This window comes from Hazenella coriacea (genome assembly GCF_004341825.1).
In the GTDB taxonomy this organism is placed as follows: Bacteria; Bacillota; Bacilli; order Thermoactinomycetales; family Thermoactinomycetaceae; genus Hazenella; species Hazenella coriacea.
In genome coordinates this window covers 1-115,343 of record NZ_SMAG01000001.1, presented here as the reverse complement: position 1 = coordinate 115,343, position 115,343 = coordinate 1, and the positions used below count along the sequence as shown (strand labels likewise).

Below are 115,343 nucleotides of genomic sequence, written 5' to 3'. Positions count from 1 at the left end.
GAAACATCGATCCGACATGATTTGGATAAACATGTTACTAAAATGCTCATATGGAGTACGTTATTGATATCTTACCATAATGAGCTATTGTGCATGAAATAAAGCTTGATTGACAACGCTTACAAAGTATAAAATGTCCGCAAGCATTACTCATTTGTTTTTACATGGAGGACATCGTATTGAGCCAAGAAGATCCATTTGTACTTGTGCGAGTAGAGATGCTGCCTGAGGCGATTCAGAAAACATTAGAAGTGAAACGATTGATTGAAACAGGTCAAGTATTCTCTGTTCAAGAGGCGGTTGAACAGGTTGGATTAAGTCGAAGTTCATTTTATAAATATCGAGATCATGTATTTTCTTTTCGGACGATGGTCAAGGAGAAAATTGTGACTATTTCTATGGTATTGGAGCATCGTGCAGGTGTTTTATCCAGTGTCCTTCGTTTTTTAGCAAGCTCAGATGCCAATGTGTTAACGATTCATCAAACGATTCCTCTACAAGGAGAAGCTAATGTATCGATGTCAGTCGATACCCAACAGATGGTCACAGAGATTAATCAGGTATTGGTGGGCTTACAGCAGCTAGATGGAGTTCGTAAAGCTGTAGTGGTGGCGACTGGAGAGTGAAGCTTAGTAAGTATTACTTTGTTGATTCTACTTTTGTGATCCACTTTATAACAAAACTCGACTTGAGCAAAAAACTTGAATCAATTAGAAATCATGTAGCTTGATTTAATGAGCCTAGGAGGGAAGATCGTTCTCTGACGAGCGACTTTTGCGGATCTGCTACAAGAGTGAGACAGAGAAATATCGACCTGAGAGGATCTGGTTATGTGACTAAAATGGCTTATATAGAGGACAAAAGATTGAACAATAATCTGACATTTAACTTATAAACAGACTACTGACGCTTGTCCATCAGCAGTCTGTTTTGATTTGTGATCATGAATTTAAGCTAGAATATCTCGGCGATTGAAAGAGACAAAGGCGACAATCAGAGCTATAATGGCCCATATACTTAATACACTTAGTGAGAAGGGCAGATTCATTCCTTCTACCAAAATCGGACGACCTGCGAGATAATCAGTGAGTCGGAGGTTTGTAAATGCTAAGTATTTCAATGCAGTCCAATTAGGTGCAAGTTGGGCTAATAAGCTTCCCGAAATGACCGCTGCCAACATAACGCCCATACTCGAAGCGGTACTACGTACGAGTACCGAAACCATAAATGAAATCGTTCCTACAGCGATACTAGAAAACCAAGCTAAACCATATGCCATGATAATATATTTCCATTGGGGAAGCAGGTGTACATTCTGAGTAATCAGTTGCCCTCCTTGCTCCTGAAATCCTGTTATTACAGGCAATTCCCAGCCTTTATAGCCAAATATGAGTCCTGATATCAGATAGCCAAGTACGGCAGTCATTACCACCGTTAAAGAGACACTCAAAAGTAGGGCTAGATATTTACTCATTAAAACCTTCCAGCGCCGTACGGGACGGGTGAGTAGCAGTTTCATAGACCCTGTTGAATGTTCAGAAGAGACAATGTCAGCGGCTAGAACAACGACGAGTAACGGCAAGAAAAGGGAAACCGCTTCTTCTACAAATTTTCGGATAAAAGTAGGTGCACCTGGAGCCGTTGGGTCTATATTTTGATCAAGATAATACTGTTGTTGTTGAATATTGATCTTGATCATTTGCCGCCATTCATCAGGAAGTCGGCTAGATGAGAGCCGATTTTGTTGATCAATGATTTGTTGTTGTAAAACAACACGCCAATCTGAGGTTCCCATCTGTTCAATCACATTTTGAGCTGTTCGGTATTGAGCATAAGTAAAGATCGGAATTAATACGACCAGTATTAAAGTGATGACAAGGAGCCGCTTTTTACGAACAAGCTTTAGCATTTCATTATAGACGAGATTAAACAATCGGTTTTCCTCCTGTCATTTCTAAGAAAATATCTTCAAGTGTAGGTTGGAAGGGACGGATCCCTTTTACCGAGATGTGTTCTTTGATCAAATGTTCATTAGTGTCAGCCACTTTTTCTAGGGGCATATGAACGAGAATACGGTTAGCTTCAAGTAGTTCTACATGTTTTACATCAGAAAGACTTTTTAAAATGTCAGCTCCTTTGTTTTGGGGCTCTAGAACCCACTCCACTTGGGCATGTGAACTGACAAGTTGATCAACACGACCAGTTTTAACCACACGGCCTTCACTAATAATCGAAACTCGGTCACACATGAGTTGTACTTCATGTAAGATATGGCTGGAAATAAAAACGCTTATTTTTTCTACACGTGCTAAATGACGAATAAAGGAGCGTAACTCTCGAATTCCTGCAGGGTCTAAACCGTTTGTAGGCTCATCTAGTATAAGTAGTTTAGGCTTTCCGAGTAGCGCTTGAGCGATTCCTAGGCGTTGTCTCATTCCAAGAGAGTACGTTTTAACTAGGTCATCAATCCGTGGCTCCAACTCAACTTGTCGGATGACCTCCTCAATTCTTTCAGAGGGGAGATCGTCTACCATTCTTGCGAAATGCTCCAAATTCTCGCGTCCTGTGAGATAAGGATACAGCTCTGGATTTTCGACGATACAACCCACATTGCTGATGGCTTTTAAGTAATCTTTTTTCAAGTCGTAGCCACCGATTTTAATACTTCCTTGAGTGGGACGAATTAAACCGACAAGCATGCGGATCGTAGTTGTTTTTCCTGCACCATTAGGTCCTAGAAAACCAAAAATTTCACCCTCGCCGATCTGAAATGAAATATCATGAACAATTTTGCGTTTGCCAATTGTTTTAGACAATCCTTCGACAGTTAACACATGGGAGTTACTCATGAAGGTTCCCTCCTTGAGGTGTATCATTAATGACCTGTAACAAGCGAGTGGCCATTCGACTGTAACCTTGCTCGTTGGGGTGGAAATGATCACTGTACAAGTAGGCATTCGGTTGGAGCTGGAATAAGTCAAATGTAGGTACAACGACAACTTGGTCATATTGGGCTGATATTGTATGCATGGTTTCGTTCCACTCGGCAGCGAGGCGAGAAGAGCGTTTTTCTTCGGCTAAGTCTCCAAAAGGATTATAGAGTCCAAACATATAAATACGAGCATCTGGATTGAGCTTGCGGATCTCTGATAAGATGAAAGTTAAATTTTTTTCATAGACGAGCCGACTTTGTTCTGCTGCTTGCTCATCGATTTTTTCGAGGCGTCCACTACCACGGAACAGATCATTTCCACCAATGGTAAGAGTGATCCAATCAGCTTCTTTTACGATTGTACGAACTTGAGTCTGTTGAATTTGTTTCGCTAATTCAGTGGAGGTTTGTCCACTAACAGCTAGGTTGACAGCGCTAACGGGTTGTGTGGATTTTTTTCTTAAGTCTTCTTTGACAAGACCAAAGTATCCTAAACCTTTGGAGTCACCAATCCCTTTGGTAAGTGAATCCCCTAATCCAACCAACATTCCACCCTCAGCTTTAGAAGTTTGCTTGTTTTTGGGGGCTTGAAATAATGGTTTTGCTTGAGGGGTTATTTGATCTTGAATTGCTAACACAAAGCCAGTAGCTAGTCCAATCAAAGACAGAATCGACACTATGTATACAACGAGAGAAAAAGAATACTTTCGTTTGTTCACAAGTTGACCTCCATATTTTACAATCATATAAAATCTATTGTATTGTTTTTGATGAGTAAAGAAAATTCTCCCCTTTTTCTTATTCTTGACAATTATGTGAAGCAAATAATGGGCAGTTGCTGCATAGGATAGAAAAGAAATTGTTGCTTCACGTTAAGGGGGTTGTGACATGAAAATTCATATCGTTCGAGAAGGCGATACGATGTGGGACCTTGTTCAAAAGTATAACACGCCATTGGAACGAATTCTTGAAGCCAATCCGCAGATTGATCATGCGGAGCCATTGAAGTCTGGAGTCAAAGTTCGAATTCCTACTGGACGAATTCCTGTTTTAAATCAAAGAAAAGAAGAGATGGAGCCGATCAAAAAGGTGAAGGCTGAAAAAGAAAAACCTTCACATCGGCCATCTCAGGAATCTTCATCATTGGAAGATCCATTATTTTTTCAGCCACATCCAACTTATTGGTATGACCCAGCTATGATGACTGACCATCCATATGTGATGAATGAGAATGCATATGTGGATTCATCGGTTTATGTAGGAAGCGAATCATCTTATGCATCACTTCCCAAACCTCCGATGTCCCCTTATGATCATTTATATTCGGGATATGGACCCTATTCTTATCCCATGATGGGGGGAATGGTACAGGGAATGGTTCCACCAATGGTTTATCCTCCACCTATGCCTTGTATGTCACCCATGGTTTCTCATATGTATGTACCACCTTATTATCCATTTGAACCAACAACCCCTGTGATGGGGTGGGATGAGCCTGTACCTAAAGCATATACCAAATCATCTGCCCCGTTTATTGCAAGTCCGATTCATAGTCAAAAAGAGAGTTCTTCTAGAGAAGGGTAGATGAAGAAGGGAGATTTATGAAACAACCCCATCCTTATTTAATGGAGAAGATATTACATACTTCGGTGCGTAATATGACTCCTTATCGAAAAAATTGGTGTATCGAAACTGATCAACATAAGTGGATCGCTAAACGTGTGAATAATAGTGACAACCTTCGCTGGTGGATCAAAGTGGACCAAGAGATGAGACAGCGAGGCTTTCATTCTATGCCGATTATCCGTAGCGATGGAAAGTCATGGTTATGCACTCCATTTATTGAAGGTAAAACGGGAAACTACGCAAATATGGAAGAAGTAAAGCGAATGATTGGCGTACTTGCCCATTTTCACTTAGCTGGTCGAGGGTTAACCACGCCGCCGGAGAAAGGGGCGGCTTTTCTTCTTTATCATCGATTACACGAACGATTGGTTCAATTTTATCAATTAATGAAGAAAGTAGATTCCATCCCAGGGGAGTTAGGAGTATTTTTAAAACGGTATGGACGAGATTTTTACTTAGATGGTTATCAGACGTGGCAACAAATAGAGAAGTTGCCGTTACAAAAAATAGCTCATGAGGAGCGCTTTTTACGAAATCTTACTCATCGGGATTTAGCTAGTCACAATTGGATCATATCACCTAATCATCAACCCTGGTTAATCGATTTTGAAACGGCCGACTATGATAGTCAATTGGGTGATGTATGGCAAATCTCTTCACGGATTTTGTCAGAAAATAATTGGTCTGATGAATGGAGCGAGTTTGTTCTGCTCTCTTATGAATCCTACCGCCCTTTTACATCATTAGAAAAAAGAATCATCTATAACTTGCTCTCTTTTCCTAATGAATTTTTCCGAGAAGCTATTGGTCTCGCTAAAAAGAAGCGAGGTTATCAAATGAAATATACATTTCCGTATCTACAAAAGTTAGTCAATCAGCGAAATCAATGGCAATTACAATTGAAACGCATCTTCTATTGGTAGTCCATCGGTGCTTATGGTATGATTTAAAATGATTTTACCAGCCAGATGGTGCCTGAGGAGGCGCAAATAAATGAGAGTAGGACTTGCACAGGTTAGACCCAGGTTGGGACGAGTGGAGGAAAACATTGAACAACATCAGTTGATGATCCACCGTGCCAAGGAAGAAGAGGTGGATCTTCTTGTTTTTCCTGAATTAAGTTTGACTGGTTACCAACTGTTGGATCTTACCTATGAAGTAGCGAGAAATCCTTTCAGTCCAGAGATTCAGTCTATTGTCCAATTAGCGGATGATATGGATATCGTGTTCGGCTTTGTGGAGCATAGTCCAGAGCATATGCTTTATAATTCAGCTGTTTATGCGAGCAAAGAGCAATTGCATTATTTACATCGGAAAGTATTTCTCCCTACATACGGAATGTTTGACGAGGGCCGTTATTACGGACAGGGATCCACCATTAGGAGCTTTCCAACTCAGTATGGACAGATGGGAATTGCGATTTGCGAAGACATTTGGCATCCTTCGACAGGATATTTGCTGTCACAAGATGGAGCCCAGATCATGATTGTACTCTCCAACTCACCAGCAAGGGGAGTGGAGGAGTTAGGTTTAACATCGCAACAATCATGGTATTCTCTTCTTACTTACCAAGCAATGGTTCATGGTTGTTATGTGCTCTTTGCGAATCGAGTGGGATCAGAAGATGGGTCAACATTTTTTGGAGGCTCAGCTGTTGTCAACCCATTTGGTGAAATTGAGGGACAAGCAGACTTGTTTGGAGAAGACCTACTGATTATGGATCTTGATTTAGATAAAATCAGACAAGCTCGTTTTCAAATGCCAATGCTTCGCTATGAGAGTACAGATTTAACGATTCGCGAGCTTCAACGAATTCAACGTAAACGCCGCGGGGAGGGATCTTAATATGGAATTTGTAGAAGAACAATTAGATCAAGCACCATTTTTACGGCTGGATGAACCATTAGTAACGGACCTCCTTGTTACTAGTTTGCGTGAAGAAGTTGAAAAAGCAGGCTTTCATAAAGTGATTCTGGGTCTTTCAGGTGGGATTGACTCTGCTCTATCCCTTTATTTGGCGACAGAAGCATTTGGAAAAGAAAATGTGATCGCTGTTTGTATGCCATACCATACCAGTGATCCTGCCAGCTTAGAAGATGCTCAAGTGGCGATTGAAGAATTGGGTGTCCATTCGTTAATCATTGATATTACACCGCAAATTGACCCTTATTTTGATGAACATTTTCCAGAGGCTTCTCCTCTTCGTCGTGGAAACAAAATGGCCCGGGAACGAATGAGTATCTTGTATGACTTATCCGTAGACTTTGAAGCTTTAGTCGTAGGTACCAGTAATCGAACCGAACTTCTATTGGGTTACGGAACCCAGTATGGAGATGGTGCTTCAGCGGTCAATCCCATTGGAGATCTATATAAAACACAGGTGAGACAACTTTCTGCCTTTTTGGGAGTTCCAGAGCAGATTATTATCAAACCACCCAGCGCAGATCTGTGGGAAAACCAGACAGATGAAGGGGAGTTAGGATTTACTTATTTGGATGTGGATCGTTTACTTTACTATATGATCGATAAACGTTATACACTTGAACAGTTAAGTGAACTACAATTTACAGAAGACTTTATATCACAAGTAAGTAGAAGAATTATTCGTAACCAATACAAACGGACCATGCCGATCATTTTAAAAGTAAACAATCGAACGATCGGTACTGACTTCCGATACCCACGCGACTGGGGTTTATAAGCGAATGGGGAGAGTGAAGGAAAATGGCAGGTCATTCAAAGTGGAAAAATATCCAACATCGGAAGGGACGCCAAGATGCAATTCGTGGAAAGATTTTTGCTAAGTTAGGTCGCGAAATCTATGTAGCTGCTCGCCAAGGAGATAAAAATCCAGATAATAACCAGAAGCTTCGTATGGTGATTGCAAAGGCCAAAGCACAAAATATGCCCAATGATAATATTGAACGTGCCATTAAGAAGGCGGCTGGCGGCGGAGAAGGTAAAGATTACGAAGAAATTATGTATGAAGGTTATGGACCTGATGGGATTGCTGTAATGGTAGAAGCACTAACCGATAACCGGAATCGGACTGCTGCCGATGTCCGCCATATTTTCTCTAAGCGGGGAGGAAATCTGGGCGAAACGGGTAGTGTAGGTTGGATGTTTGAACGAAAAGGAGTTCTTTTTATTTCCCGTGATGAGGAAAAGCGAGATGAAGAAGAACTGATGATGCTTGCATTGGAAAGTGGAGTCGATGATTTTGAAGTGCTTGAAAAAGGATATGAAATTACAACAGAACCAGAATCCTTTGAAGAAGTGAAGCAAAGCTTAGAGAGTGCAGGGGTCCATCTCTCATCAGCAGAGGTTACCTTTATTCCATCTAATAAAGTAAGTATTCATGGTGAGACCATTAAAAATGTATTAGATCTTATGGATGCGTTGGAAGACCATGATGATGTTCAAAATGTCTATGCGAATTTTGAAGCAGATGAAGAAGAGATAGTGAAATATACAGAATAACCGTAGTAGAAAAAGCACTTGAACTTGAGTCAAGTGCTTTTTTGTTGTTTCTGTAAAAGAGGATCTTTGATTTATATGGGATATTCGATGAATCATTTTACAGAGCCATAGAATAAGATAGGAAAAATTCGTAGGGACTCAAATGAAATCATTTGGCACGATAGAACAGCCGACTTCAAAGGGGAGATGGGGATGACCTATTTTGAACGAGTAGGCAAGCTGAGTTCGATGATTTTAGTAGTAAGTGTTATTCTGCTTTCTGTACTCTCTTATTTTTATCCAACTGTATTTGCTTGGTTAAGTCCGTTTTCCTATCCACTTTATGCGATTTCATTTTTCTTTATTGGAACACAGATTTCTTGGTCTATGGTAGGGGCTGTTCGCTTTCAATTTCGTCCATTGTTGATTGGTTTGTTGAGTCAATGCTTAATCATGCCATGTATTGCGTTTTTGATTGCACAGGGCGTTCAACTATCTCCTGAAGCTTTTCTGGGCTTTATGCTGATCGCTTGTTGTCCAGGAGGACTAGCCACTCCGCTTTGGGTTTATCTTTCTCGCGGTGATGTGCCATTAACGATGGGGCTTAAACTCGTTCACACCTTGTTAAGTCCGATTCTGATTCCAGTTCTTTTTTGGATTTTTACTTCCCAAACAGTTCCGATCCCTGTTGAAGAGATGTTCCTACTTTTTTCGCTCGTGATTCTCTTACCTTTTTTACTAGGAATTAGTGTCGGATCAGCTACTTTTAAAATAAACTTAAAAAGAGCACAGAGTAGCGTACCTCTTCTTGTCATCATCCCAGTCTGTCTCACAGTTTCTTCCTCAATGGCTCATGCAGATTTATCTGCCTTGTGGAAAATAACCTCAGACCCATTACTCCTTGCAGTCATTTTACTTCATCTCGGAGGATGGCTTTGGGGATGGGGAATAGCACGATGGTTAGGCTGTTCCTTGACACAACAGATTACTATATCTCTAGAGACCCCTTCGCGCAATACTCATTTAGCCATATGGATAGTCGTATCATCACTCTCTCCGTATGCTTTGGTTCCGATCATTGTATATCATTTATGGCAATACTTAGCTGGATCGTTTGTAACCTATCTTTTTTCTGTCCTTCTTAAGAGAAATGGGGATCTCGGAGAGAATCATTCCGCCCAAAATAAATAAACACCCGATCAAAGCACTTCCTCCTAGTGTTACCCCTTGCCACCAGTAGTCCGCCAAAGCGGCAAATACAGGCTCTGTAGCAAAGATTAAGGCCACTCGAGTAGGAGTGGTAAATCGTTGGACATAGGTTTGTCCTAGAAAAGCTAGAGCAGTAGCGAAGATCGCTGTGATTAGAAGAGCGATGAGTACAGATGGGTTTAAAATGACATCTTTTTGGAAAATTCGCTGCCAAGGTTCAAAGATGAAGGCAAACAATCCACTTAGAAAAGTTACAGTAGCCATTTGAATCGTTACAAGGTGAAAGATGGATGTTCGTGACGAATATTTACCTGTGAAAATAACTTGTAAAGCGAAGAAAATGGCACAAGTAAAAGCGAGTAGATCTCCCTGGTTAATCGCTTTAAAATCTTGAAAGGTCAATAAATAAAGTCCGATTACAGCAAAACTGACTCCTATGATGGCAGCTAACTTGATCCGTGTTTTTAGTATGAAAATAGAAAGCACAGGAACGAGTACCACAGAAACGCCTGTCAGAAATCCAGCTTTACCAGAGGTCGTGTACAAAAGACTAAATGTTTGAAAGGCATAGCCAAGAAATAGGAAAATTCCTAAAGTCATTCCGCCAATCCAAACGGTTTGTCGTGGAGTTTCTCTGGAGGGTTCTGCACGAGTGATGAGAACGAACAAAAACAGGAGTAAAGTTGCCATTCCAAAGCGAACGGTTAAAAATGAGAATGGGGGCAGGGTGTCAATGGCATCTTGCACCAACACAAAGGTAGCTCCCCAAATAAAAGAGATCAAGAGAATAATTCCATCGGCCATCCAGCGATGTTGTTGTAAAAACGGCATTTAGGTACTCCCTCCTTGGATATATGGATATTAAGCCCCACAGATGAGAGTGGCTTCCTTCATCAAGGCATATAGAAAATAGTATAATAGAGATAGTCTCATAAATCATAAAAGACTTTGCTTTCATAGATGTAAGTGAATACTTTCAAAAAGAACTCTCTGGTGTGGTTAAATGAGAGACAGAGATCATTGTTGAGTTTATAATAGCAATTAGAGTCACAAGGAGGAGAATTATGAACCGTTTTATTAAGATAATCGCAGTCATGATTTGCACTATTTTTATCATTCCTTTAGCAGGCTGTTCATCAGATCATGATGAAGACCAACAGTCTCAGACAACTGAACCTCAGATCCAGATGAGTAATGGGGATCTCCAAGAAGAAACACCGAATCTCTCTCAATTACCGACATTTTTACAACAAGTAGACCCTCAAATTGTGCGTGTCTATCAGTTAGCCGCTAAATATCCAGATGTAATTCAACATATGCCTTGTTATTGTGGATGTGGACAAAGCGTTGGGCATAAGAGTAATCAGATGTGTTTTATGAAAGAGATCAAAGAGGATGGAAAAGTAGTTTGGGATTCTCATGCGATCACCTGCTACAATTGTCAACAAATTGCTGTCGAATCGATCGCATTAAAAGAGCAGGGCAAATCATTAAAAGAGATCCGTCATTTTATTGATGAAAAATATAAAGAAGGATATGCAGAGCCTACCCCTACCCCTATGCCATAAGAACAGTATAAAATGGTAATGTTTGAAGGATGATAAGAGGGAACCACCATCCAATGTGTGAGGGATTGGATGGTTCCAGTTTTTTATTCTCTCAAAAAAATTCATAGTATTGACTTTTATGAAGTGGAATTCAATTAAAATTTCTAGTAAGATTAGTGTCGAAATATCTGGTTTGTGATAGAATGGTCGTTAGTTGCTAGATTTTACCGGTGATTGTTGATACATATGATAGCAATGTTTGTACTTAAACTCAGTTCATTTTGAAGTTTTTGTTTGTTTTCACCATGAAGGAGTGACGATGATGCAGATCTATGCGAAAGCAGGGGTTGTCATTCTTCTTACTTGGAGTCTTTTAGCTGGGTGTATGAACTCACCAGAATCAAACTTGTCTGCAGAAAAGCCGACGGAAAAGCCTCCGATGAAGGCAACACAGGAAGTTTCTTCCGATCCAGAGGCTAAAAAAGAAAATCAGGCAAGTGCCAGCAAGCAAGATGAGCCCAATACAGTCGAGAATCAAGCAAACCCAGTGTTTCAACAAAAACCTAGTCAACAGGAAGCTATAAACAAAGAACAAGAACAAATGAAAAAGCAGGTTCTTTTTTATAGAGGTTCAAAGCATAAGAAGCGTGTTGCATTAACCTTTGATGATGGACCCGATCGTAAGCATACGCTTCATGTGTTACAAGTGCTAAAAAACGAAAATGTTCCAGGCACTTTTTTTGTTGTAGGTAATATGGTTCAGAAACATCCAGATGTCTTAAAACAAATTGATCAAGAAGGTCATGTCATTGGTAATCACTCATGGAACCATCCGCAGATGACAAAACTATCAGCGAAAGCAGTGGATGCCCAGATCAATCGCACCAATCAGGAAGTATACAATCTAATTGGCAAAAAGCCTTTATTATTCCGCCCTCCTTATGGAGCAATCAATAAGCGAGTGGAAAATCAGATTGGTGGGAAAGGGATTAAAGTGGTTAACTGGAGTGTTGACACCAATGATTGGCGTGGTAGATCCTCGAAGCAAATCTTAGATACAGTAAAAAGTGAGATTGAACCAGGTGGTATTATTTTACAACATTCATCAGGTGGAGATAAACTACAAGGTTCGATGGAAGCTCTTCCTGAGATCATCAAATATTTAAAGGCACAAGGTTATGAGTTTGTAACCATTGATGAACTGATCTATGCTCCAGCGTACAAGAATGAAGGTTGACAGATAAATCATAAACAAAACCTCTAGACTTCGATCGAAGTTTAGAGGTTTTGTTTTTTTACTCATTAAAAATAATTCAACCTGATTCGAAAAAACATATGGTATAATTTTTTATTGGATTACTTTATATAATAGTTAGAGATGATTTTCATATTCTGGCAAATCTTTACTTAGATGGGTGGGTTGGAGTATGGAACAGCTCTAGTTAAGTGAATGGATGGTGAAGAACATCGAACAAACTGTACAACAACTACCTAAACAAGAACTTTCAGTGATGAAAATCTTGAAAAGAATCTTTTTTATTCTGCTAGGGTCTACCCTTGTTTCAGTTGGGTTAGAGCTATTTATGGTTCCTAACAATGTGATCGATGGGGGAATCGTTGGTATTTCCATCATCTTATCATATCAAACAGGCATAAAGTTAGGTATCTTTCTCTTCTTATTAAACTTACCCTTTTTTGTGTTTGGATATAAACAGATTGGAAAAACCTTTGCTTTATCCACCTTGCTAGGTGTTGTTGCTATGTCGATAGGAACAACACTTCTTCACCCGATCGAGCCAGTAACCCAAGACCCTATGTTAGCAGCGGTATTTGGGGGAATCATTCTAGGAATTGGCGTAGGCTTAGTTATTCGTTATGGTGGCTCCCTAGATGGGACTGAAGTGTTAGCTATTTTAATGACAAAGAAACTTCCTTTTTCAGTAGGGCAGATTGTGATGTTTTTCAACTTTTTCATCTTGGGCAGTGCGGGCTTTTTCTTCGGATGGGATCGCTCTATGTATTCATTAATTGCATACTTTGTTGCCTTTAAAATGATTGATATTACCATCGAAGGATTTGATGAAACCAAGTCTGTCTGGATTATTAGTGAAAAGCATAAGGAGCTAGGGGATGCAATTCTCCATCGTTTAGGACGTGGGGTAACTTATCTCAATGGAGAAGGTGCATATACCGGTGATATCAAAAAAGTCATCTTTTGTGTTGTTACTCGACTCGAAGAGGCTAAATTAAAATCAATTGTAGAACATATTGATCAGGACGCTTTCTTAGCAATTGGAAATATCCATGATGTACGTGGAGGACGCTTTAAAAAGAAAGATATTCATTGATTCCTTTACTTTATTAACTAGCTTTATATGAGCATTTTAGTCGCATATGGATCAGATCCCACCGAGTCGCTGTTTCTCTATCTTACTCTCGCAGTAGATTCTCAAAAGCAGTAGATTCTCAAAAGTGGCTCGTCAGAGAAACATCTCCCCTTCCAGGTACAAGCTACCTTTCATGTCGAGTGAACGAAGAATTGTTAGTAACGAATAATAATAAAAATTATACCTAGCTATCCATGACTTAGCGACATATAAAGTGAGTGGTTGCTAAATCATTGATGGCGGGTGTGATTAATATTTTTTGGAGCCTTTCTTTGTAAAGAAGGCTCTTTTATTGTGAAGGAGGAAGGTGTGTCTGCACTAAATGTAATGATATATGGTATAATCATTGTTTGAACAGAATAAATGTTCGTATTTTGGAGGGAGAGTTTTCATGCGAATCATGGGGATTGACCCTGGGATCGCCATCGTAGGGTTTGGGATTGTAGAGCAAAAAGGAAATCAACTTAAAGCTGTAGAATATGGCAGTATTCAGACTGAAGCAGGTCTTTTAACTGCGACCCGACTGAAGCAAATCTATGATGCTTCGACCTTACTCTTTCAACAACATCAGCCACGAGTCGTGGCCATTGAGAAACTTTTTTTTAACCGAAATGTTACAACTGCATTTACTGTTGCTCAGGCACGTGGAGTGGTGATGCTGGCAGCGGAAGAAGCAGGAGTTGCGATTACAGAATATACCCCTTTGCAAGTGAAAATGGGAGTTGTGGGGTATGGTCAAGCTGAAAAAAGACAGGTACAAGAGATGGTGAAAATGCTATTGGGATTGCCGAAAATACCAAAGCCAGATGATGTAGCTGATGCCTTGGCAATCGCTATTTGTGAAGCCCATTCTTCTGGTGGCTTGGAACAGCTAAGAAAACGGAGTTGAAAGGTATGATCGAATTTATAGATGGTAAGATCGCCTATCTGTGCAATGATTACATAGCCGTACAGGTGAGTGGAATGGGGTATCAGGTGTTTGTTCCCCATCCATTCCATTGGAGTGATGAAGAAGAAGTTCGGATCTTCATCCACCACATTGTTCGTGAAGATGCTCAGCATTTATATGGTTTTGCTACACAGGAAGAACGAGATTTATTTCGCTTATTACTTGAAGTATCAGGGATTGGTCCTAAGGCGGGATTGGCAATGATTGCAGGTGGAAGCCCACGTCAACTTGTTCAAGCGATTCAAATCGAAGACCTTAAGTTTTTAACGCGAATCCCTGGGATTGGGAAAAAGACCGCTCAGCGTTTGATCTTAGATTTGAAAGACAAGTTAGCTAAACAGGGCTGGCTGGATCGTTTTCCAGAGATGGTGGAGACCACTCTCCAAACGGTTCCTTCAGGTTCTCAAGGGCAAATGAGGTTGGATGTCATTGATGCCTTAGTGGGTCTTGGCTATAATGAGGAAGAAGCAGAACGAGCGGCAAATGAAGCGTTACAATCTTCAGGAGTAGAAAACATGTCTGCTGAAGATTGGATCAAGCGAGCACTTCAACAATCCATACGTACATCATGAAGGGGGTGCGAAGATGGAAGAACGCATCATCTCGGCGAAGATGACCATGGAAGATGAGATGGTAGAATATAGCCTGCGCCCTCGTTATTTGAATGAATATATCGGACAGACACGAGCGAAGGAAAACTTAAAAATATATATTGAAGCTGCTAAAATGCGTAGTGAAGCACTTGATCACGTATTGTTATATGGTCCTCCTGGCTTAGGAAAAACAACCCTTTCACATATTATCGCTAATGAATTGGGTGTAAATATCCGAACGACCTCAGGCCCAGCAATCGAGCGCCCTGGAGATTTGGCAGCAATCTTAACCAATCTTCAACCCTACGATTTATTATTTATCGACGAGATTCATCGACTCAATCGTTCCGTAGAGGAAGTTCTGTACCCAGCAATGGAAGATTATGCTCTCGATATCATGATCGGCAAGGGACCTAGTGCTCGATCGGTCCGTTTAGATCTCCCACCTTTTACTTTGGTTGGTGCAACCACACGTGCGGGCTCCCTTTCAGCACCTCTTAGGGATCGCTTTGGTGTGGTCAGCCGATTGGAATACTATACGGTGGAGGAATTATCTTTCATTGTTTTACGAGCGGCTGATCTTTTTCAGGTAGGTATTCATGAAGAAGGGGCAATGGAAATCGCATCTCGATCACGTGGCACACCACGGGTTGCTAATCGCTTGCTCAAACGAGTGAGGGACTTTGTCCAAGTACAAGGAGATGGAATTATTACAGGAGAAGCGGCCAGAGGTGCATTGGACCGGATTCAGGTGGATAAACTGGGATTAGATCATGTAGATCATCGACTTCTCATGTCCATTATTGATAAATTTCGTGGGGGACCAGTCGGCTTGGAGACCCTAGCTGCGACGATTGGTGAAGAATCCAATACAGTGGAAGATGTATATGAACCCTATTTGATGCAAATAGGCTTCTTGCAACGTACATCACGAGGGCGTATGGTGACCCTTCGCTGTTGTGAACATTTTGGAGTGGAGTGGCCCAAATGAATCCCGTAGCGAAAATGCTCATCATTGGTGGAGGTGTTCTCATTCTCTTTGGTCTCCTATGGCAAGTGGGAGGTAAGTGGATTCCACTGGGGAGATTACCTGGAGACATTGTGATTGAAAAGGAGAATGTGAAATTCTACTTCCCAATTATGACGAGCATCATTGTGAGTATTATTCTCTCCTTGCTTGTCTATCTCTTTCGCCTGTTTCGTTGAACGGGCGATTTCTTTTTGCTACAGAACTTATATTTAAAAGAGTGGTGAGTAGTTATGGATGTTTCATTATATGATTTTTTATTGCCAAAGGAACTAATTGCACAAACGCCTGCCCAAGAGCGTATATCTTCACGTTTGATGGTGGTAAACCGTGAAACGAAAGAGATTCAACACTCTCATTTCCCACAGATTCTGGAGTATGTTCAGCCAGGAGATGTACTCATTTTTAATGACAGTCGAGTAAGACCTGCACGGTTGATTGGGGTGAAAGAAGAGACAGGAGCAAGAATTGAACTCCTCTTGTTAAAACCGTTAGGCGAGGATCGTTGGGAAGCATTGGTGAAACCTGCCAAACGAGTAAAAGAAGGCACAGTCATTGATTTTGGTGAAGGGGAATTGAAAGCGATTGCGGAAGAGCAGATCGAAGTGGCTGGGGGAAGGGTTTTTCGCTTGCAATATCAGACCGACAACATCGAAGCCTTGTTTGAGAAATTAGGTGAGATGCCCTTACCTCCATATATTCATGAGCGGCTAGACGATCCTGAGCGGTATCAAACCGTATTCTCAAAAGTGGTTGGTTCAGCAGCGGCCCCTACGGCGGGGTTACATTTTAATGATGATTTATTAAACCAGTTGAAGCAAAAAGGGGTTCAACTTGGTTTTATTACGTTGCATGTAGGGCTTGGGACATTTCGCCCTGTCACCACTGAACGGATCGAAGAACATCAAATGCATGCTGAGTATTACGAGTTGAGTGTAGAAACAGTGGAAATGATTCAGCAAGCGAAAGAAAGAGGAAATCGAGTCTTTGCTGTGGGTACCACCTCTGTCCGTACTTTAGAAACGGTAGCTAAGCGATTCGCTGGTCAAATTCAACCATGCCATGGGTGGACCGATATTTTCATCTATCCTGGATACCGCTTTCAAGTGGTTGATGGCCTGTTAACAAATTTTCATTTACCACAATCGACTTTGCTCATGTTAGTAAGTGCATTCGCATCGCGAGAGCTGATTCTTAAAGCTTATGATGAAGCTGTGAAGGCACAGTATCGCTTTTTTAGCTTTGGGGATGCCATGCTTATTCTTTAGTAGCATTGGAATTTACTTTACCTAATGATAAAATATTTATTTGGCGAGACATAAACTCTGATTTAAGACTAATTCACCATCTATTTCTCAAAAAACTTGTTCTCTGATCACTTACTTATTTATAATGGTAAGCAGGGATGTAACCATTTACGTCATATTGGTACATATGTAGGAGGAAACACAGTTGGCTGTTCGTTATGAACTGATTAAAGAATGTAAGCAATCGGGTGCCCGTTTGGGGCGTTTACATACTCCGCACGGTACGATTGATACTCCCATATTTATGCCTGTTGGAACCCAAGCCACCGTTAAGACAATGAGTCCAGAGGAACTGAAAGAGATGCATGCACAGATTATTTTAAGTAATACCTATCATCTCTTTTTACGACCTGGTCATGAAGTGGTCAAGGAGGCGGGTGGGTTACACTCGTTTATGAACTGGGATCGCCCCATTCTGACAGACAGTGGAGGATTTCAAGTATTTAGTTTGAGTCAGCTACGTAACATCACTGAAGAGGGCGTCTCGTTTCGTTCGCATCTGAGTGGGGAAAAGTTATTTATTGGTCCAGAAAAAGCCATGGAGATTCAAAATGCACTGGGTGCCGATATTATCATGGCATTTGATGAATGTCCCCCTTATCCAGCTGAACGAGAATATGTCCAAGCTTCCACTGAAAGAACCTATCGCTGGTTAAAAAGGTGTATAGATGCTCATCAACGTCCGAATGATCAAGCGTTATTTGGGATCGTGCAAGGTGGAATGTATCAGGATTTACGTGAAGAAAGCGCAAAAAAACTTGTCGAATTGGACTTGCCTGGTTATTCCATTGGAGGGTTAAGTGTTGGGGAACCCAAGGACATCATGTATGAAGTTCTGGGATATACTACACCACTATTGCCTAAGCATAAACCACGCTATCTGATGGGGGTTGGATCTCCCGATGCGTTGATCCAAGGATCTATTCTTGGGATTGATATGTTTGACTGTGTGTTGCCTACAAGAATTGCCCGTAATGGGACAACCATGACGAGTCAAGGGCGGATAGTCATTCGTAATGCTAAGTATGCCCGTGACTTTACTCCATTGGATCCTGAGTGCGATTGTTATACTTGTCGTAATTATACACGTGCTTATCTTCGCCATTTGATTAAGGCAGATGAGACATTTGGCTTACGTTTAACCACTTATCACAATCTACATTTCTTACTTCAATTGATGCAACAGGTACGGCAAGCGATTCTGGAAGATCGGTTACTCGATTTTCAAGAAGAATTTATGGTTCGATATTACGGCTCAACAAACCCAGTCACGGCGTTTTAGAGCCTGATATATTATGCAAGCAAAATATAGAGGAGGTTAAGGACTTATGCCACAACAATACACATCTCTGATCATGATTGCTTTTGTGTTTATTGCATTTTATTTCTTTTTGATGCGCCCACAACAAAAACAACAGAAACAACGTGCGCAAATGCTTAGTGCCCTAAAAAAGGGAGATCGGGTGATTACGATTGGCGGGATTCACGGTTCTATTGTGGATCTGACCGAAGAGAAAGTAACTTTAAAAGTGAGTGACAATACCCGTCTAGTATTTGAACGTTCTGCCATCAATGCTGTAACCAATGCGGAAGAAACAACGACTGTGAATACCGAAAGTAAAAAAGAAGAAAAAGAAGTTAGTGAAGAGAAGTAAGACTTCAAAGAGCTCTCCAGTAAGGGGAGCTCTTGTTTGTTGAATTTAATCAATCGTTTTACTTATTGATTTCCTGTATTGACACCTAAGATGCCACCAATTGCACTAATACCAAATGAGGAAATGGCAAATAGAATGGGATTGATCACCATGGCAGTATCAAAAGCGAGAAAACCAATCAGCATGACAAGTAGGGCATAAATAATTCCTTGTAATCCCCCATAGTACCAACCACGTTGTTTCGATCTCCTCCCTGAGACAAATCCCCCAATCAATAAAGCTAATGCATTGATCATATAAGCAATAATCGGCAAAGCATCCATCCCCATGGAAGTATAACGGATCAATAAAGCAATCATGAAAGATCCTAAGAGTATGAGTGACCAGATGAATAATTGCCCAAGTAACAATGGGGACTTCCAGCTTCGTCGGGCTGAATCTAATAACATTTCTTTCATCTCATAATCATCCTCTACCCAAGTTTGGTACAGCAATGTCGAAATACCCAATAGATAGGTGCTGATGCCTTATCAGAGATGACTTGAGCTGCTTTACCGAACCCCCTCATCGACATTACTGAGTTTGGTACATGTTATGAGTCATAATTGGAATTTATTCACTATCGCCTTCGTTCATAAATGATAGGGTAATAGGTAAGATTAAAGGGGAATAGATGAACGGGGGGATTAGTCAGTGGTATGGTGGACCATTTTCTTGCGAACCGTTTTATTATATTTATTTGTGATGTTAGTGATGCGGATGATGGGAAAGAGAGAGATTGGAAAATTATCCATTCTTGATTTGATTGTTTCTTTTATGATTGCAGACATTAGCGTAATTGTTATTGAAGATGAATCAGTTTCTCTACTTAAAGGGATTATTCCGATTGCGACCTTAGTTATTTTACAGGTGATTCTATCTTATCTTTCATTAAAAAGTACTAAAATGAGAAGATTTATTGATGGAAACCCCTTTGTAGTTATAAAAAATGGGAAGATTCAAGATCGAGATATGGCACGTTCCCGCTACAATTTAGATGATTTACTAATGCAATTACGAGATAAAAATATTCCAGATGTTGCAGATGTGGAGTTTGCAATACTCGAAACATCCGGAAAATTGAGTGTTTTCCCAAAAAAGGAAAAATCCCCTCTTACGATTGGGGACTTACCTAAAAATCATTCATTAAAACCTTTTTCTATGCCCACTCCTATGATTATAGAAGGAAAAGTCCAAGAGGAAGGACTCAAAAAAATCGGCAAAACCCGATTCTGGCTTAAAAATGAAATTCAGAAAAAAGGATACAAAGATTTTAAAGAGATTTATTATGCAAGCATCAATGATGAAGGGAAGCTATTTATTGACCGCAAAGATAACAAAGAAGAGTGACTATGGAGCCTATAGAAAGATTATTTCGAAGGCGGAAGTAACTTTGCGATCCATTTGCCTACATAAGGAATTCGATTTACATCATCTTTGTGAATCAAATCTAATAGAAGTAGACAGAGTCCATAAGTTCCCATGCAGACTAAAATCGTAAGTATTACATGGATGAGTAGTGAATCTCCTTGTCGTATATACATTTGATAGGCGACAATCCCAACAATTGCAACTGCAAGTAATAGTTTGATCCAATCCATCAATTGAATAGTAAAAGGAACTGTTTTTAAAATACTAATAAAATGTAAAGCTGTCACAATAATGATGCCACAGTTAATCGCGATTGCAACTCCATCAATCCCTAGACTAGGTTGCGAGGCAAGTGCAAAGATTAATCCAGTTTTAATAAAAGCACCAAAGATAGAGTTACGCATCGCCGTTTTAGCTTGATCCAGACCTTGTAAGACAGAAGTTAATGGACCTTGTAAATAGAGAAAAACAGCAAAAGGAGCTATAATTTTCATCAGACGGGCAACATCAGGCTCGCGATAAATCAGAACGGAGACCGGTTCAGCTAAGATAAATAGTAAAACAGCACAAGGGGCACCTATAATCATGGCAAGTCGGATGGCTTGCTGAAGACGATGTTCAACCATACGCATATTATTTTGTGCAGCCGCTTCACTGATTGCAGGTACAAGTGAAACGGCTAAGGCATAAGTGATGAATGCTGGAAAGAAAATGAGTGGGATCGCCATTCCTTCGAGTTGTCCATACATCGCTGTGGAGGTAGCCGTAGTAATACCTGCAATGGCTAAACTTTGTGCAACCACAATGGGTTCAACCGCATAAGAAAGAGATCCTACCATTCGACTAGCTGTAACAGGGAGAGCGATCCGCACCAGATCTTGAATAGCTGAACTCCATTGTTTGAAAAATGGTTTTCGTTGTTGGGTTGAACTTTGAGTACTCTTAAATAATATGGGCCTTTTGGGATCTTTTTTAAACCGAAAGAGTAAAAATGACATCCCTGCAAGCTCACCAATCACCATTCCGATCATAGCTCCAGCAGATGCAAATTCAATACCGTAAGGTAACAAATAAGTGGCTAGAGAAAGAACTGTAAAAATACGAACCGTTTGTTCAATAATGGTCGAAATCGCATATGGACTCATATTTTGCCTACCTTGAAAATACCCCCGAAACACCGAAGATATAGCGATCACAGGGATAATAGGAGCAATTCCCATCAAAGAGTAGACTGTTCTTTCGTCGGTTAGTAAGGTATTGGCAATGACAGGAGCGCACAATAGGAGTAAACTTGTAAAGAAGATACTAGTGAATATAACGACCATGATTGCTACAATAAGAATGGAGCGTATTCGGTGTTCTTCATTTTTTGCTTCTGCTTCTGAGACTAGCTTTGAAATGGCAACTGGCAATCCAGCTGTAGTGATGACAACAGTAAAGATGAGGATCGGAAAAGCCATATGGAACAATCCAATCCCTTCATCACCAATAATACGAGAAAGAGCAATTCGGTAAATAAATCCGAGAACTTTTGTAATGAATCCTGCACCGACTAGAATGAGGGTGCCATAAAGAAAACCACGTTTGCCCAACCCCCGGCCCCTCCTTTGACAAGAGATCGTTGGTACAACCTATGCCTTGTCCTTCAAACTCATACCAAAAAAATATAAGCCATCTAAGAGGGAAAGATTGACATTAATAAAGAGCAGGATTCTAGGATGCTGTTGTCGAACTATATATGTTTTGGAGAAGCTGGAAAACTCTTACGAGGAGGCCCTAAATGACACGACATAAAATATTAAAGCCTGTTACACGGGCGAGGGAAAAACAATCAGGACTTTTAAGGGAACAAGAACTGAAGAAATGTATTGAAGACTTGTGTAATAGCAAAGCTGAAGAGTTTCGAATGTATGGATATGACAATGTGACAGGTGAGCAAGTCTGGGCTTGTGTTTCAGAGAAATATCATAATGGTTGGCCAAGACTCAACCGTTTGGTAAATGATATTATGTCTTTAAAGGCAAATCGTTTTATGAATTGGTTGATGCTTTCTGTATATAAAAATGAGGGTAGATAATTATTGGGGGTCATCGGCAAATGGAGTAGCTGATGACTTTTTCATTTTTAAGATAACTTAAATTGACAACCCTTTAATCTGTTGGGATAATTAAAAGCATGACGTTTGGTTGAGTTTTGAAGGAGGAGCCTAGAGAGATGAAAGTGCGAAAAGGAAAACTAACCATATTCATCCTCCTCACGGTCGCGATTTTGGCAATTGTATCCACAACAACGGTAAAGGTGTGGAACAATATTACCAAAGGGCTCGACTTACAAGGCGGATTTGAAGTGCTTTATCAAACGGATCAAAAAGTATCTGTTCAAACCTTGAATGACGCCGGGAGTGCGCTGAATAAACGTGTTAACGTACTCGGAGTGAGTGAACCAGAGATTACAGTTGAACCACCGAATCGAATTCGTGTTCAATTAGCTGGTGTTAAAGATCAACAAAAAGCAAGGGATATCCTAGGTAAACCTGCACAACTCACTTTTCGTGACCCTTCAGGTAAGCAAATTTTGCTTAATGGAAACGATTTAAAAGAAGGTGGGGCAAGCCTCACTTATGATGAACAAAATCGTCCATTGGTTGCGATTAAATTGAAAGATGCTAAAAAGTTTCAGGATATCACGACAAAATATCTTGGGCAACCCATTCCCATTTACTTAGATGAAACATTGCTAAGTGCTCCTACGGTTAATGAGCCGATTCCAGGAGGGAATGCAGTCATTCAAGGGCAAAAGACGGTAGAAGAAGCTCAGGAGCTTGTCAACTTACTGAAAGCGGGTGCTATTCCAGTTAAATTAACAGAAGTTCAAAGTTTCGCTGTTGACCCGAGCTTAGGTGAGAAATCATTAAAGGATAGTATGATTGCAGGTGGATTAGCCATTATAGCGATCTTCGTCTTTGTGATTGGTTACTATCGTCTTCCAGGATTTGTCGCTGTATTAACATTGATTGCTTACTCTTATCTTGTATTACTCACATTTATGTTATTAGGTGTTACGCTCACCCTTCCGGGGATTGCAGCTCTTATTTTAGGAATCGGGATGGCCGTTGACGCTAACATTATTATGAGTGAGCGGATTCGGGAAGAATTACGAATTGGTCGTAGTGTTCCAGCGGCAGTAAAAGCTGGTTCTAAGCGATCGTTTATGACAATTCTAGACGCTAACCTTACCACTGTCATTGCAGCTGCCGCCCTCTTCATTTTTGGGACAGCGGGTGTAAAAGGGTTCTCAGTTTCTTTGATGGTAGGAATTGCAGTCAGTTTTATCACGGCAGTGGGCTTATCTAGAATCATGATGACCTTGTTAGTAAGATCAAACTTAATTAAAAAGCCTGCTTTGTTTGGTGTCAGGGAGGATGAGATCAGTGACTTATAAATTTGATTTTGTCAAGCATCGTAAAGCATTCTTCCTGATTGTGATTATCACTTCCCTTATAGCCATTGGCTCATTATCGATCCAAGGACTTAACTTAGGGATTGACTTTGTTAGTGGTACACGCTTAGATGTTACATTTGATAAGCCTGTTGACCTTGAGAAATCACGTCAGGTGATTGAGAAGATGGGGTACAAAGACCCTAACCTTCGAGTAGGTGGCGATCAAAAAGATGTTTTGATTTTCCGCCTAGATCAAAAAATAGACAAGCCAGCTGTTGATCAAATTCGAGATCAAATGGATCAAGCTTTTCAAACCAAAGTTGTTGTTCAAGAACAAACTGTTGACCCCATTATTGGTCGAGAATTAGCCAAAAATGCGATGTACGCTCTTTTGTTAGCGTCACTGTTTATCATTATCTATATCACTTTCCGCTTTGAGTATCGTTTTGCAATCGCCGCTATTTTGGCCCTCCTATATGATGCATTATTTACCGTAGGGATGTTCTCACTATTACAAATAGAGGTGGATCTAGTCTTTATTGCAGCCATTTTGACGATCGTTGGATACTCTGTGAATGATACGATTGTTATTTTTGACCGGATTCGTGAAAACCTTAACCTGCACAACCCCAAAAATTTTGATGACTTATCCCAGTTAGTCAATGTGAGTATTAACCAAACATTAACCCGCTCAATCAATACCGTGTTGACTGTTGTTTTTGCGGCAGCGGCACTCTATATTTTGGGTGGAGAAAGTATTAGCAACTTCTCCTTTGCTTTGTTGATTGGATTAGCTTCTGGAGCCTATTCTTCGATTTTCATTGCTAGCCAGATATGGGTTTCATGGAAATGGCATTCAATGAAAAGAGATAAAGGGAAAGAGCCCATAACAGCTGAATAAATAATTAAAAACTACCGTGAGGATTGGCCTTCGGTAGTTTTTAATTTGCGAATAGAAGAGATGAAAAATGACCATTCATCTAAGATGAATGGTCATTATCATTTAGTATTAGCCACCTACAGCTTCTTCCTCCGCTATGGATTTCTCCTGAGTCACGTTTGAAATGCGTGCAGTTCGAATGTGGCGGTTCAACCAAGCTACACCACAACATCCTAAATACCAAACACCACCTGCAATGAAAAGGGGCACAACGCCCAGAAGATCTGCTAGCCATCCACCTATTAAGCTACTAACAGGAATGGCGATCACTGATAAGCTAGAGGAAATTCCCCAAACACGCCCCCGATATTCTTCAGGTACTAGTACCTGGATCACGGTTCCCATTGCAACAATACCAATAGTCATTCCAAACGAACGAAGTGCCATCAGACTTAGACTTAGTGGAGTCCAAGTGGATAAGGCCATCCCGATGATCGTCATACTTGTGATTCCAAGGGAAAATCCTAAGAGACGTCCAGCTCCAATTGAACGTTCAAGAGGTCCTGTCACAGCTCCTCCTCCAATGGCTCCTATGACAAAAGCTGATTGGAGCATTCCTAAAATAGAGGCGTCACCGTTTAACTGTTGATCTACTAAACCAGGTAATAATGGGTTCATAAAAGAAGCTACATTTACTAGAATAGTTAGAATGACCATTGATTTCACTACGGGTTGATCTGAAATCACTTGCCATCCTTCAACCAAATCACGTCGAAATTGGGGTTTCTTCTTAATCGAAGAGGGTTCTTTTCGTTTGGGGATTCGAGCAAATGTGATACAAGCGGCCGCAACTAAAAATGAAATCGAATTTCCAATGACAGCCCAAACAGAACCAACCATAGCAATCACTACGCCTGCTACTGAACTACCCACTAAAGCTGCTACTCTACTTATAGAAGTGAAGATCCCTGTGGCTGTAGTCAAATGCTCTTTACCAATTACTTCTGGCATGATTGAGTATTGGGCAGGCATCAAAAAGGTAGATAAACTATTGAGTAGTATAACTGTGATAAAAATAATAATCGAAGAGGGATGTTCCCAGCCAATCATCGTAACTGCTAGGATTCCTACGACTATGGCGGAAAAAATATTGGTGACTACCATAATCTTTTTACGATCCCAACGGTCTACCAAAGTGCCTGCGATGGGACCAAGCAAGATTCGGTCCAAATGCCAGACCACCTGGATGAGAGCTGTTTGTAGTAAGGATTGACTATGTGTATATACAATCCAAACTACTGCCATATTAAAAAAAATATCGCCAATCATTGAAATGGTTCCACCGCTCCATAACAGCATTAAGGTGCGGTTTTTTAAAAGCTGGAGGTAGATGGACCCTTTGGAATCAGGGTTAGATGGGGAACTCATGATCCACTCCTTTCTAGGAAAGCAGTTTGTTGTATCATGTTGTTCATCACGCTGCAAGGATGCTTGTAACATGCTCACAAACTTGCTTTCCGAAGATTATAAGAGTTGGTCTAGTGTAAAGTTGAAATTCCCCAACTTTTGGTCAGCATGAGCGAGTCGGTTTAAGAATAGAGCGATTCCTGATGATCCGGTAGCAAAATCGGTTGAGATTCTTAATAGTTGCTCTCCAGGAAAAGCGATTCCTTCAGGTCGCTGAATTTGATAAGGAAGAACTCCACTTGCTACTCTTTTAGCTTCTTTGAGATATTTTTCATCACCTGTGAAATCATACGCATCTAATAAAAAGTTACCTAGTCCAGATAACCCCCTAAATAAGCCTGGGAATACTGTATACTTTCTGAAAGAGTCTCTTGCCAACTTTTCAAATGTCTTGAGATACTCAGGATCTTTAGTATAAGACCCATAACGAAGTAATACTGTGGCAACCCCAGCTGAACCATCTTGCCAGTAATGAGAGAGCACATTTTCTTCAGAAGAGCCAGCTTTCCCCCGTGGCATTGTAAAATATCCATCTTTTTCGGTATAGATATGAGATAAGTCAAAAGCTAGAGCTGACTTTCCCAATTCTAGGTACTTCTCTTCCTTGGTCGCAATGCTTAAATATAGAAGAAAGAGTGCAACTCCACTTGAACCTTGCGAAAGCCCTAACCATGCATTTCCACCTGTGTCAGGCCAATAGCAATGGCCATTTTCGTTTTCTTTTTTTGTTTGAAGCAACCAATCGCCTACTTGAGTTGCTTGATTTAACCAATGCTCATCTTTTGTATTCAGATAAAAATGAAGAGTAGACATTCCATATCCTGCCATCCCGTAATAAAGATCAGCTTGTTGCCATAAAAGAGGATGGTTTTCAATGGAACGCATCGTTTTTAAAGCTAGATCTTCCATTCCAATTTCCCAGAGTGCCCATGAAATCCCAGCTAATCCTATATAAAGACCCGGTGGATAGCTGTTATGATCTACCGATTGGGTTAACAACCAGGCTTTAATTTTCGATGGAATCTCCCCATCGATTTTATTTAAAGCATAAGCAACGCCTAAAGCTCCGTTTGCCACACTGAGTGGATTCGTATAGTACACCGTTAGATCTGCAGGAAATAATCGATCCTGACGAAGAGGGTCAGCATTTTTTCGAATGTAATTAGTTACATTGTTAATGATTTCGATCATTTCTTGGCGCTCAATCATTGGAGGTAAAGAAGGTTTTTGATCAAAGTCAGGGTCTGTTTGGGTTAACATCGTAACAACCTGATGAGCTGTGGGTCGTTTCCCGGGATCCTCACTCATACATTTTTTTACGATTTGGAGCAGGTTTTTAGGGATGCCTAGGTCGGCACCAATGGAATCGATAAATAATGATTGAGATGATGGCTGTAAATCGATAAAGGTATTAATCAAGAACATGGTACCTAACATGACTGCACCAAGTGAGTATATATCATCTTCTTTGGTGTGTATTTGACCTCGGGATGGGCTCGTATAGCCGGGAGTTTTAATTTGCGTAGGAGGATGTACACCAATCTCCATCGCTGCTTCCAGGTCAATAATACGAACTTCTCCTCGATCTTCATTGCTTAAAAGTACATTTTTAATAGAAAGATCCCCACAGACAATGTTTTGATCATGCATAGATGCAAGACCCTGAGAGAGGCTTGTCCAAATTTTATGTAACTTTTTAGCATATGCTTGCTTTACATTTTCTTTGGGATGGATTTCTACAAGAGGACCTGAGGAGATCATAAAACGCGCTAAATCAGGACCGTCGATATACTCTTCAACCAAGAATAGGTGTTCCCAGTCCCAAAATAAGTCGATCGGTTGTGGACAGATTCCCAGAGGGCTTAGCTTCTCTAAAAGCTCATACTCTTTTTTGAGTCGATCTGTAGCATCATGGCCGTTAGCATCGACTTGAGTAAAAGGTCGGGCTTCTTTGATAATCACTTTTTTTCCAGTGTGTAAGTCTTGTGCTAGATAAACCCCACCAGTAACGGAAAAGTTAAGTGCACTCTCAATCTGATATCTACCTTCTTTGAGAAGAGGATCACCCTCATGGTCTTCAGGTGGAAAAGGATCTGAAACCCATGGTGGAGGGGAAAAGTATGGCATTCGATAATCGGGATAAGGCTTCTGGTCTGGGGTAGTCAATAGATAGAGTCGATCTCCTGATAAGGTGAGGTTATAAAGAGCCCGGATCGCTCCATAGCGATAATAGATGACATGTGAATCTTTATAACGACGATCTGTAAGAATATAGGGTCCTTGATATCCTTGAAGAGCAATATAAAGTGCTTCGATCAACTCACGAAAATGCTCTTCATTCAAAGGATAGATGGTAATGAATTTCCCGCTTGCTTCTCGAGTCCATCCTTTACCCCCAGTCAAAGATACTAAATGTTGGTCTAGCAAGAACTTATATGTTACGTTTCTTTCAATGCAAATTTCAGAGACTTTGCGAAGAATCTCTTCACAGTTTGATGGAGTCGCCGAGATATGAATCTTCCAACCTTGTTGGGGAAGTGAAATCCCTGGCGGAGAAACTCGAAACCATACATTATTTCGTTTCGTCTTCCATGTTGAAGGAACCATGGGGATCACAACATGAAATAGTTCATCACTAGGTTGATATTTGTCTAATGATTCATACCAATCTTTATGAACCATGCGATAAAGATAATATTGAGATATCCGTCTACTATTATCCATCTAATCACACCTCGTTTTTTATCGAATGTAATAATAGATTTAATTATATAAGTTCCCAATATTAAAAAAACAGGGCTGAGAAGGAGTAATTGGATTCAGCCCTTTAAAATATTTTTAAACTCTATGGATATTAGCAGCTTTGAACGTCACAAGAAGAAATGCTAAGTGCAGGAGCGATTTGGTCCACTGGGGAAGCTACGCTTAATTTTTGAAGATCAAGAACTCGGCTCATTCGTATGCACCTCCTTTTTTTCTCTCCTTCGTCAGCCCCTTGGTTATGATTATAAGATGATAATTTTTATATGTCAAACTATTTTATTAATATAAAATATATTTGATTTATAAATTATTAAAATATTATTTTTGAATTAAATAATATTAAAGTGAATTTAAATTCATTTACTATACTTGTTGTATCATAAGTTTTATAAATAACTTTATTTATCAATCTTTACTTCGATAAAGAAAAACCTTTTTTAATGAAATGTTGATTCATAATTTTATAATAAATTCAGATACTAGAAATAAATATAGTGAAAAAAATTTTGCTAGAGGAAGAGATTGATCCTAACTCTCGAAACTTCCACTTTGTGCTATAATGATAGCGGCAAAGCGAGGTGAACCTCTATTTATGTTACGTTCAAGGACGAGATGGGAAGTGGCGGCTTCAGATCCAGTTATCTGTTCAAATTTAATTGATCAACTAGGGATCCACCCGACGGTTGCCAAGATGTTAGTTCGTCGTGGATTGACTGAACCTAATCAAGCTAGAAGCTTTTTAAATCCTAAATTAGAAGATTTACATGATCCTTTCCTACTTGATGGAATGAAGGAAGCCGTCGAGCGGATTCAATTTGCCATACAACATAATGAAAAGATTTTAATTTATGGGGATTATGATGCAGATGGTGTAAGTAGTACAAGTTTATTAATGTATGTCTTTCGTTGGCTACAAGCAGATGTTGATTATTATATTCCTAATCGATTTCGTGAGGGGTATGGAATCAATAAAGAAGCTTTACATTTAGCGAAAGAGCGTGGCTTTCAGCTTGTTGTATCAGTGGATACAGGAATTAGTGCGGTCGAAGAGGCACAAGTTGCGAAAGAGCTTGGCTTAGATCTGATTATTACTGATCACCACGAACCACCTGAACATTTACCAGAAGCGTTAGCGGTGATTAACCCGAAAAAACCAGGCTGTCCTTATCCATGCAAACTCCTTGCCGGAGTGGGGGTTGCCTTTAAGTTAGCTACCGCTTTATTAGCTCGGGTTCCTGAGGAACTTCTGGAGATCGTTGCTTTAGGTACGATTGCTGACCTTGTTCCTCTACTTGATGAAAACCGAATCTTTGCTACCTATGGACTTAAGAAAATGAGCCAGCGTAAACAAATTGGTATAACTTCTTTGTTGGAAGTATCGGGTGTTGATGATGTTGTTTCTGCAGGTCATGTAGGATTTTCTCTTGGTCCACGCATCAATGCGAGTGGTCGATTAGATTCGGCAAACCAAGCGGTAGAGTTATTGCTTTGTGAAGATCTGGAAGAAGCCAAGCAAATAGCAGAAGAGTTAAATAGCATGAATCGAGAGCGGCAGCATTTGGTTGAAGAGATGACTCTAGAGGCAATAGCTGAAGTAGAGGCACAACCTGACCTATATCAACATGTGATTGTGGTAGCCAAACCCAATTGGAATGTAGGTGTGATTGGGATTGTGGCTTCTCGTTTGGTTGAAAAGTATTATCGACCTGTGATTGTTTTAGGAATCGATGAGGATAAAGGGATTGCAAAGGGATCTGCTCGCAGTATTGCAGGATTCGATCTATATAAAGCGTTAACCGAGTGTAAGGAATACCTTCCACATTATGGTGGGCATTATATGGCGGCTGGCATGACATTACCAATCGAGAATTTGCCACTTTTTCGTAGTAAACTTTCTCAACTAGCTCAGGAGTGGTTGAAGCCTGAGGATTATATTCCACTTACCATGGCTGAAGAGCGTCTAGTGATCGATCAAATAGATGTTAGTTTCATAGACCAGTTGCAAGCTTTAGCTCCATACGGAGTTGGAAATCCTACTCCGCTATTTATCATTGAAAACTCCCAAGTAGCTCGCATGCAAAGTATTGGACGGGAAAATAATCATCTAAAGCTTCAACTAGAAGCAAATGGGAAGAGCTTAGGTGCGATTGGTTTTCGCCTAGCAGATTTGGCTAAAGAAATAGCACCACAAGCCGACTTGGAGATCTTAGGCGAGCTCCAAATGAACGAATGGAATGGAAAACGTTCACCCCAAATGGTCTTTCGTGATATTTCAATTCCATCCATGCAAGTCTTCGATTGGCGAAGCAACCGAATTCGTATAGAAGATATAGAAACTTTGCAAGATGAGGTTTCTATTTACATGTGTTCAGAAAAAGCACGTGAGCGAGATTGGTTAATGCAAAAATCGAAAGATCAAGTGATCTTCTGGGAAAGAATAGAGGATAATGAATGGGCAGAAAGAGTTTTACTAAAAAAACATATGGTGATTGTTGATCCACCCCCTACGTTGAACCATTTAAAGCAAGGGATTCAGCAATGGGGTCAGATTGAACGGATTTATCTGCTTTTTGGAGATGCTGATTTTGATGATCTTTTAGTGAAAGCGCCTTCTAAAGAGAATTTTGCGCACACTTATCGAGTGTTACAGCGAGGTAAAGGTCCAATCTCGATCTCAAAACATTTCACATCATTGTCGAGAGCAACAGGATTGAAAAAACGTTCACTTTCTTTTATTATTCAAGTGTTTGAGGAATTGGAGTTTATTAAAATTGAACAGGGGTTTATTCATATTAATCCTACCCCAGAGAGAAAGCCTTTAACTGAATCTAAGTTTTATCAAGCCCAATTAGCTAGAGAAGAAGTGCTACAAACTTTAGTTTACTCTTCATATCGTGAGCTTTGTCAGTATTTACATTCACAGCTTCCTGTAATAGGAAACTAGGAGGAACATATTTATGGACTATAAGTCGAAGATTCGAGTCATTCCAGATTATCCCCAACCTGGTATTCGATTTAAAGATATTACAACTCTACTTCAAGATGGAACCGCATATCAAGCTGCGATTAATGAAATAGTCCAACAGCTCCAAGGAAAGGAAATCGATTTGGTCGTAGGTCCTGAGGCGCGTGGCTTCGTAGTAGGAGCCCCTCTTGCTTATGCATTAGGTGTTGGTTTTATACCTGTTCGTAAAGCAGGAAAGTTACCAGCAGAGACGATCGAAGCAAATTATAGTCTGGAATATGGGAAAGATGCTTTAACGATCCACAAAGATGCGATTCGACCAGGACAAAAAATATTAATTGCTGATGATCTTTTAGCTACAGGTGGAACCATTTCCGCAACACTTGATCTTGTTAAGCAATTGGAAGGAGATCCTGTGGGGGCAGCTTTTTTCATTGAGCTTACTTATTTAAATGGACGTAAAAAATTAGAAGATCTAGATGTGATCACGCTAGTTCAATATTAATAGCCATTATGAGTGGTTTTATCTTTAAAGAAAAGTCAACCTATGGTAGGTTGACTTTTTGTTTTATAACAGGTTGTTTCTCTCTCGAGGCTTATTAACATTTATCACTATCCTATATATAAAGGCAAGTGATTGGAAATAATTTGTTGTACTACAGTCTGTTGCATAACAGGTTTTGTTATAATATAATAAAGCCAGATGGAACGGAGGAGATCCTAATGGAAAAATTAAATCATCCGAATGAAGTCCAGCATTTTGAAGTTGGAGCTGAACCAACAGAAAGAGAAGTTCGAGAAGAAACGAAACAAGACACCATTTTGCAAATGATTCTCAAACATTATGAGTAACTGATATGTAGTAAACATAAAAAGATCATCCTCAGCACTTGGACCTGAGGATGATCTTTTTATGTTTACATGCTTATTTGTAATTAAGCTCTATGATTTGTCCCGTCAACCGATTTATTCACATTGAAAGACGCTTTCCCAATCAACAACACCAATCATTTGCAAACGCTTGAAAAGGAACAATGAAAGGAACAGCGAAAGTAAATACGAATGCCAATAGAACTGCACCTTTTTTCATGAAATCTCCTCCTAATCATGGATACAGTAATATTATACCATCCTTGACCATCACCTGTATATAGAATATTGCAAACTTTTCGCCGATAATTAGTGGTACCCTTCGATGAAGGAAAAGAGGAGGTAACTGATTTTAGAGAGACTTCGCCTCCTTTTGCCTCCACCTGGAATTGAAGGGTGGAGCGTGACATTCCTTAAATTTTCAATGTTTAATGATAAGAAACGGAAGATCATGATATATTAAAAAGGATAGATTGGTTATAGAAGGAAAAGCTTTGCGAAAGGCAGGGAGTTTTTTTGGCGGCTATACGTGTGTCTCGAAAACTGTTCGCTAAGTATCGAAGTATCCAACAAGCTATTCAAGAGGCATCAACGGGTACTGTGATCGAAGTAGAACCTGGTGTATATAAAGAAGATGTGTGGATTGATCGTTATGTGGAAATTATTGGTGTAGGTTCACGGGATGAAGTGATTATCGAGGGACAGCAACATCCAACCGTTGAGATGGGGACCGATTATGCAGTTATTAAAAATATAACTATTCGCCAATCTAAAAAAACAAGTAATCCTGCTGTTCTCATCCATCGGGGAGCATTGGTTTTGGATCAATGTCAGATCTATTCTTCATCGGGGCCTGGAATTTCAATTGTAGGTAATGAAGCAGAGCCCGTCATACGACGTACCACTTGTAGAAGTAAAGAAAATGTTGCAGTGTTGATTCGAAGCCAAGGGAAAATTTTATTTGAAGAGTGCGAGATTAATATTCAAAGTGACATTTCGGCTATTTTGATTACAGATGGAAATCCTTTGTTTCGTCAATGTACCATTACAGGCTCTCCAGGGTATGGAATTTTTATTGAGGAAAATGGTCAGGGAATGTTTGAAGACTGTAATCTCTATGGTTTTCATAAGAGCCCTGCTATTGGAGTCAGTGGAGGAAATCCATACTTTCTCAGATGTAAGGTTCATGATGGGAATGAAAGTGGAATTGTTGTTCATCGAGGAACTGGCGTGTTTGAAGAGTGTACTTTGTTTGGATTTGGTAAGGAATTTCCGGCGGTTCGTGTGACTGATCGAGCTCATCCACGTTTTAAACAGTGTACGATTAAAAATTGTGAAGGAGGAGCTTTTTTATTTGAAGAAGAAGGTCGCGGTTCAGTTGAGCAGTGTGAATTATTTGGCTTTATCGATCATGCTGCTATTACGATCCGAAGTGGAGCTCATCCTCATCTAATCAGGACACAAATTCATGATGGTGATCGGGAAGCGATTGTTTGTTATGAAGCGGGAAAAGGTATCTTGGAGAGTTGTGAATTATATGGATTTAATGGAAATATGATCACTGTTACCTATTCTGGAAAATTAGATCTGCTCCGTTGTAAGATCGAAAATGGAAATCAACATGGGCTTTATTTCGCACAAAAGGCTGAGGGAATTATTAAGGATACTGTGATCCGACATTTTTCTAAAGCTGCTGCAGTCGTGGTGAAGCAAGCGGCAGATCCGTTGTTGGTTCAATGTAAGATTGAACAGAGTCGGATCGGTGTAGAAATTATTGAAAATGGTCGTGGAACCTTTGACCATTGTATGTTTCAACAGATTGAAAAAGATGTTTGGATCATCAATGAGAGTCATCCTGTTATTCGTCATACTAAGGAGGAAGAAGGGGTTGTTGAAGTACCTGTGCAACAAAATGATGCATTGTTACTAGGAGAACCCCTCTATCGCTTATTTCAAGAGATGGATGCCATTGTGGGTCAGACTGCGGTAAAGGAAAAAATAAGAGAGATTATTGTTTATCTTGATTACTTACAAGACAGAAAACGGTTAGGCTTTCATACTGGAGAACCTTATCCTTTCCATGCACTCTTTATAGGCCCCGAGGATACTGGAAAAGGGCAAATCGCTCACCTATATGGACAAATGCTTAAGGAGTTAAGCTTGTTATCCCAAGGTCACGTTGTTTCTATCAGAGTTTCTGACTTAATTGGCGAGAATGTGGAAGAGACCAAGCAGAAATGTAGTGAAACTTTTGAAAAAGCAAAAGGAGGAATTTTGTGTTTATCTCAAGCTGATCGCCTAGTTACCTCCTTATGGTCCTCAACATCCAATCAAGTGATTATTGAACGGATTGAACAAGAACTATCGAGAAAAAGCACAGAGATTGCATTGGTATTAGAAGGACCTGAAAAGGAGTTGACGAATTGGGTTGCGAGCCATCCTCGAATTGAGAAGCAAATGAATAATCATTTAGTTTTTACCGATTATTCACCTGAAGAAATGGCTGAGCTTTTTCAACACATGGCTAACAAAGAAGATTATTTAGTTCACCCACTTGCAGAGCCTACTTTATTGACTCAAATGAAGTGGCTTTGGAGGATTCAAGAGGACCAAACACGGTTACAGCGAGTTCTAAGTTACTTACAACAAGTTAAGTTTCAACATAGCCAGCGTTGTGCAAAGCTTCCTAAAGAGGAAAGGACTCGTGAAGTATTTACCACGTTTATTAAGGAAGACTTAATCATTCAAAAAGAGGGTCATATCCAGCCCGATGATGAAGATTGGCTGAAAAAGATTAATAAATATTCGTCGTGACAAGGGTCTTAGCTAAAAATGCTAAGACCCTTTGTTTGATGTTTGATGTTTGATGTTTGATGTTTGATGTTTGATGTTTGATGTTTGATGTTTGATTTACTATTCATATAAATGAGATATTGGATCAATTCCGAGGGGGGTAATTGAAAAGTGTATTGGTTTTGGGAAGGGGCAGAATAATTCATTATTAATGGCAAATTTTATCTATTATTGACAAAAATAAAATTATAGGATTATGATTCTAAGATGTGGAAGTTTATCATTGTTGTACATTGGAGGGTTTAGATTGGCAAAAGTGTTATATATTACAGCAAATCCGAAAAAAGAAAGAGAATCTGTCTGTTTACAAGTAGGGCGAGCTTTCTTAAATACGTATGAACTAATCAATCCCTTGGACGAAATCATAGAGTTAGATTTATATCATGAGGAGATTCCGTTTTTAGATGAAGATGTATTTCAAGGTTGGCAAAAAATAGTTCGAAGAGAACAATTAACTCCAATAGAACGACATAAATTAGCGCGAATTAATCAGTTAACAGATCAATTTATTTCTGCGGATAAGTACATATTTGTCACGCCGATGTGGAACTTTGGACTCCCACCAAAGTTAAAGGCGTATGTGGATACTATTTGTATAGCAGGGAAAACATTTAAATATACTGATCATGGACCCGTAGGGCTTTTAACTGGGAAAAAAGCAATCCATATACAGGCACGGGGCGGGGTTTATTCTACAGGTCAGGCGAGAGCTATGGAGTTTGGGGATAGCTATATCCGCCTCGTTCTAGGGTTTATGGGAATTACGGATGTCCATTCGATTATTGCCGAAGGAACAGCAAATTCCGCTAATTACCATAGAGCTTTATATAGTGCAGTTCAACGAGCAAAAAAAGTAGCAGTCCACTTTGCAAGATATTAATGATGTTAAGATGTAGAGCGATTGGAGAGTTAGATGTAGATGATTGAGATGGATTTTGGAGAGAATATAGCTAATGAGAGTTAAGAGTCTTCTCACTTGAAAGGAGTATATAACTTGACAAAAGTAAGTTATAGAATTAATATACTTACATAAAGTAATTTAATTACCTATTTAATTATTGGAGGATGAAATGAATGAGTAAAGTGTTGTATATTACTGCTAATCCGAAAGCTGAATCTGAATCTTTTAGCTTGCGTTTAGGTCAAGCTTTTTTGAACCAATATAAAGAACTTAACCCACAAGATGAGATTATTGAGCTTGATTTATACAATACAGATATTCCAAACATAGATGCTGATGTATTTCAAGGCTGGGGAAAATTAGCTAGTGGTAATGAGCTAAATGAAATTGAGCAACAAAAAGTAGCTCGCCTCAATGAGTTGCTTGACCAATTTATCTCTGCAGATAAATATGTATTTGTTACACCTATGTGGAACTTTAACTTCCCTCCACGTTTTAAATCTTATATTGATACATTTTGTATCGCAGGAAAAACATTTAAGTATACACCTGAGGGACCTGTAGGGCTTATGACAGGTAAAAAAGCAGTTCATATTCATGCTCGTGGTGGCATCTATTCAGAAGGACCTAACAAAAACAGTGATTTTGCAGATAGCTACCTACGTACTATTCTACAATTTATCGGCATTACCGATATTGAATCTGTGATTGCAGAAGGAATGGCTTATACGCCTGATCAAGCTGAAGTAATCATGGAAAAAGCATTGGCTCATGCAAAAGAAGCAGCTACTCAATTTGCAAAATAAGAACATAAAAAAACCCACAAGCATTGATTTGAGTACAAGACTTGTGGGTTTTTTGTTTCTAATCAAACAATTTAACACCTAACACATGATCAATGGGTATTGGTCCAATTTGTCGACTGTCACGGCTTTTGTTACGATTATCCCCTAATACAAAGATATGACCCTCAGGAACTGTAATCTCCTTTTCAGAGGTGTATAACATCCACTCTTCTTTAATATAATTTTCCTTCAGAGCCAAACCATTACGATAAACTTTATGATTCTTGAAAACTAGCCGATCACCAGGTTTACCGATCACTCGTTTAATCAAAATATCCTCATTTTTTTTGGTTCTTACAAGTTTTTGAACCAATGGACTATCTAATAAATCTTCTTTAAAGGAACGTGGTTGATCAACTCGAGCGTCTACAATAACAATCTCTTCATATTTGGGTTTATAAGAAAAGGTACGCGGTAATTTAGAAATGAATACTCGGTTATTATTTTGTAGAGTGGGTTCCATCGAATGACCATCTACTGTAGTTGGTTGAAATATAAAGATACTTACCAAGAGAGCAACAGCGACTCCTAGTGAAATGGAAAAGAACCAAATGGCTGTATCTTTTAAAATTTTCATAAAGGATGTCACTTCCTCAAAAAAAGTTTTGTTTGCCTCATAAATTCAAAAGCCAAGGGGTAGCTCCCTTGACTTTTTCGTTAATTAAATAATTTTACACCTAACACATGGTCGATAGGAATACAGCCAATCTCTCGACTGTCCCGACTATTATTTCGATTATCTCCCATCACGAAAACTTGACCTTCAGGAACTGTAATTTCTTCCTCAGAGGTATAAGCCATCCATTCTTCTTTTGTATAGCTTTCTTGTAAAGGAACCCCATTCCGGTAGACTTTGTTATTTTTAAAAGCTAACTTGTCACCAGGCTTGCCGATCACTCGTTTTACCCAGATGGTATGATCATCTGTTCCAGCGACTAGTTGAACTAATGGACTGTCCATCAAATCATCTTTAAAAGAACGAGGACGCTCAATACGGCTATCGATGATTACGATCTCTCCATATTTGGGTTCATAAGAGAAGGTACGCGGTAATTTTGATACAAAGATTCGATTGTTGCTTTGCAACGTGGGCTCCATAGAGCTTCCCATCACCTTAGTTGGTTGGAAAATAAAGATACTGACAAAAAGAGCGACGACGACTCCGATACAAATGGAACAAAACCAGGTAAATGTTTCTTTAATCATTTTCATGAGATCGACACTTCCCTAGAATCATATTTATAGTGGTAATTGAAGAGTGTGGTGCTTGTGGAAAGTATGTGTGATAGAAATAGCAGATGTTGATTGAATTCAGCAAGCACCTAAGATGGTTACCTCTTTATATATTATCTAGTTTTTGTAGTCTAGATGTCAAAGCTCTTGTTCAGAAATCTTATCTGATATATTATTTCTTACTTTCCTGAACCACAAGCACTCACTATTTTACGTGTAAGAGAGTGTTTTTCCAAGGGTGGAGGAAGAGATCAAGTCATTACCTTCTTGAGAGTTGTCGGGATAACGGTGTTTGAATACATTTGCAATAACATATACTTTTTCTACTTTTGTCGTTCGTTTTCCTTCTGGAAAACAGATTGTCTTATTTCCCCTGATTCCTGATCTAAGATTCAAAAATCATCTTAACTTAGTTGTTCAATGACTAAAGTAAACAAGGCAAAGATTAGATGTTTGAATAGTGGGGATTTGGTAAAATAGATATGAAAACGTTTTCAGATTAGAAGGGGGATCATCATGTCATTTTACTACCGACTCGGAAAAATCCCGAATAAGCGACATATTCAGTTTAGAAGAGAAGATGGATCACTCTACTATGAGCAAGTGATGGGAACGAAAGGCTTTTCTGGAATCCAATCTATTTTGTATCATCTACATCCACCGACTCAGGTAGAGGAAGCTTACAAGATTCGTGACTGGTATCGTCCAATGGAAGAATCAGGGGCTAACCGACATCGCCATTTTGCTTCTTTTGAATCAGTAGCAGGAGGTGACCCGATTGAAGGTCGTCTACACTGGCTTGTCAATGAAGATGTAGCGATTGCTACCGTCAGCCCTACAGAGCCCATGGACTATTTTTTCCGTAATAGTGATGGGGATGAAGTAATTTTTGTACATGAGGGAGAAGGGAGTCTAGAAACCCAACTGGGAGACATTCCATACCAACCGGGGGATTATTTAGTGATTCCAGTGGGAACTACTTATCGTCTCCAAATGAAGACGAAAAATCAGCGTTTTTTAGTCATTGAGTCTTCTGGAGAGATTACTCCACCTAAGCGATACCGAAATGAGTTTGGACAATTAATGGAGCATAGTCCTTATTGTGAACGAGATGTACGTCTTCCTAGCCAACTGCAGACTCACGATGAAGGTGGTACATTCGAGGTAAGGGTAAAAGCAAGAGATCAGCTACATGCCTATATCTATCATTTTCATCCTTTTGATGTCGTTGGCTGGGATGGGTTTCTATATCCTTGGGCATTTAGTATTCATGACTTTGAACCGATTACAGGTTCGATCCATCAACCACCACCTGTACATCAAACCTTTACAGGACCCAACTTTGTGATTTGCTCATTTGTACCACGGATGTATGATTATCACCCATTGGCCATCCCGGCCCCTTATTTTCATAGTAATGTGAATAGTGATGAGGTTCTCTATTATGTGAAAGGCAACTTTATGAGTCGAAAAGGAATCTCTGAAGGCTCCATTACCCTTCATCCAAGTGGAATTCCCCATGGACCTCATCCAGGTAAAGTAGAGGACAGTATTGGAAAAAAGCGAACAGAGGAATTAGCGGTAATGGTGGATACGTTCCGTCCTTTAAGAGTAACGCAAGCAGCACTCATTTATGAAGACCCTGAGTATATGTATAGTTGGAGACAAAAGTGAGAAAGGTGACAAAATGAAAATTGATCCAAAAAATTTACAAAAAGTTGATATTTATAAGTTATTGATCGGTAGTGTATTACCTCGTCCGATTGCTTGGGTGACCTCCATGAATTCAAATGGAACGATTAATGCAGCCCCCTTTAGTTTTTATAATATCGTTGCGACAGATCCACCTATGATTAGTATTTCGTGTCTAAGAAAGCCTGGCGGAAAAATGAAAGATACCGCTTATAATATAGCAAAAGAAAAAGAATTTGTTGTTCATGTTGTAGATGAGAGTAACGTAGCAGCAGTCAACGACACATCGATCGATTTTCCGACTGAAATAAGTGAAGTAGAACAGCTAGATTTGAAGATGATCCCCAGTGAAAAAGTACGTGTTCCTCGAATTTTACACTCTAAAATACAAATGGAGTGTAAGCTATTTCAGATGCAATCATTAGGAGGAACAGAGACAGAGCCCAATACAGACTTCATTATTGGAGAGATCGTAACTTTTCATATCGATGATTCTTTGTATGACCAAGGCAAGATTAAAACCGATTTATTACAGCCTGTTGGACGATTAGCTGGTGTTTCATACAGTAAGTGGGGAGGATCATTTGCCATCCCTCGTCCTAGCTATCAAGAATGGTTAGAAGATCAGAAAGATCGCATGAAGTAAAGGAGGGCTATCCCATTCATTTGGGATAGCTCCTCTTTATTTTATGACTTTTTTTCTCTTCGCTAGGTTTCTTTTTTTCAAAAAAGGATTGTCATTTGCATACCTAATTGGATACAATGAAAGTGTATTATAACAGAGGGATAAAAATGCAAATGTGTATTAATACAATATATAGGGAGGTATGGGGAGATGGAGATCTCTTTACAAGAATGGTTTGGACAAATGGAGGAAAATCCAATCAAGAGTAGGAAGGGTGCCATTTTCCGGAACTATTCGTCTTTTCAAGTTCATTTACATGAATTGAGAAGAGACCATTGGTTGGCTACAATTAGTTTCAACCATTTCTCGCAATCATTTTTTGTAGATGATTTTTTTGTAGAGTTGGAACAAATAATGAGAGAATTCGCTGAAATACAAGAAATTAAAGTTGTGATTTTTACAGGTGAAGAAAAAGGTTTGTTACCTGTCCCTATTGATCTTAAACATGAAGTAGATCAATGGATTCAATATGGAGAACGTGTTCACTATTTTTATCAAATGGTAGAAAAATGGGATAAACCGGTTATTGCAGCTGTTCATCGAGGTGCTTTTGGGCATGCCTGTGAATTATTAGGTGCTGTACATCTGGTGGTATCTGATCAAGATGCTTTATTTACTACAATGTCGGTCGAACAAAAACCGATTAGCGTAGCAGGAGGAACACAACGTCTTCCTCGTCTTAGCCAAGCCAAGCGTGGGAAACAAGGATTAATAGGTGCTATTCAACTTCTAGCTCAGGGAAATGTAGTAAGTGCTGAAGAGGCATGGAGAATCGGTTTGGTTGATGAGATTTCACCAGAAGCAGATGCTTTGCAGTATGCAATTTCACTAGCAAAAGAATATATGATGACCCATCAAGGCTTATTACATCGGTCTTTTGTTAGAAGACGGGCATGGATGCAAGATTGGGAGTTAAAAAAGTCTTTTCCAAGTGAAGTAGTGGAAAAATTCAACTTTGACGAATATGAACAGGAGCAGATGCAGTTAATTCGGCAAGGGTTTGAGCAAGGGTTTACTAAAGGCTTACAAAAAGAACAAGAGTGGTTAAGATTAAGGGATTTCCAGCTAGAAAGTAAGGGTTGTACACTTGAAGAGGTGAAGTTCCCTAGAATTAGAAAACAGACATTTCTCAACTTGGATCAAACACAGTTGATTCCGATGGGTAAGCCTTTCTATCCTCGATTTACTGTGATTCCTCCATGGCAAGTGGGGTATGAGCTTCAGTTGGTGTCTGGCACAGTGGATCGATATCAATGGATGAAGCAGCTGATTCCTGTTGAAAAACCAAAGGCATTGGAAGTCCTGTTATATATGTTAGCAAGTGAAGTGAATGATCATGATTTAAGTCAACTACGATTAACACAAGGGATGAAAGGTAAACATGGGCAAGTGGGGATGGGATTAGTCGTTGCGATTGGAGAAGAAGTCAAACGTGAAGGAGTGGTCAATGTCGGAGAGTTGGTCACAGTAAACTTACAAATTCAGCCTGTAACCCCTTTGCGAAATGGAACAGAAAGACGACTAAAAAGCAATCCTCCTCGTTTTGAACAAGGAACTCATCAGCAATTTACCATTGCCCATGTGACCCAATTAACGAGAGGAAATGGACTATGGGAAGGGTATTGGGATCGAAAAGAGCTCAATGTGGAGCTGATTCGTTTGAACGAACTTGAAGAGAATGAAAAGTTTGTTCTAAAAAGAAATGTTGATGAACAGGATGGGGTTTTTGTCATTCAACATGCCTTACCTCGACTTAATATTAAAAATAGTGATGAATTATATCGTTCATGGTCAATGGAGTCGTAGATCAAAGTGAAATAAGAAGAGGAAGCTCTCTGATTGACAGGGCTTCCTCTTCTTATTTATAGACTTGGATGGATTAGGCTTGCGAATCTACTTTATGTTTTGCTTGTCGAGCACGAACATTTTTGGCAAGGTACTTTTTGCGTAGACGGAAGGTTTTGGGTGTAACTTCCAAGAGTTCGTCATCTTTGATATATTCTAGGGCCTCATCTAAACTCATTTTCCGAGGAGGATCTAAGCGTAAGGCTTCTTCCGCTGTGGCACGTCGAATACTTGTCAGATGTTTTTTTCGACACACATTCACTTCAAGGTCATTTTCGCGAATATGCTGACCGACGATCATTCCTTCATATACTTCTATACCTGGAGCGATAAACATTTGTCCACGCTCTTGAGCGGAGTGAATCGCATAAGTGGTAGCTACACCAGGTTCCCAAGCGATTAAAGAACCAAATTCATGGGTGTCGATCTCACCAGCATAAGGCTCATATCCTGCCAAGATTGAATTCATGATGGCTTCTCCACGAGTCGCTGTCAATAGTTGTTGTCTGAATCCAAGAAGTCCTCGAGATGGAACTTGGTATGAAAAATGGATGTTTCCATTCTCCTGTACTTTCATATCTAAAAGCTGTCCTTTTCGTTGCCCGAGAAGTTCCACCACAGAACCTTGTTCTTCGCTACTTACTTCGATCTCAACATTTTCAACTGGCTCATGTTTAACCCCGTTGATTTCTTTTAAAATAACTTGTGGTTTACTGACTTGGAACTCATATCCTTCTCGGCGCATATTTTCGATTAGAATCCCTAAGTGTAATTCTCCTCTACCCGAAACCAAAAAGTTATCTGCAGAGTCGGTATCCTCTACCCGGAGAGCCACATCTCGTTCCGCTTCTCTAAAGAGACGTTCCCGGATTTTCCGTGAGGTGAGATAAGTTCCATCTCGACCAGCAAATGGACTGGTGTTGACTCCAAATGTCATCCGTAATGTAGGCTCTTCTACTTTGATCGCTGGTAGAGCTTCAGGATGCTCTGGATCAGTCAAGGTGTCGCCAATTCCTACTTCACCTAAGCCAGTAAGCGCAATAATATCTCCAGCTGTCGCTACTTCGACTTCGGTACGTTGTAATCCACGATGAGTAAATACTTGACCGACTCGAGCGCGGCGGGAGTCACCATCATTTTGAAGTAAGAGTAAGGATTGATTGCGATAGATCTTTCCGCGATGGAGTCGTCCCACCACAATTTGTCCTTTATAGTCATCATAGCCAAGCAAAGTTGCTTGCATCTGAGTGGGCCCGTCTACATCAACTTGTGGATGTGGAAGGTAGCTGATAATTTCTTCAAAAAGCGGTTCTAAAGTGGATGTTAGTTGATGAGGATCTTTGCTAGAAGAGCCAGTAAGAGCACTCGCATAAATTACGGGAAACTCACACTGTTCATCATTAGCGCCCATATCGACAAACAGATCAAAGGTGGTGTTCACGACGTAGTCAGGGCGTGCATTTTTACGATCGATTTTATTAACGACTACAATCACTTTATGGCCTCTTTCTAAGGCTTGTCTTAACACGAACTTTGTTTGTGGCATGGGGCCTTCTACTGCATCGACGAGTAGTAAGACACCATCGACCATGTTCATGACACGCTCTACTTCACCGCCAAAATCGGCGTGACCTGGGGTATCTACAATGTTGATTTTAACCCCTTTATATTGAATGGCGGTATTTTTGGAGAGGATTGTAATCCCTCTCTCTCTTTCAATATCATTAGAATCCATGACACGTTCGTCCACTTGTTGGTTTTCACGGAAGATCTGACTCTGTCTGAGCATCGCATCAACCAGAGTCGTTTTTCCATGATCAACGTGTGCAATAATCGCTATATTACGTATATCCTGTGGTTTCATCTTGGTGAGGAGTCGTCCGACTCCCTACCCCCTTCTTTTTCCGAGTCTAATTGAGAACAAAGGTTCCAAACGCAATCGTACCACATCATTTTATCCTTGTAAAAAGGGAGTTGTTTGGAGGAAAGTTATTATCTAATTTTAAATAGCTTCGATTAATGATAGATGCTTTATACTTCTGTAGATGAGGTTCTCTTGGTACGCTTACGAAGAAGGATAGCGACCCAGATTAGAAGCCCAATCAGAATCGGATAAAAGATTGCCCAACCAACAAAAGGGAGCAGGGCTCCAGTAAAGATAAAAGAGATCCAACTGATTCCTTTTTCCCATTTATTTTGAAGAAGGCGGATTCCTGCTGCGCAACCAATCAAGTAGGTTAGAATAAATGTGGCATTAGGTAGTTGGATTAAAGTGGATAATGAGATCCACCCAGAAGAAAAAATCAGAATAACCACTGTGAAAACGAAAAATAAAAAGATTAAACCACCAGTTGGAGTTTTAGTTTGTGAAGATTGCATCCTTATCCAGCTTGGAGCAAATCCATCCCGGGCTAAAGCAAATGCAAGTCTTGATGCTGCACCTACATAGGCAATCACAGTCGCTGTACAAATGAAAAAACTCATCACGCCTATGATCCATTTGCCACTTACTCCAAAGATTGTATTCATCAAAAGAAGTAATGGAACTTCTCCAGCCCCATCCCCATAACTGTGAGTCAAAACAGTTGATAATGCTGTAAAAAAGTATAAAGTTCCTACTATGATAGCCGCAATGATGACTCCAAGGATCGAATCTCGTTTTGGTTTCTCAAATTCCTCAGACAAATGGGAGATCGCTTCCCAACCGATGAAGCACCAAAAGAGTAAAGAGACCGCTTGCCCGATGCCTTTCCAACCAGAAGGCATAAACGGTTGAAGATGATTGGAGTCCAAATGGGGGATGGAACCCACAATGAATAAGATCAAAATGCCAATAATACTGAGTACAATCCAAACTTGCAGTTGACCGCTTAACTTCATTCCGCGAAAGTTTATAAAAAGGGCTAACAATAAAATGAAGATGGAGATGACGATTCTTCCTGTTGAATTCCATTGAAAAGCACTACTTAAATAACCTGCCCCTATGAGAGCTGTCACTGGAGCACCAATGCCCACAGACATCAGAAAAAACCAACCGACATAAATGCTTGCTGTTTGACCAAACGCAAGGGAAGTAAAATGAGAAACCCCACCTGCATGAGGATGACGAGCAGTTAATAAGCCCATGACGAGAGCCATTGGAACAATGAGGAGTACCATACCTCCCCAAGCGATGAGGGAAGCGGGTCCTGCGATTTCTGCGGCCAGTCCAGGAACTAATAAGATGCCTGAGCCCATCACAGCTCCCACATAGAGTGCAATAGCTTGAGGTAAACGAATAGTTTGTTGTAGTTTGGGTTTGTGAGACATTTTTTATCCTCCCTCAGGATGTTAATCTTTGTACGGAAAAATGATTTCTTGTACATTCACCTTAATAAGGATCTTATCGAATGGACTATGAATCAGTAAAATAGATATATATGTTCGATTCGATCATTTTTTTTGATGGGAGGAAAAATCATGGAGATACGGCAATTGCAGACTTTTAAAAAGGTTGTAGAACTAGAAGGAATGACACGAGCGGCTGAGGAGATGGGATATGCACAATCCAGTGTTACGGCTCAGATCAAAGCATTAGAGGACGAATTGGGAGTTCCCTTATTTGATCGAGTGGGTAAAAAAATTATCCTCACAGTTGCTGGTGAACAATTACTCAGATATGCGAACCAATTGTTGCAAATTCATGATGAGGCTAAATCTGTACTACGATCCTCAGGAGAGCCGAGTGGGAAGTTAGTGATTGGTGCTCCTGAATCATTGGCAGCTTTTCGTCTACCACCTGTGATCCAAGAATATCGGAGTCGCTTTCCTCATGTGAAGATTGTCTTACAACCAGGAGTCTGTTGGGTGATGAGGAGAATGGTCAGTGAGGGAGAGTTAGATATCTCCTTTCTAATGGAAACGGATCAGCATGGGGAGGAAAAAGATCTAGTCATTCATGAATTAGTGAAAGAGCCCCTGGTGATAGTTGCCCCCATTGATCATCCGCTGGCTTCAGTAGAGAAGGTAACCGTTGATCATCTTCGGACAGAAACTTTTTTGCATACAGAAACAGGTTGTAGTTATCGCACGATGTTTGAACATTATCTATGTTCTCATGGGGTAAAAGTGGATCAAAGTTATGAATTTTGGAGTCTTGAGGCCATCAAAAATTGTATCTCAGCAGGATTAGGAATTGGTTTATTACCGCGAGTAACCGTACATCAAGAGATTCAAGAAGGAAAATTAGTCTGTCTTAATTGGAATGAGCAACCTTATCCAATTTCAACGAAATTATGTTATCACTCAAACAGATGGATTTCTCCAGCTCTTCAAGAGTGGATCAAATTAGTGAAAGAGTATTCTGTAAGATGGAGAAAAGATTCTGAACGAGCTCATGGGGGCTGACATGGGAGTTCAAGAAAACATGATTCGAACGGATGTTCTTGAACGATTTCTCGAACGTTCGTATAATGGAGACATCTAGCAACTATAGTATTTTCAACCTCATCCCAAGTTTGTAAATATATCTCTTTACAAATTTGAAAAAATTGTGTACGATTAGACTACCAAAAAATTAGTGAAGGGAGGTTTCGCGTCATGATTAATGTAGTGAAGAACTTACTCGTTGGCAACCGTCGTGTTCAGTCCATCCAACTAAATCAAGGCGTGGAGCATCCCTTGCATAGGTACCATTATCTCTATTTTTGGTAATTAATACCAAATCCATTTGGTGATACCTAGCCATCGGTTGCTCTGCCTATCTACATAGGCTTCTGATGGTTAGTGTTATATATTTACAGGTAGAAGCCGATCCCTTTCTAGGATGTGGCTTCTTTTTGTTTTTTTGAAAAGAGGTGGGGGAAACTGTGAGCATTTTTAAAGATTTATGGTGGTTCTTCAAGTTAGAGAAAAGAAGTTATCTTCTTGGAATTCTAGTGTTATTTGTGCTTGCTCTTTTACACTTATTTACACCGTATGCGGTACGAGTGATTGTTGATGAGATCAGTAATGGAACGTTGACAGCGAATACTTTAATGTATTGGACTGGATTATCTTTACTTGTGGCTGTACTCACATATGTGTGTGGTTATCTATGGAGAATCATGTTGTTTGGTGCATCCAAGCGATTGGGAAGGTTATTACGTAACCGTCTGTATGACCATTTTACTAAGATGTCCCCGCAATTTTTTCACAAACGTCGTACAGGAGACTTAATGGCTCACTCGACCAATGATATCGAGGCGATTACATTGACCGCTGGGGATGGTGTCTTAACCTTAGCGGACTCGATCATCTCGGGAGGAATTGTCGTCCTAACAATGGCGATTTTTATTGATTGGAAATTAACCTTAATTGCCTTAATCCCTATGCCATTCATGGCGTGGGCAACGAGTAAATATGGAAGTATGTTGCATAAACGTTTTCATAAAGCCCAAGAAGCCTTTTCGATGACCAATGATAAGGTTCAAGAGAATATCTCAGGAGTTCGAGTTGTGAAGGCTTTTGGACAAGAAGAGGATGAGAAGAAGGAATTTGAAAATCTACTGGATGATGTCGTTGAGAAAAATATCTCTGTCGCACGGATCGATTCATTATTTGATCCAACGATTATGCTAGTAGTGGGTCTTTCTTACTTTCTGACTGTAGCCTTTGGTTCGTACATTGTTTTAAATAACACGATTACAATCGGAGAGTTGACTCAATTTATACTTTACTTAGGTCATTTGATTTGGCCGATGTTGGCATTTGGATGGTTATTTAACATTGTCGAGCGTGGTAGAGCTTCCAATGATCGGGTGAAAGCATTACTCAATACGCCAGCAGATATCCAAGATCATGAGCATGCGTTAGATATGGTTCCTGTTGGAGAGATTACCTATCAATTACCTTCGTTTAGCTATCCAGAAACTACAGTTCCGTCACTTCAGGAGATTCATGTCAAGCTACTTCCCGGTCAAACATTAGGGATTGTCGGGAAAACAGGGAGCGGAAAGAGTACATTTTTACGATTATTATTGCGCGAATTTGATGCGGATTCAGACTCGGTTTTGATGGGTGGTAAACCAATCACTGATTATCGACTGAGCCGTTTAAGAGAAGCGATTGGCTATATTCCTCAAGACCACGTTTTGTTTTCTGCTACAATCGCTGAAAATATCTCGTTGGGGAAACCAGAAGCGACTCAAGCAGAGATTGAAGAGGTAGCAAGGTTAGCCTGTATTCATGAAGATATCCTTCATTTTAAAGAGGGTTATCAAACAGTTGTAGGTGAGCGAGGTGTGACTCTCTCAGGTGGTCAAAAACAGCGAATTTCGATCGCCCGTGCATTGCTCCTCGACCCAGAAGTATTGATTTTAGATGATTCGCTATCTGCGGTTGATGCCAAAACGGAACATATCATCTTAGAATCCTTACGTCAGAACCGTCAACAGAAAACAACTCTGATTTCCGCTCACCGGTTAAGTGCAGTAGAGCAAGCAGATCAGATCATTGTTTTAGAAGAAGGAAAGATCATTGAACGAGGAACACATCAACAGCTAATGCAAAAAGATGGTTGGTATAAAGGCATGTATGAGAAGCAACAGCTGGAATCGTTGGTTTTAGAAGGAGGGAGGGCATAAGTGGTTCTGAAACGACTTCTTACTTATTTAAAGCCCTATCAAAAACAATTTTGGATCGCTTTTTTTGCGTTGTTAATAGCAACAGGAGCAGATATATTTATTCCGAGGTTGGTTGGTTATTTTATTGATGACCATCTTGTACCACGGCAATTATCCCAACAAGTGATCTTCACCTATATCGGTATTTTTCTTATTTTGCTCCTTTTGTCTGTAGGCTTTCACTATTTTCAATACTTGTGGTTTCAAAAAATTGCCCAATGGGTGGTAAGACAACTTCGGATTGATGTATTTAGTCATGTACAGCATTTAGGGCTTTCTTTTTACGATCGGACACCTGATGGATCACTGGTTTCACGAATCACCAATGATACAGAAGCAGTGAAGGAGCTCTTTATTAGTGTATTATCCACATTTTTGCAAAGTGTGACCTTTATCTTGATCACTTTTGTTGCGATGTTTACGATGGATGTGGAGTTGGCACTCTGGTGCTTATTACTTCTTCCAGTCATCGGAGTGATTATGAATGCTTATCGTAAATTAAGTTCCAAAGTGTTTCATATCTCACGTTCCAAATTAAGTCAAATGAATGCAAAGTTGAATGAATCCATTCAAGGGATGAATATCATTCAAGCCTTACGCCAAGAAAGGCGGCTTCGCAAGGAGTTTGCTGATTTAAACGAGGATCATTATCGAGCAGGAATTAAAAACATAAAATTGTTTGGTCTTTTATTACGTCCTGCGATGCAGATTTTATACATTTTAGCAGTGTTCAGTGTCTTAAATTTCTTTGGCTATCAATCATTCGCAGCAGCGGTTCAAATTGGGGTAATTTATACTTTTATTAATTATATGGATCGAATTATTGAGCCGATCAATCAAGTGATGATGCGCTTACCTCAATTCCAGAACGCCATTGTTTCTGCTGAGCGGGTGTTTAAACTGTTGGATGAAGCGGATGCTGCGCCTCATAAGCAAGGAGAAGGCTCTCCAGAGATTAAAGAAGGACACATTGAATTTGATCAAGTTACCTTTTCTTACGATGGAAAGACTGATGTCTTAAAAAATATTTCATTTGTAGCAGAACCTGGGCAAACGGTCGCATTAGTGGGTCATACGGGAAGTGGTAAAAGCTCGATTATTAATTTGTTAATGAACTTTTATTCTGTAGAACGAGGACAGATTCGAATTGATGGTCAACCGCTTCAGCAATATGACAATGATGAGTTGCGTAAAAAAATAGGGCTCGTCTTACAAGATTCATTTCTATTTGTGGGAGATATTAAAAGCAACATTCGTCTCCACAATCAATCCATCACAGATGAGCAAGTGAAGGAAGCAGCTGAGTTCGTCCAAGCAGCTCCGTTTATTGAAAAACTACCTCACCAATATGATGAGCCTGTCGTTGAACGGGGAGCTACATTTTCAAGTGGGCAAAGGCAGTTAATCTCTTTTGCTCGTACCATGGCTATGCAACCCAAAATCTTAGTCTTAGACGAAGCGACAGCTAGTGTCGATACGGAAACAGAGGAAGCGATTCAAGAAGCACTTGAGAAAATGCGAAAAGGTCGCACGACGATTGCCATCGCTCACCGTCTTTCTACCATTCAAGATGCAGATCTAATCCTTGTCCTCCATCGTGGGGAGATTGTGGAAAGAGGGACTCATCAAGAGTTATTGGCCAAACAAGGACTCTATCATAAAATGTATCTGTTGCAAACATACGGTGCTGTAGTAGAAGCATCAAGCTAAATTTATTCATACAAACAGGCGACCCGACAAAGGTCGCCTGTTTTACATCATGAATCATTCATCCCTTGGCTATTTTCTTAACTGTTTTTTTGACTATTCTCCCGAGGACTCTCTTGCATCAAGTTTGTAGGATCATCTGGAATAGGGGGTGGAGAATATACGATGTTATCAGGATCATTCATTGAAAGTTCTTTAATGCCTTGATTATTTCTGATTAAGGTGTACCATAATTTCATGTCTTTTATATTTTGGGTTTCCATCTGTTCATTGGCAATATACAAATCAAAAGTTCCCTCCAGACGTTTCTCTATATAAATAGAACGTCGAAAAACGATTCCTGAAGAAGAGATGAAATAAGTTGTAAAAAACGAATAACGACTTTGATCAACTTTATCTAAGAAGAGATCTAAGGGAATGATTGTCTTAAATACATCACCATGACCAATTAACTTGGGAGAATCGGTTTGGATTTGAGGGTCGTTCATGGGTTCGTAATACAATTCTTTTCTAAACGGATGTTCACACATGTGAAAGATAAGTGACTGACTCACATAAATCGGAGCCGAATTTATATTATTTAAGATGATTTCGAGGTTTCCATCAGTTTTTAAAAAACGAATGATAGCTTTCTGTTCTTTATCTTGTTGTGCTTGTTTCTTCATTTCAAGAACTTGCCAAAGGGCAACGCTGACAGCTATGGCGGTGAATAAAGCACCCGCCCATTGCCCCAATGCACCCCACATCTCCCAGTTCGTTGATAAATAGAACAATAAAATTCTCTCCTTTAAATGAAGCCTAGGTTTTCTTTATTAATAATTTGATTTCTGTATGTTAATTCCTTTAACTTGTAATTAAAAAATCTGAGAGAGCTGTAGGTTTAGAGAATGGGAATGAAAGGAAAAGTAAGTAATACTACTACTTTTCGAGAATAAAGAGGAATGTGTGAAGTATGATAAACCAGATTCATCTAAGGAGCAGTCTATGATAATAAAAAAGCATGTAAACCCATTTTACTTACCTAGTGACCAAGAACGACAGATTTCTTCTTCTCATAAAAAATATGATGCCCGAGATCCGTTTGAAAAAGATTATGGACGGATTGTTCATAGTGCCGCCTTTCGCCGGTTGCAAGCGAAAACACAAGTGATCACCTCGGAAGTGGGAGACTTTCATCGAACCCGATTAACACACTCCATGGAAGTAGCGCAAATCGCTCGTGGGATTGGCATCTCATTGAATCACCTTCATCCTCTGTTTAAAGAGGAATATGCTCTTGATCTCTCACTGATCGAAGCAGCCGCTCTTGCGCATGACCTAGGACATCCACCTTTTGGCCATCGTGGTGAACAAGCTCTTCATCAATGTATGAGATTATTTGGGGGATTTGAAGGAAACGCACATACTTTTCGAATCCTTACTCGCTTGGAAGGGGATCGAGAAAACGGACTAAATGTGACCCGGGGATTGTTATTGTCCGTGATGAAGTATCCCATTCTATTGAATAAGGCTATGGAGAGAGTAGAAAATCAAGAGTTACCGCCTAAAGCAAGCGCATTTCAAAGTGAAAAGGAAGCTTTTCAATGGGCATTAGCCCCCTTTTCGGAGGAGGAGAAGGAATTTCTACAAGCTACATCAGCACAAGGGAGATATCGACTCACTCAACACCGAACATTTGAATGTTCCATCATTGAATTAGCTGATGATATCGCTTATGGGACTCATGACTTTGAAGATGCGATCCATCTAGGCTTGATCCGACTTACTCGACTCAAAGAGCTATTAAGTTCTTTTTCGAATCATGCTTACCCTGAATTAGAGCAAGCAATGAACGATTTAGTACAGCTCCAAGAAGATCACGATCATATTAAGTATCGTTTGAAAAAGATTTTTTCCCGGATTATCTCTACATTTATTACACATATCCAGATCAAAGAAAACATAGGACAGCTTGGATCGCCACGTTTACGTTTTGTAGCATACTTACCCGATGATCTAAATCAGCTACTTACAGAACTAAAGCAAGTAGTCGCCGATCAAGTCATCTCATCACAACCCGTTCAGATCATCGCTTGGAAAGGGAGCTATATGATCCAACAAATGTTTCAAGCCATGATGAATGAAGAAAGATTATTACCCGAACATGACCGTGAAAAGTTATCCCAAGACCCATCAGATGCCCATAAAGCACGTCTCGTCTGTGACTATATCGCAGGTATGACTGATCCGTTCGCTATGAAAATGTATACAAGACTTTTTGGGGAGAGTTGGAGTTAATCTAGTTGAATGATCGTAAAGAAACGTAAATCAACACTCATTTGATTGGAGTCGATATTTCGCACGAAATGACTTTGTGCCGCAATTTAGTGGAACCCTTCGATGGAGGAAAAGAGGAGGCAACTCTTCTTTGAGCTTCTTCGATGCCTTTTGCCTCCTCCCGGAATCGAAGGGTGGAGCGGACTTCTTCTCTTCTTTGCAAGGCACAAGCTCATGGAGGGCGAAAATCGGGCTCCGACGCCTGATCGTGCAGGTAAATATTACGTAATTGACACTACTCATATCTTTCATTTTAAAGTAAATACATAAGCTTTCATAGGCAACATTCAATATAGAGATAAAAGTCAGAAACCATCTTATCAGACTAACGAATCGAATTCGACAAAATCATCCCATCGACCATTGATTCAACAATAATTGTAAATCTCCGACACAAAACCACACACAAAAATGATCCAATAGGGAGGGTTTTGGCTGAGAAAGGGAGAAAAATGTAGTATCAAATGGAGAGATTTGGATATCGGCTTTGATTAAGCCAGAGTAGAGATTTTCTGGGGTGGTGCAGAATGGCATTGGAATTGCACACTTGTTCCAATGAGTGGGGAGAAGTATTAAGAAGAGTGGATGAAAGTGTCCATCTGTTAAACCATTTTTCTGAAGAGAACGGGCTAGAGCTTGTCCGATCCGTGTCGGAAAAGGTAGACAGTTCCATTGATCACATGTTACATGAAGACTGGATTGAAGAACATCAGCATTTGCAAGAGGTGATTTGCTTTTTAGACCTTGCTTGTTTTAGTTTATTGAGGAAAAATGGAGAATACTTTTCGGTCTATCTACAGGAATTAAACCAACGGTACCGATTGTTACTTTTTTTATATTTCTCAGATCGAAAAGAGAATCATCACAAACCATGGTTATCTTAACATGGTTTGTTTTTTTGTATGACATGTAGCCCTGCGGTAATACGGAGAGTATAGTTAATTAGCAGGGCAGTTTTCATCTAGTCCGATCATATTGAAATAATTTTGGCAAGTAGATCACCAAAGGAAAATGTAGTCGTTTTTTTTCTAGGAGTGATCTGTTTAGCCACTTCGGCGGGCATCTCATCCTCAGAAATCCATCCCTTTTTATACCAATATAAATAGACATCTCTACATTTGTCAGGGTCAGTTGCTTTTGGAGAAAAGACGTATTGTTCACCTGTGAAGGTGTCGATAATTTTTTCAACCCAGGCAAATCCCCATTCAGAATCCCAAAAAGCCCGCTTCATCACATCATCTAAGTGTTGATAAAAGACTTGTCCGCGTTTGCCGTATTGATGATAGATGTACAAGTACCTTTTCATCTGAAAAGGACCCCCTCGTTTTAATGGTAATATCTATTATTGGATAAGAATGATACAGTTACATCACAATATTGTAACTTTTTCTTTCTTTATGTTACGAACATCCAACATTAAGATGACAGAGACTCAGATGAAGGGTTCATATAAAAAATTCCTGCGTTCACCACTTCAATTTCGACACGAGGATGATACTGCCAAATCATCTCTCGTATGCGTTGTTTTTTTTCTTTTTCTTTCTCCTCATTTTGCACTTCTCCTTCTGGATAAAAACTATTTAATTGATTCATTTCCATTTGTAAACGCTCTTTAGCCGCTTCCGCCCAGCTCAAATCCTCTTGATGTAACTGATCTTGAAGATAATATTCCAACTCACCTACAGCTTCTGGAATGGAAAGTCTTTTAGATAGCAGATGGCGTTTTACGGGTATTTGGGAGGTCCATGAAAAAGTTTGAATCCATGGATAAAAGTTATCTTTGATTTCTCCTGTGTAAAGATTGATCCCCAATGAGTTGAGTCGATCTTTTTTCTGATCGCAGATGTACGAGAGTTTAAAGTTAATCAACAGCCAAGGGATATATGGTTTAGAGTGAAGGGAGAGCTCCCACCCTGGAGCCTCCTGATAAAGTCGCACAAAGCGTCCATGCTTTTGAGCAGATTGTAACATTTGAGAAAAGCGAGGTGAACCAAAAAATATATATTCGCCTCGCTGGTCAGGGGGATGATTCTCAAGATCAAAGATGAAACAAAATTGAGCAGGTTGTGGTTCTTGGTTTAATTTTTCTACATACATCCAATAAAAAGGACGATTTAATAAATCTTTATCTACTTCGATCGATAGTTGTGTCTGTAGATAGGAAGGGGTTGATTCAATCACTTGACACTGATGATGTTCCATATATCGTTCTACAAACTCTCTAACTTCCTGCTGATCCATACCATTTCACCTCCTGTTGTTTTTTTTGTTGTTCTACCTCTTGTTGAGTCTCTTTAAACGACTGACTCCAATCCTGTAAACGATCTCTTACTTGTTTCTCCTCATCTGAATCCAACATGATTTTCATCAAAGTTTGTTCAAATGACTCATTTTTTTCTATTTTTTCCAAGATTGTTTCCAGTTCGCCGATCACGGTTTCAAAGAGTTGAATTTTTTCTTGTAATAACCAGATGATATGTTCTTCAATGGTATGAAGTGTAGCAAAGTTATAAATAAATACATCTTTGGTCTGACCAAGACGATGAACCCGTCCGATCCTTTGTTCGACACGCATCGGGTTCCATGGCATATCAAAATTAATAATATGGTGACAAAATTGTAGGTTGATTCCTTCACCACCCGCTTCGGTGGCAATCATGACTTGAGCTCTCGTTTTAAATAACTCCATCATCCAATCTTTTTTATTTCGATTAAAACCGCCTCGGTATGGAACCGCATGGATGCCAACATTGGATAGTTCACGCATCAACATTTCTTGTGTCGCTCGATATTCTGTGAACAAAATGACTTTTTCAGGAGATATTTCTTTGATGAGTTGGACAGCAGCATTGACTTTGGAAGAGGAAGTCACTTTTCGCAATAGATCTGCGAGATGAGCCACTTCTGGAGAGAGTGATTCTTTTCCTTCCTCTCTACGTTGAAATAATTTAAATAACGTGTGAAAAACAGCGTCACGACTGCTACAAACCTCTTTTTGTAGAACGAGAAGGGCTAGCATGCTTTTTAAATCTCCAGCCCCGTTTTGATAACGGCTCCGCACAAATTGGGTTACACCTTCATAGAGGGCACGTTCGGCAGGAGAAAGTTCAATAGGTATGGTTTTTACGATCCGTTTGGTTAGATGAAGGTTTCCATCACGACGACGATTACGGATCAATACCCGACTTACTTCCTCACGTAATTGCTTTTCATTTTTAGCTTTCCGTTTTCCTGCAACGTAATCACTTTGAAAATGTGATTGCTTTCCAAGGTGTCCGGGCTTTAATAAGGTAACCAAGTTGTACAGTTCTTCCATTTCATTTTGAACTGGGGTTGCAGTTAGTAGAAGGCAATATTTTTTTTGTAACTCATTAATAAATTGCCAGTTTTTTGTGCGACGGTTTTTTAATTTATGAGCCTCATCAACAATTAATAGATCATAGTGGTTTTTTAGGATATACTGCCGATGTGGGTCTCGTTTGGCTGTGTCCATGGAAGCGACGATAATGTCATAGCGATCCCACATCCACTCTTTTTTTTGTGCAATAGCTGAAATCTGGAATTTCTGATTTAGTTCTCGTGTCCATTGTAAAACTAAAGAAGAGGGAACGAGGATGAGCACTTTTTTGACAAGGCCACGGATCATGTACTCTTTTAAGATTAAACCAGCTTCAATGGTTTTACCGAGTCCTACTTCATCAGCAAGAATCGCTCGCCCATTCATTTCATTGACGACTCGCTGAACAACATCGATTTGATGAGGAAGTGGTTCAAAGCCTTGAATTTGTTTTAAACTTTGGATAGAGTCAAATGTAGGAACTAATTGTTTCTCTGTAGCTTCAATAGCTAATTGAAACCGTTCCCAAGATGACCAGCCGCTATCTTGTTCTAAATTTTGTAGAAACGGGGATAACCATTGTCGATCGATATGGATCGGAAGTGAATGCATACGTGGTTTCCACCTTTCTATAGCAATGGATTGCAATTTTAGTATGAATCAATACATATGAAATCATGCATGATACATATCATTTGGCGGATGAAATGGTAGCGGTTTCATAGGTGTTGAAGCGAAAATCCGTATTTTTTCTTCAAAATAACTCGTAATGTTACGGGATTTATGGCACAATGTGAGTAGTAAGTGAGATATTGTTCGGCGGTTGAAGGCGGGAGGAGAGACCACCTGATGAGGGTGGCGCCGAAGGAGCAAACCCGATCAAGGGTGAATCTCTCAGGCAAAAGGAGGCCCGCTGGACGTCACTCTGGAGAGAGCTCGGTTGATCGAGCCACCCACGGGGCAACTCTGTATTAGGACAGAGTCAACTCTCAGGTTATAGGACAGAGAAATTTCCCAAACGATGTTTAGGGGATTTCTCTGTCTTTTTTAATGTCTTTGGAGGTGGAAGAATGTCAGATTTAAAAAGAACCCCCTTGTATGACGTTTACAAAGAACAGGCGAAATTGATTCCATTTGGTGGATGGGAGCTACCTGTTCAATTTGTTGGAATTAAGCAAGAGCATGAGGCAGTTCGTACAAAAGCGGGTCTGTTTGATGTATCTCACATGGGAGAAGTAGAGATTAGTGGACCGGATGCTCTTTCGTTTATTCAAAAAATAACAACGAATGATGCGGCGAAATTAAGAATTGGTGATGCACAATATACGATGATGTGTAATCCAGAAGGTGGCATCATTGATGATTTGCTCGTTTATCAGACAGGTGAACAAACCTATCTGCTTGTTATTAATGCAGCTAATATTGATAAAGATGTAGCGTGGATTAACAGGCATCAGACAGGTGATGTAACAGTAAAAAATATTTCCGACGAAATCGCTCAATTGGCTGTTCAAGGACCTCTGTCTGAAAAAATCTTACAAACACTGACGGATACTTCTTTATCAGAAATCCGCCCTTTCAAATTTAAACAACAAGTAGAGGTTGCAGGGGTTCAAGTACTCGTTTCACGTTCAGGGTATACGGGTGAAGATGGGTTTGAGCTTTACTTCTCAGCTAATGATGCCCCCCATCTGTGGACAGCAATTGTGGAAGCAGGACAGCCAGAAGGATTATTGCCATGTGGTTTAGGTGCTCGTGATACCTTACGTTTTGAAGCGAAGTTACCTTTATATGGTCAAGAATTGTCTGAGTCGATCACCCCGATTGAAGCTGGCTTAGGATTTGCAGTCAAACCCGAAAAAGGTGAATTTATAGGGCGTGATGTGCTAGCTCGGCAAAAAGATGAGGGTGCACCAAGAAAATTAGTTGGGGTTGAAATGATTGATCGAGGAATTCCACGTACGCATTACCCTGTATTTGTAAATGATCAACAAGTAGGGGAAATTACTACTGGAACCCAATCTCCAACATTGAAAATAAATGTGGGTCTAGCTTTACTTCAAAAGGAATATGCGCAGTTGGATCAAGAAATCGAAGTTGAGATCCGTGGGAAGCGTCTTCAGGCAAAAGTAGTGAAAACACCTTTTTATAAAAGACAAAAATAAAAGAACTTGGAACAGAGTGGGGAGGATGAATGGGCTATGAAATATCGTTATTTACCCATGACTGAGCAAGACAAGAAAGACATGTTAGATACAATTGGTGTCCAATCAGTAGAAGAACTATTTGCTGAGATCCCTGAGTCAATTCGTTATCCAAAGAGTCTCCAAATCCCAGAGTCATTACCTGAGCCACAACTACTCCGTTATATGAAGAAGTTAGCGGGTAAAAATGGTTCTTTTGATCAATATACTTCTTTTTTAGGAGCCGGAGTCTATGAGCACTATATTCCTAGTGTAGTGAATCATGTTATCTCACGGTCTGAATTTTATACCGCTTATACTCCATACCAACCTGAGATTAGTCAAGGGGAGCTACAAGCTATTTTTGAGTTTCAAACAATGATTTGTGAATTGACAGGCATGGATGTAGCCAATTCATCGATGTATGATGGTCCAACTGCACTCGCAGAAGCAGCAAGTCTTGCCGCCAGTTCCTCACGTAAAAAGAAAATTATTATTTCTCGAGCAGTTCATCCTGAAGCACGGCAAATTTTAAAAACCAATGCTCAAGGATTAGGATTAGAGATCAGAGAAGTGGCTTGTGTGGACGGAGTGACAGATCTAGAACAACTGGCTGAGATTGCTGATGAAGGAACAGCTGCGGTGATCGTGCAATCTCCTAACTTTTTCGGGAATATTGAAGATCTGGAGAAAATCGAACCACTTGCCCATGCTCATAAAGGTTTATTCATCGTAAGTAGTAATCCGCTGTCGTTAGGTCTTTTAAAACCACCTGGTGCATATCGTGCAGATATTGTGGTAGGAGATGCACAACCTTTGGGAATTCCCGCTTCATTTGGTGGACCTCATTGTGGCTTCTTTGCGACGACCAAAGCTTTGATGAGAAAAATTCCAGGGCGGATCGTTGGACAAACCGTTGATGAAGATGGAGTTCGTGGCTTTGTTCTTACATTACAAGCTCGTGAACAGCATATCCGTAGGGATAAGGCAACCTCCAATATTTGTTCAAACCAAGCGTTAAATGCACTAGCTGCATCTGTATATATGTCCGCTTTAGGTAAACAAGGGATTCAAGATGTGGCTCGTTTAAATATCAATAAAGCCCACTATGCCCAAAAACGGTTAGCAAAGGTTTCAGGTGTGACAGTTCCTTTTGCGCAGCCATTTTTCAATGAGTTCGTCATCCAACTAAACAAACCTGTGCAAGAGATCATAGACAAGCTTTTACAGTCAGGAATCATAGCAGGTTACGATTTAGGAAAAGATGATCCAGAATTAGAAGGATATTTACTTATTGCTGTTACTGAAATGCGTACAAAAGAAGAGATTGATCAACTGGCTGATGCATTGGAGGGATTACTGTGAGCAAAGAAAAAGAATTGATATTTGAGATGAGTCAACCTGGACGTGTCGCCTACAGTTTACCGTCTTGTGATGTTCCAGAGATCGACTCTTTTCCAACTGAGTTGTTCCGAGACGAACCTGCAGAACTGCCTGAAGTCTCTGAGCTAGACTTAATGAGACATTATACGGAGCTTTCACGTAGAAATCATGGTGTGGATAATGGCTTTTATCCGCTAGGTTCCTGTACGATGAAGTACAATCCAAAGATTAATGAGGATGTAGCACGATTTGCTGGATTTGCTAATATCCATCCATATCAGCCTGAAGAGACAGTTCAGGGAGCTTTACAACTTCTATATGAATTACAACAAGATTTAGCTGAAATTACAGGAATGGATCAAGTAACACTCCAACCAGCCGCAGGGGCTCAAGGTGAATGGACCGGATTGATGATGATTCGTGCTTACCATGAAAGTCGTGGAGAAGGGGGACGGGATAAAGTAATTGTACCCGACTCTGCTCATGGAACGAACCCCGCCAGTGCATCGGTTGCTGGATTTAAAACGATCACGATCCCTTCTAATGAAAAAGGACTTGTTGATGTCGAGGAATTAAAAAAAGCATTAGGGAACGATACAGCTGCCCTCATGTTGACGAACCCAAATACATTGGGATTATTTGAAGAAGATATTGCGATGATTGCTGATCTTGTGCATGAAGCTGGTGGAATGCTCTACTATGATGGTGCTAATGCCAATGCAATTTTAGGTTGGGCACGTCCTGGAGATATGGGTTTTGACGTCGTCCACTTGAATTTACACAAAACATTTACCACACCACATGGAGGTGGCGGACCGGGTGCAGGTCCTGTTGGGGTTAAGAAAGAATTAATCCCATTTCTACCGAAACCAATTGTCGAAAAGACAGAAGATGGTACCTATTATTTAGATGAAGAGCGCCCACAATCGATTGGGCGAGTCAAAGGGTACTATGGGAACTTTGGTATTTTAGTACGTGCATATACGTACATTCGGACGATGGGACCTGAAGGGTTACGCCAAGTTTCCGAATACGCGGTCTTAAATGCGAACTATATGATGAGAAGATTAGCTCCTTATTATGACCTCCCCTATCAACAACACTGTAAACATGAATTCGTTCTTGCTGGAACTCGTCAGAAAAAACAAGGGGTACGGACTTTAGATATCGCTAAACGGCTTCTGGACTTTGGTTTCCATCCACCAACCACTTATTTCCCATTAATCGTGGATGAGTGTTTGATGATTGAACCGACTGAGACAGAAAGTAAAGAGACCTTAGACCGATTTATTGATGTGATGATCCAAATTGCTAAAGAATCTGAAGAAACTCCTGAAGTTGTTCAAGATGCTCCACACCATACCGTTGTGAAACGTTTAGATGAAGTAACAGCAGCACGGAAGCCTGTTTTACGTTGGAAAAAATAGTTGAAGTGCCCCGTTATTTGCGGGGCACTTTTCATTTCTCATCTAGATCTGTAAACTGGTTCAGGAGAAGTTTGTATGGAGAGGAGAGAAATTCTAAACTATGGAACATATGAGGATTTCTGATCATAGCCCCAAAGGTCAACAAATTAGTTGCTCTCAAGTGATTCGGAAAGGTCAGTGGGTGTATATTGGTGGAACCCACGCAATGCAACGAAATGGAGAAATTGTTGGCAAGGATGACCCTTATCGTCAAACGATTCAGGTGCTTTCTAACATTGAGTATGCGTTAAAAAAAGTAGGAGCTACGTTGACAGATGTGGTTCGCACAAGAATCTATGTTACGAATCTGTCGGAATGGCCTGAAATCAGTCAAGCCTACAATGATTTCTTTGATGAAGCCCAGCCTGTTACAACAATCGTTGAAGTGAACAAGCTGATCCTCCCTGGATTGTTAGTTGAAATAGAAGCTGAGGCTGTGATTAACGAACGATATTGACAGAAAAGAAATTATACATGTAATATAATGATTGGAATATAGAAAAGTTTAAATTTTATTTACTAGAATGACAGCTGGTTGTCATTCTAATTTTATTTTCGGAAAAAGAAAGGATGTTTTCTATGATAGTCTGCTACATCAAATCCTCATCAGTTCAGTTAACTAACAAAGCTATAGAAAAAAATCATGCTGTGAAAGGAGAGCGATCTCCAAGTAGTGGCTAAAATGAAACGGAGATTCTTGCATGTCCATATCCAAACATAATATTAAATTTTTATATTGGGCCCAATTTATGGGTGGTATGAATTTTATGGAGCCTGTGATTGTTTTGTTTTATCTGTATCACGGGTTAACGCCTACAGAGATTTTTATTACGTTGCTTTGCTTTAGTGGTTCAGTCTTACTATTTGAAATTCCGACAGGTGCTTTTGCCGATCGATATGGGGCGAAAGCTGCGTTTTTGTTTGGATCGATCTTTCGTATTCTATCGATTGTTTGTCTGCTGTTTGCAAAAGATGTTTGGCTGATCTACTTGAGTCGAGTTTTATCTGGTTGTGCAGAAACTTTTTTCTCTGGGGCGGATGAAGCACTAGTTTACGAGTCTTTAAAGGAAGATGACCGGACGGCTGAAATGGGTAAAGTGATTGGGAAAATTGAATCAGCTAGCATGATTCCTATGATTTTCGGCTTAATTGCAGGAGCGTGGTTGGCCAAGGATTTAACACATACACAATTCTCCATCCTCTTACTGATCCAGCTTTTCTTTACAGGAATTCAGATGATATTTTTATCAAGATTGAAGATGCCTAGCGTTGTGTCTGCTTTTCGTGAACAATCTTGGTATCATGTTCGGCAAGGTTGGCGAGAAATCAAACAATCTCCACCACTCCTTTTTCTCTTTGCTAACTTTACCATTGTTTTTATTACCACTTATGTTTATACCACCTTTGAGCAACCCTGGTGGCAACAGTTACAAATCCCTGTAGAAAGCTTTGGCATCATCTTAGCAGTGGGCTATTTACTGTCTACAATAGCCTCCCTTCAAGTGGGAAGATTAACTAGAATAGCTTCAGAAGAAGTTTGGATGTGGGGATCAGGGCTGGCGATTATTCTGGGATATGTTGTGTTTTTGTGGTTTGATCAAAGTATAGTAGCCGCAATTTTTGCCGCTTTATTTGTACGAGTCGCACGATCCATTCGTTGGCCGATGTATGCTCATTTACGGAATCAGTATATCTCTTCAGGAAGTCGAGCTACGACATTGTCTCTGTTAAGTGTGCTAGATTCTGTATTTGATTTGATCTTGATTCTCTCATTGGTTTCCATTGCGCATTGGGGGATTCCAAGTATTTTAGTAGGATGTATTTCCTTCGCTGCTCTTGGACTCTTATTTCCAGTGAAGTCGAGAGTCCAAGCGAAATTACGATCTGAGGAAAAGAATCAAGTGATTTAATATTAGCTGTGTTTTGAGGGATCAAGGTTCTCCTGAATGGGGGAGCCTTTTTTAATTGAAAGTCATTTTAAAAATGATTTGTGTGGTTAGTTGAGGGTTCAGAGTGGGAATCATTAAGTTTATGGAGGTGGATCAACGATTGATGTGAAGAAAGAAAGATCACTCTTGAGGAGTAAGTAGTTCATAGGTACGATGGTAATGGAATAGTTGCATTCATACTTCAATACTTGATTTTTAGAGTCTAGTTTTTATTAGGCGAAGTATATATGGTTACTGTGATATTGAGATGAACCACTGGAGGTTCCTTATGTTAATTAAATGGATTGTCAGTACGGTTTCGACTCAACAAAAAGATACTTTTCATCAATGCCAACGAGGCTGGCAAGAGATGAATAAAGCTCCTGGTTTTATCATTCAATTCGGAGGATGGAATCTAAAAAATCCTGAAGAAGCATGTATCGTATCTATGTGGGAAAATCAGGATAAGTATGACCAGTTTATGAATATAATGCATGACCAGATTTACGAAAAATCGGGTCAATCGGGAACCTTTGAACATTTAGAGGTTCATTTATTTGAAAAGTGGTGTAACATTAATGGTGGGAGAGTTGAGCAGGTATTTGTTCCTTGTGTGCAAGCCGGTCAAACGATTCGGATCGCAGACTGCTTGGTAAAAGAGAATCATTTAGAACATTACCTAATGATGCAAGAAAGTGTTTGGAATCTTGGATTAGGAAATGCTCCAGGGATGGTTAAAGGAGTTTTTGCTCGTTCACTTACTTCACTTAATCGGTATCTTGTATTATCTTGTTGGCGTGACCAAGAGCGCTATCAAATTTTTGCCAAACGGCTGTTACCAGAGTTGGAACGTTGGGCACGTTCTAAAGAAGATTTGGGTTCTTTTCAAGGAAAAGTATTTGAGATTGAACAAGATTGGATTATACAGTCAACTGTTTAAAAGAATGGAAATCGTTAGGTCATTGTGTAATTTGGGAATTCCTAACGGTTTCCTTATAAAAAATAAGAAAGGAGTGTTTAAAGTATGTTGTCTTTGACAGTCGAAAATCAAAAAAAATTTAATTTTCGAGTTGCTGGGGTGATCATTCATGAAGATCATATATGCTTACATCGAGGACTAAAAGATGAATTTTGGAGTTTACCTGGTGGTCGGGTAGAGTGGAACGAGGATACACGAGATGCCATTATTCGAGAGATGAAAGAAGAGCTAACAATAGAAGTGGAGATTCAACGACTCTTATGGGTTGTAGAAGACTTTTTTAAAGTAAATGATGAGTTGCTCCATGAGTTAGGATTTTATTATTTACTTGATCCCAGTAAGTCCATATTTAAAATTGAGGAAACATTTGATAAAAAGAGCTTTGTTTCATTAGATGAAAGAGGAGTAGCTTTTTTATATCAATGGTTTCCTTTAGAAGATCTGGAAAAGACGGATTTGTATCCCTATTTTTTAAGAGAATCTCTAAATCAATTACCTACTAGGATTCAACAAAAGATTGCTTATTCAGATCATGCTTATCATACGTATTGACAAACAAATTCATCTCAGAGTATGGTGAATATATATTCATTTATAGCTATAATGAAGAATGAATGTTCCGATTACTATCTATGGGTGGTGGATAATTTGAAAGGTAAAACAGTGATTGTAACAGGTGGAAGTAATGGAATGGGTAAGGCGATCGCAGCTCGTCTCTGTCAAGAGGGTGCGAATGTTGTAATTTCGGGTCGAAATAGTGAGCGCTTACAAGCAGCTAAGGAAGAGATGGAAACCTTTGATGGACAAGTATTAACAGTCTCTATGGATGTTCGCAATCTAGAACAAGTAGAAGATTTGGTTAAACAGGCGAAAGAAAAATTTGGTCAAATCGATCATTTAGTAAATAATGCTGCAGGCAACTTTGTAGTTCCAGCTGAAAATCTGTCTCACAATGGTTGGCATTCAGTGATCGATATTGTTTTAAATGGAACCTGGTATTGTTCACAAACTGTAGCTAAAGATTGGATTGAACAAAAGCATGCAGGCTCTATTTTAAATATTGTAGCCACATATGCATGGACGGGGGCAGCAGGTGTGGTACATTCAGCATCGGCAAAGGCTGGAGTATTAGCTATGAGCCAAACACTTGCTGTTGAATGGGGAAGTAAATATGGCATTCGTGTCAATTGTATTGCTCCTGGAGCGATTGATAACACGGGTGGAACTGAAAAATTAATAGCGAATGAGAAGATGGCTCATCTATTAAAACAGTCGATTCCACTCAAACGATTTGGTCAGCCTGAAGAAATAGCTGGATTAGCTAAGTTTCTATTATCTGATGAGGCCGCATATATAAATGGAGAAGTGATTACGATGGATGGTGGTTTTTGGTTGGGTGGCACTCGTTTTTTATAGGCAGGACCGATCCTCTGCTCGGTTTGAGTAGAGGATTTTTTGTATGGGAGTGTTTTTAACTTGGTTATATATAGGAAGAAAGGTTAGATATTTAAAGTAAAGCTCGACTTGTATGGATTTACTAGTTAATCTGATGATAGGGACAAGTTTCACAGATGAAAGGAGAATACTATTGAAGATACTAATTACTGGTGGCACCGGTTTTATTGGCCGTCATCTCGTTCATCTTTTGCATCAAGAAGGTCATGAAGTAACTGTATTACATCGTGCATCTTCATGCCTAAATGGCTTACCTGAATCGATTTCTACACGGTTAGGTGATGTGACACGTGCCGAAACATTAAAGGGTTGTTGTGAGGGAATCGATTGGGTATTCCATGTAGCAGGTGATGTAACTTGGGGAAAAAAGTTAAAGAGTCGCATGTTTGAAATTAATGTGATGGGAAGTCGCAATATAGCACAAGAAGCACTAAAAAGTGGTGTGAAGCGCTTTATACATACAAGCTCTGCTGCCGCTGTAGGTTTACCACGGGAGAGGGTGATAGATGAAGATGAGCCCTTTAACGGAGATCAGCTTCAAGTTGAGTATTCGATTGCAAAGCGTCGTGGAGAAGAAGCTGTATTAGACATGGTTCCACAAGGATTGCCAGCGGTTGTGGTCAACCCTACAGTAGTGATTGGGGTTCAAGCAGCGGCTTCTAGTTTTTTCAATTCAGTGGTTGATGGAAAGCTTACACTCTCTCCTAGTGGTGGTGTAAATATTTGCGATGTGGAGGATATCGCGCAAGGACATCGGCTAGCAGCTGAATATGGGAAAATAGGAGAACGATATCTTTTAGGTGGGGAAAATCTACCAATGATTGAGTTATTTCAGCGATTAGCAGATGCTTCTGAGACTCATCAGAAGATCCGTTCTGTACCTTCAGGAGTTTTGAAAGTGGCTTCGTTACTAGCTGAGGGAATCTCGATCCTAAATGGAAAAGAGCCTATATTTGCTTGGGATTTGGCAAAACTGGCAGGGCGTAATATCTACTACTCTTCAGCTAAAGCTGAACAAGAGTTGGGATATACGATTACTCCTTTAGAACAAACCATAAAAAAAATAGTAGAAGAAAGAAAGACATTTCGATAAAACATTTTTTTGTGAAATGGGCGAGTCTTTCGACTCGCAACTTATATAAATAATTGGTTATTAAAACTGTATCGTTTAAAAAGGGATAGAAATAGTGAAATATTCAGTAAAAAATTATAAATTAGCTCTTTTTAAATAGATATTCTAGATATATTCATTAAATATATTTAAATTATATCGACTGTGATTAATGGTCTTTTTTAGATGAATAGTTATAAAATGAAATAAAAATGATAAAAAATAAACGATTATATTTTCAAAATAATAAAATTGTTGGTATATATACCTTTTTGTTGGTGGGGATTGCCATTCTCATGTTTATATATTATCATTAAAAAACTAAGAAGTTTGATTCCTATATTGAAGAAATCAATTTTAAACTTGCTTTTTTTTGTCTATAAGTTTAGCATGAAATTGCTAGTATTCATCATTGCTATAATTTCCCAGTTTTTGCTTACTATTATCTTAAGGTTAGGGGAAACAACAGTTGAAACATGAAGAAAATCATAATCATCGTCGGTATTACGAACGATTTCAGGTAGAAGATGTGATTAATTTTTTCTCTGGTCAACTTCTCCAAGCGAAATCTTCGGATGGTGCCCAAGTTTTTTTGCAGCGCATCAAATATAGCCGCCGCCCTCTGCCTGAAGGATTCTCAGATGCATTATGTAAGCTCCAACACTCTAATTTGGCTCCAGTCTTAGATGTACTTGAAGAAGAAGATCAATTAATTCTTGTACACCCTCCTTTTTCTGGAGATCCGTTACCACTTGTGGTTAATAAGGATGAACCGATGGAGTCAGAAAAAGCGATTCGAATCGCAAATAAATGTTTTCGAACTTTAATGGACTTAGAACAACTTCCATTGCCATTACAAGCTACTTTAGATCCTAAAAACATATTGCTAGATGGTAATCAACCACTTTTACTATTTTATTATATTAAAGATTCGAAGCCGAGTTCATCAGATGAAAAGTGGCGTGAACTTTTGTTTTTTTTGCTGGCAGGACAAACCCCTCAGCGTGGTCAAAAACAGCATGAGAAGCAATTGGAGGAAAAGCGTGTCCCTTCAAAAATAATGCAGATTGCTTTACGTTGCTTGGATCAAAAATTTACTATTAAACAACTTCAAGAGATGATGGAGCAATATATTAAAGCAAATGATCAGGTGAAGAGTGGGCTCAGTCGTGGAGCGAAGCAGAGAAAAAATAGGAAAAGCTTATACACAACAGTAGCTCTGGCTACTGCGGCCTTGGTTTTAGTTTCTATCACAGTTTCCCAAATCAGCAACCCAGGGAATGGAATTGCATCTAACAGCTTTTTCAATCTATTTCAAGGGGACTCGGACAAAGAAGTAAAACCGGATGAGCTTTATCAAAGCTTCCATTTTACTGATCAAGGGGAAGTATTTACCTTTGATGAAAAGATTGTGGGCAATACGAGTATCCGTGGTGAATTTGAACTTAAAACTTTGAATGGATTTCAAGGGATTGTAGAGACGGTCGACCAATCTGTTGCATTTGGTATTCAGATTGATAAAGAAGGAAAAATCAACGTATTCCAAAAGTTAGATGACAAACAACATATGATCGATCGGTCAGGAGACTTATATCGAGTTCAACCAGGTAAGAAGTACACATTTGAAATTTTTCACTTTCCCAATCAACCGTTACGACTCTATGTTAGTGAAGAGGGGCAAGTGAAAAAGTGGTTAAACATTGGAAAGTTTGTTTTTAATAAAGAATTTACGCTTCGGTTTGAAGGTGGAAGTGGCTCGATTTTGTATGTTCCTCAAATTTACAATGTTTCTAATCATACTGTGGTTGATAACTTATTAATGAATCAACAACCATGGCGACTCGATTATGGTCAAGGACTTATAGATATTGATGATCAGGGTCAAAATCATTTGTTGGTTTATTCTAAATCTAAGTTGAGGATCGATAGTTCAGCTGCCTCTAACTTTATCTTTATGCCCCCAAAAAAGGGTGATTTGTTACATATGGATTTGGAAATGATTGACGGAGCTCGTTACCGTTTGAATTTAGCTCAAAATCATTTAGCTTTAACTCGTAACGAAGAAAAGATAAAGGAACAAGAGATTAACTGGAACTTAAATAGAGATCAGCCTGTTCAAATGTCTATCATTACCTCTTATAACACGATTAAGGTGAAAGTAACGCAAGGATCATATACAACAGAAGTGGAATACAATCAAGGAGATGCATTTGGAGGATTACGTGATGCAACCCTATATAATGATCATGGTTTTACCATGATACAAAATCCCAAAGAATAATAACCTTGATCAAAAAAACGACCCTGGTGGTTTTCACCAGTGGTCGTTTTTTCTTTTTCGGTAATGTTTAACAAGAAAAATGGTAAGTGATCAGATACAATAGATGGTATATGAAATTTTTAGAAGCTGTTTATGAATGACATTGATTAGCGACTTCTTGATTAAATGCTTCCTGAAGTTTTTTCGTCACGGGGCCAGGCATCCCAGATCCGATCTGCTTTTGATCAACTTGAACGATCGGACAGATTTCCATCGTAGTGCTAGTTAAAAAACATTCATCAGCTGTATAAAGATCTTCAAGAGTGAATGGTTTTTCGTTAAAAGGAATGTTACATTGGGTCGCTAATTGCAAGGTAATCGCCCGTGTAATTCCAGGCAAAATCAAATGATTCGCTGGATGAGTCCAAATCGTACCCTCTTTTACAATATAAATATTTGTCGAACTTCCTTCAGTCACATGACCATCGCGAACGAGTATGGCTTCATGGCATTGGTGATCAATGGCTTTTTGTTTGGATAATACAGCTCCCAATAAGTTTAAGCTTTTAATATCGCAACGTAGCCAACGGATATCTGGATCGCTGATTACGCCTACTCCATACTCTAGTTCCTTAACTGGACGACTGGAAGTCTGTGTATAAGCGATGATTAGTGGTTGGAGTTGATCAGAAAAAGCATGGTTACGAGGAGACGTTCCGCGACTGATCTGAAAATACAAATTACCATCTGCTAGTTGATTTTGCTTAATTAATTGAAGTAAATGTTCTTCCAATTGTGAAATGGAATAAGGAAGTGAGATTCGAATTTCGGAAGCATTTCGTTCAAAGCGTTCGAGGTGCTCTTGAAGACAAAATGGTTTCCCTCCGTAAACCCGAACAACTTCATAAATCCCATCGCCAAACTGATAAGCTCGATCTTCAATGTCAACATTTGCTTCTTGACGCTCAATGAATCGGTCATGATATAAAATGATCATAGATTTCTCCCCCTTAAGACTTTTCGCTTCTAGTTTGCCGGAATAATTGGCAAACCTCAAGCTCTTTTTCATATGGATAACAATATTCTGTATGTTATCAAGATATAGTGGTTATATGTATTATAAGTTACAATATATAGAGGTTGTTATTTTTATGGATTTTGCTTGGTGGAGTTATCAACTACAGTCATAGGAGTAAGGAGAAGCGGAAGGAGTTACATCATGAAAATTCAACGATTTTTTACCCAACCTGGTAAAGATCCTTACCAATCGGTCGAATATACATTACGAGACTGTCGGATTACCAATCCTGATGGTTCAATTGTTTTTGAAATGAAAGGGGCAGAGATTCCTAAAGGCTGGTCTCAAGTTGCTTCTGATATTATGGTTTCAAAATATTTTCGGAAGGCTGGAGTGCCTCAAAGTAATGAAGAAGGAGCTCCACTTTTAGATGAAGAAGGTCATCCCATTACTGGACCAGAAACGAGTGTGAAACAAGTTATTCATCGCTTAGCGGATTGTTGGAGAGAATGGGGAGAAAAGTACGGATACTTTGATAGCAAAAAAGATGCACAAGCCTTTTATGATGAATTAGTGTATATGTTATTACATCAAATGGCAGCCCCTAACTCCCCTCAATGGTTTAATACCGGTCTACATTCTGCTTATGGGATTACAGGAAAATCACAAGGGCATTATTACATAGATGCCGAATCAGAAGAACTAAAAAAAGCAGAAAGTGCCTATGGTCGTCCACAACCACATGCATGTTTTATCCAATCGGTGGAAGATGATCTAGTCAATGAAAATGGAATTATGGATCTCTGGGTACGAGAAGCACGTCTTTTTAAATATGGAAGTGGAACAGGGACTAATTTTTCTAACATTCGTGGAAAAGGAGAGCCACTTTCAGGTGGAGGAACTTCGTCAGGATTGCTCTCTTTCTTGAAAATTGGAGACCGTGCAGCTGGTGCGATTAAGTCGGGAGGAACAACGCGGCGCGCAGCCAAAATGGTTTGTCTTGATCTTGATCACCCTGATGTAGAAGAGTTTATTAACTGGAAATCTCATGAAGAGAAAAAAGTAAAAGCGTTGATCGCTGCGGGTTATGACCCATCATTTAATGGAGAGGCTTATGAAACAGTCTCTGGTCAAAACTCTAACAACTCGGTACGAGCTCCTCATGAGTTTTTTCAAAAGTTAGCAGAAGATGGAGTCTGGGAGTTAAAGTGGAGAACGAATGGTCAAGTGTGTAAGCAGATTCCTGCCCGTCAATTGTGGAGGAAAATAGGAGAAGCGGCATGGGAATGTGCTGATCCTGGATTACAATATGATGGAACGATTAATGAATGGCATACTTCTCCAGCTGGTATGGATGGAAAATTAGGTGCTCGTCACAATCGGATTAACGCTTCTAATCCCTGCTCGGAATACATGTTTTTAGATAATACAGCTTGCAATCTAGCCTCTTTCAATTTGGTGAAATTTTTTGATGTAGAGAATACCCGTTTCAATATCCCTGCTTTTCGTCATGCGTGTCGTCTATGGACCATTGTTTTGGAGATCTCAGTATTAATGGCGCAATATCCATCCAAAGAGATTGCTCAACTCTCTTATGAATATCGTACTTTGGGACTTGGTTATGCCAACATTGGTACACTTCTAATGCTTTCAGGGATTCCATATGACTCAGATCATGCTTTAGCGATGACTGGAGCGATCACGGCAATCATGACAGGAGTTTCTTATACAACATCAGCTGAAATGGCTAAAGAGCTAGGAGCATTTAAAGCTTATGCCAATAACCGTGAACATATGTTGCGAGTGATTCGCAACCATCGCCGAGCCGCTTATGATGCACCAATGACAGAGTATGAAGGTTTAACAGTGAAGCCAATGGGAGTTGATCCTGATCTTTGCCCCCCTGATTTATTAGAAGCCGCACGGACCAGTTGGGATGAAGCATTAAAGTTGGGAGAAAAATATGGCTACAGAAATGCTCAAACCACATTACTTGCTCCTACTGGGACAATTGGTTTATTGATGGATTGCGATACTACGGGTGTTGAACCTGACTTCGCCTTGGTGAAATTTAAAAAATTAACGGGTGGGGGATACTTTAAAATTGCTAATCAGTCGATCCGGCCTGCCCTAAAACATCTAGGATATACTCAAGAACAGATCGAAGATATCTTGCGTTATGTGACTGGAACTCTTTCTTTGACAGATGCACCTTATGTGAATCGAAATACACTAAGACAAAAAGGGTTTATGGATGAAGAGTTGAATTGGATCGAACAAGCATTACCCTCTGTATTTGAGCTTTCATTTGCTTTTAACCGGTTTGTTTTAGGAGATGAGTGTCTAACGCGGTTAGGGTTTACTCCAGATCAATACGAAGCCTCAGATTTTGATTTGCTTCATGCTTTAGGATTTACATCTAGTCAGATTAATGAAGCCAATGATGTGGTTTGCGGAATGATGACGATCGAAGGAGCACCACACTTAAAAGAGGAACATTATCCTGTTTTTGATACAGCCAATCCTTGTGGGAAGCACGGAACTCGTTACATTCATTTTATGGGGCATCTACGTATGATGGCAGCAGCCCAACCATTCCTAAGTGGTGCGATTTCTAAAACAATTAATATGCCACATGAATCTACAGTTGAGGAGATTCAACATGCTTATGAACAAGGTTGGAGGTTAGGGCTTAAAGCAGTAGCTCTTTATCGTGATGGTTCGAAGAGTTCACAGCCTCTCAACGCACGATCAGATCAAGCAGAAGAGAAAGAACAGCAAGAAGAGATTGCTTTGGTAAATGAACATCTAGAAGAAGTAATTGCTAATGGACATATGCCAAGTGTTCGTCGTCGTCTACCTCGGAAACGGGAAGGCTTTACCCAAGAGGCAAGAGTTGCTGGGCAAAAGATCTTTGTTCGTACAGGTGAATATGAAGATGGTACACTAGGTGAAATCTTTATTGATATGCATAAAGCGGGTAGTACTATGAGAGGGATGTTAGATGCTTTTGCTGTTGCTATTTCTTTAGGTTTGCAGCATGGTGTTCCATTGCAAAAGTTTGTTGACTCACTTACCTTTACTCGTTTTGAACCATCAGGAATTGTTGAACATCCTAATATTAAAATGGCCACTTCAGTGATCGATTACGTTTTCCGTTTATTGGGGATGGAATATCTAGAGAAAACAGACTTTGTACAAATTCCTCCCAAACAGGAAGAACTACGTGCTTATCAAAACAGAGTGAAACTTGCTGATGTACCACCAACTGCTACTCATCCTATGTCTATAGATTCGATGATACAGCAGCTGACTGAACAAGAGGGTTCTCATTCTTCTACAGATAATCTGGAGGCGATTCGAGCCAGTAGTGGGGCTCCTTTATGTATTGACTGTGGAGGGATGACCAAACGTAACGGTTCTTGCTATGTTTGTTTGGACTGTGGGGCGACGACAGGTTGTTCTTAATGAAATAGTTAAATTCAATAAAGGAATTTGAAGGAATTTGAAGGAATTTGAATGTAAAAAACCGGGTCTCCACCCGGTTTTTTATTTGTCTTCATTTATAAATTGTTTGATATAAGTATCAGTAATATTAAATTTTTTCACGATTTCCTTGACTTCATTGCGTTGTAGTTCAGCGTCCTCCACATTAGGAAAATTGCCTACTCTTACTTGATATAAGGTTTGATCATCTTTTTGAGTTTGATGAACTTCTACTTTTGCTATCCCGTTATTCTCCAAGGTCGTTTTTAAATCTTTTGCGCTTGATTTGGAAGAAAAGGTGCCTACAATTATTTTAAAGTGAGCTTGAGAGGGGGACTGACCAGAAGCATTAGCAGTAGAAACAGATTGGTTTTGTGAAGGAGAAAATGGATTCCAAATGATGAGACCTCCAACTACAATGAGAAGAACAACGGCAGACACACCCCAAAGAACAATTGGCTTTTTCGAGGGATGTTGATCTTCGATTCGATCACGCCGTAAAGGAATGTTTCCTTTTTCCGTAGATCCATCTTTTGTTTCGAAAGATAAGGGGATATGGAATGTTCCCTTTTCAGTTGGTGTAAAAGTTTTTGTTTGCTTAATCTCGATCAAAGCTTCGCTCAACGCATTTTTTAACTCTTCAATGGATTGGTAACGATCTTTAGATTCTTTTTGTAAGGCTTTCATGATAATATGATAAAGTTCATTAGATAATTGCGGATTTAAATTTCTAGGGTCAGGAATAGGCTCATTGATATGTTGGATAGCGATGGAAATATATTCAGCTCCATCATACGGAGTTTGCCCTGTAACTAGTTCATAGAGAACGACTCCGACAGAATAGATATCTGATGAAAAATTTACTTCAAGTCCTCGAGCTTGTTCAGGAGACAAATAATGGACAGAGCCCATGACGGTTTCATCTTTAGATAATGTAGATTTAGAGTTAATAAGTCTTGAGATTCCAAAATCAGCAACTTTATATCGTCCATCAGACGCAGCCATAATATTGTGTGGCTTTATATCTCGATGGATAATTCCATTTTGATGGGCATTAGCCAGTCCGTCACAGATTTGTATTGTAATATTTATGGCTTCTTCATCAGAGAAAGAACCACGCTCTTTAATTTGGTTTGATAGAGGAACTCCATCAATTAACTCCATGACCATATAATAAGTTGAACCTTCACGTCCTACATCATATACACTCACAACGTTGGGATGGGATAGTTTAGCAGTTGCTTTTGCTTCACGGATAAATCTCATGATAAATCCTTCGTCATGGCAATGGGACTCATGAATCATCTTGATTGCTACATAACGTTCAAGAAATAAATCCATGGCTTTATAGACAACAGCCATTCCACCTTTTCCAACACGTTCAATAATTTGATATCTCCCGCCCAACTGCCGTTCTTCCACTCTCATCACCTTTCTTGTATAAAAAAACTCGGACGCCCATCCATATACAAGATCATTTTTAAGTAAAACGAATTCATTTCTACATGTAAATTTTGAAAAAATGAAAGAGGAGTTCTCTTTACTCAACTTGTACTAAATAAGGAGTACCTTGTCAATATTATATTCTTGAATTTCCCAATAAACAATCTACTTTTATACCATAATAAAAAATGTTCTTTTTTAATCATATCTACATATGAATCGTTTATATTGTAATAAGTAGATGTCAACATTGCTTAAATTTCTTTTAAATGATTTACTTTAAGTCCGATGAGTAATGATCCCAAAAAAGCTGGGCTATTTTATGATGTCCAAGTGTATTGGGGTGGATCGGATTTTGCTGTATAAAAGGGATAAAGTCGTTAAAGCGACCTGTACGATAGCCTGCAATATATTTTGCCTGTTGATTCATAAAAGGTTTATTTAGATCAACGACAGTAACGTTCCACCGTTTCGAGTGCTTGATAATGATTAGATTAAGGGTAGAGATGATTTGATTAGAAAGAGGTTCATTCGGAAATGGATTATAGAGAGTGAAAGAATAGATCTTTGCAGATGTATAGGTTCCTAACCATTGCAAAAGATTGTTAAATTGAAGAGAATAGATAGAGAGTGCTTTATTAATCTCAAGCTTGTTTCCTGTAATTAAATATTTAAGATATGCATGGTTAAGGTCATTTCCTCCGATTAATAATGTAATGAGTTGAGCTTGTTGAAGAAATGCTTGTAATCGAGGGTTTTGAATGATGGATGTTAGCCCTTGACTCGTTAATCCTTTTCGAGAAATATTAGTAAAATATACATATGGGTAAGTTTTTCTTAGTTGGTTAGCAATTAAAATAGCATAACCTTGTCTCATAAGAGCCCCTGTACCAAAGGTGATTGAGTCACCTAAAGCTATATAGTAAACAGAATGATTCATCGTTCTTGCACTTCCTTTTTTTTACAGAATAAAATGCTTGATGTCATTCAGATTGAAAGACTGTCTTTGAAATATAGAAATACCAAGAACGTTGTGAGCTTGCAACTACTCCTATAAATAAAATATGTAAAACCTAGTTTAAAAGGTTGGACATGATGGAACGATGATTCATTTTTATGAGTGTCTATTTTTTTCGAGCAAAATGATTATATGGATTTTGATCCAGATTGCTCATCTAGAGTTAGATCTGAAGATAGGACGTGGATGATGTTGGCTATTTATGCCTTGAGCGATTTACATTTATCTTTTAATAAACCTGTGGATTTGTATCATATAAATCCAGAAAAGGATATCAATAAACCTATGGATATATTCGGCTGGGACCGCCATTACGATCAAATTCGTGATAACTGGTTGGAGACAGTTAGATCGGACGATACTGTTTTGATCCCAGGTGACATAAGCTGGGCAATGAAATTAGAAGAAGCTCGCTATGATTTTGATTGGATTAACCAATTACCGGGTAAAAAAATACTATCCCCTGGTAACCATTGCTATTATGTTCAAAGTAAAAAAAAGGTGAGAGAAGCATTGCCACAAGGCATGGAATGGATCGATGCTGACTTCACCCTTGTGGAAGATCTAGTGATTGCAGGTACTCGTGGTTGGAATTTGCCTGGAGACCATTCTTATAAGGAAGAGGCAGATCGAAAAATCTACGAACGTCAGGTAGGGCGTCTTCGAATGGCTTTGGAAGGTTCGATGAAAAAGTATCCGGAATATGAAAAAATAGTTATGATCCACTTTCCACCTATAACAAAATATTCGACTGAGTCTGGATTTATGGATGTGATGAAGGAATTTGGAGTAAAGATGTGCATTTATGGACACATGCATGGAAAGTCAGCTGAGGAGGCCATTCAGGGGGTGATCGACGGGATTGAATTGAAATTGGTGGCTTGTGATGCCCTTCAGTTTTGCCCAGTGTTATTAAAAAATAGCGCTTTATGAGAAAAAGTGTTGGATATTTTTATGCAACCAGTAGCCTATTTAGAGAAGATAAGTGAAATTTGTTATCTTCGAGAAAAAAACTAAAAAAATGTTACACTTAATCTTTAATTAAATTGAAAACTCATATATGCTAAAATTGAGAATAATGATATCCATTCGCAGTCCAAATTTTAATAATGGAGAGAGCATCCGAGGAATATGAACAACCTGGAAACGATTAGGATTCAGATTCAAGAGTTACAGAGGCAAGGTACTGGTAAAGCTTTACACACACTATTAGAAATGTTGAATTCGGGAAATGAAGAAACTATGATTGAAGTGATTGAAGCACTTCCGTCATTTGCCCCTAATCCAACAATTAAAGCAAAGCTAATTCGATTGAGCAAACACGGGAATCAAGTGATTCGTTTCCATGCAGTCAGTTCATTATACTTTTTTAAAGATGAAGAGATTGAACAGGTAATGATCCAAGCTTTACAAGACCCTGATCCACTGGTTCAAGTTGAAGCAGTAGAAAATCTAGGTTTTTTTCGCTCTTATCGATCAATTCCTAACTTATTACCCTTATTGCTTCACCAAGATGAACTATTGCGCGGGGAAGTTGCACTAGCGATTGGACGTATGGGAGATATGCGAATTGTTCCCGTGTTAGAAAAATTATTGCTCAAGGAACAGAGTGATACAGTACGTGTACGCTATTATGCTTGTTTGTATTTATTAGATCAACAGAATTATTTTCAGCCATTATTGGGGATGTTACATAGTCCCGAATATAAAACTCGTAGAGCTACAGCCAATTTACTTAGCGAATTTGTACATGAAAAGGATGTAGAATGGGTATCTTTGGCTCTACGTGCGCGATTGAGACACGAGCGCACAGGTAAGGTTCGAACTGCATTGGAAAATGCACTTGAAGAGATTGAAAGTAAATTTGGTAAACAATATGGCTGAAGGAAACTTAAAAACAGGCAATTCCTAAAAGGAAAAGCCTGTTTTTAGTTTCTAAAAATTTGTTCGTCTATGCAAGCTTTATCTGTAGAATGATTGATTTCGATAGGGATCATGAGGGGAAGGACGTTCAAGTTGCTCACGCAGTAAACGATTTTCTTCCCGGAGTTGTTGAATATCATACATGAGCTGTTCGAGTAAATGCTCAACATGTTGAAGTTTGTCATCTTTCTGTTGTGAAGATGGATTACTCTCAAACTCTATGTAATCTTTAATAATTTGATCCAGAAAATCATTGACTTGATTGATGTCATAGCCACGCAATACCTTTTTAAATTCTTTACTATGAATTTGGTGAGCAGTTAGACGGGGCATACAAATTCCTCCTGTTTACAATATAATCAGAATTATTGAAAATGGATCATTAGAAATAGTCTGCCCTATTCAGTGGTTGGATTTCATTGTTTACAATAGTTTAAGCCGAGTGTGAATGGCTCCCATTATTTTGACTTGTCTATATATGTTTCATTTTGTACCAACTAATTCCTTCTTGATAAGAAGATTGATGTTGAAAAAGAAACATTGAGATCTTTTTGCTGACTTCCAAATGGGGATTCATTGATTCGTTTGGACAGAACTCATAACATCTATATTTTCTTTAATTATATAAGAGTAAAGTGTTTGTTTATATCTATTTTTAATACATTCCGCTAATTTTGTCTATATTTTTACAAAGATTACCCAATGCTTTTTATTTGATTAGAAAAATTTATCCATTGGTTGTGCAGATGGAAGTGAATATCACTAAAGTTTGCGTTATAAAGTTCCTATTATTTCACCAGGAAGTAAAAGAAGTTTTTGATTTAGAGAGTGTCTATACCAAAATTAGGAGCACTACATATGATGTGGAGTACAAAGGGGGATGGAGGTAGAAGAAATGACTTGTTCAAATCGAAATATATTGAAAAACAGTGATTTTAAAAAAGGAATAGCTCCTTGGACAGGAGACAATCTTCGTTGGGTTCGTAATCCATTGGATGCAGATGACCATGTTATTTTTATGAATAAGAAAAAAGGGTCTGGCTACCCAGTCTTGAAACAAACAGTCTCAGGACCGTTTGAGAATAAATGTGTATATAATTTAAATTTTCGTCTTTTTAACTTATCTGAGTCTGGTGCTACAACCCTTTTTGCAACAGTTATTTATCAGGATCGCAATAAGAAAATCATTCGTTCTACGCCCTTATGGATGAACCCTCCCAAATCAAAGAAAGATGCTTGGTTTTCCTATTTAACGATTGTCCCTCCTCCGCCTAGAAACGCAGTCTATACTTCCGTCTCATTTTTATTGATAAAAGGTACTGTTTTGGTGGATTATATCCGTTTGACATCCAGAGCCTTAGAAGAGGCTCCCTCTTAGAAAGGGGGCCTGAACATCGAGGCTTTAGATGATAAGGATGATTTGTGTAGGGGATAAATCTCACTAATATGTAGCAATAATGGGTTAAATCTTGTATACTTTTACGTGCAAAATAGTTGATGTTGATAGATATTTTGTACATAGAACTTGTTTTTAAACATGATAAGGTTCACATATTGACCGTAAAGACAGCGGAGGTTATCATGCCCCGTGTTCCATAAGGAGTGAATAAGTTGAATATTGTGGCTGTTGCTGGGAGTTTAAATGAAAAGTCTACCACGCATCAAGCAGTTGGAGTGATTGCTCAATCTGCCCAACAAGCTGGAGCAGAAGTGGAGATATTTGATTTGAGAAAAGAGCCTCTCCCCATTTATGATGGTCGTTCTGATGACTCAACTTACCCTGCTACTGTTCATCGTTTTAAAGAATTAATGTTGAAAGCAGATGGATTTATCTTGGGTTCACCTGAATACCATGGGAGTATCTCAGGAGTGTTAAAAAATGCCCTTGATTTTATTAGTGCACGTGAATTTGAAGGAAAGGTAGTTGCACTTGTAGGAACTGCTGGCGGAGCGATGGGAGCTACGAATACTTTAAATACGATGAATATCATTTGTCGAAATTTACACGCTTGGCCAATTCCCTCTATGGTTTCTGTACCTAGTTCATATATGGCGTTTCATCCAGATGGTACATTGAAAGACGAAAAGTTACAGCTTCGTTTGCAAAGTTTAGGAGAAAACTTAGTCAGCACGATTCGATTACTTAATGCTGAATTACGCACAAAATAACGACATTAGGTCGGCGCTTAGGTGTTCGTCTTTAGGATATGGTAAGATAGACAAGACTCAAATTCTACATACTTGTAGACATTGGAATCCAATTTAGGGAGGGCCTCCATGCCAACACCAAGTATGGAAGATTATTTAGAAAATATTTATAAGTTGATTGAACAAAAAGGGTATGCAAGAGTTTCTGATATTGCAGAAGCTTTGGAAGTACACCCTTCCTCTGTAACAAAAATGGTACAGAAGTTAGATCACAATAAATACCTTATATATGAAAAATATCGTGGTTTAGTTCTAACGACCAAAGGGAAAAAAATAGGTAAACGTCTAGTAGACAGACACTATTTATTGGAACAATTTTTGCGTGTCATTGGGGTTAGTGAAGAGTTGATTTATCAGGATGTGGAAGGAATCGAACATCATTTGAGTTGGGATTCCATCACCTGTATTGAAAACTTAGTTCAATATCTGGAGCAACATCCCGAGATTGTCAAACATTTACACTTATTGAAAGAAGAAGATACCACAGCAGAAGATATCGGTTCTTAAACACAAACCATGGGGGTTTCTCCGTGGTTTTTTTTCGATGTGGCACATACATTTTTATAAGGGATGTTTGCCACAAAAGGAGGAGAAGCCGGTGTGGGCTGATGCGGTGTTTGAAGGTGGTGGAGTAAAAGGAATTGGATTGGTTGGGGCATTGACTGTTGCTGAAGATAAAGGTTATCAATGGAAAAATTTAGCCGGGGCTTCAGCTGGTTCAATTATTGCGAGTTTATTGGCTGCTGGATATACAGCAAAGGAACTTCAACAAATCATGATTAAACAAAATTTTCTTGATTTCCTTTCTCCTACGTGGTTGCATAAAATTCCTTATCTAGGACCTTCGGCGAGGTTGTGGATTAAGAAAGGTTTATACTCAGGACATGTCTTAGAACAATGGCTAGAAAAATTGCTATTAGCCAAAGGAATTCATACATTTGCTGATCTAAAGGATGGAAGGGAATTACTCGTTATCGCTTCAGATATCTCTAGAGGTCAGTTGCTAGTTTTGCCTCGTGATTTAGAAGAGTATGGATATGATCCAGAGCAGCTTTCGATTGCACGGGTGGTACGTATGAGTTGTAGTATTCCTTTCTTCTTTGATCCAGTGAAAATTATGCACTATCCAACTCGTACCCCATGTTATATTGTGGATGGGGGAGTATTAAGTAATTTCCCTATTTGGCTGTTTGATGAAACAAGTCCCCACTGCCCTACATTTGGCTTTCGGTTAGTTTCTAAGGGAGATTATCAAGTTCATCAGATTGATGGACCCTTTAGTATGTTCAAATCTATATTTTTTACGATGCTAGATGCTCATGATAATCGATATATCAAGAAACAAGACCAAGTGAGAACGATACTGGTACCTACACTAGATGTGAAACTGACTGATTTTTCAATCGAAGATAAACAAAGGGAACAGTTATATCAATCAGGTGTGACAGCAGCAGAAAGCTTCTTTAAAACTTGGAACTATGATCGGTATTTAGCTGATCATAGTGATGAAACGAGAGTTCGGATCAATAAAAGGTCAGATTCTCTGGATGGAACAGCCTAACTTAAAAGCCCTTGTCTACTTCATTTGTAGACAAGGGCTTTCTGGCTACTTTTCGTGGATCACATCAGAATGGCTTTTTATTTCCGTCAATCACACGAAAAGTTCTTCGTTTTCGTTTTTTATTTAATTTCCCTTGCTCTCTTCTTGGTTGGTAAGGTGTAGAAGTTATTTTTAACAACCAACGAGGAGGATATTTATATAGAAGAAAGATGACTCCGATGATTAGTAGTGGGACTAAAACGTACAGCGGTGACTCGATCAATGTTCTAATTAAGCCCAAGGCAACGAGAGAGAGGATCAGGTAAGACCACAGATTAAAAGCGGTTGTACCTTTCACGAATCGATCCCCCTTTCAGTATGATGGTGGTGCTAATGAGCTAAGACAGATGAAGGTGAGGATGTGAGTGTTGCTGTTTGTGCATCTAATTCACGCATCCGGTTAAATGCAGCGATCGCTACTTCCACTTGGTCATCCATGGGTTCCTTTGTTGTAAGCTTTTGTAACCAAAGTCCGGGATAACCCATGTACCTAAGAATAGGAATATCACGCATAGCATTCGTAGCTTGAAGTACTTCATAGGAAAGACCAATGACGAGTGGAAGTAACATAATCCGAGTGAAGATTCGATCCCAAACATCTTCATAAGGGAAGAAGGAGTAGATGAATACACCTACTAGGATCGAGATAATGATAAAACTACTTCCACATCGATAATGAAGAGTCGATTGTTTTTGTACATTCTTTATTGTTAATTCTTCCCCAGATTCATAAGTACTAATCACTTTGTGCTCAGCCCCATGATATTGAAAAACTCGCTTGATCATAGGCGTTTGCGAAATTCCCCAAAGGTATGCGAGCAATAGTACTGTTTTAATTCCACCTTCTATTAAGTTCTGTACAATATTATTTTTAATCCAAGGAAAAAGAACGCTTGCTAAAAAAGCAGGTAGTGTAGTAAAGATTAGCTTTCCAATTATTAGAGATATAACACCCACCACGGCAACTCCTATGATTAAAGAAAGGTTTGAGCCACTTGATGTACTCTCTACTTGATTAGGAGTGGACACATCGTTCGTTCCAGACTCATCATCTTCATCCAATTCATAACGATCTGAAGCATATTGCAAGTGTTTTGCACCTGAAGCACTTGATTCAATCAAGGCGACAAGCCCGCGAATGACTGGTATTTTTTTGAAAAATCGTAATGAAGGAATTGTTTTTTTAGTTACTTCATATGTTTCAATTCGCCCGTCCTTACGACGAATTGCTGTCACTTGGGTGTAGCGGCCGCCAAACATGACTCCTTCGACGACTGCTTGCCCCCCATATGGGATGGGTTTATCAGACACTTTGGACCTGCACCACCTTCAAAGATTGATGTTGATGTTTATTTTTCAGAAATATAGCTTGAAAATTGGGGGTGTTACATTTATTTTACCATAATGAGGGTGAAGCAGTAAGGATACAAATCGGGACATAGACAAATGCAGAAACTCATGGGAAAATAATATGTTGTGTAGGCGTTTTATTTCTATGTATTATGGTACAATACGGAAAGAATAGGGAAGTGACAGTGATGAATGTACTCATTTTGCATGGCCCTAACCTGAATCGAATGGGCAAAAGGGAACCACATATATATGGACATATGACATTAGAAGAAATGAATGATCGTTTAGTTCAATTAGGGGCAAAATGGAATATGAACGTCACTTGTACACAAAGTAATATCGAAGGCGAACTCATTCATATAATTCATGAGGCAGAAGGACGTTTTGACTACATAATCTTAAATCCCGGAGCTTATACCCATTATAGTTATGCGCTTCGCGATGCAATTGCCTCTGTTGAGGTTCCAGTGATTGAAGTTCATTTGTCTAATGTTCATGCTCGTGAAACATTTCGTCACACCTCGGTCACTGCTCCCGTTTGTCAGGGGCAAATCGTGGGCTTTGGGTGGAAAAGTTACCAACTTGCACTGACAGCAATTAGGGGTTTTACAGAGGAAAAAACCAATTAAATTAAGGGGTGAAGATAGTGCAAAAGCGGATCGAAGCTCTTCGCGGAGAAATGAACAAATCGAATATGGAAGCTATTTTAATTAGCCATCCGATCAATCGTCGTTATATCACAGGATTTACAGGTTCGGCGGGATTGGCATTAATCACTCAAAATGAAGCACTTTTAATTACGGATTTTCGCTATGTCACACAGGTTCAAGAGCAAGTTCCGCATATGACACTAGTGAAACATGAAGGACCTATTTTGGAGACGGTAGCTCAATCCGCTCAACAATTGGGAATTCAAACCCTTTCTTTTGAACAAGACCATCTCACTTTTGCACAACATCACGAACTACAAGAAGCTTTAGGGAAGATCGCAACAGCTCCAGTGAGTGGTGTGATAGAAAATCTACGTATGTTTAAGGATGAAGAAGAACTTTCCTTGATTCGTAAAGCCTGTCAAATTGCTGATCAAACATTTGAACGGATTATTCAAGAAATTAAACCAGGTATGCGCGAATTAGATGTTGCTTTACGTTTAGAATTTATCATGAGAGACCTTGGGGCATCCTCTTCTTCTTTTGATATCATTGTAGCTTCTGGTAAACGAGGTGCTTTACCTCACGGTACTGCTAGTGAGAAGGTTTTGGAAAAAGGCGATTTGGTTACAATGGACTTTGGCGCATGGTATCAAGGATATGCGTCAGATATCACACGGACCATTATACTAGGTCAACCGAGTGAAAAACAGAAAGAGATTTATGACATTGTCTTAGAAGCAGGGAAAAGATCCATTGCAGTGATTCGCCCAGGTATAACCGGAATTGAAGCGGATGCTGCCGCCCGGGATTATATTACTGAACATGGGTATGGTGAGTATTTTGGACATAGCACAGGGCACGGTTTAGGTTTAGAAGTGCATGAGCTTCCACGCCTATCAGTTAAAGGTGAAGAAGAACTAAAACCGGGTATGGTTGTTACCGTAGAGCCTGGTATTTATCTATCAGAACTAGGTGGAGTTCGAATTGAAGATGATGTAGTTGTAACTGAAGATGGGTGTGAAGTATTGACTCATTGTACCAAAGATCTTATTATCATTGACTAATACGGAGGAACCTGAATGATTAGTGTAAACGATTTCCGGACAGGGCTAACCATCGAGTTGGATGGCGATGTATGGCAAGTGGTTGAGTTCCAACATGTAAAACCAGGAAAAGGCGCGGCATTTGTTCGCTCCAAATTACGTAATTTAAGAAATGGTAATATCCAAGAAAAAACTTTCCGTGCAGGAGAAAAAGTCCCCAAAGCATTGGTTGAAACTCGCCAAATGCAATACTTGTACGAATCAGGCGGAGACTATACCTTCATGGATAATGAAACATATGATCAAATCACATTAACTGAAGAGCAGTTGAAATACGAGCTGAATTTCCTACAAGAGAATATGAATGTGCAGATCGTGACCTTTAAAGGTGAAACCATTGGAGTTCAATTGCCAAATACAGTAGAATTGGAAGTAGTTGAAACAGAACCAGGAATCAAAGGAGATACAGCTACTGGTGGAAGCAAGTCCGCTAAATTAGCTACTGGATTCACGGTTCAAGTTCCATTGTTTATCAATCTAGGAGACAAACTTATCATTGATACCCGTAGTGGTGATTATGTGTCGCGTGCTTAATGATAATGCTATAACCTCTGAAGCACTAACGCTTTCAGGGGTTTTTTAGTTCATTGGAGGGAGCGAAAAAATGAAAATTGTATCGATTGAGCCTACCCCTTCTCCAAATGTAATGAAGTGTAATCTAGATGAATCATTGCCTACAGGGATTAATTATAACTTGAATCAAGAGAAGAGCATGGAAGCTCCTTTATATTTAAAGAAGTTGTTGAAGATTGAAGGTGTGACTAGTCTATTTCAAGTACTTGATTTTATTTCCATAGAACGACACCCAAAAGCAGATTGGCAGAAGATTCTGCATGAAGTGAGGGAGACGTTAGGAGAAGCAACATCCACCACATCGAATTCAGCAGTGCAATCTATTGATGATAAGTCTAATCAAGAAGGATTTGGAGAAGTAGAGGTTTGGATTCAAAAACTTAAAGAGATTCCAATGCAGATTAAGTTAGTGAAGAATGGGGAAGAGTTTCGCTTTGGCTTACCTGATCGTTTTAAAGAAGCTGTCATGGCGGCGCAAGTCGTTACTTCGAATCTGGTTTTTGAGCGGAAGTGGGAAAAACAAAGCCCTCGATATGGAGAGGTTCAGGAAGTAGCTACCCAAGTAGAAGAAGAGATTTCAGCTGCTTACCATGAAGAACGCTTACAACAGTTAGTTCATCAAATGTTACACGCAACTCAGGGGTCGACAAAACAGGTGGTTGAGGCGAAAGATGTGGTAGAGGCTTTGAAGCACTCAGATTGGAAACATCGTTTTGCGATTTTTGAACAATTTGAGCCAACCCTTGAAACCATCGAAGTGTTGGAGATTGCACTCCAAGACTCTAAAACAGCGATTCGTCGTCAAGCAGTCGTTTATCTGGGGTATCTAGAGAGTAAAGAGGCACTTCCTTACTTATATGAAGCATTACAGGATCATTCTGCGGTTGTTAGACGAACAGCAGGGGACACGATTTCTGATCTGGGATTCCCAGAAGCAATCCCAGCGATGTGTAAAGTGCTTCAGGATCAGAATAAATTAGTTCGTTGGCGGGCTGCTAGATTTTTGTATGAAGTAGGAGATGATCAAGCGATTCCTGCTTTAAAAGAAGCAATAGATGATCCTGAATTTGAAGTGAAGATGCAAGTACAAATGGCTTTGGAACGAATCGAGCGGGGCGAGGAAGCTAGCGGAACGGTTTGGCAACAAATGACCCGAAGGATGAAAGAAAAAGAGTAAAGCTAATAGTGATCGTAGTATGAAGTATGCTTATCGGATCAATGATCATTCAAAGTCAAAACCCCTTGGAAACTTTCCAAGGGGTTTTGATTATTTGTGATTTAAAGCACGGTAAGCATTTGCTAAACCAGATCCACTTTCAGCGTCTTTACCTTTTTTATAGATATCTTCAGCTGATTGTTCGATGATTGCTTTCACTTGTGCTGGTTTTAGGTTGTTTTTACCATGTTTAGCAATAATCACACCTGCAACACCTGCAACTTTAGGAGCTGCCATGGAGGTTCCTGCGTAGAAAGCATAGCCATGACCAGTCACATTACCTTTGGCATCTACTTGAGGAACAGTGCTTAAACAGAGATAACTATTGTCACGACCTAGACCTGTTTCAGGGTCGTAATTAGGACCTAAATCTCCACCTGGAGCCATTACATTAATTTTACCTACACCATAGTTGGAGTAGAAAGTGAGTTGCTTGCCTAAGTTACCAGCGGATACACGGATCAAGTTACCTGCTGGGTCGCGGTGAGTAGCTCCATTCAGATCTTCACCATAGAGTTGTTGGGTAAGTTTAGCTGGGTTATGGATATCAACGCCCGCATTACCAGCTGAACCAACTACCGTAACTCCTTTTTGATCTGCATAAGAAATAGCTTTCTTAAATAGGTTGATATCTGCTTGAATATCTTTAGGTGTAGTTTCAGGGTCTTTTTTATATTGATAGCTTCCTAAGCTCATATTTACAACATCATAGTCTTTGTCAGCAGCATATTTCAATGCTTGTGCGATGGAAGCTGTAGATGCTCCACCATCTTTGGCAAAGACTTTTAATCCAGCGATTCCAAGTTCGGGTCCAATCCCTAGAGATTGTCCGTTAGCCGCAATGCTACCAGCCACATGGCTTCCATGTCCGTCAAAGTCTTGAGGAGTGGCTTCACCAGGAACGAAGGATTTTGCATCAACGATATTTGCTTTTAAGTCTGGATGCTCTAAGTCAATTCCGGTGTCGATGACTGCAACAACGACATCTTTGGTGCCTTTGGAGATTTTATAGCTTTCTCCATTTTCCGTGACTTGTTTGATATCCCATTGGTATTGATCATAGATTGGATGGTCAGAAGAAACATTCAATTCAACTTTTTCAACAGCATCATGAGTGATCTTGACGGTGCGTCCAGCATTATCCACAGATTTTTCATTAGAAATGTTGTTTAAAAATTGTGGGTTGGAGGAGACAGCTTGTACAAACGCAAGGTCTTCATCTGCATTTATAATAGAACCGCCAGCACTTTGAATTAGTTTTTGTACATCAGCAGGAAGTTTATTTCCTTTAAAGTTGATCGTATACGTGGTAGGAGCTGTTTGTTCAACTGCTTGAACTGCTGCTGTTGGAGCAATCAGTCCGACAGAGAGAATGGCAGACAACCCCAATGTCATCAGTTTCTTCATTTGAATCCCCCTTGAAATGATATTCAGGCCGGATATCTGAATATCCAATATAGATCTATAAGCCTGATAGTTTATATTATATATATATATTGAATAGGTTTAAAGAACTAATTTAATAAAGTTGGGTATTTATTAATAATATTAAGTGTTTTTGGTTATTTTTGTATATATTTAAGCTGCTAATTCAAGAAGATCAATGGGATTAAAAAATGGGCAAAGAAAGTTTCCTTGCCCTCATTAGGATTGCCAAAGATGAAATATTTTCATTAAAAATGCGGTTATTCCCGCTGCCATTAAGGGTCCGACAGGTATTCCACGCATGAAGATAATACCAAAGATCGAGCCGATCACTAAACCTACAATGAGCTGTGGATCAATCTTTAGCAAATCAAGCCCTTTACCATTCATATAGGTGGCTAAAGCTCCTCCGGTTAATGCCAACAAACCTGGTACGGAAGTAAAGACATCCATCACATCTTTATATGTAATCCGTCCAGAGGCAAAAGGGACAAGTACCGCAATGGTCAGAAATAATAAACCAAACTCTAATCCTCGTCGTTCTACGGCAGGAAAAAAACGCTCCAAGTGAATTAACTTTAAGATGAGTAGAAGACTGGCAGCTGTAGCAATTAAGGGAGAGCGCCCAACTATTCCAATCACAATTAGGATGACCAGTAATATATCTGGATTCAATAATCCTCTCTCCAGTCCATACTAGTTTTTCTAATACTGTATGAAATGGAGTGGTGATTTAGTAGACATGCTATGAAATGTTTTTATGTCCACCAACTTAACGTGTCGGACCGTAATCCTCGACGTAACGATTCTACTGATAAAACATCATGGGGAGCGATATTACCTAGATTGGTCTGAACACCAAAGCGTTCAAATAATTCAACTTGTTGGTCTTTTTGAGGAGCTTCCCAGATCACTAAAGAAGGAGTTAAAACTTTTTGTAGTTCTGAAAGATAAGTGGTATTAATTTTTCCCTCACGATCAAACATGCCTATATTTTTCCCTGTTTCACGTCCTTCCATGATGACAAAGGAAGCCCCAGCTTGTAAATCTTGTTCATATATTTTTAGGACTTCTGACACTGAAAGAACTGAACCACTCTTTTTTTTGCCCACTTCAGTTAGTACTTGAAGACCTTCCGAGCGAGCATATTGAATACAGGAAGATCGATCCGAATCAGAGATCGAGATGGTTCCATCTGATATTTCTACCCAAGAGAAGCCCAATTTACATAAATGATTGATATATTTCGAAAAATATTTTTGCATCCAAGCAATTTCAAAAAAGGTTCCACCTGGATATAGATGTATGTAGTGTTTTTGTGCATGATTAAGTTTTTTTTGCAAAATAGGTTGAGGAGTGATGGCGGCGGTTCCGAAACCTAACTTAAGAAAGTCAATGTACTCTCCAGATAATTGACATAAATCTTCAAAAGCTGTTAGACCTAATCCTTTATCCATGACCATTGTACATCCGATTTCTCTCGGTTTACTCTTTCGTTCTTTTGATAAATCAGTTAAGTCAGGCTCCCAAGTAATAAAAGAATCTATCTTCATATAACTCGCCTCACTTCCTAAAAATGGGTTATTCTGTATTATATGCAAAAGATGAGGCGAGTGTATAGATTTTTTATTTCATTTTGAATCAGAAAGATTTCAGAACGACGATTTAAGTAGCAGGATGGAAGCGACGTTTCCGAAGTAATACACGGGAATGTCCATCTTTTCCACGAAGGTGTTGAGGACGATGAATCATTAATCCAGCTAAAACGGTTACAATTCCCATGGCAGCGGCAACACTTAAGAAGAGTACGATCGGTCGGTTGGTTAATGCTCCGAAGACAGGTGGACCTAGGGCGACTCCAAAAAAACGAACACTTCCATACAATGAGGTAATCACTCCACGTTCTTGAATGCCTACAGCGGAAGTAATTAATGTGTTTAGACAAGGGACGATTAATCCTGTTCCAGTCCCGATTAGGGAGGATAAAATAATCGTCATCACAGCACCCGAAAACCAAGGCATAGCAGCGACAGAAGCAGTAATCGTAATTAATCCAATCATAATCAAGCGTTTCATCATACGAGCATGATTTTTAATATAGGAACCTGTCCAGTACGCAGTTACAGCTAGAAAAAGAACGGGGATGGCGATGACAAATCCTTTGATTAATCCATCCAATCCATACCGTTTTTCTAGTAAGTCTGATAAATAAAACAGTACTCCAAATGTTGTAAAGAAGATAAGTAGACCTGCCAAAAAAGTAATAGAAATCCAGCGTCCTTGTCGTTTAAATGTTTTAAAAATGCGTTCTTTATACTGAACAAGGGGTAAAGGTTTTTGTTCTAAAGCGGGTTCATCAATCAATTTCCACAAAGCAATGGCAACAGGAATTGTAAAAATAGGGAAGACGAAAAACATAGCATACCAAGTAATGGCGGCGAGCAATGACCCGAAAATAGGGCTAAGTACTTTTCCCATTGCATTGGAGGATTCAATAATTCCTAAGGCTTTACTTCGCTCCCCTTTTTTAAATAGGTCACCAGCGAGAACCATGGCGATGGGAGCCGTACCAGCTGCCCCGATTCCTTGGATGATTCTTGCGATGAGTAAAAAGAGATAAGAACCTCCTTGCCAAATCGAAGCAATCCCCCCAAGTAAACCACCAATCCCATAAATAATGAGACTTACAACAATCACCCGTTTTCGTCCTAAGCGATCAGCCAAAATTCCAGCGATGGGGATGACAATGGCTGCAGGGATCGAAAATAAAGTGATTAATAAACTGACTTGAAACGTGGTAATCCCTAGCTCCTTTCCAATCGTTGGCAATACTGGAATCAACATAGAGTTTCCAAGTACCATGATGAGAGGGATTGAGCTTAGTACGATGAGCACGGCCGCGTTGGGGGTTGTCTTTTGTTTTTTATTTAAATTCGCTGTAGTCATCCAATTCACCTCAAATGTTGTCTGCTTTCATTAGAATGTCCTAAGTTCCTTTTTCTTATCAAATCCCAATAATTAGTTGCGTATGGTTCTTTAACCCTCAGGTAAAAACTAACCCTAACACCATAAGAAAGTGAGGGTGAAGAAATGTTTGAACGACTCAAAAGGGACTTATCTTATATTGAAGGGTTAATGGAGGGAAGTAATTTCTCACAAAACTCTCCTGAGCAGAAAGTAATCGAACGACTGGTCAAAGTTGTTGAAGATTTGGTTGAAACAACTCAGCATATGGATTTACGTCAGATCGAATTGGAAGATTATGTAGATGTGATTGATGAAGATCTTAACGACTTAGAATTACTTACTTATGGAGATTTGGACAACGACGATGATGAGAACGAAATGGTTGAGCTTACATGTCCAGAATGTGGTGAGGATGTATGGATCGATACTGCTGATTTAGAGGATGAATCGATTGAGCTATTATGTCCAGAGTGTCATACTACCCTGATCATGGAGGATGCTGCCCATGATGAGGATTTGGAGATTCAATTCATTCCTGAAAAAGATCCAGGTGTTCTCATTCGCAGTTAAAAGTAAAAAACGCCTACAAGCCGATCAACTTGTAGGCGTTTTTTTATGAGTTTTTATCATGCTTGTCATATTAGAAACAAGCCTACATAAGATGGGAATAAAAAGACATGTCAGGAGGTGCTCCATGTCAGTCAAACCAATTTATCAAGTCCTTCCTCCTTCAATTCGAGAACTGATTCAATCTCTTCCTCGGACTATTTTAGGCTGTCTGGAGGAAATTCGAGTGAGACAAGACCGCCCCTTAGAAGTGATCACTTCGGAGCAGTCCTGGTTTGTTAGCCAGAATTGCCAACTTACTCTACAGCCTAAAGAAAGTGTACTCCCATCTCGAGAGGATTGCCGAAAAATGCTGAATCTCATCAGTAATCATTCCTTATATACGATGGAAGAAGAGTTGCGTCGTGGCTATGTCACCGTGGAGGGTGGGCATCGCATTGGATTGGTAGGAAAGGTAGTTATGGATCAAGGGAAGGTAAAGCATCTACGAGATGTGACAGGCTTTAATGTTCGAATGGCACGTCAAGTAATTGGAGTGGGAGAACCCATTATTCCCTATCTGTTTCATGATAATCAGGTGGAAAATGTTCTGATCATTTCACCTCCTCAGTGTGGAAAGACCACATTGATTAGGGATTTGGCAAGGATCGCCAGTACAGGTCATGAACAATTTGCATCACGAAAAGTAGGTATTGTGGATGAACGCTCTGAGATTGCTGGCTGTGTTCATGGAGTTCCTCAACATGATATCGGTCCACGAACTGATGTTTTAGATGCTTGTCCAAAAGCAGAAGGAATGATGATGATGATCCGTTCGATGTCACCTGAAGTTCTGGTTGTTGATGAAATCGGAAGAAAAGAAGATAGTGATGCAGTTCATGAGGCGATTTATGCAGGGGTTCATTTATTTACAACTGTTCATGGAAAATCGATTGAGGAGATTTGTCATCGACCCATTCTCTCGGGACTAATTCGAGAAGGGGTTTTCAGACGGATGATTGTTTTAAGTAGACGTCAAGGACCTGGAACAGTCGAACTAATCGCTGACCAAAACTTAAGACCTTTGAAAAGAACGTTGGAGATTCCATCATGATTGCAAAAATCATTGGTTCCATTTTAGTAGTTGTGGCTTGCTCAGCAATCGGATTTCAAATGTCTAAACGCTTAGCGGATCGACCACGTCAAATTCGACAACTTCGCTCCTCCTTAACCTTACTTGAAACAGAGATTGGATATGGAACGCGTCACTTGAGTGAAGCTTGTACTTCTATTGCACAGAGAGAACAAGGAATCATTTCTCACCTTTTTAAGGAGTGGGGACATCGGTTATCCCAAATGGATGGATCTTCTACATATGAGTGTTTTCAAGAAGTGATTGAGCAATGTTGGAAGATAACAGCAATGGGAAAAGCGGAGAAATCGATTCTACTTAGCTTGTGTCAAACATTAGGAATGTCGGATCGCGAAAATCAACTCCATCATCTTCACCTTACTAAAACCAATTTGGAGGTTGAGGAAGATCTGGCACGGGATGAACAAGCTCGTTATGAAAAAATGTACAAATCAATGGGGTTATTAACCGGGATCTTGTTAGCTATTTTACTTATTTAGTCTGTTACTTCATGAGCGGATGGGGGGTACTTATGCCGTACCATTTAGATCAAGTTTTTCAAATTGCAGGTATCGGAATCATTGTGGCGATGATACACACGGTATTGAAGCAAATGGGGAAAGAAGATTTTGCCCATTGGGTCACCTTGTTTGGATTTGGAGTGGTGCTGTTTATGGTGGCGATGCTAATCCAAGATTTGTTTCAAACGATTAAAAATGTGTTTCTCTTTCGTTCATGATGGGAGGCGATCCGCTTGGAAATTATCCAGGTGGTGGGGATCGGACTAGTTACCACTTTTTTAGTACTTGTCATCAAAGAGCAAAAACCTGTATTCGCCTTTTTACTTGCTACTTTTGTAGGAGTGATCATTTTTATCACTTTGGCACAAAAACTAGCAGAAGTCATTGGAGTGATTTCAAATCTAGCCCAACAAGCGAAAGTAAATGAGCTCTTCTTATCTACGATTCTAAAAATTATTGGAATTGCTTATATTGCAGAGTTTGGAGCGCAAGTCACACGGGATGCAGGACAAGGTTCAATCGCTTCTAAAATCGAGTTAGCTGGAAAGGTTTTAATCATGGTGATGGCGATTCCCATTATTTCAGTGGTGATTGAAAGTGTGATGAAAATTTTGCGCGTGTGAGGATGAAAAGAATGTTGCAAAAAAGAGGAATCATTCTACTCATTGTCTTTCTTAGTCTTATTCTATCTCAATGGGCTTGGGCAGAAGGAGAGGATGAAGGTACTTCCTCTGTGAGTAATGAATTGATTCGAACCCAGTTAAACCAGTTACAGACGGAGGAAGTGGAGTCATTTTGGCAACAGTTACAAACTAATTATGGTAGTTATTTTGACGGACAAACCCCAAGTAGTTTATTTGACTTTCTGTTATCGAATGGGGACGAACTGAGTGTCGAGGAAGTACTGAAGGCATTTGCACGCTACTTCTTTCATGAGGTTTTGTACAATGGCAAACTGTTAGGGATGATCATGGTCCTTACAGTCTTTAGTATGATTTTGCAAACGCTACAGTCTGCATTTGAGCATAATCAAGTAAGTAAAGTAGCCTATGCGATTGTCTTTATGGTCATCATTGTCTTAGCTGTGAATAGCTTTAAAGTTGCGATTGATGCAGCAAAATCGGCAATTGGGGGCATGATTGACTTTATGATGGCCTTAATGCCGCTAATGTTGACATTACTAGCGACATTGGGAAATATTACTTCTGTTTCACTCTTTCATCCTTTAATTGTGTTCATGATCAACATCATTGGCACATTAATCTATACAATTGTTTTTCCTTTACTCTTTTTTGCTACGATTCTTAGCATTGTCAGTTGTATGTCTGAAAAATATAAAGTAAATCAACTTGCTGGTTTGATGAGGAAATTGAGTATTGCCATCTTAGGTGGACTTCTTACCATTTTCCTCGGAGTGATCTCAGTCCAAGGAGCCGCTACTTCTGTCACAGATGGGGTAACGGTTCGAACCGCAAAATATATCACAGGTAACTTTGTCCCTGTTGTAGGTCGATCGATTTCTGAAGCGGCAGATACCGTTGTGGGAGCATCTTTATTGGTGAAAAATACAATTGGACTGGCTGGTGTGATCATTTTACTTCTCGTTTGTGCATTTCCAGCACTTAAGATCCTTTCTCTAGCCTTTATCTATAATTTCTCGGCAGCTGTGATGCAACCATTAGGGAATAGCCCGATTATTGAAAGTCTAAGCATCATTGGACGAACAATGATTTATATTTTTGCAGCCCTAGCTACTGTAGGATTGATGTTTTTTCTAGCTATTACCATTATTATTGCGTCGGGGAATATTTCGGTGATGATGAGGTAGGTGAACAAGCATGATGGAGTGGCTTAGTGAATGGCTAAAGCAGATTGTTTTACTAGTTTTGATTGCCACCTTTATCGATTTATTATTACCTAACCATTCCATGGATCGCTATGTCAAATTAGTCATGGGTTTACTTATTACCATGGCGATTCTCTCACCGATTTTAAGCTTATTTACTGAAGAGTTAGATATCACGAAGTTAGCTTTTGAAAAACAAGGTGGTTCATCAGCCGATTCGATGTTACCACTCTCTCAAATCGAAGAAAAGAGTGAAAAGCTGAAACAACAGCAAAGCCAGCTCATTCAGAAACAGACTGAAAGTAGCATGGAGAAGATGATCTCAGATGCTCTTCAACAACAGTTTACGGTGGAGGTGATGAAAACGAATGTGATCACGGAGATAAGTCCAGAACAAGTCCAAAAAGTTAAGAGAATCGAGGTGGTTGCTAAAGTGAAGGAGAAAGAATCGATTCCTGCTACCTCTCAAGAAGTCCAATCAGCCATTCAACCTATAGAGTCGGTTCGGATTGGAGGGCAAATCATGACAAATCAGGGATCTTCCCAAGACGAAACCTCTCAAACGGCTCAATTATTAGTGGATTTTCTTACACGAACATGGCATCTAGAACCTGATCAGGTTGTCGTAAGAGTAGATCCAGCTTGGTAGAGGATGGAGGTAGACAGGGATGTTTAAAAATTTGTTTACCCAAAATAATGATGAATCAGAGAAAGGAAAAGCAAAAAACAAGCTTCCTTGGTTGTTGGTTTTGGGTGGGGCTGGGGTGATGGTGTTAATTTTTTCCTCTTTTATGGGACAGGGAGACCCGAAGCCTCTCGAAAGCAATAGTATTATCCCAGAAAACCCCTCGAAATCGGTGGAGGCAAAAGTTGTTTCATCGATGCAGTCTTATGAGGAGGAGTATGAGAAACAATTATCAGAAGTCTTAAGTAAAATTGTCGGTGTGGAAGATGTTTCAGTTGTTGTCAATCTCGACTCGACTGAAGAAGAAGTGGTTCAAGTGAATGAACGGGATTCTGAGCAAGTGACAACTGAGGTGGATAAAGCAGGAGGAAATCGTTCCATCACACAAAACACGCATGATAAACAAGCTGCTTTTTACAATGGGAAAGAAGGTCAACATCCTGTGGTGGTGAAACGGTTGAAGCCTAAAGTGAGAGGGGTTCTTGTTGTAGCAAGAGGTGTTGAAAATCTACAAGTAAAGTCGATTGTCATTGAAGCAGTTCAACGGATCTTAGATGTTCCCATGCATCGAATCTCGGTACAACCTAAAGGTTAGAAGGAGGTTATTTTATGACCATGAATAAACAAACAGTGTGGTTAGTCACGATGTTAACACTCATGATTGTTTTATCAGCATACTATATTGTCACAGGACCAGTTCAACCTGCGGATCAAGTGGTGAAGCAGACTACGGATGACAAAACAGGTAGTATGGATGTGAATATCAAAACGGTGGGACAATCCGCAGATCCCAAAACAGAACCCACCACAAGTAGCAAAGCGAATCACGACTATTTTGTCGCTTATCAGATTCAAAGAGATACATTGCGTGGGAAGTTGACAGAAGAGTATATGAAAGTGATGACCAATCCTGAGGCGACCAAACAAGAGTCCGACGAAGCGAACAAAAAGATTAACCAGTTGATGAAGGTTGATAAAGCTGAATCGGTACTAGAGGAGTTGATCCGTAAGGAAGGTTACAATGATGCTGTTGTGGTCACCACTGAATCCCATGTAGATGTCGTTGTCCAAAGCGAAAAATTATCCAATAATCAAGCGGTTAAATTAATCTCGTTGGCTAAACAACATCTACAAGTTTCTCCAGCCAATGTAACAGTTACTTTCCGTCCATAAGGTGAAAAGTAATCACTCAGCTTTAATGGTTGGATGTATGTTTTGCGTGAAATGAAATGGTATAATTAACACAATGTAAAGAGAGAGTTCGCACAAGTATGTGAACTCTCTCTTTATTTAAATTGAACTTTTTCGATCAGTCTGTGATTTATAGGGTTAAATTGCAGACGGAAAAGGGGCTTGAGTGTTATGATAGTACATATTTCCCTTAACGAGTATCTGTAAAGGTAGGCGAAGGCAATTGAAATGGAATCAGATTGAACTGGAAAAGGTGAATTATGAGTCCAAGCCAGTTTTGCAACAACTATTAGAGTTTTATCAATATGACTGTTCTGATTTTGAAAGTTATGATCTAAATCAACATGGTTGTTATGGATATAAATATTTAGATCATTACTGGACTGAAGAAGGAAGATTCCCATTTTTCATTAAAGTGGATGGTGTTTTAGCTGGCTTTGCCCTTGTCAATGACTATTGTTATACAGATGCTGACTTTAGTATGGCTGAGTTTTTTGTAGTGAAAAAATATCGGAACACTGGAGTAGGAACCTATGCAACGCAAATTTTGTTAGAACGCTTTCCAGGAGAGTGGGAAGTGGTTCAAACTCCTAATAATCTTCCAGCACAACGTTTTTGGAAAAAGGTAATCGGTCATTTTACGAACCAACAATATAAAGAGTACCCGATGGGAGTCGGTGCTTGGAGTGGTCCGATCATTAGATTTTCATCCGTTCAAGAACCTTACTATTTTGAAATTAGTATATAAACAATTCGACTATTAAAGGAAGAAAAATAAAATCATTTTCATTGGAGATCATACTCCAAATACCAATAAATAGGCTGAGAAACTCCGACTTTGGAGTTTATTCATTTTTTATATCATCAAAATGCGATATAAATAGGGCCTTTAGAGTAAATCGTTGTTGAACAAGTCATACATAAGTTTTTTTATCGTTCGAACTGGAAAAAATGGAAAAAGTCCTGTAGACTCACAGGAGAAGGGGTGGTCAAACCACTAAAAAAACATTATGATAAAACCGTTACTGTTCATTTTATATAGAATGGTTCAATAAGGAGTGAGTGAATAATGGCGTTTAAAATGCATGAAATACGTGAACTCATCCGTTTAATTGATGAATCACAAATTGAAGAGTTTGAGATTGATAATGAAGGTGCGAAAGTTATTATTAAAAAAGCAGGGGATCGTTCTGCTGCAGTGAGCAGTGTTGAAGTAACTCCTGTGGTGCAACAAGCTCCATCTGTATCAGTTGCACCTGTAGTTACAAGTGCTGTAGCTCCTGTACAGGAACCGATAGTTACAGAAGCTCCCAAAGCCACAGAAGCTACTATAGAAGATGATCAATTACATAAGATTGTTTCCCCGATGGTAGGAACATTTTATCGTGCTCCTTCCCCAGACTCTGACCCATATGTGAAAGAAGGGGATAAAATTGAGGAAACCTCAATCGTATGTATTGTTGAAGCGATGAAATTAATGAATGAATTGGAAGCTGAAACAAAAGGTACTATTGTGAAGATTCTGGTGGAAAACGGTCAGTTGGTTGAATATGGGCAACCATTGTTCTTAGTCAAAGCCAACTGAGATGCTGGAGGGAAACCAGATGTTTAAAAAAGTATTAGTTGCAAACCGTGGAGAGATCGCAGTCAGAATTATTCGTGCTTGTCAGGAGTTAGGGATTAGTACAGTAGCTGTGTATTCAGAAGCAGATCGAGAAGCTTTACATGTGACATTAGCAGATGAAGCTTATTGTATAGGTCCCGCTTCTTCAAGAGATAGTTATCTCAATATGACTAACTTAATGAGTACGGCAACTTTGGTGGAGGCTGATGCCATTCACCCAGGATATGGCTTTTTGGCAGAGAATGCTGATTTTGCTGAGCTTTGTGCTGCTTGTGGTATTACGTTTATCGGTCCGAAACCTAATGCCATTGTCCAAATGGGGGATAAAACGACGGCGAGGGAAACGATGAAGGCCGCGGGGGTTCCTGTAGTTCCTGGGACAGAAGGTGTGATTGAGGATTTAGACGAAGCTGCAAAAATTGCCAATGAGATCGGTTATCCTGTCATTGTGAAGGCAACTGCTGGTGGTGGTGGGAAAGGCATGCGTATTGTTCACTCTGAAGAGGAATTAAAGCGTGCTGTTACCCTAGCTCAAAAAGAAGCTGAAGCTAATTTTGGTAATCCAGGTGTATACTTGGAGAAGTTTTTGGTACAACCAAGACACATTGAAATCCAAGTCCTTGCAGATAACTATGGAAACGTGATTCATTTAGGCGAGCGTGATTGCTCCATTCAGCGGCGCTACCAAAAGTTAATTGAAGAGGCACCATCTCCAGCATTAAATCTTGAACTTAGGGAGCGGATGGGACAGGCAGCGATTGCCGCAGCTCAGTCCGTTCAATATTCGGGTGCAGGGACAGTAGAATTTTTATTAGATAAAGACCATAATTTTTATTTCATGGAAATGAACACTCGGATTCAGGTTGAACATCCTGTCACTGAACTCATTACTGGGATCGACTTAGTCAAAGAACAAATTCGAGTAGCGGCAGGGATTCCGCTCTCTGTGACACAGGAACAAGTTCAATTTGACGGTTGGTCTATCGAGTGTCGGATCAATGCAGAACGCCCAGAAAAAAACTTTATGCCATCTCCAGGAACGATCCAATTTTATCTCCCACCAGGTGGTATAGGAGTTCGTGTAGATAGTGCTTGTTATCAAGGCTACAAAATTAGTCCTTTTTATGATTCTATGGTTGCGAAACTGATTGTTTGGGGTAAAGATCGTCAAGAAGCGCTTGATCGTATGAATCGTGCTTTAAAAGAGTTTGCGATCGACGGGGTGCATACTACGATCCCCTTCCATCTCAAATTAATTAATCATCCTAAGTTTGTTTCTGGTGATTTTCATATTCAGTTTTTAGAAACTACAAATCTAGATGAGGAGAGTTCCCGTGATGATTGAGATGAATAAATTGGATACGGGTCAATTAGGCAGAGTTGAAATTGCCCCTGAGGTGATTCAGATCATTTCGGGTTTATCTGCTACCCAAGTAGACGGGGTGATTAGCCTTAGTGGTGGAGTTGTAGATGACCTTAATCAGTTACTTGGTAGAAAAAACTTCCGTAAAGGAATTCGTGTTGATTTTGGAGAGCAACAAACAGTCATCGATTTAGCGATCGTTGTACAATATGGTTACAACATTCCTACTGTAGGTCGGGAAGTACAGGAAAAAGTTAAGACAGCAGTAGAAACAATGACTGGGTTAAATGTCGACCAAATTATTGTTCGTGTAGAAGGAATTAAGTTCCCACAAGCGGAAAAAGGAAAAGAGCAAGAAACACCCCATCGCGTTCGTTGATGAATGAAAGATAGGGGGGAACCAAGGTGGGTTGGTTGGATCGTCTTCTTTTATTATTATACAGTCTAGGGATCGCTGCTTTAGCGGTCTTTGGCTTTTTGTTCAGTTTTCAACTTCTAGTAGGTCCAGAGGAAATACAATCGGGTCTTACACAGTTTAATGATGACCCAAGCTTACGATGGGCGATCGCAGGCGTCAGTTTGTTTGTCTTTATCATCAGTTTACGTTTTATTTTTAAAGCGGTTATCAAGCAAAAAGAGATTGATTCTGGGGTGGACCGTGAGACTGAGATTGGACATATCCGAATCTCTCTTCGCTCCATCGAAAGCATTGCGGCAAAAGCAGCACGTCGAGTTAAAGGAGTTAGAGATCTTACTGCGCGTGTTCGCCATCGTACTAATGATTCTTCTGTTGGAATTGGTCTGAAAATTGTTGTAGATGGCGAAACCCCGATTCAACACTTGTCCGAACAGCTTCAATTAGTCGTGAAAGAGCAAGTGGAACAAATCGCAGGGGTTCAAGTGGATCAGGTTTCCGTTTATGTAGCACAAACGATTCAGCCTGATAAATCCCGAGTTCGTGTAGATTGAAGGTAGGGCTTGGAGATGGACAGGAAACTTATTGAAACGATTTGGTTACAATATGGAGGAAGAATTGCGGGTACTTTGATTGGCTTTATCTTGGGGCTTGTTTTTCTATTTGTAGGTTTTTGGAAGACCCTGTTTTTTGCCCTTTTAATTGGGTTAGGATTTTACATCGGCAAACAACTGGATCGGAAAGAAGATCTGAAGCAAATTCTTGAATCCATTCAGTTTGATAAGTGGATGCGCAAATAAGGGAGAAAAGCCGGACCCTACTTTAAAAAAGTGGATCCGGCTTCTTTTTGGGGGTTTAGTTATGAGTCGTAGAACTTCAAGAGAACATGCAATACAAGCACTGTATGAATGTGAGTTTCACCAAGATCAAGAAGAACAAGTGATCCAAAGACGGGGTTCCAGTTTACAAGGAGACGACGCTCAATTTTACTTGGATCTTGTACAAGGGATACAGGAACAGCAAGCTTCTATTGATCCTGTGATTCAACGCTTTTTAAAAGAAGGATGGTCATTATCTCGAATCCCTACGGTAGATCGAGCGATTTTGCGACTAGCTGTTTATGAATTACTATATCAGCCTGAAACACCTCAAGGAGCTATTTTGAATGAAGCTGTAGATTTGGGGAAATTTTTCAGTTCTGAGGAGTCAGGTCGTTTTATCAATGGGGTATTGGGAATGGTGGTTAAAGAAATCAATCAAATTAAGGCTGAAATCGAATAAATAAAAAAGGATCCAAGGACCCAGAGATTGTTGATAAGCGAGTGAGTTTGAGGCGACTAAAACTTTTTTAGTAATAGGTCTTCATCAAAAGGACTCTATTTCATTGATCACCTCTTTTGTCATCAATCTCAGGATCCATGGGTCCTTTTTTACTCCGTACACCTTTGTTGAATCAAGGGGACTTAGCTTTACACATCTAGTTGAAAAGGATAAACTGAAAAAATATGATACCACTGTGAGGTTGAAAGACCTTATGATTGATTCAGCTAAACTATCCTTAAGGGATGGGTATCAGGCAATGTAACAATCTCTAATTGTAATGAATAAAGGGTGTGTGAAAATTGGCGTACCAAGTGATCGATGGAAAAGCGATTGCACAACAAGTACGAAACGAACTAAAGCAAGAAGTTACCCATATACAAGGGCAAGGAATCATTCCAGGCTTGGCGGTAGTTTTAGTAGGTAATCACCCAGCCTCAGAATCTTATGTAAGAGGTAAAATACGTGCCTCTGCAGAAGTAGGGATTCATTCTGAATTAATTAGATTGAGTGAAGAAATTTCTGAGAAAGAACTCCTTGATCAAGTGAGAAAGTTAAATGCCGATCCTTCTATTCATGGGATATTAATCCAATTACCTTTACCTAAACAGATTGATCCTTCGCGTGTGATTGCCACCATTTCTCCAGAGAAGGATGTAGATGGGTTTACACCGATTAATGTAGGAAATTTAGTTATTGGAGAGGAAGCTTATCTTCCTTGTACACCAGCTGGTATTATGGAAATGCTCAAACGAAAACAAATTGATGTGGCTGGAAAGTATGCTGTTGTAGTTGGACGTAGCAATATTGTGGGTAAACCCATGGCACTTTTACTTCAACAGGCGAATGCGACGGTAACGATGTGTCATTCACGTACTGTGGATCTTGCTTCCTATACTCGCCAAGCAGATATTATTATTGCTGCTGTGGGAAAAGTAGATCTCATTAAGCCTGAACATGTGAAATCAGGAGCCGTTGTCATCGATGTAGGGATGAACCGAAATGCTGAAGGGAAACTATGTGGAGATGTAGACTTTGCGAATGTAGCACCACTTACTTCAGCGATTACTCCAGTTCCAGGAGGCGTAGGTCCGATGACGATTGCCATGTTGCTTCACAATACTGTAAAATCAGCCAAATGGCATTTTGAACAGAAAGCATAGGTTAAGAAATGGGGAGATAAAATGAATCAACAGCAGAAGGATGTTTGGTCTGTTACCGATTTAGTCTCCTATGTAGTTCAAAAGCTAGACTCTGACGAGCGATTAAAGGGAGTTTGGGTTGAAGGGGAGATTTCCAACTTCTCACAACATACAAAAAGTCGTCATATGTATTTTACATTGAAAGATGAGACGGCAAAAATAAAAGCGGCTATGTTTGCTGGGAATAATCGTAGACTTCGCTTTATGCCTAAAGATGGAGACCGTGTCTTAGTCAAAGGGTACCTTTCGATGTATGAACGGGAAGGGCAAGTACAGTTTTATGTTCAGACTATGCGATCCAATGGTGAAGGAGATCTTTATCTCGCTTTCCAAAGGCTAAAAGAGAGACTCGAAGCTGAAGGTTTGTTCTCTCTCCCTAAAAAATCGATCCCTTTGTTTCCTAAAACTGTTGGAGTGATCACCTCACCTAGCGGTGCTGCGGTTCGTGATATTATCATTACGATGCGACGTCGTTATCCACTCACACAGATTCTTCTCTATCCTGTATCGGTTCAAGGAGATCAAGCACCTAGTGAAATTGTACAAGCGATTGAGCAGATGAATTTGCGACAGGAAGTGGATGTTCTGATTGTGGGTCGAGGCGGAGGTTCGATCGAAGAACTGTGGGCTTTTAATGAAGAGATCGTAGCAAGAAGTATTGCTCAGTCTGTCATTCCCGTTATTTCTGCTGTTGGTCATGAGACAGATACAACGATTAGTGATTTTATTGCTGATCAACGAGCGGCCACACCTACTGCTGCTGCGGAGATGGTTGTCCCTCATATAGAAGATCTTCGAGAGCGTGTGCGATCCCTAGAACAACGACTGCTCAACGCACAAATGACTTTACTTGATAAGTATCAACAACGAGTCAAAAAAAGTGTTGAACGTCCCATTTTTCAATATCCTGAGGCTCGCTTACTTCAATATGCTCAGCAATTAGATCATCTTGAGTCAGGATTAGAGCGAGCGATTCATCTATGGCAAACTCAGCGAACCCATCAGATTGAGCAACTAAGATATCGTTTGCAAATGGAACACCCAGCTCGTCACATCACCCAAATTCGAGAGCGGATTGGGCATCTCTATTGGGAACAACATCAGCAGATCAAGACTCAGATCAAAGATCGGAGAGCGAAATGGGAACAACTCCTATCACAATTGGATGCATTGAGTCCACTTAAAGTGATGAACAGAGGATATTCCATCGTACAACGTTATCATTCGAAAGAACTTATTAAGTCTAGCCAGCAAGTTCAGCCTGGTGACCTCGTAAATATACGATTGGCTGATGGACAAGTAAGCTGTCAAGTCTTTAAATCGGAGGGAACTACGCATGAGTGAACCAAAAGATTTATCTGCGCTCGAATCGCTGCCTTTTGAAAAAGCGCTCGAGCGGCTTGAAGAAGTGGTACGTTTGTTGGAAAAAGGGGATGCTCCACTCGAAGAGGCGATTCAACTATTTGATGAGGGCATGAAACTGGCACATCTATGCGGCAAAAAGTTAGAGTGGGCAGAACAACAGGTGGAAATGTTAGTCAAAGAAAACGGAGAGTGGATGAAAAGAACCTTTAAACCAGAGGAGGAACTAGAGTAAGTGGAGAGGATTCAAAGCTATATAAAAGAAAATGCTAAATGGGTCCATGAGACTTTGGATCAATATACCCTAAACTTGGATGGGGTTCCTGAAACCTTATTAGAGTCAATGCGTTATTCTTTGTTAGCTGGAGGAAAACGGCTTCGTCCCGTCTTGGCTCTAGCTACGACAGAAGCATGTGGAGAAGAAAAAGAAAAAGCTCTTCCATTCGCATGTGCAATTGAAATGATTCATACTTACTCCTTAATCCATGATGATCTACCTTCGATGGATAATGATGATTATCGACGGGGTAAGCTAACAAATCATAAGGTTTTTGGTGAAGCTCAAGCTATTTTGGCAGGAGATGCCTTGTTGACGGAAGCTTTTGGACTGATGGCCTCTGGAGCTAAACAAGCAAAGTTATCAGCGGAAACAGCTCTCACCATTATCGAGGAAGGCGTTCGATCTTCAGGAGCAAGGGGGATGGTTGGAGGTCAAGTGATTGATCTTCTTAGTGAAAATCGTCCTATTTCTTTGGTGGAGTTGGAAAAGATTCATCAACATAAGACAAGTGACTTAATTGCATTTTCCGTACGTACAGGAGCTCTTCTATCAGGAGTTTCAAGAGAAACGTTACAAGCACTCACTCGGTTTGCTTATGGCTTGGGACTCGCATTCCAGATCCAAGATGATATTCTTGATGTGATTGGTGATCAAGAATTAATCGGAAAGCCAGTGGGAAGCGATGAAGAAAAACATAAAGCCACTTATCCTTCCTTACTTGGACTGGATGAATCAAGAAAAAAATTAGCTGAAATTACTGAGCAGGCAAAAGCTGAATTACTCGATTCTGATGTGGTGAATCCTGAATATTTACTTGGGATTGCTGATTACTTATTATCCAGAGATCGTTAATTTGTGTGAAGTGCTAAAGAGTAAACCTTGTGCTATAATAAATATGCTAAAATAGAGTGATGCAGTATTCTAGTAAGTCCCGCATTGTGAAAGCGGTGCTGTTGAGGAAAACTTCTAGACTGTTGTCTTTGATGACATATTGATCCATGGATATTCAAGTATAAACGAAGTAGTTGTTAATCGAGTGATGGGTGCAACGTAAATAAACTTTTGCTTGGCAACCATAAGAATGCCACCTTGGGAGATTTACGTAACACCTAAAACAAATCGTTTACTTGATCGTAATTATTGTAGGGTTCGTCCAGAAAAATTATATAAGGACGGGGATTCCGTCTTTCAGTGATGAACCGGTCCGACCTTGAGACCGGCATTTTTCTGGAATACTTTGTAGTAAAGGATCTATTCCATGTCATATTTGGATTGCATCAAGAAAATCCTTGATTACATTTATTTATCCTAAATTTTGAGAAGAAAAGAAAGCGAAAGCGAGGCGTTCTTCGTGCTCCTCGAACAGATTAATTCGCCAGACAAGTTAAAGCAGTTGTCTGTAGAGGAACTTCCTATGTTGGCGAATGAAATTAGAAAATTTTTGATAGAGAGTCTTTCGGTTACAGGGGGTCATTTGTCCTCTAACCTGGGTGTTGTTGAATTAACCATTGCTCTTCACTACTTGTTTGATAGCCCCAAAGATAAGTTTTTGTGGGATGTAGGGCATCAAGCCTATGTGCATAAGATTCTAACAGGTAGAAGGGAGCAATTCCCTACATTACGTCAATATAAAGGGCTATGCGGTTTTCCAAAGATGAGAGAAAGTGAGCATGACGTTTGGGAAACAGGACATAGTAGTACATCTCTGTCTGGAGCTATGGGAATGGCTGCTGCAAGAGATCTTTTGGGAGAAAACTATAAAGTGATCCCCATCATTGGTGATGGTGCTTTAACAGGCGGAATGGCTTTAGAAGCATTAAACCATATTGGTGAAGAGAAAAAAGATATGATTGTGATCTTAAATGATAATGAGATGTCGATTAGCCCGAACGTAGGTGCTTTGCATAATCATTTAGGACGCCTTCGTACCCATAAAGGTTATAACAAAGTGAAGGAAGAGGTTGAATATCTCCTTAAAAAGATCCCGACTGTCGGACAACCTTTTGCCAAAACATTAGAACGAATTAAAGATAGTCTCAAATATTTAGTCGTTTCGGGTGTCTTTTTTGAAACACTTGGGTTTACCTATTTGGGTCCTGTTAATGGGCATCAATTGGATGAGTTAATGGAAAGCCTACGCCAAGCTTCACACACGAAAGGACCTGTTCTGGTTCATGTGGTGACTAAAAAAGGTCAGGGGTATAAACCAGCAGAAGAAGATTCCACCGTATACCATGGCGTAGGTACCTATAAGATTGAATCTGGTGCTTTTAAAAAGGGGACTGGAGGAGCTCCTGCGTATCCTGCGATGTTTGGTAAAACACTTATACGCTTAGCAGAAAAAGACCCTAAAATCGTTGCAGTTACACCTGCTATGATAACAGGCTCCAAGTTGGATCAATTCCAAGAAAAGTTTCCCGAGCGTTGTGTGGATGTGGGAATTGCTGAACAACACGCTGTAACGTATGCCGCTGGATTAGCTACTCAGGGTATGAAGCCTGTACTGGCGATTTATTCAACATTCTTGCAACGGGGCTATGATCAATTAGTCCATGATGTGGCACGACAAAATCTAAATGTAGTGTTTGCCGTAGACCGAGCTGGATTTGTTGGTGAAGATGGTGAAACGCATCATGGAGTGTATGATATCAGCTTTATGCGAAACCAACCGAATATGGTCATCATGATGCCTAAAGATGAGAATGAATTTCAACATATGTTGTATACAGCTACTCAATATAATGATGGACCTATTGCTGTTCGCTACTCCAAAAACGCTGGCTTAGGTGTCTCGTTGGATGATGAATTTAAGCTCATTCCAATTGGAAAGTCGGAAGTGATTCGTCCCGGAAATGATATCGCATTATTAGCTTTTGGAACGATGGTGGAAGTGGCCGCAAAAGCAGCCGACTTGTTAGAATGCCAAGGGATTCAAGCGCGAGTCATTAATGCACGTTTTGTAAAGCCATTGGACGAAGAAATGCTAAATCAACTTGCTGAAGAAAAAATCCCAATCATCACGATTGAAGAAGGAACATTAGTAGGTGGATTTGGTAGTGCAGTATTGGAGTACTATGCTCAACATCACCAGTTGGGTATGAATATTCGAACTTTGGGGATTCCCGATTATTATGTGGAGCATGGAAGTGTTCAACAACAGAGAGAAGAAGTTGGATTAACTCCTGAGAATGTTGCGGATACTGTTCATAAGATGCTACCATTAAAAAAACAATGAGCATGAGGGTTTATTGTGGAAAAAGAGCGGATCGATAACTTATTAGTGAGTAAGGGATTTTTTTCAAGTCGACAACAAGCCCAACGATCCATCATGGCTGGACTGGTTCTTGTGAATCAAGAACGAATTGATAAACCAGGAACTAAAGTATCTGTAGATGCCAAAATTACTCTAAAGGGACAATTACATCCCTATGTAAGTAGAGGCGGATTAAAATTAGAAGAAGCACTGCGCGTCTTTCCCATCCGAGTGGAGGGACGCGTGATGTTAGATATAGGATCATCGACAGGTGGATTTACGGATTGTGCTTTACAACAAGGTGTAAAACAAGTGTATGCGATTGATGTAGGATATGGTCAACTGGCTTGGAAACTAAGACAAGATCCTCGCGTGATTGTTATGGAACGAACCAATTTTCGTTATGTATCTACAGAACAGTTAACGGGTGATTCTCCCAATCTGGCAACCATTGATGTTTCTTTTATTTCACTCTCTCATATTCTTCCTAATTTGAAGCGGCTTTTGCTGCCTGAGGGAGAAGTGGTGGCCCTTGTTAAGCCGCAATTCGAAGCGGGACGTGATCAAGTAGGTAAAAAAGGAATCATCAGAGACCCATCTATTCATCAACGTGTATTAGAATCATTTGTTCAATTTGCACAAGAAGAAGGATATGAAGTCAGAGGATTGGTACCATCACCGATTCAAGGTGGAGAAGGGAATATAGAGTTTCTTGCTTATCTGGTCCTTCATCCTTCACAGAAAATGGCAAGTCGCATTGATGTCGCCGAGATTGTCAAACAAGCCCATCATCGTTTTGATTAAAAGGTGTTCTTTATTCTTTTTAATAAAAATAATGGTGGAAGAAGGTTTCTTTATTATGGCTGCGAATTAGTAGGATAGGTAAAGGAGGGAAGTCGGTTGTCTAAACCAGGCGATACCTTAGTACTTATCTTGCTAGTCGGAGTCATCTTCTACTTTTTATTAAGAAAATGGTTACCTGTTCGTTTTTCCCAATCATTACTCCAAGAGCCTCCCCAAGATGAAGAGGATCAAATTCAAGGAGAAGTTCCTCGGTTTCTTAGTAATTACGGTTATGAAGTTGTTCGCCGTAAAGAAAAAGTACCTATTTCGATTCAAGTTGATGAACAAGTTTATGAAAGTCGACTATTTGTCGACTATATTGCTAAATTGGGTGATGAATGGTATCTGGTCATCTTGGCAAAAGAACGAAAACCACTTCGCATTTCAGGACCTGCTCTACGTGACTTTTTTCTCTCCTACTTTCTTCTTTACCAACCTAAGGGTATATTATATGTTGACCTTGAAAAAGAAAAGTTCAAAGTGATTCGGATCGATGTGCCAGATCTAACTTTTCAAGAAAAAAAAGGATTCAATTGGTTGTATCTGATAACTTTTGTTCTGGGATTTGGACTCGCTCTGTTTATTTTTTTATAGATTCCAGAGTACACCAGATATGGTTATTCAGAATTATGTTTTATGGTTGGAGTAGATCTTCTTAAAAAAATCACGCATCTTAAGTCTATGACAAACTGGAGTGGAGATAGATGAAAAAGGTTGGTATTACTGTTAATCAGAGTAAACCCAAAGCTCGTGAGCTAGCAGGTCAATTGGTACAACTTCTTGAGTCGAGACAATGTGAAGTGATTGTTGAACCAGAAGTAGCTCAAGAATTGGGACGCTCCGAGCTAGGAGTTCAATTGGAGCAATTTCCCCATAAGGTCGATTTGGTTTTTGTATTGGGTGGTGATGGAACACTATTAGGAATCGCGCGGAAGTTTGCAGCTTATCACCTTCCTATTTTAGGGATTAATGTCGGTCATTTGGGCTTTCTCTCAGAAGCAGAACCTTCCAATTTGTCTTATGCCGTGGATCGGATTTTAACAGGAGATTTTTACATAGAAGAACGCGTAATGATTACAGCTGAACTCGTTCGTGATGGAAAAGTAATTGAGCAAGATACAGCTCTTAATGATGTTGGTGTAGCGAAAGGTTCATTTCGACGTATGATCACCTGCGAGGTGAGAATGAATGGAATGCGACTAGGGACATTTTCTGGAGATGGTGTAATCGTTTCCACACCTACAGGCTCTACTGCCTATTCTTTATCATGTGGAGGTCCCATTGTTTATCCCGGCGTACAAACTCTCTTGTTGACTCCGATCTGCCCTCATACGCTAACCTCACGCCCAATGGTTTTACCTGCTGATTCTGTATTGGAAGTGCAAGTTTCGGCTTTACACCAAGATATGGGTTTGACGATTGATGGACAACTTGGATACAGTTTGCAAGCTGGGGATGTGGTTCGAGTAAAACGTTCTCCTTATCATACACTTCTGATTAAATGGAAAGAACGCACTTTTTTTGAAGTGCTAAGAAAAAAGCTTCAGGGGGAAAGTAACTGATAATAAAGGGATGGAGGCAACTATGAAACCGCAAAGACATATAAAAATACGTGAAATTATAGCCAATCAAGATATTGAAACACAAGATGAATTAGTAGAGGAATTAAAAAAAGCAGGTTATAATGTGACTCAAGCGACTGTTTCAAGGGATATCAAAGAACTACATTTGGTAAAGGTTCCTACTAACAATGGGCTATATAAATATTCACTACCAGCGGATCGACGGTTTAATCCAGCTCAAAAGTTAAAAAGAATTTTGCAGGAATCATTTATCAGTATTGATTATAGTGAAAATCTGATCGTTTTAAAGACTCTTCCAGGTAATGCACATGCAGTAGGGGCTTTATTAGATAACTTGGATTGGAATGAAGTGATCGGTACCTTGGCTGGAGATGACACCATTTTGGTGATTTGTCGAAACAAAGAGATAGCACCGGAAATTGTAGAGCGATTTATCGAAATGCTTTAGGAGTAGATGCTGATGTTGCGGGAATTATCCATTCGCCAATTTGCGATCATTGAAGAGTTAGAACTCTCTTTTGCACAAGAAGGTTTTCATGTTTTGACTGGTGAAACAGGTGCAGGAAAGTCAATATTAATCGATGCTTTGGGGTTAGTTGCAGGTGGACGGGCTTCTTCAGAATTTGTTCGTCATGGTTCCCAAAAAGCTGAAATTGAGGCTTTATTTGAGCTCGCTCCCACTCATCCAGTTCGTCCCCTATTAGTGGAGTGGGGGTTAGATGAAGATGTGGATATTCTTTTGATTCGTAGGGAGATCACAGCGAATGGGAAAAGCACATGTCGAATCAATGGACGAATGGTCACTTTAGCCATGTTGAAGCAGATTGGAAGAAAATTAATCGATATTTCGGGTCAACATGAGCATCAGTCATTACTTCATATTGATGAACATTTGGAATGGCTAGACCAATTTGGTGGTGAGTGGATTCTTCCACTGCGACGCCAATACGAAGAAAAATATCAACAATTTCAAAAAATAGAAAAAGAAATAAAGCGATTAAGTATTGATCAAAAAGAAATCGCACAACGAATGGATCTATATCAATTCCAGTTAGAAGAGATCCAATCAGCACAGTTAGTTGCAGGTGAAGATGAGGAGTTAGAAAGAGAACAGAATCGTTTAGCTCATGCCGAAAAGTTGATGAGCCATACAGTTCGTGCATACGAACATTTGTATGCTGAACAAGGAGGCTTAGATCATTTACAAAAAGCGTTGACTCATATGGAAGAGATTGCAGAGATTGATTCTTCTTTAAACTATTTAAATGATATAGTTCAATCAGCCTATTACCAATTGGATGACGTAGCCCGTCATTTGGGAAGATATCGAGATGAGATTGAATTTGATCCAGTGCGTTTAAACCAAGTAGAAGAGCGACTTCATCTGATTAAACAGTGTAAGCGTAAATATGGAGACACGATCGAGGAGATTCTGGAATATGGCGGAAAGATTGAAGATGAGCTAGAACGACTCACCCATCGAGATGAGCAGGAAACAGAGTTACTTGATCAGTTGGAGTTGCTTCGCCCTCAACTCACTGAGCTTGCTCAGGAACTTACTATACGTCGCAAAAAAATAGCCACTCAATTACAGGCGAAAGTGGAACAAGAACTTGCTGACTTAAATATGGGGTCTACCATTTTTCATGTGGCTTTTCGTCAAGATGACCTTCGCTCTCCGCAGTTACAAGCAACAGGAATAGACCAAATTGAATTTCTCATTGCTCCCAACCCAGGTGAACCATTACGCCCACTAGCTAAAATTGCTTCAGGTGGAGAATTGTCTCGAATCATGTTGGCTTTAAAAGTCATTTTTACCGATATACAGGAAATTCATACGTTGATTTTTGATGAAGTAGATACTGGAGTCAGTGGGCGAGCCGCACAAGCAATTGCTGAAAAAATAGCTGTGCTAGCTAGGAATCATCAAGTTCTCTGCGTAACTCATTTGCCTCAAGTTGCTTGTATGGCAGATCATCACCTGTATATTTTTAAAGAAACTACATCATATTCTACAAAGACAAAAGTAGATCCTTTGGATCATGAAGGACGAACCCATGAACTAGCTCGTTTACTGGGAGGCGTAGAGGTTACTCAAAAGACCAGAGAACACGCTGAAGAAATGTTGCGTTTGGCAGACCAGGTAAAAAAGGTAATCCTTTCGTGATAACAGCTTTGATCCAAGGATCAAAGCTTATTTTTTTATACCTTATAAAATGTCGGGGTTTCGGTTAACTTAACACTACATGGTAACCTCATGGCGGAGGGAAGGCGGGATGCGCAGGAGAGTGGTGGATGTTGCAGAAGCAAAACAAGAAAAAATGGTTAGGTTTTCTTTTAGTTCTTCTTATGGTTTTAGGTACAACGACAACAGCTTTTCGTCAGTTTACCCATTTCCCTGCTGAGATCCGTTTGTTTCAGGGGCAACTGGAACAGCTTCACTTAGGTATGCCTGTATCAGCTACAGCTACGATTTCCAATCCGAATATTGTTAAGGTGAATGGATCGCCTCAATCACATGTACCCGTAGATTTACACCATCCACTTACTATTTTGTCACATCAAGCTGGGGAAACACTTCTTACCTTAAAATTATTTGGTACCTTTCCGATAAAAAAAGTGAATGTAAGTGTTTACCCGGATGTAAAAGTCATCCCAGGTGGTCAATCGATTGGAGTCAAATTAAAGTCATCTGGAGCTTTAGTCGTAGGACATCATTTGGTCCAAAGTTCTTCGGGTAACCAGTCTCCAGGAGAACGAGCTGATATTCGAGTTGGAGACTATTTAACTCATTTAAACGGAAAGAAGATTGAGAAATTAGGGGATGTGAGTCAGGCCACCCATCTGGCTGGAAGTAAAAATAAACAGTTACAAATTACTTTGTTTCGAAATGGAAAACAGAAAAATGTAATGATCCAACCAGAGCTTGACAAAAAAGAAAATGTATTTCGATTGGGGCTTTATATTCGTGATTCAGCTGCAGGAGTAGGCACTCTTACTTTTTTTGATCCCAAACATCAAGTCTATGGTGCATTAGGCCATGTCATCACTGATCTGGATACAGGACAACCGATTAGGGTTGGAAATGGGAAAATTATTCAATCCAATGTAACATCGATCCAAAAAGGGGAATCTGGAGAACCTGGGGAAAAAAGAGCAATTTTTTTCCGGGAAGATCAGGTATTAGGAAATATCACGAAGAATACTCCCTTTGGTATTTTTGGAAGTATGAAAGGTGTACCTCAAGGGGTTGAAAGAAAACCGATTCCAATTGCTTTTGCTGAACAAGTGAAAGAAGGTCCAGCGAAGATTTTAACCGTTGTTGAAGGACAAAAGGTTGAAGCTTTTGATATACAAATCAATCATGTCTTGCGTCAAAAGTTCCCTGCCACCAAAGGTTTAATCATTAAAGTGACTGATCCACGACTCTTAGACAAAACAGGGGGGATTGTCCAAGGGATGAGTGGAAGTCCTATTATTCAAGATGGTAAATTGATTGGTGCTGTCACACATGTTTTTGTTAATGACCCTACTTCAGGTTATGGAACATTTATTGAGTGGATGCTTCAAGATGCAGGTGCTTTTCAGCCAACAGCGGATACCTTACCAGGGTCCGCTGTTTTTTATAAAAAAGTGTTGACATTCATTTAATAGCGTGATAAATTATTACTTGTCGCCGCAAGATGGTGACAAAAGAAAATAGCTTCACATGAAAGTGTTCCTTGAAAACTAAAGAGTGAAACCATGACCTGTTAATTTTTTGAGAGCATAGAATCAAACAACCATTCTTGGAGAGTTTGATCCTGGCTCAGGACGAACGCTGGCGGCGTGCCTAATACATGCAAGTCGAGCGGGGAGCTTCGGCTCCTAGCGGCGAACGGGTGAGTAACACGTGGGCAACCTGCCCGCAAGCTCGGGATAACTTCGGGAAACCGGAGCTAATACCGGATACGCTTTTCCTCCGCATGGAGGAAAAGGGAAAGACTTCGGTCGCTTGCGGATGGGCCCGCGGCGCATTAGCTAGTTGGTGAGGTAACGGCTCACCAAGGCAACGATGCGTAGCCGACCTGAGAGGGTGACCGGCCACACTGGGACTGAGACACGGCCCAGACTCCTACGGGAGGCAGCAGTAGGGAATTTTCCGCAATGGGCGAAAGCCTGACGGAGCAACGCCGCGTGAGTGATGACGGCCTTCGGGTTGTAAAACTCTGTTCTGAAGGAAGAAGTCCTGACGGTACTTCAGGAGAAAGCCCCGGCTAACTACGTGCCAGCAGCCGCGGTAATACGTAGGGGGCAAGCGTTGTCCGGATTTATTGGGCGTAAAGCGCGCGCAGGCGGCTCTTTAAGTCAGGTGTGAAAGGCTGCGGCTCAACCGCAGAGCTGCACCTGAAACTGGGGAGCTTGAGTACAGGAGAGGAGAGTGGAATTCCCGGTGTAGCGGTGGAATGCGTAGAGATCGGGAGGAACACCAGTGGCGAAGGCGACTCTCTGGACTGTAACTGACGCTGAGGCGCGAAAGCGTGGGGAGCGAACAGGATTAGATACCCTGGTAGTCCACGCCGTAAACGATGAGTGCTAGGTGTTGGGGATTTCCCTCCTCAGTGCCGAAGTTAACACATTAAGCACTCCGCCTGGGGAGTACGGCCGCAAGGCTGAAACTCAAAGGAATTGACGGGGGCCCGCACAAGCGGTGGAGCATGTGGTTTAATTCGAAGCAACGCGAAGAACCTTACCAGGGCTTGACATCCCGCTGATCGGTCTAGAGATAGACCTTCCCTTCGGGGCAGCGGTGACAGGTGGTGCATGGTTGTCGTCAGCTCGTGTCGTGAGATGTTGGGTTCAGTCCCGCAACGAGCGCAACCCTTATCTTTAGTTGCCAGCATT

Annotated in this window: 109 protein-coding genes, 1 rRNA gene and 1 riboswitch; of the genes, 84 read left to right on the top strand and 26 right to left on the bottom strand. The window is 39.9% G+C overall.

Annotated features, from left to right (window positions below; all coding sequences use genetic code 11):
- Nucleotides 1-218: 218 nt before the first annotated feature.
- Nucleotides 219-626 carry an ACT domain-containing protein gene (locus tag EDD58_RS00540; RefSeq protein ID WP_424321646.1) on the top strand — a complete coding sequence of 136 codons (408 nt, stop codon included), beginning with the start codon at nucleotides 219-221 and terminating at the stop codon, nucleotides 624-626.
- A gap of 323 nt (nucleotides 627-949) precedes the next feature.
- Here the strand turns inward: EDD58_RS00540 and EDD58_RS00535 are convergent, their stop codons facing one another.
- Genes EDD58_RS00535 through EDD58_RS00525 form a run of 3 tightly spaced genes read right to left on the bottom strand, consistent with a single transcriptional unit; the run spans nucleotide 950 to nucleotide 3,651 of the window.
- Nucleotides 950-1,933, bottom strand: a complete 984-nt coding sequence (locus tag EDD58_RS00535; RefSeq protein ID WP_131922894.1) for an ABC transporter permease — start codon at nucleotides 1,931-1,933, stop codon at nucleotides 950-952.
- The gene (locus tag EDD58_RS00530; RefSeq protein WP_131922893.1) at nucleotides 1,926-2,849 is read right to left on the bottom strand and encodes an ABC transporter ATP-binding protein; all 924 of its coding nucleotides are present in this window, start codon (nucleotides 2,847-2,849) and stop codon (nucleotides 1,926-1,928) included. Before EDD58_RS00530 ends, EDD58_RS00535 begins: the two co-directional genes overlap by 8 nt.
- Nucleotides 2,842-3,651, bottom strand: coding sequence for an SGNH/GDSL hydrolase family protein (locus EDD58_RS00525; RefSeq protein WP_165875721.1), 810 nt, complete (start codon nucleotides 3,649-3,651; stop codon nucleotides 2,842-2,844). Before EDD58_RS00525 ends, EDD58_RS00530 begins: the two co-directional genes overlap by 8 nt.
- 169 nt (nucleotides 3,652-3,820) lie before the next feature.
- Between EDD58_RS00525 and EDD58_RS00520 the strand changes: the two genes are divergently transcribed.
- The 6 genes from EDD58_RS00520 (at nucleotide 3,821) to EDD58_RS00495 (ending at nucleotide 9,208) form a co-directional block, all read left to right on the top strand.
- Nucleotides 3,821-4,516 (top strand): LysM peptidoglycan-binding domain-containing protein, encoded by a 696-nt coding sequence (locus tag EDD58_RS00520; RefSeq protein ID WP_131922891.1) that lies wholly within the window; start codon nucleotides 3,821-3,823, stop codon nucleotides 4,514-4,516.
- Between the two features lie 17 nt (nucleotides 4,517-4,533).
- Nucleotides 4,534-5,481 (top strand): phosphotransferase, encoded by a 948-nt coding sequence (locus EDD58_RS00515; protein WP_131922890.1) that lies wholly within the window; start codon nucleotides 4,534-4,536, stop codon nucleotides 5,479-5,481.
- A 70-nt stretch (nucleotides 5,482-5,551) separates the two neighbouring features.
- Complete coding sequence (locus EDD58_RS00510; protein ID WP_131922889.1) at nucleotides 5,552-6,403, top strand: nitrilase-related carbon-nitrogen hydrolase; 852 nt, start codon at nucleotides 5,552-5,554, stop codon at nucleotides 6,401-6,403.
- Between the two features lies 1 nt (nucleotide 6,404).
- Nucleotides 6,405-7,259, top strand: a complete 855-nt coding sequence (locus tag EDD58_RS00505) for an NAD+ synthase (protein ID WP_131922888.1) — start codon at nucleotides 6,405-6,407, stop codon at nucleotides 7,257-7,259.
- 23 nt (nucleotides 7,260-7,282) lie between these two features.
- Nucleotides 7,283-8,038 carry a YebC/PmpR family DNA-binding transcriptional regulator gene (locus EDD58_RS00500; RefSeq protein WP_131922887.1) on the top strand — a complete coding sequence of 252 codons (756 nt, stop codon included), beginning with the start codon at nucleotides 7,283-7,285 and terminating at the stop codon, nucleotides 8,036-8,038.
- Between the two features lie 192 nt (nucleotides 8,039-8,230).
- Nucleotides 8,231-9,208, top strand: a complete 978-nt coding sequence (locus tag EDD58_RS00495) for a bile acid:sodium symporter family protein (protein ID WP_165875720.1) — start codon at nucleotides 8,231-8,233, stop codon at nucleotides 9,206-9,208.
- Here EDD58_RS00495 and EDD58_RS00490 read toward each other — a convergent pair.
- The gene (locus EDD58_RS00490) at nucleotides 9,119-10,057 is read right to left on the bottom strand and encodes a DMT family transporter (protein WP_131922885.1); all 939 of its coding nucleotides are present in this window, start codon (nucleotides 10,055-10,057) and stop codon (nucleotides 9,119-9,121) included. The genes EDD58_RS00495 and EDD58_RS00490 overlap by 90 nt on opposite strands.
- A 245-nt stretch (nucleotides 10,058-10,302) precedes the next feature.
- On the opposite strand from EDD58_RS00490, the gene EDD58_RS00485 reads away from it, so the two are divergent.
- From EDD58_RS00485 to yajC, 10 genes are all read left to right on the top strand, one after another.
- Nucleotides 10,303-10,794, top strand: a complete 492-nt coding sequence (locus EDD58_RS00485) for a PCYCGC motif-containing (lipo)protein (protein WP_424321645.1) — start codon at nucleotides 10,303-10,305, stop codon at nucleotides 10,792-10,794.
- Between the two features lie 301 nt (nucleotides 10,795-11,095).
- Entirely contained in the window at nucleotides 11,096-12,010 is a 915-nt protein-coding gene (locus EDD58_RS00480) for a polysaccharide deacetylase family protein (RefSeq protein ID WP_165875719.1), read from the top strand.
- Between the two features lie 274 nt (nucleotides 12,011-12,284).
- Nucleotides 12,285-13,121 carry a YitT family protein gene (locus tag EDD58_RS00475; RefSeq protein WP_424321644.1) on the top strand — a complete coding sequence of 279 codons (837 nt, stop codon included), beginning with the start codon at nucleotides 12,285-12,287 and terminating at the stop codon, nucleotides 13,119-13,121.
- 430 nt (nucleotides 13,122-13,551) lie between these two features.
- The gene (gene ruvC, locus EDD58_RS00470; protein WP_131922883.1) at nucleotides 13,552-14,049 is read left to right on the top strand and encodes a crossover junction endodeoxyribonuclease RuvC; all 498 of its coding nucleotides are present in this window, start codon (nucleotides 13,552-13,554) and stop codon (nucleotides 14,047-14,049) included.
- A 5-nt stretch (nucleotides 14,050-14,054) separates the two neighbouring features.
- Nucleotides 14,055-14,681: a Holliday junction branch migration protein RuvA gene (ruvA, locus tag EDD58_RS00465; protein WP_131922882.1), complete on the top strand. Its 627-nt coding sequence runs from the start codon at nucleotides 14,055-14,057 to the stop codon at nucleotides 14,679-14,681.
- A gap of 13 nt (nucleotides 14,682-14,694) precedes the next feature.
- The gene (ruvB, locus tag EDD58_RS00460) at nucleotides 14,695-15,693 is read left to right on the top strand and encodes a Holliday junction branch migration DNA helicase RuvB (protein ID WP_131922881.1); all 999 of its coding nucleotides are present in this window, start codon (nucleotides 14,695-14,697) and stop codon (nucleotides 15,691-15,693) included.
- Nucleotides 15,690-15,908 carry a DUF2905 domain-containing protein gene (locus EDD58_RS00455; protein WP_131922880.1) on the top strand — a complete coding sequence of 73 codons (219 nt, stop codon included), beginning with the start codon at nucleotides 15,690-15,692 and terminating at the stop codon, nucleotides 15,906-15,908. Before ruvB ends, EDD58_RS00455 begins: the two co-directional genes overlap by 4 nt.
- A 54-nt stretch (nucleotides 15,909-15,962) precedes the next feature.
- The gene (queA, locus tag EDD58_RS00450; protein WP_131922879.1) at nucleotides 15,963-16,997 is read left to right on the top strand and encodes a tRNA preQ1(34) S-adenosylmethionine ribosyltransferase-isomerase QueA; all 1,035 of its coding nucleotides are present in this window, start codon (nucleotides 15,963-15,965) and stop codon (nucleotides 16,995-16,997) included.
- A gap of 184 nt (nucleotides 16,998-17,181) precedes the next feature.
- Nucleotides 17,182-18,318, top strand: a complete 1,137-nt coding sequence (tgt, locus tag EDD58_RS00445; protein ID WP_131922878.1) for a tRNA guanosine(34) transglycosylase Tgt — start codon at nucleotides 17,182-17,184, stop codon at nucleotides 18,316-18,318.
- A gap of 46 nt (nucleotides 18,319-18,364) precedes the next feature.
- Complete coding sequence (gene yajC / locus EDD58_RS00440; protein ID WP_131922877.1) at nucleotides 18,365-18,691, top strand: preprotein translocase subunit YajC; 327 nt, start codon at nucleotides 18,365-18,367, stop codon at nucleotides 18,689-18,691.
- A 62-nt stretch (nucleotides 18,692-18,753) separates the two neighbouring features.
- Here yajC and EDD58_RS00435 read toward each other — a convergent pair whose 3' ends face one another.
- Nucleotides 18,754-19,149, bottom strand: a complete 396-nt coding sequence (locus EDD58_RS00435; protein ID WP_243648595.1) for a TIGR04086 family membrane protein — start codon at nucleotides 19,147-19,149, stop codon at nucleotides 18,754-18,756.
- Nucleotides 19,150-19,435: 286 nt separating this feature from the next.
- Between EDD58_RS00435 and EDD58_RS00430 the strand changes: the two genes are divergently transcribed.
- On the top strand, nucleotides 19,436-20,080 hold the full coding sequence (locus tag EDD58_RS00430) for a DUF421 domain-containing protein (protein ID WP_424321643.1): 645 nt from the start codon (nucleotides 19,436-19,438) through the stop codon (nucleotides 20,078-20,080).
- A gap of 20 nt (nucleotides 20,081-20,100) precedes the next feature.
- Here the strand turns inward: EDD58_RS00430 and spoVB are convergent, their stop codons facing one another.
- Nucleotides 20,101-21,693 (bottom strand): stage V sporulation protein B, encoded by a 1,593-nt coding sequence (gene spoVB / locus EDD58_RS00425; protein WP_131922875.1) that lies wholly within the window; start codon nucleotides 21,691-21,693, stop codon nucleotides 20,101-20,103.
- A gap of 188 nt (nucleotides 21,694-21,881) precedes the next feature.
- Between spoVB and EDD58_RS00420 the strand changes: the two genes are divergently transcribed.
- The 3 genes from EDD58_RS00420 to secF all read left to right on the top strand — a co-directional run bounded on the left by EDD58_RS00420 (nucleotide 21,882) and on the right by secF (nucleotide 24,443).
- Entirely contained in the window at nucleotides 21,882-22,178 is a 297-nt protein-coding gene (locus EDD58_RS00420; protein ID WP_131922874.1) for a post-transcriptional regulator, read from the top strand.
- A 137-nt stretch (nucleotides 22,179-22,315) separates the two neighbouring features.
- Nucleotides 22,316-23,542: a protein translocase subunit SecD gene (gene secD / locus EDD58_RS15075; RefSeq protein WP_243648594.1), complete on the top strand. Its 1,227-nt coding sequence runs from the start codon at nucleotides 22,316-22,318 to the stop codon at nucleotides 23,540-23,542.
- Nucleotides 23,532-24,443 (top strand): protein translocase subunit SecF, encoded by a 912-nt coding sequence (gene secF / locus EDD58_RS15070; protein ID WP_243648593.1) that lies wholly within the window; start codon nucleotides 23,532-23,534, stop codon nucleotides 24,441-24,443. The genes secD and secF overlap by 11 nt, the downstream gene beginning before the upstream one ends.
- Nucleotides 24,444-24,551: 108 nt before the next feature.
- Here secF and EDD58_RS00410 read toward each other — a convergent pair whose 3' ends face one another.
- Together EDD58_RS00410 and lanKC are read right to left on the bottom strand one after the other, a co-directional pair.
- Nucleotides 24,552-25,850: an MFS transporter gene (locus EDD58_RS00410; protein WP_165875718.1), complete on the bottom strand. Its 1,299-nt coding sequence runs from the start codon at nucleotides 25,848-25,850 to the stop codon at nucleotides 24,552-24,554.
- A gap of 96 nt (nucleotides 25,851-25,946) precedes the next feature.
- Nucleotides 25,947-28,613: a class III lanthionine synthetase LanKC gene (lanKC, locus tag EDD58_RS00405; RefSeq protein WP_131922872.1), complete on the bottom strand. Its 2,667-nt coding sequence runs from the start codon at nucleotides 28,611-28,613 to the stop codon at nucleotides 25,947-25,949.
- Between the two features lie 631 nt (nucleotides 28,614-29,244).
- Between lanKC and recJ the strand changes: the two genes are divergently transcribed.
- From recJ to EDD58_RS00380, 6 genes are all read left to right on the top strand, one after another.
- Nucleotides 29,245-31,596 (top strand): single-stranded-DNA-specific exonuclease RecJ, encoded by a 2,352-nt coding sequence (recJ, locus tag EDD58_RS00400; protein ID WP_165875717.1) that lies wholly within the window; start codon nucleotides 29,245-29,247, stop codon nucleotides 31,594-31,596.
- Between the two features lie 13 nt (nucleotides 31,597-31,609).
- Nucleotides 31,610-32,122, top strand: coding sequence for an adenine phosphoribosyltransferase (locus EDD58_RS00395; protein ID WP_131922870.1), 513 nt, complete (start codon nucleotides 31,610-31,612; stop codon nucleotides 32,120-32,122).
- 218 nt (nucleotides 32,123-32,340) lie between these two features.
- Nucleotides 32,341-32,469 (top strand): hypothetical protein, encoded by a 129-nt coding sequence (locus tag EDD58_RS15200; protein ID WP_279389081.1) that lies wholly within the window; start codon nucleotides 32,341-32,343, stop codon nucleotides 32,467-32,469.
- A 549-nt stretch (nucleotides 32,470-33,018) separates the two neighbouring features.
- A complete protein-coding gene (locus tag EDD58_RS00390) occupies nucleotides 33,019-35,301 on the top strand; it encodes a right-handed parallel beta-helix repeat-containing protein (RefSeq protein ID WP_131922869.1) in 2,283 nt (760 codons plus the stop codon).
- A gap of 286 nt (nucleotides 35,302-35,587) precedes the next feature.
- Nucleotides 35,588-36,220: an FMN-dependent NADH-azoreductase gene (locus EDD58_RS00385; RefSeq protein WP_131922868.1), complete on the top strand. Its 633-nt coding sequence runs from the start codon at nucleotides 35,588-35,590 to the stop codon at nucleotides 36,218-36,220.
- 194 nt (nucleotides 36,221-36,414) lie between these two features.
- Nucleotides 36,415-37,047: an FMN-dependent NADH-azoreductase gene (locus EDD58_RS00380; RefSeq protein WP_131922867.1), complete on the top strand. Its 633-nt coding sequence runs from the start codon at nucleotides 36,415-36,417 to the stop codon at nucleotides 37,045-37,047.
- Nucleotides 37,048-37,105: 58 nt separating this feature from the next.
- Here EDD58_RS00380 and lepB (EDD58_RS00375) read toward each other — a convergent pair whose 3' ends face one another.
- Together lepB (EDD58_RS00375) and lepB (EDD58_RS00370) are read right to left on the bottom strand one after the other, a co-directional pair.
- A complete protein-coding gene (gene lepB, locus EDD58_RS00375; RefSeq protein ID WP_131922866.1) occupies nucleotides 37,106-37,663 on the bottom strand; it encodes a signal peptidase I in 558 nt (185 codons plus the stop codon).
- 80 nt (nucleotides 37,664-37,743) lie between these two features.
- Nucleotides 37,744-38,298 carry a signal peptidase I gene (lepB, locus tag EDD58_RS00370; RefSeq protein WP_131922865.1) on the bottom strand — a complete coding sequence of 185 codons (555 nt, stop codon included), beginning with the start codon at nucleotides 38,296-38,298 and terminating at the stop codon, nucleotides 37,744-37,746.
- Nucleotides 38,299-38,835: 537 nt separating this feature from the next.
- Here lepB (EDD58_RS00370) and EDD58_RS00365 point away from each other — a divergent pair.
- From EDD58_RS00365 to EDD58_RS00355, 3 genes are all read left to right on the top strand, one after another.
- Nucleotides 38,836-39,993, top strand: coding sequence for a homogentisate 1,2-dioxygenase (locus EDD58_RS00365; protein ID WP_131922864.1), 1,158 nt, complete (start codon nucleotides 38,836-38,838; stop codon nucleotides 39,991-39,993).
- A gap of 13 nt (nucleotides 39,994-40,006) precedes the next feature.
- Complete coding sequence (locus EDD58_RS00360) at nucleotides 40,007-40,657, top strand: flavin reductase family protein (RefSeq protein WP_131922863.1); 651 nt, start codon at nucleotides 40,007-40,009, stop codon at nucleotides 40,655-40,657.
- 189 nt (nucleotides 40,658-40,846) lie between these two features.
- Nucleotides 40,847-42,502 carry an enoyl-CoA hydratase/isomerase family protein gene (locus EDD58_RS00355; protein ID WP_131922862.1) on the top strand — a complete coding sequence of 552 codons (1,656 nt, stop codon included), beginning with the start codon at nucleotides 40,847-40,849 and terminating at the stop codon, nucleotides 42,500-42,502.
- 73 nt (nucleotides 42,503-42,575) lie between these two features.
- On the opposite strand, the gene typA is transcribed toward EDD58_RS00355, so the two are convergent.
- Both typA and yjeH read right to left on the bottom strand, forming a co-directional pair.
- Nucleotides 42,576-44,405, bottom strand: a complete 1,830-nt coding sequence (gene typA, locus EDD58_RS00350; protein ID WP_131922861.1) for a translational GTPase TypA — start codon at nucleotides 44,403-44,405, stop codon at nucleotides 42,576-42,578.
- A gap of 167 nt (nucleotides 44,406-44,572) precedes the next feature.
- Nucleotides 44,573-45,850, bottom strand: coding sequence for an L-methionine/branched-chain amino acid transporter (yjeH, locus tag EDD58_RS00345; protein ID WP_131922860.1), 1,278 nt, complete (start codon nucleotides 45,848-45,850; stop codon nucleotides 44,573-44,575).
- A 150-nt stretch (nucleotides 45,851-46,000) separates the two neighbouring features.
- Between yjeH and EDD58_RS00340 the strand changes: the two genes are divergently transcribed.
- From EDD58_RS00340 to EDD58_RS00330, 3 genes are all read left to right on the top strand, one after another.
- On the top strand, nucleotides 46,001-46,927 hold the full coding sequence (locus tag EDD58_RS00340; protein WP_131922859.1) for a LysR family transcriptional regulator: 927 nt from the start codon (nucleotides 46,001-46,003) through the stop codon (nucleotides 46,925-46,927).
- Between the two features lie 461 nt (nucleotides 46,928-47,388).
- Complete coding sequence (locus EDD58_RS00335) at nucleotides 47,389-49,143, top strand: ABC transporter transmembrane domain-containing protein (RefSeq protein WP_131922858.1); 1,755 nt, start codon at nucleotides 47,389-47,391, stop codon at nucleotides 49,141-49,143.
- Nucleotides 49,144-50,892 (top strand): ABC transporter ATP-binding protein, encoded by a 1,749-nt coding sequence (locus tag EDD58_RS00330; protein ID WP_131922857.1) that lies wholly within the window; start codon nucleotides 49,144-49,146, stop codon nucleotides 50,890-50,892.
- A gap of 77 nt (nucleotides 50,893-50,969) precedes the next feature.
- Here EDD58_RS00330 and EDD58_RS00325 read toward each other — a convergent pair whose 3' ends face one another.
- Nucleotides 50,970-51,635: a hypothetical protein gene (locus EDD58_RS00325; protein ID WP_165875716.1), complete on the bottom strand. Its 666-nt coding sequence runs from the start codon at nucleotides 51,633-51,635 to the stop codon at nucleotides 50,970-50,972.
- A gap of 199 nt (nucleotides 51,636-51,834) precedes the next feature.
- Between EDD58_RS00325 and EDD58_RS00320 the strand changes: the two genes are divergently transcribed.
- Nucleotides 51,835-53,166: an anti-phage deoxyguanosine triphosphatase gene (locus EDD58_RS00320; RefSeq protein ID WP_131922855.1), complete on the top strand. Its 1,332-nt coding sequence runs from the start codon at nucleotides 51,835-51,837 to the stop codon at nucleotides 53,164-53,166.
- Nucleotides 53,167-53,732: 566 nt separating this feature from the next.
- On the top strand, nucleotides 53,733-54,089 hold the full coding sequence (locus EDD58_RS00315) for a hypothetical protein (protein ID WP_131922854.1): 357 nt from the start codon (nucleotides 53,733-53,735) through the stop codon (nucleotides 54,087-54,089).
- 86 nt (nucleotides 54,090-54,175) lie between these two features.
- On the opposite strand, the gene EDD58_RS00310 is transcribed toward EDD58_RS00315, so the two are convergent.
- The 3 genes from EDD58_RS00310 to EDD58_RS00300 form a co-directional block, all read right to left on the bottom strand.
- A complete protein-coding gene (locus EDD58_RS00310) occupies nucleotides 54,176-54,511 on the bottom strand; it encodes a hypothetical protein (RefSeq protein ID WP_131922853.1) in 336 nt (111 codons plus the stop codon).
- Nucleotides 54,512-54,621: 110 nt separating this feature from the next.
- On the bottom strand, nucleotides 54,622-55,446 hold the full coding sequence (locus tag EDD58_RS00305; protein WP_131922852.1) for a YqhG family protein: 825 nt from the start codon (nucleotides 55,444-55,446) through the stop codon (nucleotides 54,622-54,624).
- Nucleotides 55,427-57,154, bottom strand: coding sequence for a DEAD/DEAH box helicase (locus EDD58_RS00300; protein WP_131922851.1), 1,728 nt, complete (start codon nucleotides 57,152-57,154; stop codon nucleotides 55,427-55,429). The genes EDD58_RS00305 and EDD58_RS00300 overlap by 20 nt, the downstream gene beginning before the upstream one ends.
- A 211-nt stretch (nucleotides 57,155-57,365) precedes the next feature.
- A riboswitch (glycine riboswitch) is annotated at nucleotides 57,366-57,462 on the top strand.
- A gap of 150 nt (nucleotides 57,463-57,612) precedes the next feature.
- Here EDD58_RS00300 and gcvT point away from each other — a divergent pair.
- From gcvT to EDD58_RS00250, 10 genes are all read left to right on the top strand, one after another.
- Complete coding sequence (gcvT, locus tag EDD58_RS00295) at nucleotides 57,613-58,707, top strand: glycine cleavage system aminomethyltransferase GcvT (RefSeq protein ID WP_131922850.1); 1,095 nt, start codon at nucleotides 57,613-57,615, stop codon at nucleotides 58,705-58,707.
- A 36-nt stretch (nucleotides 58,708-58,743) separates the two neighbouring features.
- Nucleotides 58,744-60,090, top strand: coding sequence for an aminomethyl-transferring glycine dehydrogenase subunit GcvPA (gene gcvPA / locus EDD58_RS00290; protein WP_131922849.1), 1,347 nt, complete (start codon nucleotides 58,744-58,746; stop codon nucleotides 60,088-60,090).
- A gap of 26 nt (nucleotides 60,091-60,116) precedes the next feature.
- Nucleotides 60,117-61,535 carry an aminomethyl-transferring glycine dehydrogenase subunit GcvPB gene (gene gcvPB / locus EDD58_RS00285; protein WP_243648633.1) on the top strand — a complete coding sequence of 473 codons (1,419 nt, stop codon included), beginning with the start codon at nucleotides 60,117-60,119 and terminating at the stop codon, nucleotides 61,533-61,535.
- A 100-nt stretch (nucleotides 61,536-61,635) separates the two neighbouring features.
- Nucleotides 61,636-62,031 carry a Rid family hydrolase gene (locus EDD58_RS00280; protein ID WP_131922847.1) on the top strand — a complete coding sequence of 132 codons (396 nt, stop codon included), beginning with the start codon at nucleotides 61,636-61,638 and terminating at the stop codon, nucleotides 62,029-62,031.
- 244 nt (nucleotides 62,032-62,275) lie between these two features.
- Nucleotides 62,276-63,484: an MFS transporter gene (locus tag EDD58_RS00275; protein ID WP_131922846.1), complete on the top strand. Its 1,209-nt coding sequence runs from the start codon at nucleotides 62,276-62,278 to the stop codon at nucleotides 63,482-63,484.
- Nucleotides 63,485-63,791: 307 nt separating this feature from the next.
- Nucleotides 63,792-64,442 carry a DUF4937 domain-containing protein gene (locus EDD58_RS00270; protein WP_165875715.1) on the top strand — a complete coding sequence of 217 codons (651 nt, stop codon included), beginning with the start codon at nucleotides 63,792-63,794 and terminating at the stop codon, nucleotides 64,440-64,442.
- An 84-nt stretch (nucleotides 64,443-64,526) separates the two neighbouring features.
- On the top strand, nucleotides 64,527-65,033 hold the full coding sequence (locus EDD58_RS00265) for an NUDIX hydrolase (protein WP_131922844.1): 507 nt from the start codon (nucleotides 64,527-64,529) through the stop codon (nucleotides 65,031-65,033).
- A 96-nt stretch (nucleotides 65,034-65,129) separates the two neighbouring features.
- Nucleotides 65,130-65,897 carry a 2,4-dienoyl-CoA reductase gene (gene fadH, locus EDD58_RS00260; protein WP_131922843.1) on the top strand — a complete coding sequence of 256 codons (768 nt, stop codon included), beginning with the start codon at nucleotides 65,130-65,132 and terminating at the stop codon, nucleotides 65,895-65,897.
- Between the two features lie 172 nt (nucleotides 65,898-66,069).
- Nucleotides 66,070-67,029: an NAD-dependent epimerase/dehydratase family protein gene (locus EDD58_RS00255; protein WP_165875714.1), complete on the top strand. Its 960-nt coding sequence runs from the start codon at nucleotides 66,070-66,072 to the stop codon at nucleotides 67,027-67,029.
- A 487-nt stretch (nucleotides 67,030-67,516) separates the two neighbouring features.
- The gene (locus EDD58_RS00250) at nucleotides 67,517-69,328 is read left to right on the top strand and encodes a hypothetical protein (RefSeq protein WP_131922841.1); all 1,812 of its coding nucleotides are present in this window, start codon (nucleotides 67,517-67,519) and stop codon (nucleotides 69,326-69,328) included.
- Nucleotides 69,329-69,458: 130 nt separating this feature from the next.
- On the opposite strand, the gene dat is transcribed toward EDD58_RS00250, so the two are convergent.
- Entirely contained in the window at nucleotides 69,459-70,304 is an 846-nt protein-coding gene (gene dat / locus EDD58_RS00245; protein WP_131922840.1) for a D-amino-acid transaminase, read from the bottom strand.
- A gap of 222 nt (nucleotides 70,305-70,526) precedes the next feature.
- Here dat and EDD58_RS00240 point away from each other — a divergent pair, with 222 nt between their 5' ends.
- Nucleotides 70,527-73,793 carry a vitamin B12-dependent ribonucleotide reductase gene (locus EDD58_RS00240; protein WP_131922839.1) on the top strand — a complete coding sequence of 1,089 codons (3,267 nt, stop codon included), beginning with the start codon at nucleotides 70,527-70,529 and terminating at the stop codon, nucleotides 73,791-73,793.
- Nucleotides 73,794-73,874: 81 nt separating this feature from the next.
- Here the strand turns inward: EDD58_RS00240 and EDD58_RS00235 are convergent, their stop codons facing one another.
- Together EDD58_RS00235 and EDD58_RS00230 are read right to left on the bottom strand one after the other, a co-directional pair.
- The gene (locus EDD58_RS00235; protein WP_131922838.1) at nucleotides 73,875-75,239 is read right to left on the bottom strand and encodes a protein kinase domain-containing protein; all 1,365 of its coding nucleotides are present in this window, start codon (nucleotides 75,237-75,239) and stop codon (nucleotides 73,875-73,877) included.
- 289 nt (nucleotides 75,240-75,528) lie between these two features.
- Entirely contained in the window at nucleotides 75,529-76,194 is a 666-nt protein-coding gene (locus tag EDD58_RS00230) for a GDSL-type esterase/lipase family protein (protein ID WP_131922837.1), read from the bottom strand.
- Between the two features lie 285 nt (nucleotides 76,195-76,479).
- Between EDD58_RS00230 and EDD58_RS00225 the strand changes: the two genes are divergently transcribed.
- Together EDD58_RS00225 and EDD58_RS00220 are read left to right on the top strand one after the other, a co-directional pair.
- On the top strand, nucleotides 76,480-77,205 hold the full coding sequence (locus EDD58_RS00225; protein WP_207903225.1) for a metallophosphoesterase: 726 nt from the start codon (nucleotides 76,480-76,482) through the stop codon (nucleotides 77,203-77,205).
- 198 nt (nucleotides 77,206-77,403) lie between these two features.
- Nucleotides 77,404-78,156 (top strand): HEAT repeat domain-containing protein, encoded by a 753-nt coding sequence (locus EDD58_RS00220; RefSeq protein ID WP_131922835.1) that lies wholly within the window; start codon nucleotides 77,404-77,406, stop codon nucleotides 78,154-78,156.
- Between the two features lie 78 nt (nucleotides 78,157-78,234).
- Here EDD58_RS00220 and EDD58_RS15195 read toward each other — a convergent pair whose 3' ends face one another.
- Complete coding sequence (locus tag EDD58_RS15195) at nucleotides 78,235-78,528, bottom strand: DivIVA domain-containing protein (RefSeq protein ID WP_131922834.1); 294 nt, start codon at nucleotides 78,526-78,528, stop codon at nucleotides 78,235-78,237.
- Between the two features lie 547 nt (nucleotides 78,529-79,075).
- Between EDD58_RS15195 and EDD58_RS00210 the strand changes: the two genes are divergently transcribed.
- From EDD58_RS00210 to EDD58_RS00195, 4 genes are all read left to right on the top strand, one after another.
- The gene (locus EDD58_RS00210; protein ID WP_165875712.1) at nucleotides 79,076-79,573 is read left to right on the top strand and encodes a hypothetical protein; all 498 of its coding nucleotides are present in this window, start codon (nucleotides 79,076-79,078) and stop codon (nucleotides 79,571-79,573) included.
- 242 nt (nucleotides 79,574-79,815) lie between these two features.
- On the top strand, nucleotides 79,816-80,364 hold the full coding sequence (locus tag EDD58_RS00205; protein WP_341539260.1) for an NADPH-dependent FMN reductase: 549 nt from the start codon (nucleotides 79,816-79,818) through the stop codon (nucleotides 80,362-80,364).
- Between the two features lie 108 nt (nucleotides 80,365-80,472).
- Complete coding sequence (gene mntR / locus EDD58_RS00200) at nucleotides 80,473-80,910, top strand: transcriptional regulator MntR (RefSeq protein WP_131922831.1); 438 nt, start codon at nucleotides 80,473-80,475, stop codon at nucleotides 80,908-80,910.
- Between the two features lie 91 nt (nucleotides 80,911-81,001).
- Entirely contained in the window at nucleotides 81,002-81,964 is a 963-nt protein-coding gene (locus tag EDD58_RS00195) for a patatin-like phospholipase family protein (RefSeq protein ID WP_131922830.1), read from the top strand.
- Nucleotides 81,965-82,028: 64 nt separating this feature from the next.
- Here EDD58_RS00195 and EDD58_RS00190 read toward each other — a convergent pair whose 3' ends face one another.
- Together EDD58_RS00190 and EDD58_RS00185 are read right to left on the bottom strand one after the other, a co-directional pair.
- Nucleotides 82,029-82,301, bottom strand: coding sequence for a hypothetical protein (locus tag EDD58_RS00190; RefSeq protein ID WP_131922829.1), 273 nt, complete (start codon nucleotides 82,299-82,301; stop codon nucleotides 82,029-82,031).
- Nucleotides 82,302-82,333: 32 nt separating this feature from the next.
- Nucleotides 82,334-83,314 (bottom strand): DUF1385 domain-containing protein, encoded by a 981-nt coding sequence (locus EDD58_RS00185; RefSeq protein ID WP_131922828.1) that lies wholly within the window; start codon nucleotides 83,312-83,314, stop codon nucleotides 82,334-82,336.
- 224 nt (nucleotides 83,315-83,538) lie between these two features.
- Between EDD58_RS00185 and aroQ the strand changes: the two genes are divergently transcribed.
- From aroQ to EDD58_RS00165, 4 genes are all read left to right on the top strand, one after another.
- Nucleotides 83,539-83,985, top strand: coding sequence for a type II 3-dehydroquinate dehydratase (gene aroQ, locus EDD58_RS00180; RefSeq protein WP_131923403.1), 447 nt, complete (start codon nucleotides 83,539-83,541; stop codon nucleotides 83,983-83,985).
- A gap of 17 nt (nucleotides 83,986-84,002) precedes the next feature.
- Entirely contained in the window at nucleotides 84,003-85,073 is a 1,071-nt protein-coding gene (locus EDD58_RS00175; RefSeq protein ID WP_131922827.1) for a M24 family metallopeptidase, read from the top strand.
- A 15-nt stretch (nucleotides 85,074-85,088) separates the two neighbouring features.
- On the top strand, nucleotides 85,089-85,646 hold the full coding sequence (gene efp, locus EDD58_RS00170; RefSeq protein WP_131922826.1) for an elongation factor P: 558 nt from the start codon (nucleotides 85,089-85,091) through the stop codon (nucleotides 85,644-85,646).
- A gap of 70 nt (nucleotides 85,647-85,716) precedes the next feature.
- Nucleotides 85,717-86,862 (top strand): conserved virulence factor C family protein, encoded by a 1,146-nt coding sequence (locus EDD58_RS00165; protein ID WP_131922825.1) that lies wholly within the window; start codon nucleotides 85,717-85,719, stop codon nucleotides 86,860-86,862.
- Nucleotides 86,863-86,952: 90 nt separating this feature from the next.
- Here EDD58_RS00165 and EDD58_RS00160 read toward each other — a convergent pair whose 3' ends face one another.
- The 4 genes from EDD58_RS00160 to EDD58_RS00145 all read right to left on the bottom strand — a co-directional run bounded on the left by EDD58_RS00160 (nucleotide 86,953) and on the right by EDD58_RS00145 (nucleotide 91,272).
- Nucleotides 86,953-88,308 (bottom strand): S8 family serine peptidase, encoded by a 1,356-nt coding sequence (locus EDD58_RS00160; RefSeq protein ID WP_131922824.1) that lies wholly within the window; start codon nucleotides 88,306-88,308, stop codon nucleotides 86,953-86,955.
- A 237-nt stretch (nucleotides 88,309-88,545) separates the two neighbouring features.
- Nucleotides 88,546-89,001 (bottom strand): DUF441 domain-containing protein, encoded by a 456-nt coding sequence (locus EDD58_RS00155; protein WP_131922823.1) that lies wholly within the window; start codon nucleotides 88,999-89,001, stop codon nucleotides 88,546-88,548.
- Nucleotides 89,002-89,084: 83 nt separating this feature from the next.
- Nucleotides 89,085-89,879, bottom strand: coding sequence for a phosphosulfolactate synthase (comA, locus tag EDD58_RS00150; protein WP_131922822.1), 795 nt, complete (start codon nucleotides 89,877-89,879; stop codon nucleotides 89,085-89,087).
- A gap of 112 nt (nucleotides 89,880-89,991) precedes the next feature.
- The gene (locus EDD58_RS00145; RefSeq protein WP_131922821.1) at nucleotides 89,992-91,272 is read right to left on the bottom strand and encodes an MFS transporter; all 1,281 of its coding nucleotides are present in this window, start codon (nucleotides 91,270-91,272) and stop codon (nucleotides 89,992-89,994) included.
- Nucleotides 91,273-91,416: 144 nt separating this feature from the next.
- Between EDD58_RS00145 and EDD58_RS00140 the strand changes: the two genes are divergently transcribed.
- The 28 genes from EDD58_RS00140 to EDD58_RS00005 form a co-directional block, all read left to right on the top strand.
- Nucleotides 91,417-91,863: a CD1247 N-terminal domain-containing protein gene (locus tag EDD58_RS00140; RefSeq protein ID WP_131922820.1), complete on the top strand. Its 447-nt coding sequence runs from the start codon at nucleotides 91,417-91,419 to the stop codon at nucleotides 91,861-91,863.
- A gap of 124 nt (nucleotides 91,864-91,987) precedes the next feature.
- On the top strand, nucleotides 91,988-92,953 hold the full coding sequence (gene spoIIIAA, locus EDD58_RS00135; RefSeq protein ID WP_131922819.1) for a stage III sporulation protein AA: 966 nt from the start codon (nucleotides 91,988-91,990) through the stop codon (nucleotides 92,951-92,953).
- Complete coding sequence (gene spoIIIAB, locus EDD58_RS00130) at nucleotides 92,950-93,471, top strand: stage III sporulation protein SpoIIIAB (protein WP_131922818.1); 522 nt, start codon at nucleotides 92,950-92,952, stop codon at nucleotides 93,469-93,471. Before spoIIIAA ends, spoIIIAB begins: the two co-directional genes overlap by 4 nt.
- Nucleotides 93,472-93,503: 32 nt before the next feature.
- On the top strand, nucleotides 93,504-93,710 hold the full coding sequence (spoIIIAC, locus tag EDD58_RS00125; RefSeq protein ID WP_131922817.1) for a stage III sporulation protein AC: 207 nt from the start codon (nucleotides 93,504-93,506) through the stop codon (nucleotides 93,708-93,710).
- A gap of 15 nt (nucleotides 93,711-93,725) precedes the next feature.
- Nucleotides 93,726-94,115, top strand: coding sequence for a stage III sporulation protein AD (gene spoIIIAD, locus EDD58_RS00120; RefSeq protein ID WP_131922816.1), 390 nt, complete (start codon nucleotides 93,726-93,728; stop codon nucleotides 94,113-94,115).
- An 11-nt stretch (nucleotides 94,116-94,126) separates the two neighbouring features.
- Nucleotides 94,127-95,320, top strand: a complete 1,194-nt coding sequence (gene spoIIIAE, locus EDD58_RS00115) for a stage III sporulation protein AE (RefSeq protein WP_131922815.1) — start codon at nucleotides 94,127-94,129, stop codon at nucleotides 95,318-95,320.
- A 13-nt stretch (nucleotides 95,321-95,333) separates the two neighbouring features.
- Nucleotides 95,334-95,987 carry a stage III sporulation protein AF gene (gene spoIIIAF, locus EDD58_RS00110; RefSeq protein ID WP_165875711.1) on the top strand — a complete coding sequence of 218 codons (654 nt, stop codon included), beginning with the start codon at nucleotides 95,334-95,336 and terminating at the stop codon, nucleotides 95,985-95,987.
- 19 nt (nucleotides 95,988-96,006) lie between these two features.
- Nucleotides 96,007-96,618, top strand: coding sequence for a stage III sporulation protein AG (gene spoIIIAG, locus EDD58_RS00105; RefSeq protein WP_131922813.1), 612 nt, complete (start codon nucleotides 96,007-96,009; stop codon nucleotides 96,616-96,618).
- Between the two features lie 14 nt (nucleotides 96,619-96,632).
- Complete coding sequence (locus tag EDD58_RS00100; protein ID WP_131922812.1) at nucleotides 96,633-97,196, top strand: SpoIIIAH-like family protein; 564 nt, start codon at nucleotides 96,633-96,635, stop codon at nucleotides 97,194-97,196.
- A gap of 241 nt (nucleotides 97,197-97,437) precedes the next feature.
- Nucleotides 97,438-97,962 (top strand): GNAT family N-acetyltransferase, encoded by a 525-nt coding sequence (locus EDD58_RS00095; protein ID WP_131922811.1) that lies wholly within the window; start codon nucleotides 97,438-97,440, stop codon nucleotides 97,960-97,962.
- 321 nt (nucleotides 97,963-98,283) lie between these two features.
- Nucleotides 98,284-98,799: an acetyl-CoA carboxylase biotin carboxyl carrier protein gene (accB, locus tag EDD58_RS00090; protein ID WP_131922810.1), complete on the top strand. Its 516-nt coding sequence runs from the start codon at nucleotides 98,284-98,286 to the stop codon at nucleotides 98,797-98,799.
- Between the two features lie 19 nt (nucleotides 98,800-98,818).
- Nucleotides 98,819-100,183: an acetyl-CoA carboxylase biotin carboxylase subunit gene (gene accC / locus EDD58_RS00085; protein ID WP_131922809.1), complete on the top strand. Its 1,365-nt coding sequence runs from the start codon at nucleotides 98,819-98,821 to the stop codon at nucleotides 100,181-100,183.
- 1 nt (nucleotide 100,184) lies between these two features.
- Nucleotides 100,185-100,580, top strand: a complete 396-nt coding sequence (locus tag EDD58_RS00080) for an Asp23/Gls24 family envelope stress response protein (protein WP_243648592.1) — start codon at nucleotides 100,185-100,187, stop codon at nucleotides 100,578-100,580.
- Nucleotides 100,581-100,606: 26 nt separating this feature from the next.
- Complete coding sequence (gene amaP / locus EDD58_RS00075; protein ID WP_131922807.1) at nucleotides 100,607-101,170, top strand: alkaline shock response membrane anchor protein AmaP; 564 nt, start codon at nucleotides 100,607-100,609, stop codon at nucleotides 101,168-101,170.
- Nucleotides 101,171-101,185: 15 nt separating this feature from the next.
- Complete coding sequence (locus EDD58_RS00070) at nucleotides 101,186-101,416, top strand: DUF2273 domain-containing protein (RefSeq protein ID WP_131922806.1); 231 nt, start codon at nucleotides 101,186-101,188, stop codon at nucleotides 101,414-101,416.
- Between the two features lie 61 nt (nucleotides 101,417-101,477).
- Nucleotides 101,478-101,897, top strand: a complete 420-nt coding sequence (gene nusB, locus EDD58_RS00065; RefSeq protein WP_131922805.1) for a transcription antitermination factor NusB — start codon at nucleotides 101,478-101,480, stop codon at nucleotides 101,895-101,897.
- 341 nt (nucleotides 101,898-102,238) lie between these two features.
- Nucleotides 102,239-103,099, top strand: coding sequence for a bifunctional methylenetetrahydrofolate dehydrogenase/methenyltetrahydrofolate cyclohydrolase FolD (folD, locus tag EDD58_RS00060; RefSeq protein WP_131922804.1), 861 nt, complete (start codon nucleotides 102,239-102,241; stop codon nucleotides 103,097-103,099).
- 21 nt (nucleotides 103,100-103,120) lie between these two features.
- Nucleotides 103,121-104,482: an exodeoxyribonuclease VII large subunit gene (gene xseA / locus EDD58_RS00055; RefSeq protein ID WP_131922803.1), complete on the top strand. Its 1,362-nt coding sequence runs from the start codon at nucleotides 103,121-103,123 to the stop codon at nucleotides 104,480-104,482.
- Nucleotides 104,475-104,735 (top strand): exodeoxyribonuclease VII small subunit, encoded by a 261-nt coding sequence (gene xseB / locus EDD58_RS00050; RefSeq protein ID WP_131922802.1) that lies wholly within the window; start codon nucleotides 104,475-104,477, stop codon nucleotides 104,733-104,735. The genes xseA and xseB overlap by 8 nt, the downstream gene beginning before the upstream one ends.
- Nucleotides 104,736-105,632: a polyprenyl synthetase family protein gene (locus EDD58_RS00045; RefSeq protein WP_131922801.1), complete on the top strand. Its 897-nt coding sequence runs from the start codon at nucleotides 104,736-104,738 to the stop codon at nucleotides 105,630-105,632.
- A gap of 499 nt (nucleotides 105,633-106,131) precedes the next feature.
- A complete protein-coding gene (dxs, locus tag EDD58_RS00040; RefSeq protein ID WP_131922800.1) occupies nucleotides 106,132-108,015 on the top strand; it encodes a 1-deoxy-D-xylulose-5-phosphate synthase in 1,884 nt (627 codons plus the stop codon).
- A 12-nt stretch (nucleotides 108,016-108,027) separates the two neighbouring features.
- Entirely contained in the window at nucleotides 108,028-108,837 is an 810-nt protein-coding gene (locus EDD58_RS00035) for a TlyA family RNA methyltransferase (RefSeq protein ID WP_131922799.1), read from the top strand.
- Nucleotides 108,838-108,933: 96 nt separating this feature from the next.
- On the top strand, nucleotides 108,934-109,470 hold the full coding sequence (locus tag EDD58_RS00030) for a hypothetical protein (RefSeq protein WP_131922798.1): 537 nt from the start codon (nucleotides 108,934-108,936) through the stop codon (nucleotides 109,468-109,470).
- A 110-nt stretch (nucleotides 109,471-109,580) separates the two neighbouring features.
- Entirely contained in the window at nucleotides 109,581-110,438 is an 858-nt protein-coding gene (locus EDD58_RS00025) for an NAD(+)/NADH kinase (RefSeq protein ID WP_131922797.1), read from the top strand.
- 22 nt (nucleotides 110,439-110,460) lie between these two features.
- Entirely contained in the window at nucleotides 110,461-110,907 is a 447-nt protein-coding gene (ahrC, locus tag EDD58_RS00020) for a transcriptional regulator AhrC/ArgR (RefSeq protein WP_131922796.1), read from the top strand.
- Between the two features lie 12 nt (nucleotides 110,908-110,919).
- Nucleotides 110,920-112,626, top strand: coding sequence for a DNA repair protein RecN (gene recN / locus EDD58_RS00015; protein WP_131922795.1), 1,707 nt, complete (start codon nucleotides 110,920-110,922; stop codon nucleotides 112,624-112,626).
- A gap of 131 nt (nucleotides 112,627-112,757) precedes the next feature.
- Nucleotides 112,758-114,110 carry a SpoIVB peptidase gene (spoIVB, locus tag EDD58_RS00010; RefSeq protein WP_131923402.1) on the top strand — a complete coding sequence of 451 codons (1,353 nt, stop codon included), beginning with the start codon at nucleotides 112,758-112,760 and terminating at the stop codon, nucleotides 114,108-114,110.
- A 134-nt stretch (nucleotides 114,111-114,244) separates the two neighbouring features.
- Nucleotides 114,245-115,343 (top strand): 16S ribosomal RNA (locus EDD58_RS00005); the annotation flags it as partial.

Excerpts from the sequence above, each read along its gene's own strand:
- spoIIIAA (WP_131922819.1), top strand. The coding sequence starts at position 91,988 with ATGTCAGTCAAACCAATTTATCAAGTCCTTCCTCCTTCAATTCGAGAA.
- gcvPA (WP_131922849.1), top strand. The coding sequence starts at position 58,744 with ATGAAATATCGTTATTTACCCATGACTGAGCAAGACAAGAAAGACATG.
- EDD58_RS00355 (WP_131922862.1), top strand. The coding sequence starts at position 40,847 with ATGGAGATCTCTTTACAAGAATGGTTTGGACAAATGGAGGAAAATCCA.
- yjeH (WP_131922860.1), bottom strand. The coding sequence starts at position 45,850 with ATGTCTCACAAACCCAAACTACAACAAACTATTCGTTTACCTCAAGCT.
- accB (WP_131922810.1), top strand. The coding sequence starts at position 98,284 with ATGGCGTTTAAAATGCATGAAATACGTGAACTCATCCGTTTAATTGAT.
- EDD58_RS00435 (WP_243648595.1), bottom strand. The coding sequence starts at position 19,149 with ATGAAAGAAATGTTATTAGATTCAGCCCGACGAAGCTGGAAGTCCCCA.
- EDD58_RS00480 (WP_165875719.1), top strand. The coding sequence starts at position 11,096 with ATGCAGATCTATGCGAAAGCAGGGGTTGTCATTCTTCTTACTTGGAGT.
- spoIIIAC (WP_131922817.1), top strand. The coding sequence starts at position 93,504 with ATGCCGTACCATTTAGATCAAGTTTTTCAAATTGCAGGTATCGGAATC.
- typA (WP_131922861.1), bottom strand. The coding sequence starts at position 44,405 with ATGAAACCACAGGATATACGTAATATAGCGATTATTGCACACGTTGAT.
- EDD58_RS00380 (WP_131922867.1), top strand. The coding sequence starts at position 36,415 with ATGAGTAAAGTGTTGTATATTACTGCTAATCCGAAAGCTGAATCTGAA.
- EDD58_RS00455 (WP_131922880.1), top strand. The coding sequence starts at position 15,690 with ATGAATCCCGTAGCGAAAATGCTCATCATTGGTGGAGGTGTTCTCATT.
- xseA (WP_131922803.1), top strand. The coding sequence starts at position 103,121 with ATGAATCAACAGCAGAAGGATGTTTGGTCTGTTACCGATTTAGTCTCC.
- spoIIIAG (WP_131922813.1), top strand. The coding sequence starts at position 96,007 with ATGTTTAAAAATTTGTTTACCCAAAATAATGATGAATCAGAGAAAGGA.
- EDD58_RS00325 (WP_165875716.1), bottom strand. The coding sequence starts at position 51,635 with ATGTGGGGTGCATTGGGGCAATGGGCGGGTGCTTTATTCACCGCCATA.
- ruvA (WP_131922882.1), top strand. The coding sequence starts at position 14,055 with ATGATCGAATTTATAGATGGTAAGATCGCCTATCTGTGCAATGATTAC.
- EDD58_RS00160 (WP_131922824.1), bottom strand. The coding sequence starts at position 88,308 with ATGAAGAAACTGATGACATTGGGGTTGTCTGCCATTCTCTCTGTCGGA.
- EDD58_RS00270 (WP_165875715.1), top strand. The coding sequence starts at position 63,792 with ATGTTAATTAAATGGATTGTCAGTACGGTTTCGACTCAACAAAAAGAT.
- EDD58_RS00280 (WP_131922847.1), top strand. The coding sequence starts at position 61,636 with ATGGAACATATGAGGATTTCTGATCATAGCCCCAAAGGTCAACAAATT.
- gcvPB (WP_243648633.1), top strand. The coding sequence starts at position 60,117 with ATGAGTCAACCTGGACGTGTCGCCTACAGTTTACCGTCTTGTGATGTT.
- nusB (WP_131922805.1), top strand. The coding sequence starts at position 101,478 with ATGAGTCGTAGAACTTCAAGAGAACATGCAATACAAGCACTGTATGAA.
- dat (WP_131922840.1), bottom strand. The coding sequence starts at position 70,304 with ATGATCATTTTATATCATGACCGATTCATTGAGCGTCAAGAAGCAAAT.
- EDD58_RS00300 (WP_131922851.1), bottom strand. The coding sequence starts at position 57,154 with ATGCATTCACTTCCGATCCATATCGATCGACAATGGTTATCCCCGTTT.
- EDD58_RS00310 (WP_131922853.1), bottom strand. The coding sequence starts at position 54,511 with ATGAAAAGGTACTTGTACATCTATCATCAATACGGCAAACGCGGACAA.
- EDD58_RS00275 (WP_131922846.1), top strand. The coding sequence starts at position 62,276 with ATGTCCATATCCAAACATAATATTAAATTTTTATATTGGGCCCAATTT.
- EDD58_RS00210 (WP_165875712.1), top strand. The coding sequence starts at position 79,076 with ATGGAGGTAGAAGAAATGACTTGTTCAAATCGAAATATATTGAAAAAC.
- EDD58_RS00365 (WP_131922864.1), top strand. The coding sequence starts at position 38,836 with ATGTCATTTTACTACCGACTCGGAAAAATCCCGAATAAGCGACATATT.
- EDD58_RS00530 (WP_131922893.1), bottom strand. The coding sequence starts at position 2,849 with ATGAGTAACTCCCATGTGTTAACTGTCGAAGGATTGTCTAAAACAATT.
- spoIIIAE (WP_131922815.1), top strand. The coding sequence starts at position 94,127 with ATGTTGCAAAAAAGAGGAATCATTCTACTCATTGTCTTTCTTAGTCTT.
- secD (WP_243648594.1), top strand. The coding sequence starts at position 22,316 with ATGAAAGTGCGAAAAGGAAAACTAACCATATTCATCCTCCTCACGGTC.
- EDD58_RS00230 (WP_131922837.1), bottom strand. The coding sequence starts at position 76,194 with ATGAATCATTCTGTTTACTATATAGCTTTAGGTGACTCAATCACCTTT.
- EDD58_RS00140 (WP_131922820.1), top strand. The coding sequence starts at position 91,417 with ATGTTTGAACGACTCAAAAGGGACTTATCTTATATTGAAGGGTTAATG.
- EDD58_RS00520 (WP_131922891.1), top strand. The coding sequence starts at position 3,821 with ATGAAAATTCATATCGTTCGAGAAGGCGATACGATGTGGGACCTTGTT.
- EDD58_RS00430 (WP_424321643.1), top strand. The coding sequence starts at position 19,436 with ATGTTAGTGATGCGGATGATGGGAAAGAGAGAGATTGGAAAATTATCC.
- xseB (WP_131922802.1), top strand. The coding sequence starts at position 104,475 with ATGAGTGAACCAAAAGATTTATCTGCGCTCGAATCGCTGCCTTTTGAA.
- mntR (WP_131922831.1), top strand. The coding sequence starts at position 80,473 with ATGCCAACACCAAGTATGGAAGATTATTTAGAAAATATTTATAAGTTG.
- EDD58_RS00025 (WP_131922797.1), top strand. The coding sequence starts at position 109,581 with ATGAAAAAGGTTGGTATTACTGTTAATCAGAGTAAACCCAAAGCTCGT.
- queA (WP_131922879.1), top strand. The coding sequence starts at position 15,963 with ATGGATGTTTCATTATATGATTTTTTATTGCCAAAGGAACTAATTGCA.
- EDD58_RS00395 (WP_131922870.1), top strand. The coding sequence starts at position 31,610 with ATGGACTATAAGTCGAAGATTCGAGTCATTCCAGATTATCCCCAACCT.
- EDD58_RS00510 (WP_131922889.1), top strand. The coding sequence starts at position 5,552 with ATGAGAGTAGGACTTGCACAGGTTAGACCCAGGTTGGGACGAGTGGAG.
- ruvC (WP_131922883.1), top strand. The coding sequence starts at position 13,552 with ATGCGAATCATGGGGATTGACCCTGGGATCGCCATCGTAGGGTTTGGG.
- EDD58_RS00420 (WP_131922874.1), top strand. The coding sequence starts at position 21,882 with ATGACACGACATAAAATATTAAAGCCTGTTACACGGGCGAGGGAAAAA.
- EDD58_RS00145 (WP_131922821.1), bottom strand. The coding sequence starts at position 91,272 with ATGACTACAGCGAATTTAAATAAAAAACAAAAGACAACCCCCAACGCG.
- lanKC (WP_131922872.1), bottom strand. The coding sequence starts at position 28,613 with ATGGATAATAGTAGACGGATATCTCAATATTATCTTTATCGCATGGTT.
- EDD58_RS00220 (WP_131922835.1), top strand. The coding sequence starts at position 77,404 with ATGAACAACCTGGAAACGATTAGGATTCAGATTCAAGAGTTACAGAGG.
- EDD58_RS00235 (WP_131922838.1), bottom strand. The coding sequence starts at position 75,239 with ATGAGAGTGGAAGAACGGCAGTTGGGCGGGAGATATCAAATTATTGAA.
- EDD58_RS00340 (WP_131922859.1), top strand. The coding sequence starts at position 46,001 with ATGGAGATACGGCAATTGCAGACTTTTAAAAAGGTTGTAGAACTAGAA.
- EDD58_RS00540 (WP_424321646.1), top strand. The coding sequence starts at position 219 with ATGCTGCCTGAGGCGATTCAGAAAACATTAGAAGTGAAACGATTGATT.
- yajC (WP_131922877.1), top strand. The coding sequence starts at position 18,365 with ATGCCACAACAATACACATCTCTGATCATGATTGCTTTTGTGTTTATT.
- EDD58_RS00495 (WP_165875720.1), top strand. The coding sequence starts at position 8,231 with ATGACCTATTTTGAACGAGTAGGCAAGCTGAGTTCGATGATTTTAGTA.
- recN (WP_131922795.1), top strand. The coding sequence starts at position 110,920 with ATGTTGCGGGAATTATCCATTCGCCAATTTGCGATCATTGAAGAGTTA.
- EDD58_RS00305 (WP_131922852.1), bottom strand. The coding sequence starts at position 55,446 with ATGGATCAGCAGGAAGTTAGAGAGTTTGTAGAACGATATATGGAACAT.
- comA (WP_131922822.1), bottom strand. The coding sequence starts at position 89,879 with ATGAAGATAGATTCTTTTATTACTTGGGAGCCTGACTTAACTGATTTA.
- EDD58_RS00240 (WP_131922839.1), top strand. The coding sequence starts at position 70,527 with ATGAAAATTCAACGATTTTTTACCCAACCTGGTAAAGATCCTTACCAA.
- accC (WP_131922809.1), top strand. The coding sequence starts at position 98,819 with ATGTTTAAAAAAGTATTAGTTGCAAACCGTGGAGAGATCGCAGTCAGA.
- EDD58_RS00475 (WP_424321644.1), top strand. The coding sequence starts at position 12,285 with ATGAAAATCTTGAAAAGAATCTTTTTTATTCTGCTAGGGTCTACCCTT.
- EDD58_RS00505 (WP_131922888.1), top strand. The coding sequence starts at position 6,405 with ATGGAATTTGTAGAAGAACAATTAGATCAAGCACCATTTTTACGGCTG.
- EDD58_RS00100 (WP_131922812.1), top strand. The coding sequence starts at position 96,633 with ATGACCATGAATAAACAAACAGTGTGGTTAGTCACGATGTTAACACTC.
- EDD58_RS00490 (WP_131922885.1), bottom strand. The coding sequence starts at position 10,057 with ATGCCGTTTTTACAACAACATCGCTGGATGGCCGATGGAATTATTCTC.
- EDD58_RS00500 (WP_131922887.1), top strand. The coding sequence starts at position 7,283 with ATGGCAGGTCATTCAAAGTGGAAAAATATCCAACATCGGAAGGGACGC.
- efp (WP_131922826.1), top strand. The coding sequence starts at position 85,089 with ATGATTAGTGTAAACGATTTCCGGACAGGGCTAACCATCGAGTTGGAT.
- spoIIIAB (WP_131922818.1), top strand. The coding sequence starts at position 92,950 with ATGATTGCAAAAATCATTGGTTCCATTTTAGTAGTTGTGGCTTGCTCA.
- EDD58_RS00515 (WP_131922890.1), top strand. The coding sequence starts at position 4,534 with ATGAAACAACCCCATCCTTATTTAATGGAGAAGATATTACATACTTCG.
- spoIIIAF (WP_165875711.1), top strand. The coding sequence starts at position 95,334 with ATGGAGTGGCTTAGTGAATGGCTAAAGCAGATTGTTTTACTAGTTTTG.
- lepB (WP_131922865.1), bottom strand. The coding sequence starts at position 38,298 with ATGAAAATGATTAAAGAAACATTTACCTGGTTTTGTTCCATTTGTATC.
- ahrC (WP_131922796.1), top strand. The coding sequence starts at position 110,461 with ATGAAACCGCAAAGACATATAAAAATACGTGAAATTATAGCCAATCAA.
- gcvT (WP_131922850.1), top strand. The coding sequence starts at position 57,613 with ATGTCAGATTTAAAAAGAACCCCCTTGTATGACGTTTACAAAGAACAG.
- EDD58_RS00070 (WP_131922806.1), top strand. The coding sequence starts at position 101,186 with ATGGACAGGAAACTTATTGAAACGATTTGGTTACAATATGGAGGAAGA.
- EDD58_RS15200 (WP_279389081.1), top strand. The coding sequence starts at position 32,341 with ATGGAAAAATTAAATCATCCGAATGAAGTCCAGCATTTTGAAGTTGGA.
- EDD58_RS00080 (WP_243648592.1), top strand. The coding sequence starts at position 100,185 with ATGAATAAATTGGATACGGGTCAATTAGGCAGAGTTGAAATTGCCCCT.
- EDD58_RS00265 (WP_131922844.1), top strand. The coding sequence starts at position 64,527 with ATGTTGTCTTTGACAGTCGAAAATCAAAAAAAATTTAATTTTCGAGTT.
- recJ (WP_165875717.1), top strand. The coding sequence starts at position 29,245 with ATGTTACGTTCAAGGACGAGATGGGAAGTGGCGGCTTCAGATCCAGTT.
- EDD58_RS00410 (WP_165875718.1), bottom strand. The coding sequence starts at position 25,850 with ATGAGTTCCCCATCTAACCCTGATTCCAAAGGGTCCATCTACCTCCAG.
- EDD58_RS00360 (WP_131922863.1), top strand. The coding sequence starts at position 40,007 with ATGAAAATTGATCCAAAAAATTTACAAAAAGTTGATATTTATAAGTTA.
- EDD58_RS15195 (WP_131922834.1), bottom strand. The coding sequence starts at position 78,528 with ATGCCCCGTCTAACTGCTCACCAAATTCATAGTAAAGAATTTAAAAAG.
- EDD58_RS00315 (WP_131922854.1), top strand. The coding sequence starts at position 53,733 with ATGGCATTGGAATTGCACACTTGTTCCAATGAGTGGGGAGAAGTATTA.
- EDD58_RS00165 (WP_131922825.1), top strand. The coding sequence starts at position 85,717 with ATGAAAATTGTATCGATTGAGCCTACCCCTTCTCCAAATGTAATGAAG.
- ruvB (WP_131922881.1), top strand. The coding sequence starts at position 14,695 with ATGGAAGAACGCATCATCTCGGCGAAGATGACCATGGAAGATGAGATG.
- lepB (WP_131922866.1), bottom strand. The coding sequence starts at position 37,663 with ATGAAAATTTTAAAAGATACAGCCATTTGGTTCTTTTCCATTTCACTA.